This window comes from Adonisia turfae CCMR0081 (assembly GCF_011009555.1).
Taxonomy (GTDB): Bacteria; Cyanobacteriota; Cyanobacteriia; order Phormidesmidales; family Phormidesmidaceae; genus Leptothoe; species Leptothoe turfae.
In genome coordinates, this window is sequence record NZ_QXHD01000004.1 from 1,649,939 (window position 1) to 1,731,458 (window position 81,520).

General features: G+C 47.9%; 59 protein-coding genes. 33 read left to right on the top strand and 26 right to left on the bottom strand.

From position 1 onward, the window contains the following. Positions 1–97: 97 nt before the first annotated feature. Complete coding sequence (locus DXZ20_RS38485) at positions 98–1,609, top strand: radical SAM/SPASM domain-containing protein (RefSeq protein WP_163698242.1); 1,512 nt, start codon at positions 98–100, stop codon at positions 1,607–1,609. 128 nt (positions 1,610–1,737) lie between these two features. On the opposite strand, the gene DXZ20_RS11305 is transcribed toward DXZ20_RS38485, so the two are convergent. Next, on the bottom strand, positions 1,738–2,538 hold the full coding sequence (locus DXZ20_RS11305; RefSeq protein ID WP_163698244.1) for a M15 family metallopeptidase: 801 nt from the start codon (positions 2,536–2,538) through the stop codon (positions 1,738–1,740). 359 nt (positions 2,539–2,897) lie between these two features. On the opposite strand from DXZ20_RS11305, the gene gcvH reads away from it, so the two are divergent. From gcvH to DXZ20_RS11345, 8 genes are all read left to right on the top strand, one after another. Next, the gene (gcvH, locus tag DXZ20_RS11310) at positions 2,898–3,290 is read left to right on the top strand and encodes a glycine cleavage system protein GcvH (protein ID WP_006515337.1); all 393 of its coding nucleotides are present in this window, start codon (positions 2,898–2,900) and stop codon (positions 3,288–3,290) included. A gap of 195 nt (positions 3,291–3,485) precedes the next feature. Continuing rightward, positions 3,486–6,398: an aminomethyl-transferring glycine dehydrogenase gene (gcvP, locus tag DXZ20_RS11315; RefSeq protein ID WP_163698247.1), complete on the top strand. Its 2,913-nt coding sequence runs from the start codon at positions 3,486–3,488 to the stop codon at positions 6,396–6,398. Between the two features lie 303 nt (positions 6,399–6,701). Next, positions 6,702–7,025, top strand: coding sequence for a nucleotidyltransferase domain-containing protein (locus DXZ20_RS11320; RefSeq protein ID WP_163698249.1), 324 nt, complete (start codon positions 6,702–6,704; stop codon positions 7,023–7,025). Beyond that, a complete protein-coding gene (locus DXZ20_RS11325; RefSeq protein WP_163698251.1) occupies positions 7,022–7,399 on the top strand; it encodes a HEPN domain-containing protein in 378 nt (125 codons plus the stop codon). The genes DXZ20_RS11320 and DXZ20_RS11325 overlap by 4 nt, the downstream gene beginning before the upstream one ends. A gap of 103 nt (positions 7,400–7,502) precedes the next feature. Further along, positions 7,503–10,364 (top strand): GUN4 domain-containing protein, encoded by a 2,862-nt coding sequence (locus DXZ20_RS11330; RefSeq protein ID WP_163698252.1) that lies wholly within the window; start codon positions 7,503–7,505, stop codon positions 10,362–10,364. A 349-nt stretch (positions 10,365–10,713) separates the two neighbouring features. Continuing rightward, complete coding sequence (locus DXZ20_RS11335) at positions 10,714–11,016, top strand: nucleotidyltransferase family protein (protein WP_163698255.1); 303 nt, start codon at positions 10,714–10,716, stop codon at positions 11,014–11,016. Next, positions 11,006–11,356, top strand: coding sequence for a HepT-like ribonuclease domain-containing protein (locus DXZ20_RS11340; protein ID WP_163698257.1), 351 nt, complete (start codon positions 11,006–11,008; stop codon positions 11,354–11,356). Before DXZ20_RS11335 ends, DXZ20_RS11340 begins: the two co-directional genes overlap by 11 nt. A 297-nt stretch (positions 11,357–11,653) precedes the next feature. Beyond that, positions 11,654–15,478 carry a two-partner secretion domain-containing protein gene (locus DXZ20_RS11345; RefSeq protein WP_163698259.1) on the top strand — a complete coding sequence of 1,275 codons (3,825 nt, stop codon included), beginning with the start codon at positions 11,654–11,656 and terminating at the stop codon, positions 15,476–15,478. 29 nt (positions 15,479–15,507) lie between these two features. On the opposite strand, the gene DXZ20_RS11350 is transcribed toward DXZ20_RS11345, so the two are convergent. Further along, positions 15,508–16,212 (bottom strand): hypothetical protein, encoded by a 705-nt coding sequence (locus DXZ20_RS11350; RefSeq protein ID WP_163698261.1) that lies wholly within the window; start codon positions 16,210–16,212, stop codon positions 15,508–15,510. 494 nt (positions 16,213–16,706) lie between these two features. On the opposite strand from DXZ20_RS11350, the gene DXZ20_RS11355 reads away from it, so the two are divergent. The 3 genes from DXZ20_RS11355 (at position 16,707) to DXZ20_RS11365 (ending at position 21,201) form a co-directional block, all read left to right on the top strand. Beyond that, the gene (locus DXZ20_RS11355; protein ID WP_163698263.1) at positions 16,707–16,931 is read left to right on the top strand and encodes a hypothetical protein; all 225 of its coding nucleotides are present in this window, start codon (positions 16,707–16,709) and stop codon (positions 16,929–16,931) included. A gap of 137 nt (positions 16,932–17,068) precedes the next feature. Continuing rightward, a complete protein-coding gene (locus tag DXZ20_RS11360; protein ID WP_163698265.1) occupies positions 17,069–18,484 on the top strand; it encodes a hypothetical protein in 1,416 nt (471 codons plus the stop codon). 335 nt (positions 18,485–18,819) lie between these two features. Next, positions 18,820–21,201, top strand: coding sequence for an alpha/beta hydrolase family protein (locus DXZ20_RS11365; protein WP_250565723.1), 2,382 nt, complete (start codon positions 18,820–18,822; stop codon positions 21,199–21,201). Positions 21,202–21,404: 203 nt separating this feature from the next. Here the strand turns inward: DXZ20_RS11365 and DXZ20_RS11370 are convergent, their stop codons facing one another. Further along, on the bottom strand, positions 21,405–21,902 hold the full coding sequence (locus DXZ20_RS11370; protein ID WP_163698269.1) for a hypothetical protein: 498 nt from the start codon (positions 21,900–21,902) through the stop codon (positions 21,405–21,407). 142 nt (positions 21,903–22,044) lie between these two features. Then, a complete protein-coding gene (gene groL / locus DXZ20_RS11375) occupies positions 22,045–23,724 on the bottom strand; it encodes a chaperonin GroEL (protein ID WP_163667556.1) in 1,680 nt (559 codons plus the stop codon). A gap of 894 nt (positions 23,725–24,618) precedes the next feature. Here groL and DXZ20_RS11380 point away from each other — a divergent pair. Beyond that, the gene (locus DXZ20_RS11380) at positions 24,619–24,933 is read left to right on the top strand and encodes a Mo-dependent nitrogenase C-terminal domain-containing protein (RefSeq protein ID WP_163667560.1); all 315 of its coding nucleotides are present in this window, start codon (positions 24,619–24,621) and stop codon (positions 24,931–24,933) included. Between the two features lie 73 nt (positions 24,934–25,006). Here DXZ20_RS11380 and DXZ20_RS11385 read toward each other — a convergent pair whose 3' ends face one another. Continuing rightward, positions 25,007–25,894, bottom strand: a complete 888-nt coding sequence (locus tag DXZ20_RS11385; protein ID WP_163667564.1) for an ATP adenylyltransferase family protein — start codon at positions 25,892–25,894, stop codon at positions 25,007–25,009. A gap of 172 nt (positions 25,895–26,066) precedes the next feature. Here DXZ20_RS11385 and DXZ20_RS11390 point away from each other — a divergent pair, with 172 nt between their 5' ends. Next, positions 26,067–26,912 (top strand): CPBP family intramembrane glutamic endopeptidase, encoded by an 846-nt coding sequence (locus DXZ20_RS11390; RefSeq protein ID WP_163667567.1) that lies wholly within the window; start codon positions 26,067–26,069, stop codon positions 26,910–26,912. Between the two features lie 40 nt (positions 26,913–26,952). Here the strand turns inward: DXZ20_RS11390 and DXZ20_RS11395 are convergent, their stop codons facing one another. Continuing rightward, on the bottom strand, positions 26,953–28,224 hold the full coding sequence (locus tag DXZ20_RS11395; protein ID WP_163698270.1) for a GTPase family protein: 1,272 nt from the start codon (positions 28,222–28,224) through the stop codon (positions 26,953–26,955). Positions 28,225–28,442: 218 nt separating this feature from the next. On the opposite strand from DXZ20_RS11395, the gene psb34 reads away from it, so the two are divergent. The 4 genes from psb34 to DXZ20_RS11415 all read left to right on the top strand — a co-directional run bounded on the left by psb34 (position 28,443) and on the right by DXZ20_RS11415 (position 35,408). Beyond that, positions 28,443–28,613, top strand: coding sequence for a photosystem II assembly protein Psb34 (psb34, locus tag DXZ20_RS11400; RefSeq protein WP_163667573.1), 171 nt, complete (start codon positions 28,443–28,445; stop codon positions 28,611–28,613). Between the two features lie 232 nt (positions 28,614–28,845). Further along, positions 28,846–30,942 (top strand): hypothetical protein, encoded by a 2,097-nt coding sequence (locus DXZ20_RS11405; RefSeq protein ID WP_163698273.1) that lies wholly within the window; start codon positions 28,846–28,848, stop codon positions 30,940–30,942. 141 nt (positions 30,943–31,083) lie between these two features. Beyond that, entirely contained in the window at positions 31,084–32,598 is a 1,515-nt protein-coding gene (locus tag DXZ20_RS11410) for a hydroxysqualene dehydroxylase (RefSeq protein WP_163667580.1), read from the top strand. Between the two features lie 839 nt (positions 32,599–33,437). Further along, entirely contained in the window at positions 33,438–35,408 is a 1,971-nt protein-coding gene (locus DXZ20_RS11415) for a sugar phosphorylase (protein WP_163698275.1), read from the top strand. Between the two features lie 53 nt (positions 35,409–35,461). Here the strand turns inward: DXZ20_RS11415 and DXZ20_RS11420 are convergent, their stop codons facing one another. After that, the gene (locus tag DXZ20_RS11420) at positions 35,462–35,884 is read right to left on the bottom strand and encodes a hypothetical protein (protein WP_163667586.1); all 423 of its coding nucleotides are present in this window, start codon (positions 35,882–35,884) and stop codon (positions 35,462–35,464) included. Positions 35,885–36,708: 824 nt separating this feature from the next. Between DXZ20_RS11420 and DXZ20_RS11425 the strand changes: the two genes are divergently transcribed. Beyond that, the gene (locus DXZ20_RS11425; RefSeq protein ID WP_163698277.1) at positions 36,709–38,961 is read left to right on the top strand and encodes an MASE1 domain-containing protein; all 2,253 of its coding nucleotides are present in this window, start codon (positions 36,709–36,711) and stop codon (positions 38,959–38,961) included. A gap of 461 nt (positions 38,962–39,422) precedes the next feature. On the opposite strand, the gene DXZ20_RS11430 is transcribed toward DXZ20_RS11425, so the two are convergent. Further along, the gene (locus DXZ20_RS11430; protein WP_006515208.1) at positions 39,423–40,352 is read right to left on the bottom strand and encodes an isoaspartyl peptidase/L-asparaginase family protein; all 930 of its coding nucleotides are present in this window, start codon (positions 40,350–40,352) and stop codon (positions 39,423–39,425) included. Between the two features lie 137 nt (positions 40,353–40,489). On the opposite strand from DXZ20_RS11430, the gene DXZ20_RS11435 reads away from it, so the two are divergent. Continuing rightward, on the top strand, positions 40,490–40,786 hold the full coding sequence (locus tag DXZ20_RS11435; RefSeq protein WP_163667592.1) for a helix-turn-helix domain-containing protein: 297 nt from the start codon (positions 40,490–40,492) through the stop codon (positions 40,784–40,786). A gap of 600 nt (positions 40,787–41,386) precedes the next feature. Next, positions 41,387–42,520 carry an ATP-grasp domain-containing protein gene (locus tag DXZ20_RS11440; RefSeq protein ID WP_163698279.1) on the top strand — a complete coding sequence of 378 codons (1,134 nt, stop codon included), beginning with the start codon at positions 41,387–41,389 and terminating at the stop codon, positions 42,518–42,520. A 132-nt stretch (positions 42,521–42,652) separates the two neighbouring features. Here DXZ20_RS11440 and DXZ20_RS11445 read toward each other — a convergent pair whose 3' ends face one another. The 4 genes from DXZ20_RS11445 to DXZ20_RS11460 form a co-directional block, all read right to left on the bottom strand. Next, positions 42,653–43,291: a TVP38/TMEM64 family protein gene (locus tag DXZ20_RS11445; protein WP_163667598.1), complete on the bottom strand. Its 639-nt coding sequence runs from the start codon at positions 43,289–43,291 to the stop codon at positions 42,653–42,655. 15 nt (positions 43,292–43,306) lie between these two features. Beyond that, a complete protein-coding gene (locus tag DXZ20_RS11450) occupies positions 43,307–43,906 on the bottom strand; it encodes a Crp/Fnr family transcriptional regulator (protein WP_163667601.1) in 600 nt (199 codons plus the stop codon). A gap of 202 nt (positions 43,907–44,108) precedes the next feature. Then, positions 44,109–47,069: a HEAT repeat domain-containing protein gene (locus DXZ20_RS11455; protein ID WP_163698281.1), complete on the bottom strand. Its 2,961-nt coding sequence runs from the start codon at positions 47,067–47,069 to the stop codon at positions 44,109–44,111. A gap of 147 nt (positions 47,070–47,216) precedes the next feature. Continuing rightward, on the bottom strand, positions 47,217–48,437 hold the full coding sequence (locus DXZ20_RS11460; RefSeq protein WP_163667607.1) for a caspase family protein: 1,221 nt from the start codon (positions 48,435–48,437) through the stop codon (positions 47,217–47,219). Between the two features lie 312 nt (positions 48,438–48,749). On the opposite strand from DXZ20_RS11460, the gene ilvN reads away from it, so the two are divergent. Beyond that, positions 48,750–49,280 carry an acetolactate synthase small subunit gene (ilvN, locus tag DXZ20_RS11465; protein ID WP_163671756.1) on the top strand — a complete coding sequence of 177 codons (531 nt, stop codon included), beginning with the start codon at positions 48,750–48,752 and terminating at the stop codon, positions 49,278–49,280. A 55-nt stretch (positions 49,281–49,335) separates the two neighbouring features. Here the strand turns inward: ilvN and DXZ20_RS11470 are convergent, their stop codons facing one another. Then, a complete protein-coding gene (locus DXZ20_RS11470) occupies positions 49,336–50,541 on the bottom strand; it encodes a lipid-A-disaccharide synthase-related protein (protein WP_163698284.1) in 1,206 nt (401 codons plus the stop codon). Positions 50,542–50,663: 122 nt separating this feature from the next. On the opposite strand from DXZ20_RS11470, the gene DXZ20_RS11475 reads away from it, so the two are divergent. The 5 genes from DXZ20_RS11475 (at position 50,664) to DXZ20_RS11495 (ending at position 56,678) form a co-directional block, all read left to right on the top strand. Next, positions 50,664–50,873 carry a hypothetical protein gene (locus DXZ20_RS11475; protein WP_163667612.1) on the top strand — a complete coding sequence of 70 codons (210 nt, stop codon included), beginning with the start codon at positions 50,664–50,666 and terminating at the stop codon, positions 50,871–50,873. A 404-nt stretch (positions 50,874–51,277) separates the two neighbouring features. Then, entirely contained in the window at positions 51,278–52,372 is a 1,095-nt protein-coding gene (locus tag DXZ20_RS11480; RefSeq protein ID WP_163667615.1) for an amino acid ABC transporter substrate-binding protein, read from the top strand. 361 nt (positions 52,373–52,733) lie between these two features. Next, positions 52,734–54,182, top strand: a complete 1,449-nt coding sequence (locus tag DXZ20_RS11485; protein ID WP_163667618.1) for an amino acid ABC transporter permease — start codon at positions 52,734–52,736, stop codon at positions 54,180–54,182. A gap of 5 nt (positions 54,183–54,187) precedes the next feature. Next, positions 54,188–55,783: an amino acid ABC transporter permease gene (locus DXZ20_RS11490; protein WP_250565077.1), complete on the top strand. Its 1,596-nt coding sequence runs from the start codon at positions 54,188–54,190 to the stop codon at positions 55,781–55,783. Between the two features lie 106 nt (positions 55,784–55,889). Beyond that, entirely contained in the window at positions 55,890–56,678 is a 789-nt protein-coding gene (locus DXZ20_RS11495) for an amino acid ABC transporter ATP-binding protein (protein ID WP_431732030.1), read from the top strand. 44 nt (positions 56,679–56,722) lie between these two features. Here DXZ20_RS11495 and DXZ20_RS11500 read toward each other — a convergent pair whose 3' ends face one another. The 6 genes from DXZ20_RS11500 to DXZ20_RS11525 form a co-directional block, all read right to left on the bottom strand. Beyond that, complete coding sequence (locus tag DXZ20_RS11500) at positions 56,723–58,444, bottom strand: oxygen-binding di-iron domain-containing protein (protein ID WP_163698286.1); 1,722 nt, start codon at positions 58,442–58,444, stop codon at positions 56,723–56,725. A gap of 107 nt (positions 58,445–58,551) precedes the next feature. Then, entirely contained in the window at positions 58,552–60,288 is a 1,737-nt protein-coding gene (locus tag DXZ20_RS11505) for a diflavin flavoprotein (protein WP_163698288.1), read from the bottom strand. A gap of 375 nt (positions 60,289–60,663) precedes the next feature. Further along, positions 60,664–62,895: a molybdopterin oxidoreductase family protein gene (locus DXZ20_RS11510; RefSeq protein ID WP_163667625.1), complete on the bottom strand. Its 2,232-nt coding sequence runs from the start codon at positions 62,893–62,895 to the stop codon at positions 60,664–60,666. Between the two features lie 201 nt (positions 62,896–63,096). Further along, complete coding sequence (locus DXZ20_RS11515) at positions 63,097–64,659, bottom strand: MFS transporter (protein ID WP_163667628.1); 1,563 nt, start codon at positions 64,657–64,659, stop codon at positions 63,097–63,099. Positions 64,660–65,312: 653 nt separating this feature from the next. Continuing rightward, complete coding sequence (locus tag DXZ20_RS11520) at positions 65,313–65,489, bottom strand: hypothetical protein (RefSeq protein WP_250565078.1); 177 nt, start codon at positions 65,487–65,489, stop codon at positions 65,313–65,315. 478 nt (positions 65,490–65,967) lie between these two features. Beyond that, the gene (locus DXZ20_RS11525; RefSeq protein WP_163698290.1) at positions 65,968–67,833 is read right to left on the bottom strand and encodes a ferredoxin--nitrite reductase; all 1,866 of its coding nucleotides are present in this window, start codon (positions 67,831–67,833) and stop codon (positions 65,968–65,970) included. Positions 67,834–68,408: 575 nt separating this feature from the next. Between DXZ20_RS11525 and DXZ20_RS11530 the strand changes: the two genes are divergently transcribed. The 3 genes from DXZ20_RS11530 to DXZ20_RS11540 all read left to right on the top strand — a co-directional run bounded on the left by DXZ20_RS11530 (position 68,409) and on the right by DXZ20_RS11540 (position 72,140). Then, positions 68,409–69,683 carry a HEAT repeat domain-containing protein gene (locus tag DXZ20_RS11530; protein ID WP_163698292.1) on the top strand — a complete coding sequence of 425 codons (1,275 nt, stop codon included), beginning with the start codon at positions 68,409–68,411 and terminating at the stop codon, positions 69,681–69,683. Positions 69,684–70,068: 385 nt separating this feature from the next. After that, complete coding sequence (locus DXZ20_RS11535) at positions 70,069–70,995, top strand: LysR family transcriptional regulator (protein ID WP_163698294.1); 927 nt, start codon at positions 70,069–70,071, stop codon at positions 70,993–70,995. A gap of 71 nt (positions 70,996–71,066) precedes the next feature. Further along, positions 71,067–72,140, top strand: a complete 1,074-nt coding sequence (locus DXZ20_RS11540; protein ID WP_163698296.1) for an anthranilate phosphoribosyltransferase family protein — start codon at positions 71,067–71,069, stop codon at positions 72,138–72,140. Between the two features lie 33 nt (positions 72,141–72,173). Here the strand turns inward: DXZ20_RS11540 and DXZ20_RS11545 are convergent, their stop codons facing one another. The 4 genes from DXZ20_RS11545 to DXZ20_RS11560 all read right to left on the bottom strand — a co-directional run bounded on the left by DXZ20_RS11545 (position 72,174) and on the right by DXZ20_RS11560 (position 76,323). After that, positions 72,174–72,917, bottom strand: coding sequence for a glycoside hydrolase family 24 protein (locus DXZ20_RS11545; RefSeq protein ID WP_163667644.1), 744 nt, complete (start codon positions 72,915–72,917; stop codon positions 72,174–72,176). 467 nt (positions 72,918–73,384) lie between these two features. Beyond that, on the bottom strand, positions 73,385–73,921 hold the full coding sequence (locus DXZ20_RS11550; protein ID WP_163667647.1) for a hypothetical protein: 537 nt from the start codon (positions 73,919–73,921) through the stop codon (positions 73,385–73,387). Positions 73,922–74,266: 345 nt separating this feature from the next. After that, positions 74,267–75,250, bottom strand: coding sequence for a CAF17-like 4Fe-4S cluster assembly/insertion protein YgfZ (gene ygfZ, locus DXZ20_RS11555; RefSeq protein WP_163698298.1), 984 nt, complete (start codon positions 75,248–75,250; stop codon positions 74,267–74,269). An 86-nt stretch (positions 75,251–75,336) separates the two neighbouring features. Then, a complete protein-coding gene (locus tag DXZ20_RS11560; protein WP_163667653.1) occupies positions 75,337–76,323 on the bottom strand; it encodes an ABC transporter ATP-binding protein in 987 nt (328 codons plus the stop codon). A gap of 163 nt (positions 76,324–76,486) precedes the next feature. Here DXZ20_RS11560 and DXZ20_RS11565 point away from each other — a divergent pair, with 163 nt between their 5' ends. Next, positions 76,487–76,648, top strand: coding sequence for a hypothetical protein (locus tag DXZ20_RS11565; protein WP_163667656.1), 162 nt, complete (start codon positions 76,487–76,489; stop codon positions 76,646–76,648). A 31-nt stretch (positions 76,649–76,679) separates the two neighbouring features. Here the strand turns inward: DXZ20_RS11565 and DXZ20_RS11570 are convergent, their stop codons facing one another. Further along, on the bottom strand, positions 76,680–77,633 hold the full coding sequence (locus DXZ20_RS11570; RefSeq protein WP_163698301.1) for a sulfotransferase family protein: 954 nt from the start codon (positions 77,631–77,633) through the stop codon (positions 76,680–76,682). 229 nt (positions 77,634–77,862) lie between these two features. Further along, positions 77,863–79,302: a YcjF family protein gene (locus tag DXZ20_RS11575; protein WP_163698304.1), complete on the bottom strand. Its 1,440-nt coding sequence runs from the start codon at positions 79,300–79,302 to the stop codon at positions 77,863–77,865. 170 nt (positions 79,303–79,472) lie between these two features. On the opposite strand from DXZ20_RS11575, the gene DXZ20_RS11580 reads away from it, so the two are divergent. After that, on the top strand, positions 79,473–79,985 hold the full coding sequence (locus tag DXZ20_RS11580) for a DUF937 domain-containing protein (RefSeq protein WP_163667664.1): 513 nt from the start codon (positions 79,473–79,475) through the stop codon (positions 79,983–79,985). Positions 79,986–80,168: 183 nt separating this feature from the next. Beyond that, a complete protein-coding gene (locus DXZ20_RS11585) occupies positions 80,169–80,621 on the top strand; it encodes a phosphate-starvation-inducible PsiE family protein (protein ID WP_163667667.1) in 453 nt (150 codons plus the stop codon). 34 nt (positions 80,622–80,655) lie between these two features. Here the strand turns inward: DXZ20_RS11585 and DXZ20_RS11590 are convergent. Continuing rightward, a partial coding sequence (locus DXZ20_RS11590) for an iron-containing alcohol dehydrogenase (protein WP_163703470.1) occupies positions 80,656–81,520 on the bottom strand: 865 nt, incomplete at its 5' end.

An 81,520-nucleotide genomic window follows, 5' to 3' on the forward strand; every position in this document is an offset into this window, starting at 1 on the left:
GTGACCCTCAAGTGGCAGTCTGGAAATCACTCTAAGAAAGAAGGGAAAGAGTCTTCCCAGGCTGAATCTGATATCAATAACAATTGAGGCGATCGCCGTGTCTGGCTTACATAAATCAGAAGATTTAGGCAATCAAACATTGCAGCCGTCTTCTAGTGCTTTGCAAACCCCACAGTTGCTGACTAGCAAATCGGCTGACAATGTGGTCAATAGTGGTGAAACAGACTGCGACTGTGCTTGTCCTAACGCGCCTTTTACCATTACCACAACAAACCTATTAGACACTACATTCTCTACCTGGCCAGAAACCTATACGGTGTCTCTACGCCAGGGGTATCAACTGGCGTTTAGTCCCTTTGCTCCTGCTGGTCCCAGTGTGTTGAATCCAGCCGCATGGCAGCGATACCAAACCTTTCACCAACAGGCCCAGCCATTAAAAGAGACAATCGATCATGAACTGGTACAACAAAATTTATTGATTCCCACCGGGCATCAGCCTCAGATTCAACCCACTGCCCCCGATCAGCTGACGGCCTGGTTACATGTTACTAATGCCTGTAATTTGGATTGTCCCTATTGCTATGTGCGTAAATCGTCTGCCCATATGAGCTTAGAAACGGGCTTAGAAACTGTAGACAATCTTTTTACCGCTGCTTGTCGTCAGGGATTTTCTCGAATTAAGCTGAAATACGCTGGAGGAGAAGCCACACTTCACTTTTCCCTGGTTCAAACACTACATGAACGGGCCATGGCATTAGCCCAAAAAACGGGATTGGAGTTAAGAGAAGTGGTACTCAGCAACGGAGTTACCCTGACTTCTACCATGTTGAACTGGTTTGAATCGACGCAAGTACGTTTAATGGTCTCCTTAGATGGTTTGGGTGCCGTCCACGATCGGCAACGTCCACGCAAAGGAGGAGGGGCGAGCTTTGAACAGGTAATGCACACGTTAGAAAATTTAGTGCAGCCGCGTCAAATTGATCTACACCTGAGTGTCACAGTTACGGGGGCCAGTGCGCCCTATCTAGCGGATTTAGTACAGTGGATACTTGACCACAACTGGCCCTTTAGTCTGAACTTTTATCGCCAAACTCCGTTGAGTGCTGATCGTCAAGACTTTGAACTAGAACAGCAGACTATTATTGAGGGCATGCAAGCTGCCTATCGTGTAATTGAGCAGACCATTGACCAGGCAACGGTGCAGAATTTACCGTCGCGCCCCCTGGTCAATGGCCTATTGGATAAGGTGCAATCCCAGGCCCATACCCACACCTGTGGTGTGGGGCAAACCTACGCGGTGGTCACTCACACTGGGCAAGTGGCCCAATGTCAAATGCACCTGGATCAGCCGATTAGCGATCATCTCGATGCTCATCAGCTTTTGCCTACATTGGCCCATGGTCCGATTCAAAACCTATCGGTACAGGAAAAGCCAGAGTGCCAGACCTGTACCTATCGCTACCGCTGTACGGGGGGTTGCCCGGTGGAAACCTTTCGCGTTACTGGCCGTTGGGATGTAAAAAGTCCTAACTGTACTATTTACCAAACCCTTTATCCAGAACTGTTACGATTGGAAGGATTACGTTTACTTAAATGCCACGGTTATTAAATTGGGTATTGCCGACATTCTTGGACGTAGTTTATAGCGATTTTCAATCGTATTGAATACATCCTTTTCCCCACAATTCGCGCTTCACCACTCACTGTCATAACCAGAATTCTTAGCGTTGACACGCACTAATCCTGATAAAACATTTCTAAACTCTCTTGATTGCCCACATATCGCCAGTGCCAGGGCTCATAGGCAACATTTTGATTGTTGTCTTTAGTAAACGACATTTCAAAGCCGTAGTAGGCTGCATTCTCTTTTAGCCAGCGAAAGGCTGGAGTCTCTTCAAAAGAGACGTTGAGTTCAGTGGCAGGTTGTGAGAGGTCAACAAAATCAACTGCGTAGCCTGTGTGATGTTCGCTATATCCAGGAGGGGCGCTGACCTCTGCACGGGTTTGAGTCGTTTGGCCCCGTTCTGCCTTCAGGTCAAAAAACAAGTATTGCTGATCTTCTAAGGAACGAAACCCAGAGATAACACCCAAACGTACACCCACCGCTTTAGCATCGGTGATCATTGTTTCCACCTTTTGAGCGGCTTCAGGTTTGAGCCGCACCATGGCATTAGTCGACAATGGGGTCAGACTAGTGGCATCGGCAATATCGTAAGGACGATGGCCCAAAAGACTATTGGGGCTACCCGGTTCATTGCTGTCTGGAGTGGCTGCTGGTGTGTTGGCAGTGACATCCGGGGTCTCTGCAGCAACGGCAGAGCTGGTTGTGGTAGCGGGCGGTGCTTCAATGTCAGGTGCATCTGTCAGTGATGTACTGGGCCTTAGCCACCAGAACCCGGCACTGCCCAACCCTAAGACTGCCATCGTCAGGAAAATCCACGGTGTGATGTTTGCAGGAGAATTAGCTAACGCTGGCTCAGCGCTTGCCATCAAGGTTTCACGCCTAGCTTCAGGGATATCGTCAGTAAAATTTGCCATGGATTTGCCAGGGTCTGTGAATGGGTCACTCATACGTTCTGCGGCTAGTGTATGGCATCAATGTTTTTTTGAGGCAAGTTAACAAAAAAAATCCTATAAAAACCAAGAAAAAGTCTAAAACCTCTATCAATTGGGCCAACTTCCGTGGCAAACTTTCATCAACGAATGCTATCCATCAGGGAGCAACATGCTTAAGGCCTGTGATCACAGGCATTGGGCGTCTCATTGTGGGCGTTGCTGATCCTAAGTATGGCTCCATCTGTAAAGTCTTGGCTAATTGCCCGTCTTGCAGATTGATTCATCCTCTGAATCAGCAGCGGCTTATTGTTCACAAGTTATGGACTTGTTGAGGAACCCCCATGGCCTTTGAATATCCTGACAATTTGCAATATACCGATACTCATGAGTATCTAAAGATTGACGGTGACATCGTTACCATTGGCATCACAGAATTTGCCATTGACCAGTTGGGTGATGTTGTGTTTCTGGAACTGCCTGATTTGGGTGATAACGTAGAAGTTGGTGAGAAGTTTGGCACGATTGAGTCTGTCAAAGCGGTAGAAGATCTAAAGTCTCCTGTGAATGGTGAGGTTCTTGAGCGCAATGATCAGCTGCTAGATGCCCCGGAGCAAATTGGTGATGACCCCTATGGTGATGGCTGGCTGATTCGGGTCAAAGCTGATGATTTGGATGATATTGATGACGATACGATGACGGCTGAGGAATATACCGAACAGGTCGAGGGTCTGTAGGGGGACATTCAACGCCCTTACAGAGGTGCCATATTTGAAAAGCAGGCTTTGAATTGCAGGTGAAATCCCCAATGAAATAGGTAAGAATAAGTACTTGTAGCCATCAGCTTATGTCTGATGGTTTTTGCTTGTTGGTTCAGCTGGTGTTCAGCTTGCTGGTGTCAGTCCATAAAACTGCTTTATCTGGAGCTATTGATGTCCTACGAACAGTCTGAGTCGATGTCTGCAACCATTTCAAATACCTGGGCTAATGAGTTAGCTGTACCCAATGATTTTCCTCAACGGCACATCGGTCTGACTAAGACAGACATCGCTCAGATGCTATCGGTGCTGGGGTATGACAGTCTAGAAGCACTGATTGATACAGCGGTGCCTGGTGAGATTCGATTAGCCAGTGCCTTGTCTGTGGGAGAGGGGATGAGTGAGCATGGGGCGTTACAGAGTATTCGTGCGATCGCAACCCAAAATCAGGTCCTTACCAGTTACATTGGCCTCGGTTACTACAACTGCATCACCCCGCCCGTCATCCAGCGCAATATTTTAGAAAACCCCGGCTGGTACACCCAGTACACCCCTTACCAGCCCGAGATTTCCCAGGGTCGTTTAGAAGCGCTACTGAACTACCAGACCATGGTCAGCGACTTGACGGGGCTGGAAATTGCCAACTCATCGCTGCTGGACGAAGGCACGGCTGCTGCTGAAGCCATGGCCCTGAGTCTAGGCGTGTGCAAAAACAAAGCCGCCAAGGCCGCCAAGACATTCTGGGTATCAGCCAGCTGTCATCCCCAAACGATTGAAGTGATTCAAACCCGTGCGCTGCCCTTGGGAATTAACGTGGTGGTCAGCGAGGCTCCCGATTTTAGTCAACCTTTGTTTGGTCTGCTGTTGCAGTATCCCGCCAGTACTGGGGCGATCACCGACTATACCGATGTGATTGCCACTGCCCACGAAGCGGGGGCGCTGGTGACCGTTGCCGCCGATCTACTGAGCCTGACTCTGCTAAAGGCTCCGGGCGAGATGGGGGCAGATATTGCTGTGGGCAATACCCAGCGCTTGGGTGTGCCATTGGGCTATGGCGGTCCCCATGCTGCCTACTTTGCCACTAAGACGGCCTATGCCCGTAAGCTGCCCGGTCGTCTGGTGGGTGTTTCCAAAGACAGTAAGGGCAGACCGGCTCTGCGCTTAACCTTGCAGACGCGTGAGCAGCACATTCGTCGGGACTCGGCGACCAGCAATATTTGTACGGCCCAGGTGCTGCTGGCGGTCATGGCCAGCATGTATGCGGTGTACCACGGTCCAGTTGGACTCAAGGCCATTGCCACCCGAGTACATCGGTTGACGGTGGTTCTGGCGGCAGGGCTGAGTAAGCTAGGGTTTGAGCTGCCGCAAGCGCCATTCTTTGACACGTTGGCGGTGGATGCGGGTGAGCAGGCTGGGGAGATTTGCGATCGCGCCCTCACCCAAGGTATTAATCTCCGCCGCATTGATGCCACCACCATTGGTATTTCCCTGGATGAAACCACCACCCCTGAGGCTGTTATCCATCTCCTTAAGGTATTTGCAGGCCAGCTGCCGATGCCAGCCATAGAACTGCTTAAGTCTGAGCCCACTATCCCCACAGAGCTGGCCCGTACCAGTGACTATTTAACCCATCCAGTATTCAACAGCTACCACTCAGAAACCGAGATGCTGCGCTATATGTACGCGCTGCAAATGAAGGATCTGTCCCTGGCCTCGGCCATGATCCCCCTGGGGTCCTGCACCATGAAGCTGAATGCCACCGCTGAAATGATGCCGGTCACCTGGCCTGAATTTGGTCAGATTCATCCCTTTGCGCCTTTGGAGCAGACCCAAGGCTATCAGGTTTTGTTTGGGCAACTAGAAACCTGGCTGGCTGAGATTACTGGCTTTGCTGGCATTTCTCTACAGCCCAATGCCGGGTCCCAGGGGGAGTACGCTGGTCTGTTGGTAATTCGTCAATATCACCAGTCACGAGGTGACGAGCACCGTAATATCTGTTTAATTCCTCAATCTGCCCACGGTACAAACCCAGCGAGTGCTGTCATGGCCGGTATGAAAGTTGTCAGCGTTAAGTGCGATGACGACGGCAACATTGATGTGGCGGATCTGACTGCCAAGGCTGAGAAGCATAGCGATAAGCTAGCGGCTTTGATGATTACCTATCCGTCCACCCACGGTGTATTTGAAGCCACTATCCGCACTGTGTGCGACCTCATTCATCAGCATGGTGGTCAGGTATATATGGATGGGGCCAACATGAACGCTCAGGTGGGCCTGTGTAGCCCGGGGGACATTGGTGCCGATGTGTGTCACCTGAATCTGCACAAAACATTCTGTATTCCCCACGGCGGTGGCGGCCCGGGTATTGGCCCCATTGGTGTACAAAAGCACCTGGTGCCCTTCTTGCCTGGCCATAGTCTGACGCCCGCCCTGGGCACTGAGCAGTCCGTCGGTGCGGTTGCAGCTGCCCCCTGGGGAAGCGCTAGCATTCTGCCCATTTCCTGGATGTACATTCAGATGATGGGGACTGCTGGTCTGCTCCATGCCACTGAAACAGCGATTCTCAGCGCCAATTACATTGCCAAGCGTTTGGCAAGTCACTACGACATTCTTTATAAGGGCAATGCTGGTTTGGTTGCCCATGAGTGCATATTGGATCTGCGTGGCTTTAAGAAGTCGGCCAATGTGAATGTGGATGATATTGCCAAGCGCATGATTGACTATGGTTTCCATCCGCCCACGATGTCCTGGCCGGTGGCAGGCACCATTATGGTGGAGCCGACTGAAAGTGAGTCTTTGGCAGAGCTGGATCGCTTCTGCGAAGCAATGATTGCCATCCGTGATGAGATTAGCCAAATTGAGGCGGGTGAACTGCCCCAGGATAATAATCCGTTGGTGAATGCGCCCCATACGACGGTGGATCTGACGGCTGATTGGGATCGACCCTACAGTCGTGAGCAGGCGGTACATCCCACACAGTGGACCAAGAACCGTAAGTTCTGGCCGACGGTGAATCGGATCGATCAGGCCTATGGCGATCGCAACTTAGTCTGCTCCTGCCTACCCATGGAGGCCTACGAAGCGTAGTTATTGATTGCCAATGTTTGGCTAGTTATCACGTTTATACAGTGCATAAAATATTGTCTAGCAATCTCTTTTTTGTTGGCTCGGTGCATTTAGTTTGCGATCGCTAACAGCTTTCGTCTGTAGCTATGTGCAACTCAAGCTGCCATACTACTGAATCATCTACAACCAGCAGACGCTGCCCTTTTAGAACAACTGCGGAACTAGCTGTCTACAATGAATCTAGAGAATGGATCTAGGCGGTCAGTGCGGCATTTTGCTCCCTTAAGAGTTGCTAAAATTAGTCTTTGTAGGACAAATGCTGCAATGAAACATCCTGATCTAGCGTTAATTTTAGAAAAAGTGAAGCAGTTTCTTAGCAACCTGTATCAGGAACGGCTGCAAAGTATTATCTTGTATGGCTCCCAAGCTCGGGAGGATAGTCGTTCAGATTCTGATATAGATCTTTTGGTAGTTCTGAACGAGCAAGTCAATCCTTATCAGGAAATTGATAGAACAAGCCAGTTTATTGCACACCTGTGTCTTGAATTTGATGTGGTGATCTCACGGCATTTTATTTCTGTAGAGAAGTTTCATACAGAGAATAATCCTTTTCTCTCTAATATTAAAAAAGAAGGTATGACTGTATGACAGCTAACCTGAATGCATTTATCGATAAGGCAAAAGAAAGTTTAGTAGCTTCTAAACTCTTGGCTGATAACGGCCTTTATGACTTTGCTGGTTCAAGGGCGTATTACACCATGTTTTACATTGCCGAGGCGTTCCTGTGGAAGAAGGGACTATCCTTTTCTAGTCATTCTGCTGTTATTTCAGCGTTTGGTAGAGAGATTGCTAAGCCAGGTTTGGTTCCCGTTGAGTTGCATCGTTATTTGATCGATGCTCAAGATAAGAGAACACAAGGTGATTACAACATTGATGATACTAATCTGAGTTTGGATGAGGTACAGATCCTGATTCAGCAGAGTGAGCGGTTTATTGCATTGGCAGAGCGGAATTTACTGTGATTATTTTGATCAGTATTGAGTTGGAGTTTTCGGTGGCTGAGCTTTATCGCGGTACTGATGCTACATGAGTAGAATAGGGACGTGAGTTCCTCAGTTGCATCCTATGTCTTCGCCTGGAAATCAGCCCGATAATAAGTCTCTGGAAGAAAAACTTGCTGATGCTTTGACCAAGTTTTTGGTGCTTGGCGGTGGCGGTTATGGCCTATACAACCTTTATCTAGAGGACATTCCAAAGGCGGCTATCTCATTTGGGATTTCTCTGACGACCAGTTTGGTTACCAGCTTTGGGCAGCCGATTATCGACAAGTGGAAATCTGGATTGAAGTCTTCTGGTGAAAAAACAGCAGATGCATTGAATGAGGAATTCGACAAAGCGACGTCAAGGGTACTGAATCGTGGCTTTGATAAGCAGTATTTGGAGGCGTTGAAGGTTCAGTGCGATCGCATTGAACTAGAAGGTTTTCAAAACTTACAGCCTCTAGCGTTGGATAAGGTTTATGTGCCGCTGCAGATTCAAACCCGTGACCAGCTGAATCTATCAGGCCAGAAAACAATTTGGGATTTTTTGCCCAAACGTTATCAAACACCGAGCCAGTCACCCCATCGACGTATCGCAATTTTGGCAGCTCCGGGCTATGGCAAAACGACACTGATGCGCCATTTGACCCGTACCTATGCCATTGACCCACCGGACGATACTCCGCAGTTTATTCCAGTACTGCTGCGCTTGCGAGAAATTTATGGACTATTACGGTGGATAGATGAGGACGAACAAAGGACTTGCTCCTTGAGTGAGCTGATTGTGGAGCATATTCCAAAACAGCGAGGCTGTAAGAACCTGAAGCCTTCAAAACATTGGTTTGATCAGGTTCTTAAAGAGGGCAAATGCGTGGTGCTGTTTGATGGGTTAGATGAGGTACCCAAAGCTCAGCGGCAGGCTGTGCGTCGTTGGGTGGATACTCAGATGCAGGATTATGGCAATGTGCAGTTTATTTTGACATCGCGGCCCCATGGCTTTGACCTGCGGCCTGATGAGCCTAGTCATCCGATTGAAGTTGATACTCGGCTAGAAGTGCTGAAGTTTAATAATCCTCAAAAGGAAACCTTTATCAATAACTGGTATCGGGCGTTGTATGAGCGGGAGTGGAGCAGTAATCAGCAGGAACGAGGAGAGCAGCTAGATTCTGAACAGGTTAGTGCTCACATTGAGGATGAGGTGAAAAAAAGTGCGGCTGATTTAAGAAAGCAGTTGTTTGCAGATATCCAACTAACGGCCATTGCCAGTAATCCGTTGTTGCTGACGTTGATTGCGAACACTCATCGGGCGGATACGTTTTTGCCTAAGCGACGGGTGGAGCTATATGAGCGCATTTGTAATTTATTTCTGGGAACTCGTCCCTATGCGAAAGGGACCAAGCTGAGTCTGACGGCGACAGAGAATAAGGCGTTGTTGCAGTTATTAGCTTGGGAGATGGTGCAGAGAGAGACTACGCAGTTTACGCTAGTGGAAGCGACACCTTGGATCGCAGAGAAGCTTGCTCGATGTACCAAAGGGCAATCGTTTGGGTCTAAACAGTTTTGGGAAGAGATACGTGATATTTCGGGACTTTTAGTAGAAAAAGAAACGGAATTATATGAGTTTAGTCACCAAACGTTTCAGGAATATTTAGCAGCCTGTCATGTTAAGGAATTAGGTGAAGCAGGAGAAAAGATTCTGTTTGAGAATTTAGTCAATGACCACTGGCAAGAGATAATCTGTTTTTATGCATCCCAGAAAGATGTGACTCAAATAGTTCACACTCTATTGCAACTATATTCAAAAACATCTGAACTTTACTTATTAGAATTAGCTAAACGCTGTTCTAATCAAGGACGAGAGATTTCTACAAATACACGAAAAGAATTAGATGCAGTCTTGCTGGATAAAGCTGAATTCGCTTCAGTCAGTTCTTATGCAGGGCTAAAATTAATACTAGATGGTAGTAGTCAACAAGCGTATTCCTTGGGAGGAGGTGTCGACTTATGCCAGTTTTCTCGAGAGTTTACAGAGATAGTTCTGAAGAAGAATTTTAATGAACTCATTCCAATTGATAATGATACTGTTATTCGGGATTCTTCTATTTCAGGAAGAGAATATTGGCTATTCTTACAGGATGTAGCTAATAATCACTTTAATGCTCCAGTCAATCCTGGGAAATGGTTGCAGTCAGAGCTTAATGACCAACAATCTCATTTATCGCTTACTTGGGATGAAGCTAACTGGTTTTGTGCTTGGTTAAGTACACAAACTGGGCTCGCACCAGACAATGCTGTCTATGATTATCGCTTACCGACAGAGGTAGAATGGAGGCAAATCCTGAAAAAATATCGCTTAGCTCCACATGGTAAAGGGCAGCAGCTGATTCCCACTACTGAAGCGATTCTATTAAATGGAGATCTTCAAGCTTTTACCCAGTCAACTAAGACTGCTGGTGATCTTCTTTATGTTGTTCGTGAGCGGATTCATATGCGTTATGCAAATCTTATTAACTATCTAGTTAATAACCGTTGGGAAGAGGCAGATAAAGAAACTGAGAAGGTCATGCTAGAGATTGTAGGTTGGCAAGAATCTGACTGGTTAGAATCTGACTGGTTAGATGTAGAAAATATTAGAAACTTTTCTTGCAAAGACCTACAGCTAATTGACCAACTATGGCTGAAATTTAGTGGAGGGCGCTTTGGTTTCAGCATACAAAAAGAGATTTATTTAGATGCTGGTGGCGTCGCTGATTTTCAGCATTATGAAATAGCAGCAATAGGATTTGGAGTAGCTGTTGGATGGAGAGAAAATGGTGTTTGGACATATAATTTAAGACTGGATGGTTCTGGTCCAAAAGGGCACTTACCATTTTGCGAATGGAATGGTCTGTTCCGAGCATCTCGTAAGACAGCCATATTTTCTCGTGCTCATATTTGTGGACTTTAGCAACTATCAAAAAATAATTATGCCAATATCTCAAAATCGGATAATTCATTATGGGATTGAAAATATAAAGCAGTTGCCAATATAAAATGTGGGCCATGTTGGGGCATGAATCGCGATATGTAAAACTATAAAATGCTTGATATTGTTGGGTTTCGATAAGCTCAACTCAACCTACGATTGTGCGATCGTGTTGTTTAAATGTACTTAATTGATAGGTCTCAACTTTGTCATAGAAATTTTTCTCAGGGTTTGTTTCCCTTTGGGGCTTACCCTTTAGCTGTGAGATCGCACTCTCTCGTCTATGGCTTACGATGCTTTGCTACGATGAATGCATACTTGCCAACTAATTATGAAGTCGGTTCCTATTCGAGACGAAATTCTAGCTCAGCTTAAAGCCCAGCAACCTGTTCTACAGGAGCTAGGTGTTTCCTCGTTGCAGCTCTTTGGCTCAGTTGCCAGAAATCAGGCCACTGCCGATAGCGACATTGATTGTTTAGTAGAGTTTTCCCGTCCTATCGGGCTATTTGGTCTGAGTAAAATTAGGTTATTTCTTCAAGATCTGCTTCAGTATCCTGTAGATATTGGCACTGAAGATGCATTGAAAGAACACTTAAGACAGCCTGTTTTAGAGGATAAAATTCGTGTCTTCTAGGACTTGGAAATTACGTGTCCGAGATATTTTAATCGCTATTGAAAGCATTAGACAGCGAACGTCAGGGCTGACCTATGAAGCATTTTCTAAAAATGAAACCCTGGTTGATTCAATATTGTACAAATACGTTGTTATTGGAGAAGCTGCTAGGCAAATTCCAGAGGAAATTCAAGACCGTGCACCAGATGTACCCTGGCGTTTAATGAACGATATTCGGAATGTGATTGCCCATGAGTATTTCCAGGTTCGTTTGGATATCGTATGGCAAGGTATTCATGAGGAGCTTCCTCTATTGGTAGAACCGTTGCAGCGTCTACTAGAAAGTGAAGCAGAAGATTAGATATAGCGAAGAATAATTTTTCTTTCTATGTAGCCAATGCGTAGGTTGGGTTGAATATATGAAACCCAACAAATCCAACCGTCGTGTATTTCCCGATCCGCTTTATGGTTCGTATTGTGGGATTTTGGCAATGTTGGGTTAATCAGGTTGTTGTGTGCAGGCGAGAGATTTTAGTGGTGTGGAATCCAACCTACAGGTTTGATGTCTATGAGTCGACAAATTCTTGTAAATTCTACATGTAATAACGTTTGCTTTCAGTAGAATAAGTGCATAAAATCCCTTAGATGAACGTGCGCTATGTCTTTACCTGGAAATCAGCCGCCTAAGAGGTCTTTCAAAGAAAAGCTTATTGCTGTTGCGCCTAAGGCTAGGGAAATACCACAGTTAGTCATTTGCAGTACGCTTGCCAGTTTGTTGTTAACCAGTGCTGGTGTGGTTATGTCAGCGATGGCTGCCAAGGCTCAGATTGTGCCCGATGCCACTCTAGGTAATGAAGGTTCCACAGTAATATCGGGGGCAATAATTCAGGATGATATAGCTGATTTGATAGATGGAGGAGCCAAACGAGATAGTAATCTCTTCCATAGCTTTTCAGAATTTAACGTGAATGCCGGGCAACGGGTCTATTTCGCGAATCCTGATGATGTAGAGTCCATTCTCAGTCGAGTAACCGGGAATGACGGGTCAGATATTTTTGGCACCCTGGGGGTGGATGGACCAGCGGATTTGTTTTTTGTAAACCCTAACGGCATTATCTTTGGCGAGCAGGCGGTGCTGGATGTGGAAGGGTCATTTTATGTGACCACGGAGGAGGCAATTTCGTTAGGTAATGGCGTGTACAGTGCTACTGCACCGGATACAAGTCAATTGTTGACGGTGTCTCCAAGTGTATTGGTTGGTCAGTACTTAACGAGAAATTCTGGAGATATTACAAGCCGAGGGCAGCTAGCAGCTCAAGAGAATCTTGCTATGGTAGCTAATACTCTGGATTTACAAGGACAGATGGCAGCTGGAGATGACCTGACCCTGCTGGCAGAAAACGTCAAGATTCGAGATACGGCAACGGACCCTTTTGTCGGCTTTGCTGGTGATGAACTTCGAGTACAGGGCCGTGAGCAGGTGGACATTTTAGCTTTGAGCCATAGGGATAGCGGGCTATATTCCTATGGCAACATGGTGTTACAGTCAGCAAATCCGGTGGGTGGCGATGCCCACTACTGGAGTGGTGGTGATTTTCGAGTAGAGGCCCTAGATGGTGCGCTAGGCAGTTTAGAGAGCCCAGTGGATCCGATTATTCGCACCCTGGGAGATGTAGAAATTGATGGATATAGGGGAAGTTCGCTGCACATCTTAGCAGGCGGATCAGTGAAGATCGGCACTGCAATCATCACAGAGCCAGATGCTGGTGCCCTAGGAGTAGATTTTTTGCGGGAAACCATTACCCTATTAGACGACACAGTGGTACAGGTGGATGGTGGTGCACAGCCAACATTAGATATTCGTGCTGGGGTCAAACCTGAAGCGCTTGGAGAACCACCCCTTAGTCTGTTAACAGGCTTTGATAACAACACATTTGACCTATTGCCAGTTCCTATATCTGAGACCAATATTCCATCTGGTGCAAATATTGAAATTGGTGATGTTGCACTTTGGGCCGCTAATGGGTTGGTGTTGTTAACGAATCATTACCAGCCCAATGAAACTCTAACAGGCAATATTTTGATCACAGGCGACGGACTCTTTGATCTCGGAATTTTTGCAGACAGAATTAGGGGGGCGCTAAATAGTCAGGTGGAAAATGCATATTTTGACTCCCGTAACAATGTGACAGTGACTAACGCCTTGATTGCGACGTCCGGTATTGGGGATGTTGGGGATATTGTGATTAACGCTGAGGGTCTGGTGCGGTTTGAGGGCGCGGTCGTAGCTACTAATCTGTCTAATGAACAAGGGCAGGGCGGTGATATTCGAATCAGGGCAGAGTCAGTGGAGGTGCTCGATGGCACGGATGTAAGCGCATCAATATCTGGACCTGGAAATGTAGGCGGTGTGATGATTACGGCTCAAGATCGTGTCGTCTTTAATGATAGCAATATCTCTAGCAGGTCTGTTTCTGCTGGAACTGGTGATAGCGGTAATATCGTGCTCAAGGCGAGGACAGTGGAGGTGCTCAACGACACACGCCTAAGAACTTCCACTTTTAGGGCTGGGAATGCAGGCGATGTGGTGATTATGGCTCAAGATCGTGTTGTCTTCAATGATAGCAATATCTCTAGCAGGTCTTTCTCTACAACGAATGGAGATGGTGGCGCTATCGAGATTACGGCAAGAAGCTTAGACGTACTCAATGGGTCAAGACTAGAGACCGATGCTAACGGCAGTGGAAATGCAGGCAGTATTGTTATTGATGTTCGTGATGGGGTGCGGTTTGAGGATAGTAGTGGCAGTAGTCGGGTATTTGGCAGTTCTCAAGGGCGTGGCGGCAATATCACAATCACGGCTAGAACACTAGAGATACTTAATAGGGCATTTCTAACAGCATCAACATCCGGTACTCAGGATGCAGGTAATATCGTGATTACGACTGAAACGCTGGATGTACTTAATGCTGGCCTAACAACAGCGACGTCTGGGGCGGGAGATGCTGGCGATATCGTAATTATGGCTCAAGATGGTGTTGTCTTGAATGACAGCGAAGCCTCCAGTCGTGTTCAAAGGGATGGCGATGGGAATGGTGGCGATATCGTGATTACGGCTGGAGCGCTGGACGTAATCAATGGAGCAAGATTAGATGCTGATACCGAGGATGCAGGGGATGCAGGGGACATTATGATTAATGTTCGTGGTCGCGTTCGGTTTGAAGGCACCAGTGCTGATGGTGTGTTTGGTAGTGGGGCTACTAGTGGCGTACTCAATCCTTTTACGGACGGTAATGGTGGCGATATCGTGATTACGACTGGGACGCTGGAAGTGCTCAATGGTGCCTCTCTAGCGACAGGCACGTTTGGACTTGGGAATGCAGGCAAGGTAGTAATTACGACACGCGATCGCATTCTCATACAAGGTAATGCAGGCATTAATACTAGAAGTGATAAGCTTTCCTCTACTGGTGAAGGAAATGATATTCGTATTGTTGCTCCTTTATTAATTTTGAAGGAAGCTGCACTGTTGGCTGATACTAACAATTCCCAACCGGGAGGAGATATTATTCTTACCCTGGGGCGTCTGGAGATACTCGACGGCGGTCAGATAATTTCGAGTAGCCAAGGTAGTGGAGTGGCTGGCAATCTTCGCATTGACGCCACTCAAGGGGTGCTTGTGGCAGGTAGAAATCCCAACTTTAGCAATCTAGTGGCTGCTGATCCTGAGCTTGCTGAAGTGTTAAGTGCCCAAAGTATACTTTCTGTACGCTCTACCGCTAACGGTACCGCAGGCAACATCATCATCGGTACAGCGGGTACTACACCAGAAATTTTTCTCAACGATAGTGGTCAAATCATCGCTGAATCCGCTAGCACCGATGGCGGCAACATTTTCATAACTCTCAATGATTTGTTGCTTCTCCGCAACCAAGGTCTTATCTCCACCACAGCAGGTACCGCCCAAGCCTCTGGTAACGGCGGCAACATTACCATCAACAGCCCCTTTATTGTTGCCATCCCCAACGAAAATAGCGATATCGCCGCTGACGCATTTGAAGGCACTGGCGGCAATGTTAACATTACTGCCCGAGGTGTTTTTGGTATTCAACCCCGACCCCAACGTACCCCCCTCAGCGATATCACTGCCAGTTCCGAGCTAGGCATCAACGGTACCGTCAACCTCGCCACCCTCAACACCGATACCCTTGAAAACAGCCTAACTGAACTCGACGATACCCTTATCGACCCAACAACAATCACGGCCAGTAGCTGCATCGCTGCCGGTGCTACCGACGACCAAAGCTCATTAATTATCACTGGTCGCGATAACTTACCTGCCGGTCCAGATGACGTGAGTCTGACAAACTATTCCACCGAGACAGTACAATTAGTCACATCCACACCATCGATATCATTGCAAGAGCCTAATGCTCTATATCAGCTGACAGATGGCCGATTAGTCTTAGGTCGTCAGTGCTAAATTAACCCACCCTAACATCTACGATTTGTTCAAGTATGAACCACGCAGCTAAAAAGACCAACTAGACTACCATTTTTAGTCAGTGCCAGCACTAACCTAGGAAACACAGAGCCCACCATAGACTCATCATCATCGTCACCTCTTTCGTCCACACTCACAAACACAGGAGCCTGTAACTCTGGTGTTTCATTAAACCATTTCGCTAGAGCTTGCCAAGCTTTGACATAACGTTCTTCACTTTGCCTGTACACTTTATCCCCATCATCTTCGCCATAGTCCAGGTCTGCATTGTCTTCTACCCGACTGACGATTCCGTCTAATGGCTCAACCGTGATTCTGGCAGTATAGTGAATGGTGCCACCAAAGGCTGAACGTATTAAGTCTTCTGTAATCTCTTCTGGAATACTAGAGCCACTATTCGCAACAATATAGAATGGTGAGAAGTCATGATCGCCTTCATCTGCCATCTTGATATATATGCCATCCATAATGTCAGCGGTTTCCTGGGATAGGCGCTGACATAGGTCAAACTCGGTCGGATGGTGGTTGTGTTCTACAACATCTCCATCTCGACAAATGATCCCACAAGAATAAACAACCGCTCTTTTTGAGATGATATTCCAGTCCCACTCATCTTCTGGAACAGAATCAGCTAACTCACTGATATCCATGATTTCCATGCAGTCCATCATGGGTTCAAGGCGGGTTTGATCGATTTGACAATTTTGGATCACACTAAATACCTCTTGGAATTCTTAGATGACAATCATTGATAAACAACGGCTTTGTTTAGAACGTCTAATGAACAGAGCTTAGATAGGTATATTGAGACTGCTAGGTAAATTTCTATGACAAATGTTATCCACTGACATGACTAATCTCCATGGTGGAGTTGAAATGGCTATGCAGACCTTACTAATCAATGGTTTTAGCCTCATGAGTCCATCAATTAAAATCAGACAGTCTAACCTAGACTAATTCTACATTATCTCCATTTTTCGGGATGCATCCACATTTTCCCATGGCAATGCTTGGTTGGGTTGAATCTATGGAACCCAATAAAACCAACCGTTGTGTATTTCCCAACCTAATCCAACAACCATCAACCCAACAATGGGTTTCCAAAATCAGAAAAAATTAAAATACCAGCTTTTCCTCCTTGGAAATTACTGCTACAGGCATGTATCCATATTTAAATACAAGCCTCAAGCAACCCAAGGCAATCACCATGGCACCTGAACCCTCCATTCCTGGCAGTCAGTCTTACAATGTTCAGTCTGTTTCGACTAGAACCATAGAAGAAAAAGGCAGTCCCTATGAGATGCCGAAGATTCCCTCATCAGGTTTCACCTGGGATACCCATAACCACCATGAGATGATGAAAAAGCAAGAGACAATGAAAAAAGAAGACCTAGTCCCCGATTGGGTTTGGGAGTACGGCATTATGGGATAAAGGCTAACCTTCAATTGTTGCTTTCCCACAATATGACTAGCACGGGTATCAATAACGTCTGGGCTCGTAAGCTGCTGTATGGGATATGTTTTATCTTTAAAACATGATCCAAATATAATGTTGGCCCATACAGCCTTATGTTCAATCTGCCGAGCCAACTCAATCGAGTCAGCGGTCTTGTCGTTCTTCAGGTCTGTTGTCTTGGTTTGTGTCCCTCACTTTCCGCCAAGGCAGACGCCATAGCGGTTGAGGACTTAACCCGCAATGGCACCCAGCCCATTACCCAACTGCCGGTGGCAACAGCAATCGCCCGAGAAACCTATGTTGAAGAGCAGCGATCGCACATCCAACCCCACAACTACAGTCTGGTCCTCTATCCCTTTACCGAAGAGCACCAGACCCACTGGCAAAACCTCCTCTGGTCTACGGGCATTTTAGAACCACGGGCTGCATACATTGATGAGGCTATTGCATACCTGATGGGGCAAGCCAACGCATTTCAGCTATCGGCCAATCAACGCCAAACCATAGAAATGGCGTTTCAAATCGGTACCCAGCTGTATTTAAGCGCTCCAAATGCCCATCCTAAAATTCGGCAGGCCATGGCGGATGCCGTTGACCAGGTGCACAATACCAAATGGTCAGCCATGGCCTTATCTGCCCTGGCTCAAGGTGAAACGACGCCTCAACAGCGATATGTCCTCAGCGATCGCATCCGCCAACGCTTCCCCAACTGGCACCAAGACCTATACCTCAGGACTACTCTGCATGATGTGGCTGCCATCGATCACCCGATTGCCATGCCGCCCCTGGATGAGCTATTAGATTGGACCATTGCTCCTGAACAGTTGCATCTCTACGTGCTCTGCTCTTCTGACCGAGGCCAGCTGTGCCAGGCCGTACTCAAAGATCGCCAGGGCAAATTTGTACGCGAAGCAGACGGACAGCTATGGTCTGTGCCGTTGGGGTTGCGATCGCTCCACACCGGTCTCTCCTGGAACTTCACCCGAGGCGAAACACCTCAAGGAGTTTATCGCATCAAAGGCACCATTCCCCAGCCCGATACCGACTACTTTCGACCCTACGGTCAATTTGCCCTGGTGCAGCTGTTTGTGCCCCACGAGCCCGGTGTACAAGCCTTTTTACCATCCCAAACTAAGGCAGGCCAGGCATCCTGGAGCGGTGGACTGGCTGCCTACCAGGTGTTGCTGCCCCCAACCTGGCGTAATTATTTACCCATTCAGCAAACCTACTGGGCCGGCAAAGCAGGACGTAACTATTTCCGCATCCACGGTACCGGTGAAGATCCAGGCTTTTTTGCCAATAGCCGTCAGTACCCTGCCAGCGCAGGCTGGAATCCTACCATTGGTTGTCTGTCTGCCATTGAAATCTACGATCATCAGGGGCGGCTACAACGGGCTGATATGCCCAAAATTTTGGCCGCCTTGACGGATATTGATGGCGAGGATTTCGCTGGATATCTTGTCGTTGTGAACATTCCAGAAGCTGACAGACTAAATGTGGAGGAATTCCTTTTGGGGCAGCAGGATTAACTATCTAGAACCTAATACCTTTGTTAACCAGTCCTTTATTTTTCTACTGCCTCCTTATTTTTTGTTGCCGAGGGTGAATATCAGGAATTGCTCCTGGTATGTAATGCTGCCCCAGGGCAACCACAAGGAATTGATTCTGTTCTGCCTTGTCGTTTCAGGGCAACCACAAGGGATTGCCCCTACTTCCCATTCCCTTTAACTCCCGTATGTTGAGTTTTTTAGATTTCATGACAGCACAACACAAGGCTGCGGGAAGCATCTAGACTCTAGGTTCTAGCCCAAAATACGCTATGTTTCGACACTTGTTCCCGCTTGTTGTTATTCCTTTAATTGCTATGCCTGTCTCAGCCCAGACCGATCAGCCCATGTCCACCTGGCAAAATCCACCTGAACCGATTACGTCGATGTTGGATGTGGCCCCGCTACCGGCAGTGTCGATTTCACGAGATAACCAGTGGCTGGTAGAACTAGAACGACGGGCGCTGCTGCCAATTTCAGAATTATCAGAACCCTGGCTTGCGATCGCAGGTACAAAAATCAACCCTAACACCTGGGGACCTGCCCAAGAAGGTTCCTATAAAGGACTGACGGTTCGTCGTCTAGGGACCTTAGAGAGTACTCCCATCCACTTACCACCGGATGCACGGATCCGCAACCTGCGCTGGTCCTACGATAATCGCTATTTGGCATTTACGCTGACCCAGGCTGATGGCATTGAGCTATGGGTCTTAGATGTGGCGGAAGCTAAGGCAAGACCCCTGAGCGGTCCGCTTCTCAATGGTGTGTATAACAGCCCTTGTCGTTGGCTGCCGGGGGATGAGGGGCTGATTTGTAAAGTGCGACCCCAGGGGCTAGGTGTCCCCCCCACTGAGCCTAAGGTGCCTGTTGGACCTGTGATTGAAAGCAGCCAGGGACGGGTGGCCGCGACTCGCACCTATACTAATTTGTTGCAGAGCCCCCACGATGAAGCTTTGCTTGAATATTATTTCTCCTCTCAGATCGCCCACATTAGCCTGGATGGAGAGATTACCCTGCTGGATGATCCCAGCCTGCTCCGCAATGTAACGGTTTCTCCCGATGGTCAGTGGCTGTTACGGTCCACCGTGCATCGTCCCTTTTCCTATCAGGTTCCCCTATCTCGTTTTCCGGTGCGTTACGAGGTGCTTAACCGCCAGGGGGAGGTGGTACATGAGTTAGCGGATTTACCCCTGGCCGACGATATTCCCATTGCCTTTGACTCAGTGCGGCAGGGTAAACGGGGCATCGGCTGGCGGACCGATCAGCCTGCCACCCTATTCTGGACAGAGGCCCTAGACGGTGGTGATGCCAGCAATGAGGCGGAGCATCGGGATGGGCTGTATACTCTGGCTGCACCTTTTGACGGGGAGCCAACAGAACTATGGCGTTCCACCCTGCGATTTCGTGGGGTTACCTGGAGCACAGAAGATTTTGCTGTTGTGACAGAAGCCTGGTACGACAGCCGTCAATTAAAAGCCTGGTCCATTAATCTTGGGCAAACTGCCTCGGAGCCAGTCTTGCTAGATGAAAGAGACTTTCAGAATGCCTATGCCAATCCAGGTAGTCCAGTTCTGATGCCAGGGCCCTATGGCCGTTCAGTGCTGATGCTCAGTGAGGATGGCAAGAGTATGTACCTTAACGGCGGTGGTGCTTCACCCGATGGAGTGTTTCCCTTTTTAGATCGTCTGGATCTGACTAGCTTAGAAACAGAGCGTCTTTGGCAGGCTGAAGGAGACGTCTTTAGTCGGATAACGCGTTTGCTAGATGCTAATGCTGAAAATATTATTGTTCGAAGAGAATCTCAGACTAGCCCAGGCAACTATCATCAGCTGATGCTGTCCAGTGGAGAAGAGAAGCCTCTAACGGAATTTGTTGATCCCCTGGCTTGGTATGCTGATGTACAAAAAGAAATTGTGCGCTATCCCCGTGCGGATGGAGTCACGCTGACAGCCACTCTATACCTGCCACCGGGCTATAATCCAGCGACCGATGGCCCTTTACCTACGGTGCTTTGGGTTTATCCGCGAGAGTTTAAAGATCGTGCAGTTGCTAGCCAGAATACTCGCTCAGAGTATACGTTCACTCGTCCAGGACGAGATTCGGTTTTGTTTTTGTTAACGCAGGGTTATGCTGTCCTCAACGGACCAACCATGCCGATTGTGGGTGAAGGGGATAAGCAACCGAATGATACCTACATTGAGCAGCTGGTATCGAGTGCTGAGGCCGCAGTTAACTTGCTGGTAGAACGAGGTGTTAGCGATGGTCAGCGCTTAGCCATCGGCGGCCACTCCTATGGTGCATTTACCGCCGCTAATTTGCTCGCCCATAGCGATCTCTTTCAGGCAGGCATTGCTCGCAGTGGGGCCTATAACCGGACGCTCACACCCTTTGGTTTCCAAGGAGAACAGCGTAATTTCTGGGAAACACCTGAGACGTACCTAACCATGTCTCCGTTTATTGCCGCTGAAAAAATTAATGAGCCACTGTTGTTGATCCACGGTGCTGAGGATAACAACCCAGGTACCTATCCGATTCAGTCTGAGCGTCTCTACGAGGCGATGAAAGGCCTCGGTGGTACGGTGCGCTATGTGTCATTACCGGCAGAGGGCCATGTATATCGCTCGCGCGAAGCCGTTGGCCACGTGTTGTGGGAAATGGTGTCTTGGTTAGATGACCATGTAAAAGGTGGTGAACCCTAACCCCCTTGTTGGTCACCTGACATCTCCAATATATGGAAACACCGTAGGGGTAATGCCTCGTGCTTACCCCGCGATATTGCTCGCTATTTGCCAGAATTTTGTACCACCCGAAAGAAATATGTTGTCCGTAGGAATTGGGGCAACCACAAGGGATTGCCCCTGCGGGGTATCTAATTTTTTATTGGTATACCGAGGGCAAAACCTTAATCCAACAATGACCCAACCAATAATTTTTGCAGCATCCAAACCAGGCTTACGGCCAGAGATGCGCTCCAGATAGTTGCGGCTAGCGTCAGCTTGCCATTCAGCACACAGAGACTACCGCTAATTAGAAGAGCGATCGCAACGCCACCCGATACCCGCACCAAAATCTGCACAGCTTCCGTTAGTTTGCGCAGACGAGTGGCCACATCATCGGTGGATACAGGCGAAATTGCTGATTCTAGTAGCGTTTGAAAGCTGTCGTATTGCTTGGAATCAATGTGGTAGTAAGTACCCAGGTCAGTATCCCGGAGCGCTGGGTTGGAACGGAGGCCGAACTGTTTGGCGGTTGCGATCGCAGCCCGCACCTGACGCTTGCTCGCCACCCCATTAAACGTATCAAACAGCGACTCGCGATACACACCTGCCCTTGCCATCTCTAAAATCCGCTGGCTGAGTTCCACCTCATGGAGCTTGGCTGGGTCAGACACTTGAGTCACTGGCTTTTTCCAATCGCTAAGTAAATATGTACTATTTAGAATATAGCCGATTAATATCCCTGCGCCAATCAATCATAAAAAACGTAGGGGCGTTCCATGGAACGCCCCTACAAAATATGGCCTTAAAAAGACAGGATGGATGTTACATCATGCCGGGCATGCCCATGCCGCCCATGCCGCCCATGCCACCCATGCCGCCCATGCCGCCCATGCCGCCCATGTCACCACCAGGTGCAGCAGCTTCAGGTTCAGGCTTCTCAACCACAAGTGCTTCGGTCGTTAAGACCATGCCAGCGATAGACGCAGCATCCTGCAACGCAGAACGTACAACCTTAGCGGGATCAACAATACCGCTAGCCATCAGGTCTTCGTAGGCACCGGTTAGGGCGTTGTAACCTTCATTAAAAGGAAGTGAACGTGCCTTCTCGACAACTACGCTACCTTCATCACCAGCATTGTCAGCAATCTGACGCAGAGGAGCTTCTACAGCCCGCATAACGATGTCGACACCAGTCTGCTCTTCAGGGCTGAGGCTAGCTTTAAGGTCGTCAAGCTTTTGCGCCAGGTGCAATAGCGTAATACCACCACCAGGAACGATACCCTCGTCCACAGCTGCTTTAGTTGCGCTTAGGGCATCTTCAATGCGTAGCTTGCGGTCTTTCAGTTCAGTTTCAGTGGCAGCACCAACCTTGATTACGGCCACACCACCCGCTAGCTTAGCCAAACGCTCAGATAGCTTTTCCTTGTCATAATCAGAGTCAGTTTCGTTCAACTCTCTACGAATCTGACCGATGCGCTCGTCGATATCTGCCTTATTGCCACTCTCAGACACAATAGTAGTGGTGTCCTTGGTAATGGTGATCTTATCGGCAGTACCTAGCATTTCGACCGTCGCCATTTCCAGGCTGAGACCAATGTCTTCAGAAATGACCTGACCACCTGTCAGTACAGCAATATCCTGCAGCATAGCCTTACGGCGATCGCCAAAACCAGGAGCCTTAACCGCAGCGACATTCAAGACGCCACGAGCCTTGTTGACAACCAATGTTGCCAGCGCTTCGCCGTCTACATCTTCAGCAACGATGACGAGGGGCTTGCCAGCACGGGCGATGTTTTCTAGGACGCCTACCAGGTCCTGCATAGAACTGATCTTCTTATCGGTGATCAGCACCAGTGCACCTTCAAGATCAGCGATCATTCGCTCTTGATCGGTGACGAAGTAAGGGGAAATATAACCCCGGTCAATCTGCATCCCTTCAACCACATCGAGTTCGGTATTGAGGGACTTAGATTCTTCAACGGTAATCACACCGTCCTTAGTAACTTTATTCATAGCCTCGGCAATCATGCTGCCAATGGCTTCATCACTACCAGCGGATACCGTAGCTACCTGGGCGATCTCCTTACCTTCTACAGGCTTAGCGACCGCTGCAATCTCATCAACCAATTTGGCAACGGCTTTTTCAATACCGCGACGTAGGCTCACGGGGTTCGCACCAGCCGCTACGTTCTTGAGGCCTTCACGGATAATTGCCTGAGCCAACACAGTGGCTGTGGTGGTACCGTCACCAGCTAAGTCCTTAGTTTTAGAAGCTACTTCTTGGATTAACCGTGCCCCGGTGTTTTCATAGGGATCAGACAGCTCAATTTCCTTAGCAATGGTGATGCCGTCATTGACAATCTGAGGTGCGCCGAATTTCTTTTCAAGAACAACGTTACGACCCTTAGGACCAAGGGTAATTTTGACCGCATCGGCCAGGGCGTTAACGCCTTGTTCTAAAGCCTGGCGGGACTTTTCATCAAATACTACCAGTTTCGCCATAGTCAGCTCGTTTAGCTCTGCAATGAAAGACCTTAGCACTCTCTGAGTCAGAGTGCTAACTAAGCGTATATCACGACATGGTGTTGCTTAATTCGCGATAACCGATCCTTAGAACCGCCCCATGCTTGGTCTGCCTGCGCAGTATCCATCAGATGCCGCAATTCAGATGCCGCAATTCAGATGCTCCCTGTAGCTGTGCAGTGTGGCCATACCTGGCGTATCAACTTTTGTTGAGTTTATTCAATTCTCTAGAAGATGGTCAGCGTAGAGTATCAGGTTTGACAAATTTCTTGCCCAATGTATTAAGTGCTTTACCCAACGGTAATCTGATGGGAACTTCCTAATGCCGCTGAATACTGACTAATATATTTACCGAGAGAGGTAATTATTGTTACGTCAATCTCGTAGGTAATAACTTTGGGAATCTGGGCAAGATGACTTTAGTGTTATTCCGTTCCCTAGTTTTCTACCAACGGCCTTGACTAAATTTGCAAAGTTTTTCTGAGGGGCTACGAGTATCCGGAAAGGTAAAGGTCAGATGCGTATCTTGCATCAGATTCTAGAAAATGTCTCGTTCGTAACACACAAATTGGGATCCATCTTCTAGCATTTATTTTGGGCTGAAATCCAGTTCAAATTACATTGTTTTTATAGTTTCCGTTCTTTATTAGACCTTTAGAAAACTTTCGTCAGGGTTATTATTCGCTTTACCTAGGCACAACGTTAATTGCTTACCTTAGAGGGAATTAACACACAACTCCTCAAGTCCTTATAACTCCATTGTCTGAACAGTTAGCGTTTCTAATAACTAAACTCCTTATAAATCTTCTATCTAAACAGTCAGCGCTTCTAACAATCTGTTCTCCTGAAAAATTAAGTCTTTCTTTCTAACTCATGTCTTCTGCCACTGCATTTCTGAAGAACCACGTTCTCCATGGCATCAAGTTCCAGTTCAAGCCGCTGCAGCCTCTTCGATTCTGGATCGATTCTTTAAATGTTAAAGACCCTGAGCAAGCACGTTGGATTGCTCGCGTCGTTCCTGCTCAATGTCCATTTGAACGTGATATTGTCCTGTTTGGCCGCACAATCGCTCACATCCCTCCGATGTGTAAGCTTAACCCTTTATATGACGAGGTAGTGGGTTTACGCTTCCGGGCCCTATGTTTCTTGGCCGATGAATGCGGCGAAGATATTTCCGCTCTAATTTAGATGTGGGTTGTATCCACTCGTGTAGGGACATTCCCATTATGGTAGGGACGTTCCATGGAGCGTCCCTACATAGTTAAATTGCCTTGCCGACTTCCTTTAATAAGGTCATCGGTCCGATTTCTTTAAGTTTGTCCATTTGCTCTTGGTTTTTGACCAATAACGAACCGGCAAAACCGAGGGAGTTGACCGAGATGCCCAGATAGTCATCCTGACGTCGTGGCACGGCCATTAACCAGTTGCGTGTGCCCAGTAGGTTATAGGCATCTCGCTGGGACCCTTGCCATTGTCCGGTGGGATCATCTAGTGCCAGGCTATGTAATAGTCGTCGATAATGCTGAAGCCATTGCTGCGGTCCGTCATCAGGACTGAGTTGAACGATGCGGTGGGCATAGGGCAGCTGAGGCGACTGACCGATGCCATCAATAAAATTGGTGACGCGGATGGCTGCTTCAATGGGCAAATCCATGGACTGTTGGGGGATAAGCTGAAGGTGTTTATGGGGTTGACTGGCTCCAGCAGCGGATCCACCATTGTAGAAAAATAAGCCAGCGACTTCTTCTATACAGCGGCAAAGGGCTTCAAAATCAGCCAGGTTAAGCCAGTCGAGCTGAGACTCAAAGCTACGGGTGACGATCAGAAAATGATGGTCAACGACATTAAACTTGTTTAGCAGACAGACATGGGTGTCGGAGATGTCTGTGACATAAAGGTTGGGGTCGTAGGGTAAAAACGGATTGGTCTTTTTCTTGGCCTGAACCTTACGGGCCTGAGCTTTGCGGTTTAGGTTGGTTAAAATTCTTATAATAAACTCCACACACCCATCGGTAACAAGTTCATACTCGGTGTCGATGGGTTTTAGGGCTTCAGTAGTTAAGCCATGCTCGGTTTGGGCTTGGAGTTTGGACCATAGGGTATGGGACTGCCAGGGTTTGCGAGGGTGTGAGTCTGTGCGATCGCACATATATCTATCCTGATAAACCGCTACTGCTATGCAGTTTTAACATAGCTCTGGTACAAATATGTTGTTACATCCCGACGCGTCATATCGTTTCTGATGCACGGCATAGATCCGTAATGCCCGAGTGGGTCATCTGTTTTGAAATTAAATGCACTCTAATTATTAAGGTGTTCGCATGGGTAGGAACCCCTTCGAAGTACTCAAATTCCGTACCCATGTGTTAGTTGCTTTTATTGTGAGCAACCTGCTGGTAGAAATTATCTATGGCATCCTTGATTATCAACGGCTGCTGCCCTGGCCCCTAAATGACAAACTGTGGATACCTGTCCAGTTCATAATTATTTTTGGATTGGTGTGTGTCGTTCTTATCACCACCGGGCAGCGAGCTGGTTTGCAGCTAACTCGTTTATTTGGGCCGCCGCCGCGTTTCCCGTGGGCCTATGGCATATTGTTAATTTCCAGTATGCTGATTTTCTCTTTCAGTAGCTTTTTATTGCTGTTTTACCCCGTCTCACTATTTGCTCCTGGGTTTGTGGAAGAACGACTGACGGAACAGCTGCTAAATGTTGAAACAGTGGCTCCTGGTCTATATCGCTACTTGATGCTGTTTGTTGTTCTGGTTTTTGCCCCCATCGCTGAAGAATTTGTATTTCGGGGTGTGTTATTACAACGCTGGGCTGTGCGATGGAATTTGCCTGTGGGGATTATCATGTCATCTTTACTGTTTGGCATGTTACACATCAACAACCCCTTGGGGCTCACCATGTTTGGTGTGATTATGGCGCTGTTGTATATTCGCACCCGCAGTTTGTGGGTGCCGATTATTGCCCATGCGCTCAACAATGTTGTCTCGGTTGCACCGGAATTGCTATCACCTGGTCCCCAAACATTTGATATTGGTGATTTTCAGCAGACTTGGTGGGTGGGCCTTATCGGCCTGTGTTTGGCTGCGCCTACGTTATGGCACTTCATTTCTAATAGTTGGCCCCATAAAAATACGCAACCACCCTATTTTGGATAATAAACGAATCCGTTGTTTAGGAGCGTTCCATGCAACGCCCCTACATGGGGTTTTTACGAAATCTCTCCTTTGCCGATTTAAAGGCATCTTTCATGGCGGCTTGAATGCGTTCAGGGTCAGGCTTTTTCCCACCCATCAGATCGCCAAAGTAGATGCATGCACCTTCACCCAACGCCCAGGTATAAGCTGCTGCCCATGAAGCCGCAACAACGCTGCCGAAACCGGGGATCAATTTAATCAATTCTCGCCCGATGGCTTGGGCCAAGAAACCTCCAGCGATGGTACTAGCAACACCGCCTGCTTGGGAAAAGCTGAGGCGTTGACCATAAAGTTGCCCCAGGGCAACAATCATGGAAACTTGCAGCGCCGTAATCGCTGGCATCGTGGCGAAGGGTAGCGGCACCGCAGCTAATGTGGCCGCAATCACGGAAAAAGCTGAAATGTAACGTCGAGCCACATCTCGATAGATCGCCCCTAGTTGGGTGGTGGCGTCATCAGCCTGATCTAGCAGTTGATGGATAGCATTGGACTCTGCTTCGGGCAGCTGGTCAGATAGGACAGTGAGTAGCGCATCCAGCCCATAAAAAACAGGAGTGTAGCCGTCTTCTTCAAGGGTGAAGTCAACCATAATGGCACTGTCAAAGAGACCGTCAAAACTGCGTTTGAGTTCACCAAAGGCCCGTTGAATTGATGTTTGTGTAGGTGGGTAGGGCGAATGCTCAGCCCCGGTAGGATAAAGCTCGTGCAGACAGGTGACAACTAAAACCACTGGAATTGTTGGATGCTGGGCTCTAACACCACGCAAAATCTGGTGCAGACTCTCCACTGCAAAGTCATTGACCTTAACTGTCACCAGCAATATCCTCGCCCCGCGCGCCTGCTGAGCAAGGTCATTTTGGAGTTCTTGTAGGATGCTGTCTACATCGCGGTCCACATCTCCTAGCCCAACCGTATCTGTAAATAACAGCAGTGGCAGATCTGCTGATGGATAAGCGTAACGCTGGGTGTGTTGGGTATGGGGCCGAAATCCCTGGCCAATAATATCTGCGGAGACTCCGGTTAACCCACGCACGATTGAACTTTTGCCCGATTGGGGTTTGCCGATCAGCCAAGCTTCAGTGGTAGGTAGTTCCGCCCTGATTTTTTCCAGGATATTGGCAACTTGGTCATCATCGACTGCGAACCATTTCAGCACTCGTTGGGTGACCTGATCTAGAGATATACCGGACTTGATTGCATGCCAAGTCGTTAGCCAGCGCTGCGTTTGTGATGACGGGATTTTGGGCTGGGGATTTTGGGCGGATGCTGCCATCGCATCTCCTCATGGAGCCTTCAATAGTATTGTATCGATCAGTTCAACGCTCTCTAGGAGGGAACCTCACCCCGATTAGGTGCTGATTTCACTACTCGATATGAAAGTGCCTGCGGAAGCAATTATTGCGATTTATTGTGTAATGTGTCGGATTTGATAAATAACTACACTAACTTTTGCTAAGCTAACAGGTGATGGTGCCGTAAGAGTTTATACCTATGCCATACACCACTGAAGAAGGTGGACGCCTTAACAATTTTGCTTCTGAGCCCAAGATGTATGAGGCTCAGCCTCCGACAGCCAGTGAAAAGCGTAACTACGTTATTTTGGGTCTTGCTGGTGCTGCCCTGGTGGTTGGCTTGATTGCTTTGACAACCGTAATTTCCTAAGACAGCTTTGAATTTTTGACTGGCTTGCCTGAGTAGCGGCTAACTGCTTATTACCTTTAGAAAAGGCTCGCATTATTCGAGCCTTTTCTATTATTGAGACGCTCTAAGGATGGGGACAACTGCCCAAAGGCCTAAAATTTAAGAACTGCTATTCTTTGCTGTATAAGGGTTTTATTACTCACAACTAATCACTCACAACTAATCACGAATATTAGAGCTACTATCAGATGTCATGGTCCAGGATGACGAGGCGGCTATGGTATCGATGTGGATTACGGGGCCTACGCGCAGTGGTAAAACCCAGCATTTGATTAATTGGCTATTGCAGCAGACGGCTACGGCTGAACGTCCTTGGTTAGTGTTTGCTGCCAACGGTGATAACCGCATGGCTTTAGCTCAGCGGCTGGCATCTGCTGTGCAAGATCAGGTACCTTACACCACAACTACGCCCGCTGGTTTTATTCAGAATGAAGTCATTCTTTTCTGGCCTTTGCTAGTAGAGTCTCTGGTTCTTAAAGCTCAGTTTCCCCTCAAGCTGCGTCCTGAAAATGAACAGCTGTTGGCGTTGCAGCTATGGGAGCCACTTTTGGCAGAAGAGTTGCAAGTGGAAGGCTGGCCAGAATCCCAAACGGTGCGACGGGCTCTAGATTTATTGCAGTTGGCAGCTTCGGCAGGTATTCCAACTGAAGAAATTACCCTGCGACTGCAACAGGGAATGATGCCGAACCTGGTACCAGCCAATACCTGGGAAGCGATTGGGGCTGCGCTGTTGCAGTGGCGCATTTGGTGTTTGGAACGAGGGTTGCTTACCTATGGACTGATGACGGAGCTTTATTGGCGATACTTGTTGCCTTTATCTCAGTATCAGTCGCAGCTGCTAGAGAGATTTGCTGGGACAGCTGCCGATGATGTCGATGAGTATAGTGCGATCGCAATTCCCCTCTTCCAAATCTTCAAAACTGCCGGTCGCTCCCAGGCATTTACCTATAACCCCAGCGGTCAAGTGCGGTTAGGCGTAGGGGCTGACCCTGCGGCCACTCTAACATTGGCAACAGACTGTGAGCAGATACAGCTGCCCCACCCCGATACTGATAGCCTCGGCTACACCATGGCCGATGATGTGGTGCAGTGGGTGCAAGACCCGTTGGCCATCCCCGAATTGCCCGAGCAGGTGCAATTAATCACAGCCACCACCCGAGGCAAAATGCTGCGGCAGACTGCGGATCTTATTGCCGATGCCATTCACCGTGAAGTCGTGACGCCAGCAGAAATTGCGGTGATTGGCCCTGGTTTAGACGCCATTGCTCGCTACAGTCTAATCGAGATTTTGAGTGATCGAGGCATTGTTGTTGCCTCCCTTAAAGATCAGCGACCTTTAATTAGTTCTCCATTTGTGCGGGCTTTGCTTGCCTTACTATCTCTGGTTTATCCAGGGTTAGGACGACTGGTTAATCGTGATGCCGTGGCTGAAATGCTAGTGGTGCTCAGCCAAACCCCAGAAACTGAGGCCAGTTTGCCCTGGTTCGACCTGACCCGCATTGATCCAGTGCGGTCGGAGTTAATTGCCGACCATTGTTTTGTCCCCGATATTGAGCATCCTCGCCTGCTGCCGGTGGAGAATTTTCCCCGGTGGGATCGTCTGGGCCACCAGGCTACAGAGTCCTATAATCGTATTTTGGACTGGCTCAGCGAACAAAAGAAACAACAGCAGCAGCGGTATCCCACCAGTCCAGTAATCATGCTGGACCGGGCAGTGCAAGACTTTTTATGGCGTGGTAACTATCTACCCATCGATCAGCTTTCAGCTCTGCGAGAACTGATGGAAACGGCTCAATACTTTTGGGATGTGGAGCAGCGCTTGGCTCTCTATGGCGGCATGCCAGGAGACGATTCTCTCAGTGATGTGGGGCGTTTTATCCGTTTACTGCAGCGAGGCACAGTATCAGCCAATCCCTATCCGGCCAGATCGTTAGATGGAGAGCGGCAAGGGGTAACGTTGGCCACTGTATTTCAGTATCGAGCCCAGCGACTTACCCACCGTTGGCAGTTTTGGCTAGATGCCGGTTCTCCCCGCTGGCTGACGGGTCGTGATGAACTGTTTGGGGCTGAGATTTTCTTAAGCAGTTGGCCAGAACGACCAGTCACAGCTGCGGATACAGAGACCATGCACGAGGCCAGGTTAGAGAGAATTTTGAGAGATTTATTAGGACGAACAACAGAAAGACTTTATTTGTGCCACAGTGAACTAGCCCTCAATGGGCAGGAACAGATGGGGCCACTTCTCAGTCTAGTCAGCGCTGGCAATCCCATGGAAATGGATAATACCTAACTTCTGGAAAGGATTGATCAAGCTATTAGCTAATACCCCTGGTGATGTCTGATGAATCCCTTTACTAGGGATGAGCATCGCGACAGGCTGCACCGGATGAGCTTCTGGTCTACAGTACAAAGGTAGGCGAGTAAGCAATTTATGAATTCAGCCGAGAAAAAAGTAATCGTTGTTGGTGCTGGCTGGGCTGGCCTTGGAGCTACCTATCATCTAGCCAAGCAAGGCTATGACGTTACGCTACTTGAGGCTGGCCCCCAGCCCGGTGGCCTAGTTGCTGGTTGGAAAACGCCGGGGGGACGTTCTGTAGAAGCCGGTATTCACGGTTTCTGGTATCCCTACAACAATATTTTTGGTTTGGTGGATGAACTGGGTATTCAACCGTTTACCCCCTATACCCGCTCGTCTCAATATTCCCCAGCGGGTCTAGAGGTGGAGTCGCCCCTATTCCAGGCAATGCCTTATTTGCCCAGCCCCATGGGCACCTTTGTCCATACCAAATTTAAGCGGCTACCCCTGGCAGATCGGCTGTCGGCACTGCCGTTGCTATACGCAGTGGTGGATTTTGATAACTCTGACGATGCCTGGAAACGTTACGACGGCATGACCGCTAGAGAGCTATTTAAGCAGTATGGTGTTTCAGAACGTCTATATAAAGAATCCTTTGAACCCATGTTGCTGGTGGGGCTGTTTGCCCCGGGTGAGCAATGTTCGGCAGCGGCGGCATTGGGCATGCTCTACTACTTTATTTTGGCCCACCAGCCTGACTTTGATGTGCGCTGGTGTCGAGGCACCGTAGGCGAGATGATCTTTCGTCCCTGGGTAGAACGGATTGAGTCTTTAGGTGGCAAAGTATTGGCCAATAAGCGAGTTAGTGATGTGCAGGTAAAGGATAACCGCGTGACAGGTGTAGTCTGCACAGGTATGGATGGGGATGAGACCTTTGATGCAGATGCCGTAATTTTCTCAGTCGGCATTACTGGAATGAAAAAGATTGTTGCGGCCAGTGACGCTCTACGCAATCGATCTGAATTTAGGGATTTGCAAAACCTCGGTGGTGTGGATGTGTTGGCGACACGACTGTGGTTTGATCGCAAAATTGACGTACCATTGCCATCCAATGCCTGCTTTGGTTTTCATCAGGCCACAGGATGGACCTTCTTTGACTTAAATGCTCTCCATGATGAGTATAAGGATGAACCCGGTAGTGTGATTGAGGTGGACTACTACCATGCAAATCAGTTGTTGCCTTTAAGTGACGAACAGGTGGTTAGCCTGACGAAAAAAGACTTGGCAGGCTGTATTCCAGAGTTTGCTGATGCCCAGGTTGTCGACCAAGCCGTTGTGAGAATCTCCCAGGGTGTTAGCCACTTTGCACCGGGAAGCTATCGCTATCTGCTGCCGGGAACAACCAGCTTTAGCAATGTGTTTATGAGTGGTGATTGGATTGTGACGCGCCACGGCTCCTGGTCCCAGGAAAAGGCCTATGTTACTGGCTTAGAAGCAGCGAATCAGGTAATTAGCATGCTGGGCACCGGAACAGCGGCAGAAATTACCCCCATTGTGCCCGATGAACCCCACATTCAGGCAGCACGGGCGATTAATAAGACGGTGCGACAAATGGTGAATCAAGTAGTGCCACAGTGGTGGTCTTATTAGTTGCCGAGTTGCATGTTGTTTTTATGCATATGCCTAACGGTGTCTAACTTTCATTGGCAATCATATGGATGCGTTCATTGACCTGGCTCACAAAGAACCCGGTGGGGCCTACTCATTTTATTGCCTAACCGGAGGCCATCAGCAATGCCCTAGGCCGTTCAAAATTTGAATGCCGTAGCCTTTTCAGAACTTTATATGATCTTTACGAGGGTGTCCCTGGGAGAAGCTAACCGCTGGCGTATGGGTAGCTAAGGTTTTGGAGAAATAATTATGAACACCCTTATGCTGCTTGCGACAATTGAAATTTGCAACTTTATGGGTTGTAGCTGGTTGGAGAGTGCGATCGCATTCGTTCAGGAGTGGGTATCTAAAATCACAGTCTAGATACTTACGTCTTATTGAAGCTATTTCAGCAGCCGTTGGTCAGGTGATTACCTGCACCAATATTTAGTCTCATATTCTAGAAAGTACAAGCGTTTCCTTCTCAGGTGCTCCATTTCTTCCCAGGAAGTGGAGCACCTGTTGTTATTACCAGATTTGCTGCCACACTCCTTGATAGCCCATATCCCCTTCTCAAAGAATATGCAGAGTTTATACCTCTGTAATGCCCATACATGGCCTAGGAGATTTTAAGCATTTCCACAAAAAGGTAGCATAGACCTGTCTCCTGGGCTCAATTTTGTAAGGTGTAGTTTGATACAAAATTTCAATTTTTATCAAGAATCCAGCGCTAATTTTTGGGAATGCTTGCCATTGTTGGTAAGAGTTCGATACACCTGAAAATGAGCCTATTGATAACTGGAGAATCTGGGCTAGTCGTCCTCTAAGGTCTGTATTTTATGTCAAGCTCTGATTTTCTCAAGAGAAAAGCCTATAGTGCTGCCCCAGACTATACATCCCCACTGTTACAGATTTCTTCAGAGCAACGACAGCGATTATTAGGACGACTGACCTTTCTCTATGGTGAAACAGATGCTACTCGAGCTCTCCCTGAGCTAGAGCGACTGATCAAGGTGCACGATGCCCACAAAACACCTGGGAAGAAGACAGAGAATGGTCACTTTAATCCTGTCGATAGATTTACACAACAAGATATTGCCCTGATTACCTATGGCGATATTTTGATCAGTGAATCAGTCTCTCCCCTGGTCACACTAGCTGACTTTTTAGAATGCACGCCTGGTCTGCGCGGGGTATTCAATACTGTGCATATTTTGCCATTCTTTCCCTACAGCTCTGACCGTGGCTTTTCTATTACTAATTTTAGAGAGGTAGACCCAAACCTTGGCTCCTGGAAGGATATCGAGTCCCTAGGAGAACGTTATCGGTTGATGTTTGATGGTGTTTTTAACCATGCATCTTCTCAAAGTAAAGCTTTTCAGGAAATGCTGAATGGCAATCCGGATTATCATAACTTTGCCACCGCTTACCGTTCACCCGATGAGCTGACACCTGAACAGCGAGAGATGATTGTGCGACCGCGCACATCGGATATTTTGACCCAATATCAGTCCATTGAGGGTCCCATCTGGGTCTGGACAACCTTTTCACCAGATCAAATTGATCTGAACTTTACGAATCCCAAAGTGCTGCTGGAGGTAATTGATACATTACTGCTCTATGTTCGGCGGGGGGCCGATATTATCCGTTTGGATGCAGTGACCTATTTATGGGAAGAACCGGGAACGCCCTGCGCTAACCTGGCCCAAACCCATGAGGTGATTCGGTTATTTAGGGATGTCTTGGACATTGCAGCACCACAAGTTGCCTTAACGACTGAAACTAACATTCCCCATGAGGAGAATATTACCTATTTCGGTAACGGGTATGATGAAGCCCAGATGGTGTATAACTTCGCTTTGCCACCGCTGGTGTTATACACCTTTTACCGAGAAGACGCAACAGAATTATCCAAATGGGTACAGACTCTAGAGTATCCGTCGGATGCGATGACATTTTTTAATATTCTTGATACCCATGATGGGATTGGTTTATTGGGTGTCAAAAATATTTTGTCAGAGCAACAGATTAGCTTTATCATTCGATGTGCCAGAGAACACGGGGCCTTAATTTCCTATCGAACGGCTGAAGGAGGTGTGGAAGAACCCTATGAGATTAATTCCACCTGGTTTAGCGCCTTGAATTTGGATAGTGAATATGAGGATCTAGAGCTACAAATTAAACGTATGGTCGCGTCTCGCAGTATTGCATTAGTCCTTAGAGGCATTCCAGGAATTTACTTGCATGGTCTCGTTGGTACCCGTAACAATATTGAGACGGTCCTAAAAACAAAAGTGAAACGCGATATTAATCGTGCCGTAATTCACTACGCAGACCTGAAGCAAGAACTGAAAAACCTTGACTCTAGACCTGCTCAGATGATCACACAACTCAGTCGACTATTGGATGTGCGGGTCAGCAATAAGGCTTTTCATCCCAATGGTGACCAAAAAATAATTCAAGTAGATCCGGCGGTTTTTGCGTTGCTACGGATTTCGCCTGACTGTGAGCAACATATTTTAACGCTAACTAATGTGACATCTCAGCGCTGTCAGATTACGATTCCACTGGAGCGATTAGGGGTGGCTGGCGTCTATACCCAGTCATCAGACCAGTCATCAGAAAGGTTAGACACGTCTCATAATGGATCTAACAAACCTTTCTGTGCAATTCCTCAGGATAATTACTGGTATGACCTGATGGGGCGTCGCGGTTGGCGAATTGTTGATGATACCCTCAGTGTTACCTTGGCTGCCTATGATGTAGCCTGGCTAATTCCACTGATTGAGCTAGAGCAAATGATCGAGTGATAGGGAATGCTGTCTGCTGACTCAGCGTGGGACAGCATTCGTCACGTATGGGTTTAACCAGCTAACGGTAGTAATCTATCGTCATACTGTTTGGTAGGTGACGGTGGAGTAGAGGGAGAGTTGTCCGGAAAAATGCCATAAAACTTAGCAACAGCTTTTTTGACAGTTAGTGAAAGCAGGCTGCCGTTGTTGAGTTCATCAAAAGAACAAGAGCCTTCAGAGGGAAAGATGATTGGACTAGGAGAAACTCCCCATTCATCATGGGACCAGCACTGTAGGTAATAAAGTGCGCCCTCATAGGAAAAAGGGGTGTATTGAAAGCGAATATGTGCTAATAACGGGCGTTGTTGACGATGCCTAAGTAGAACGCAACCCTGCGCAGCCAATGCTTTTTGAATAAATTCAGGAACGCTTTGCCAAGAAATTGGACCAGGCTGATTGGAGCATCCAGTTGCCTTACTGTCAACTTTCTTCATAGTGGCCTCACTCAATACTCGATATACATAGCATAAAGGATGACCTTGAGGATGTTATGGGGATCAGCTACGTATAAGTCCAACGATAACTTTGATAACTGGGCCATTTTGTCTGATATCAATGCTATCTGGCTCTCTAAAAGATTTTAACAAATATTTTAGATTTCAGTCTAAATTGTTAATCAAAGTCTCCTTGTAGTTCTTAAGTGGAGGTGGTGCAGTAGTATGGGGGACAGTAAGGGGGTCTAACCCATTGTGTTGTAATGTTTTAATGATGCGCCTGAGGCCTTTGTATTTGTTGTTATTTAGACCTCTCAGGGATTGCTGATGCTTCTACATGTTTCTGCATGTATTGTATCTAACAAAACTCTTTTCGATTAAGTTTGTCTCTCTTTTGCAAGTTTGCCTGGTGATCTAAAGGTGGTTTTCGTCCTGATGTCACAGACTACTAGTTGTCAGGTGCAGATAGAATTGTGGCAAATGCCGCTTTCTTGTAGCCTTAACTGTCACCTCTGGGTCAAGGAATGAATTTGTTGGGATAAATGCGATTGCTGATTTAGGGGATGAACCGGTCTAAAGTCATTGCTACTTAACGGTGTCTCATAACTAAAGTCATCCCGAGGATCAGCAATGCTAGGTAAATAGTACCTTTGCTACCCATTAATTGCCTCTTCACTGCCCCGGCATCTAAATAGCTACTATTAGCCAACACATGTATTAATGTTGGGTACCCTGACCTTACCCACCTGCATTTTTTTCAACGGGGACCACTGGAACCATTGGTTTGTCCCAGTGTAGCGTGAAATTATGACATCTACTGAGCAATGGCAAATGAGCATCAATGGCACACCAGTTATTGGGTGCGTATCGGCTGTCTGGCCGTCTGTTTCTTTCTCGCCGCCCAGCTATCCACCAACGCGCTGAATATAGAAGCGACGGCTTCGCCCCTGTGGCCACCGGCTGGCATTGCCCTAGCTGCTCTGTTAATAAATGGCCAAAGCCTCTGGGTTGGCGTTGCCTTGGGTGCATTTTGGGCCTCGCTCGCTGATCAAGCACCCTGGATCATGTCTCTGATACTCTGCTTTGGCAGTGCTCTGCAGGCGGTGGTGGGTAGTTATTGCTTACGCCGTCGATGGGAGAAAAGTTTGCAGCTATACGACTGGCAGCTGGATGATCTACTAACCTTTATCGGCTTTGGGGTATTGCTCACCCCTATTATTAATGCGGTATATAGCACTATTGTGGGCTATGGGTTTGGCGCAGTAACAGGGCAAGAGCTGGTCCAAAATGCTATCGTCATCTGGCTCGGAGATGGCATGGGTATTTTGGTGCTGACACCACTATTGTTAGCGATCGCAGCGGGTCGGCAACGGCAGATGACCCTCCGCATTGGCTCCCGGTGGGAGTTAGGTCTTTGTTTAGGATTGCTGGTGGCCGTCAGTGCCATGGTGTTTGGGGCACATACGGATAGTGCGATCGCAAAATACCCCTTAGAATACCTCCCCTTCCCCTTTGTCGTTTGGTCTGCCCTGCGATTGGGGTTGCGCGGAACTACCCTGGCAAGCTTCCTGGTGTCAGTCATTGCCGTGACAGGGGCCGTGCACCGGGGTGGGCCGTTTATTACGAAAGCGGACGGCAACCTAGAGGAAGCAATATTGCTACTCCAGACCTATGCGGCTGTGATTACCTTGACGGCGTTGGTTTTGTCGGTGGTTGTGACAGAACGTCAGCAAAGTCGAGCAAAGTTAGCCCGGAGTGAAGCAAGCTTGGCTAACGCCCAGCGCATTGCTCAGCTAGGTAACTGGGATTGGAGCATCAGTCTGAATGAAAAAGCGCTTGATAAAACTGTCAATGCTGTGGTGACAAAAACGGAAGACAATACACTGTCGCCTCACAATAATTCTCTCATTTGGTCCAATGAGCTATATAACCTTTTGGGCTACCCTATTGGTTCGGTCCCACCCAGTCAATCGTTATTTCTAGAACGGGTACACCCAGAGGACCAGCGGCGGGTGGGGTTAGCTTGGAATGTAGCACGAACCCATCAAAAACCCTACCGTTTAGACTATCGGCTGATTTTACCCGATGGTACAGAGCGTACGGTGAATGAGCATGTTCACATCGAAACCGATCGGATTACGGGGACAGTACAGGACATTACTGAGCGTAAGCGGGCAGAGGCCGCACTACGAGAAACAGAGACGGTGCGGGCTACTATGTATCGCTATTTGAGTCAGGATCTGGCTGAACAACTACTAGATAACAATAACACCACCTTAGGCGGTGCGCGCCAGTTTGTATCGATTTTATTTGCTGATATTCGCAGCTATACTGCACTGACTGAGCGGCTTGCCCCTGAAGAGATTGTTGTTCTCCTTAATCGTTACTTTGAGACCATGGTGGATGTGATCTTTGCCCACCGAGGTACCCTAGACAAATTTATTGGTGATGCCATTATGGCGGTATTTGGCTCACCACTTCCCCAAGAAGATCATGCCCAGCGGGCAGTTGCCACCGCCTTAGGTATGCAACAACAACTGACGGTTTTTAATCAACAACAACAGCTACAGGGCTTGCCTACTTTGCAAATTGGCATTGGCATTAATTCCGATGATGTCATTACGGGCAATATCGGTTCCAGTAAACGTATGGAGTTTACTGCCATCGGTGATGGTGTGAATCTCACCTCTCGCATTGAGAGTGCTACCAAGTTTTATGGTTGCCCCATTATCATTAGCGAAAATACCTATGAGCTATGCAAGAAGACAGTCTGGGTGAGAAAGTTGGATTATGTGTGCGTACGGGGTAAACGGCAGCCGGTGCACTTGTATGAAGTGTTGGGATTGCGGTCACAACCCCTAAACTCTACTCAACAAGAACACATTGCTCTCTACGAAGAAGGCCGAATGCTTTACGAGCAGCGTGAGTTTGATCTTGCCATTGAAACCTTTATGACGTTGCTCCGTAAAACACCTGAGGATCAAGCAACACGGATTTATTTAGAACGTTGTCAGCAGCTTCAGAAACATCCGCCTAAAAAGAGTTGGAATGGTTCCTGGCAATTACAGGAGAAATAAATACGACTAAAGATATGCAAGGCCTTCATCAGAGTCGTCCTTGTGAATAGACATTCGCTATAATTAATGCTGATGCAGAGGTTAGGTGGTGATGTTTCCCCTATGGATTTTTTTAGCGATCCTAACAGCGTTAGGCTTCGTCATGTTCGTGAGCATTCGTTTATCTAATGAATCCCTGGCTCACGAGGGGCTATGCCCTGTGTGCGGTGGTGCAGGCGGGCCCTGTGAACATTGTAATGGCTATGGAATTATTGTCGATGCGACTAAAGCCCATTCGCTTCCACCTCAGGTGAGTGATAGTTCTCAAAAAACACAGAAGAGCTTGAGATAATCCAACAGAAATGAGTACTTTTGGAGGCTTGTCTCCGATATTCAGCTTTATTTTTATCGCTAAAGAACAATTTTGATTGATATTCAGTGATTTTAGTCACACTATTTAACCCTATGGATGGCCAATGGATTTAAGCCAACTTACATAGGGCTTCGCCGCCATGCTCAATCCAACCGTAAATCATGCCAGATGTTGAATGGCCTACTGCACAGTTGCCTGCTTGATCGATCACGATGACCCCCCCTAAACCCTGGACTTTTTTCACTAAGTAATCAATGCCAGCAGTGGCTGCAGCTTGGGCATCCAACTTTTGGAAGTAAACAAAATCCGCAATCATTTTGCACAGTACCGTTCGTTGGAACTGTTCTCCATAGCCGGTGGCGGAAACAGCACAGGTGTCATTATCAGCAAAGACACCAGCACCAACGATAGGGCTGTCCCCCACACGCCCCCAGCGTTTGTTCACAATCCCTCCCGTAGACGTAGCGGCGGCTAGATTCCCGGCACTATCTCTGGCAACGGCCCCAACGGTGCCAAGTTTTTGGCTAGGTGTGGCGGCTTCATGGTCTAGCATCATGCCCCCTACCTTTTGAGCCTCACGCCATTGACGAACGCGAGTCTCAATCACGAAATAATCATTGGCCATGCGGGGTAAACCGCAAAATTTAGCAAACTCACGGGCCCCTTTCCCAATGAGCATAACGTGCTCACTTTTCTCTAACACCTGGCGCGCTAGGGCAGTTGGATTTTTGATTGAGGTGATGCCTGCAACAGCTCCTGCCTGGAAGGTTTTGCCATCCATAATGGCAGCGTCCATTTCTACTTCACCATATTCATTTAAAACAGAACCACGACCTGCATTATAGAGTGGATCATCTTCTAACTGAGCAGCGCAGTGTTCAACTGCATCTAGTGCACTGCCACCCGCTGTTAGAATACTGCGCCCACTTTCTAAAATGCTGCGAATACTTTCCATAAACTCTGTTTCATTTCCCTCACGCTTTATTTGTTCTAAAGCTCCTGCACCACCATGGATAATGAGAGAGAATTGATCTGGCATAGCTTAATAAAATTTCAAATAACTGGAACCCACTGTTATCTCACGCACTCAGTTATTAGCGCATTAGACTCGGTTACTTTGGCTACAGAAGTATCGCATAATGTAGTGGCTGAAGTCAGCATATCTAATTGCTAATCATGAATTTGCTCCAAGACTTGAGAGTGAGTGGGTTACCCGTATTAGAGCAATCCACATTAGATTTGGAAATAGCAGAGCTGGAGAGCTTGCGCATCAGGACAGAGTTAATGCTGGCGCTGCGGCTATATATTCAGGAACGACATTGGACATTGGATGAGGCGGCCCAAGCTTTTCGGCAGTCTTCTCCTCGTATGCAAAATCTGATCAATGGCGAAATTAGCCGGTTTTCAGTGGAAGATTTGATTCAGCTTCTAACTAAAGCTGGTTTGACCGTGCAGATGTCAGTTCAAACTTGATTGCTCCAACATAAGCAGCAATTAGGTCGTTTAACTGCTGCTACAGTCAGCAGTAGTTAGATCAAGCCCCATTGTTTTTTATTCTCTCCTGGCTTCTTAATGCCGGGAGAATGTTTTTTATATTTTTAAATCTTACTAAAGAGTTAAGTTTGATTTTGATCTTGGAAATCATTTGTTCGAAGAATATATAACAATTTTCTAAACAAAACAGAGTATTGATTTACAGGTTTTCTGTTCTCATGTCATGAAAACAAGATATTTTAAGGGCAAAAAAATCTGTTTTTTAGAGTGGGAGAAAAGAGCTTTGATTGGCTGATGATCGTGTCTTAATTGAGGTTTTTGCTGGATACGTTGAGTCTGAGAAGCTGGTAGGAGTGCCTGTGTGCAGTCGAGGCTTGTGCTCTAGAGATATTGATATCTCAAATTATTTAATATTTTACTATTGCATTAGTGATGCAGGATACTTCATGCTGATCCGTGGTTGGAGGTCGTGTTCTGAATCGATTTGTCTCTCAGACACTGGAAACATAGAGCAAGCGGGCAATCTTCGCAGTCTTACGTTAGTTATTTAAGTTCACTATCGCTCTGAGAATTTTAACAATGAAGATCTTTAACCATGACATCATGATGAGTACCCTGGACGTCAATCGGGGGGTTCATCTTTTTTCAGGAAGAGCTTTGGGCTTAAGCTCTCCAGGGGATAAAGTCCAGTTACATCCAGATTTGATGGCTGATTGGCCAATGTTGAGAGAGCACTATGCGCGCATTGGGTTAGAGCATAGTCACGATATTATTTGGGATGTTGCTTTTGAAGAGCTGGCTCAACAGTCTCCTGATGAAATCTCGGTCTATTTCTTTGGCCATGCGTTTGAATATGATTCCTCTGATCATAATCAGGGTTGTGCCAGGATCCTAAGGCAGTTAGATGGCGACTGGTACAAAGTTGTTGAATACATGAATTCTAAGAATAACTTTGTCGCATTGGCTCATCAACTCGGTGTTCCTGTTCCCCAGACTGAGTGTTTTGAAAGTCGTACGCAATTAGGAAATCTTGAAGCTTTTTCCTATCCTTGCTATGTAAAGCGAGCTGTCTCAGATCATGGTGTTGGTATTTTTCGATGTGAGAATTCTGCGGATCTGTTAGATGCTGTAGAACAGTTTCCGAAAGACAAGCCTTTTCAAGTCCAGGTGGAGATCCAGGCCTCTGCTTTTCTCAATCTGCAATATCGGGTGACATCGGAGGGATTAACGCGTGCTCTGGTGTCTGAGCAAATCTTAGACGGTTGTGTGCATGGCGGTAATCGTTATCCAACATTGCATCAGCCATGGCATATTACAGATCCCATGGCTCAATGGATGTTTGAACAGGGGATGAGGGGGACCTTTGGGTTTGATGTGGCGGTTGCGGATTTTCCAACAGGGCCACTATATTTAGCGATTGAATGCAACCCTCGATATAACGGTTCCTCGTATCCCACTGAGATTGCCGCTCGGTTGAATGTACCAAGTTGGTGTAGTGAAACCTTGCATACTGACTGTCGACAACTGGCGGACTTGAGTTTAGATGGCCTAGAATTTGACCCAATCACTAAAACAGGTGTTGTGTTAGTTAATTGGGGGACTATTCAGGCGGGTAAGGTGACTGTATTATTGGCAGGCTCCCCTGTACAACAGATGGAGTTAAGTCAACAAATACGGCATCAGTGGAGTCGTCAGCCAGTTGCTGTTAGCTAAAGAGTAAAAAACGATAATGCAACATTCATGGGTGCTAGACTCCCTAACGTTGGAGCAGTGAATGTTGCATTATTCTTCCATAGGACTGATTATTATGCGATTCAGTCTTTGGCTATGGTTGGGGCACAAGCATTAGCTTATGGGCTGCTTGCGCTGTAGGAAGCCGGTTAAAAGTGCTAAGGCAAAGGCTCCTAAAACTGCAAAAACTAACAGTAATCTTCCTTGCTCTAACACGCCTGCCCCAAGTGCGACGATGGGAGGGTTCGAGATGGCAATGCTCAGGATAAGGGCTGGAATAAATCGTAACCAGGGTGCTTTTGTGAGGCCAACACTATAGGCAACAAAGTCAAAAAAACCTGTCATTAGAAAGGCTGTCATTAAGAAGAAGTTGCGTTCTAGGTGCCTTTGACTGAGGTTATCAACGCGGCTGATGAATCTTTCGCCTATCAGGCGTTGCACAAAGCTACGACCAAATTGCTTTGATAAAAAGAAACTCAAGCTGCAAGAGCAGAGATCGGCCAGACAGATCACCAAAAGACCCTGGGAAAAACCTAGTAGGCCCCCGGCCAATACAGAGTAAGCGGTGCCTGGCAAAGCGGGAATAACAACACTGGTAAACCTGAGGAAAAATAGGGCTAATGGTGCCCAAACGCCAAAGGTTTCAACGTTGTCTCGTAGCTGACTAACGCCATAGCGTTGAATGATCCAAATAACTGCGATGGTTGCGATCGCAATTACCACCAGTTTTAGCCACTTTTTTGTCTTATTCATGGTTTAGCGGGGTGACTAATAGGGCCATGGGTTTTCATAGCGAGTGGTTGTTGGCGTCTGACGCACTTTTCTCTGCCGAGTTTTGGCAGGGCTCTGGGACTTGCTATTGCCGTTGCTAGCATTAGGCCTGGGGACTTCTTGCAGCGCATCCTGAAGGATGGGTGAGATTTTTGTGGGTTGACTGGCTTGTTTTTGATTACGCTCCTTATTAATCTCGCGAATGCGCCGCGACAGGAGCTTAATAATGTTGACAGCGATGCCGGGGGTTTCGTCGATGGCTTCGTATAGCTGCTGCTGAGTCAGAACCAGACAATCGCAGGCATTAATGGTGGTCACTGAGGCGGAGCGTGGTTCAGCATCAAACAGGGACATTTCACCAAAACACGTCCCCTTATCTAAGGTGGTTAGGTTTTGCGATCGCAAATGTACCCGTACTTGTCCTGAGACCACGATATAAAGAGAACGGCCCTCTTCACCTTCCTTAAAAATTCTATGATTTGCAGGAAAAGACAGCTCATCCATGATGGATGCTAATCGCACTAGAAAGTCGTCCCGCAGTTCTTTAAAGATGGGGACACCCCGCACGAATAGTAAACGATCAACGCTGGTGAGCATGGTGAACTTGGTTTAGATATGCTATTTGGTCAAAACCACACAGTGAGCACAGTTGAGCGGTGGATGGCCGCTCAGTTATGGCAGTGTAACCCTCGGAGGCAGTCGATGCAATACAGGGTAGTACATTGACCACATACATTATCCAAACCTACATCTGCTTAACCCTGAACATACCCAAATCCCACCGCCTCAAACTGTGTATTTATTGAGTGGCCACATGCTTTTCCAGCATTTTCTGGACTTGGTCAGCCACCAGCGGATCAGAGTCTTTTTCCATTAACTGCAGCAACCTGGGAAGGCTGCTGGGTGAAGCCATGTCTAAATAGCTTAAAGCGGCCTCTCGCACAAAGCTGACCGGGTGGCGGAGCGATGCCATCACATGGTCACCGCTTAGGGGCCAGCGCTCGGTGCGGGCTACATGAAAGCAGCAGGCTAAGGCCCAATCCGATAGAAAATGCCTTAGTTCCATGAGTTGGCGTAGACGTTCCTGGGGTTCCAGGGGCTGGTACGTGACCAGTGGATGGAGGGCGGCTAGCGTCGTTTCATTATTAGAATTAGATCGGTCAAATAAGGTGAGAATGGCGCGCTTTGCAGGAATGTTCAACGTATTGTCTAAAATCTCCAGACCTCTGGCTCGACTGGCGGCTGAGCCATCCAGGTTGAGCTCTGCTGCTTGAATCACTGAAGATGGGTAAAGAAACCGCAGCAGTAACAATATGCGTTGCATGGCATCCGCCTTCATATCCTGCAAAGCCCGTCGCAGCCATTCGCAGGTTTCTCCAGATGCCTTTTCTTCGGAACAGTCCTCCAAACAACTGTAGAGCTGACCAATAAACTGTAGCTCTTGATCTAACAAGGTTTCTACCCCTGGACGACCGAGCTGGTCAAGGGCACTATCAATATCCGTAGACCGGCGTAAGCCCTGCTCATCCAGGAGCTTTAACAAAATGCGTAAAATCCAGCGACGGGGGCCTCCCCATGCCGTCATCAAATTAGATGACAATAGGTTGAGGGCCTGTAGGGTGCCGATGCGGCCAATGACATTCCAAGCCTGGTGGCGTAAGGTTTCACTCTTATAGGGATCGTTGGCCAGCTTGACTAGCATCGGGAGGGCGTCATTGCCCAGTTCGCTCAGGGCTTTCATCGCCGCTTCGCGGGTGGATTTATAACTGAGGGCCTTTAGCAGTGAGGGATAGTGTTCTTCTAGCCGTGTGGCTGAGATCGCTTCCAACATTGACCGTCGTACCCGCAGTGAATCATCCTGCAACAAATTGGGCACATGGAGCCGCAGTCCTTGCATGTACTCGGCTTCCCCTAAGGCGCGACAGCCCATCACCCGCTCCAGTTCCTCCTGGTGGGTGAGCATCTGCTGCAACAGGTATGTGGCCCGCGCCCGCTCTGCTGGGTTTCCATGTCTGAGCATCATGGAAGCAGCCGTGCCGCGTACAGCTGGATCAATGCTAGGTTTCAGATAGGGCTTGAGCTGATTCACATCGCCATCTTGCTGGGTCAGCCAGACATAGCGGAGGGCTAAGGCCAAAATGGATGGCTCTTGGGACGGGTAAATGAGAGCGTCGACATAGCCCGTAAATGTGGGATCTGGATAGACCAGCATGGTCTCCAAACTCTGCTGTTGCAGATTGGGGGAAAGCTCACTGAGCATGGGAGCCAACACTTCGCTGATGCTGCGAGGCTCAATCTGAGTGAGCAGCTCAATTAGGGAGCGCTTATCGGCTTCGGGGCCAGGTTTGTCTAAGGCTTCGATAATCGCCTGTTTTAATACCCGTAAACTGGCGTCGGAAAAGCTTAAAAGACCGCGTTCAGCTGTGAGTACAAGAAGATTGAGATATTGCGATCGCAACAAAAAAATGCTGCCTAACCACAGTAATGATAGACCGAGGGTGATGAACAAAAAGATGCTGCTCCCCTGCATCCAGCTAATGTGATTTGCTAGAGCCATCACCAGTAAAATCCCGATGCCCACTATACCAATGGCGATGGATTCTGCTACACCGACCAATGATTGGATCTTGGCCCGTGGCTGAGCGGGAACCGGTTGAAACAGGACTGGGCGGCTGCTAGCCACAATGGTGTAGCGTAGCCATTCATCAATAAACTTCAGCAATATCAGGCCGATAAACAGTCCGGTTGCGCCACCCACCGCCGGTAGACTTACCACTAAGCACAGACAGCTGAAGATAGCCATTAAGGCTGGCAATAAACCTGCTGTCATAAACAATCCCAACCGTTCAATTAAACGACTGGAGGTAAATAGCTGGGTAAGCAATTCCATGAGGCCCAATACCCCGGTGAAAATACCCAGGAATTTGGCCATGGCATCAATGCTGAATTCTTGGGCTTCTAACTGTAGAAAATACTGATATTCCACCAAATACAGAAGCATTTGGGCGATCACAAAAAAGCTCAGTAAAAGCAGCACATAGCGGCGAATGAGCTTACGCAACCGTCTGGCTGAAAAATTGGCATTGGACAGTTCCACTGTCCGGCGTTTGGAGTCTGGGAAGGCATGTTCATAGGTTTTGCTGATGTAGAACAGCACGCCTGTTGCCACCAGCATGATGCCAAGTACCAGATAGACAACATTGTTGACATCTAAAACCGTCAGGAGGGCAAACAGGGTAAACCCGCTGAGGATGTCGGCCACCAAATTGCCACTGCTGATCAGGGGGAAGGTGCGTTTAATCTCGCGGATATTAAACAGCTGATTGGCTAATACGGATAAATTCAGCTCGTTCAGGTTAGTGATGGCCTCCATCCACAGACGCAGTGCAAAAATGGTGGGGGCGGCCCAAACCTCAACGCCTAACCCAATGCGAAATAGGCCAATGGGTAAGGTCATCAATAGGGCAATCAACACAATCACCTGGCGCAGGGGTAGCAGACGCTGTAGCCAAGAATAGACGCTGCCTAAACTTACTCCTACCAATGCCGTAAACAAATAGATCAGCGGTAGTGTTTTGGCTCCATACTTGTCTAGAAATAACGCTGCCGAACTGACCTCCAGCCACATAATCCCCATGGACATGAAGGTATAGAAGGTAAACAGCAGCAGGGTGCGATGGCCTTCTTCAGGACGCAGGTTCAGTGCCGTAAAAATTTTCTGGAGCCACTGGGGCTGGGAATATGAGAAATCTGACTGCATGGTCAAACAGGACGGCTAAACAGAGCCGATGGTGATCATGCCAAAGACGCTACCGGATCATCTGGCAATCATCAATAGCAAATTGACGTGATCGATTGAACTATATTGCCCATACAGTCCAAATGAGGGGAATCTTTAAATGTCGATCTAGCTGTTGTAATAGTCCTGACCGTTACGACCATTGGGGACATGGGCAGGCAGTTTTGGCTGTTGATCATCAATGGGGGTTAACCAGCGGGGCAAGGTTTGCAGGTGCCCTGCAGAGCCTGGGTGGGTCATGGCCTGGGCTTCAATGGCGCACACATCTTCGTAACTCAGAGCAAGCTCACTCTGAAGATGCTGTAGCCACTTTTTTAGCGGTTTGCCCAAGGGGTTTTCCAGTTCTAAAGCGGCTAGCATGGCCTGTCGATAGCGATCGCAACTGTCCTTATGGTGGGCGTAGGGAGCCATCACATTGGCTTCAATTTCTTGGCTCTGGTAAACGCTAATGCCCAGCTGATGGCGTAGAAATTCTAAAATGTTGCGGCTGGCGGGTGGAATATGGCCCTGATGGCGGTGGGCATATTCCTCAAGGCTACTGCGATATTCCCGTTCAGGAGAATAGGGAGGAACGGCTAGCAGTGGGGTGTCGGCTGTTTCGTTGTGGGTGTAGAGAGCAATGGGAAAGATGTCCGTATGGCTCTCACTGAGTGCCCGCGCCAGGTAAGTTTGTAAGTCATCGATGGAGATACCCCCATCGGCATCCGTATCGGCTAATCCTGTGGTAATCCCCTCAATCAAATAGTGAGTGTAGAGAGATAGACCTAAATCGACGGTGGGCCAAGGGTTTGCGGAGCTAGCTAAGGCTGTGAGCAGGGCACAGTTGCAGTCTGCCAAATGGGGCATTGGTAAGTGACCGTTGGGAGACATTCCCCCTTGTAGCATAGTTGGATTATCAATGTTGCTTTGGGGTAAAGAACTCCAAAGACAATCTAGTATCATGACTCGATTAAGCCCCTCCTGTAGTGACGGTAGGGCCTGGCGAATATAGTCACTGGAGATGGCTGTGGTAGCAACGGCATGGGGGTCAGTGTCGCTGGCGGGCAGATAAATAGCCCCCGTGCGGGGATCAAGCACACCATAGCCAGTGTAGTAAATCAGACAGAGATCATCGTGACGGCAGCGATAGGTCATCAGCGCAATGGCATGGCGCATCTGTCGCAGATTGGGGTTGATTAGGGTGATGATCTGATCATCCCGCAGCCCCTCTAAATCAACTAATAGCGCTTTCCTGAGGGCAGTGACGTTTGCGATCGCAGGAGACTCTTCCATAGTGTCTATAGCCAATTCATCCGTGCTTACCGCGATCAGCAATATGTGTTTGCCCATATCTCCCAATCTCCCTAAAGGGTTGAATAAACAGCGTTTTAGGTCTGTTAGTAATGCTGTTATTTGAAATATTTCTGAAATGTTTCTGTTTAATTGCCTGTTTTGCCCGTATGTATAAAAATTTTCGAGGGACATTCTCACTTTCCGGGATGCTTCACCTTAAGAAACCTAGTTTCTTAAATTGGTTTCTTGAAGTTGATGTGTTCGAAGGTAGGGTTCTGGAATAAAATAATGGGCCACCCCCATTGCTGGGGGCTACCCCATGATTGGGGCTACCCCATGATTGGATCCATCTCCATCACTGTTCCTCCCATGAAACACACCCTTTCTGTTTTGGTCGAAGATGAAGCAGGCGTTCTGACTCGCATTGCTGGATTGTTTGCCCGCCGTGGTTTCAACATCGAGAGTCTGGCTGTCGGACCGGCTGAACAGGCAGGTATCTCTCGCATCACCATGGTGGTGCCAGGAGATGACGGTGTCATTGAGCAATTGACCAAGCAGCTCTACAAGCTCATCAATGTGCTCAAGGTGAACGACATTACTGAGAAGCCCTGTGTTGAGCGCGAGCTGATGTTGCTAAAGGTCAATGCAACTAGCAGCACGCGGGCTGAGATTATCAATTTTGCCCAAATTTTCCGGGCTCGTGTGGTGGACGTTTCAGACGAGTCGCTGACCATTGAAGTGGTTGGCGATCCAGGCAAAATGGTGGCTATTGTTCAGGTATTAGATCGCTTTGGTGTGCGTGAGATTGCCCGCACTGGCAAAATTGCCCTCACCCGTGAGTCTGGAGTCAACACGGAATACCTGAAAGCCAAAGCACCCATGAGTGCAGTCATCGGTTAGATGGTGCAAACCGTAGGGGCGCATACGCCTATAACCTGCGCCCTTGCCCCTTGATTTAGGCAGCCAATAGCAGTTTTTTGAGCAAAATTTCAGCAATACGCTTGCCCGCTCCGGGAGGACCCATGCGGTGCAAGCCATTTTTATAAATGATAGCCTGGCGTTCTGGGTCATTTAAGATGGCGGTGAGCATTTGGTTGATCTGGCTTGGGTGCTCCACCAGGGTGACCGATGGGCCAAGGTGGCGAGCCTGGGCTTGGGCAAAACTTAGGGTGAATTGAGGGCCATTGCCCGGCAGGGTGAGTACGGGTTTACCTAAGCCAACAAACTGTTCGGTGGCCGTACCGGCGGTTGCGATCGCAACGTTAGCCTGATAGGCATAATCCACAAATAACCCCTGATCAAGCTGTAGCCTATGCTGACCTCGTTGATGGTCCTGTCCTGTAAACTGCCAACCATAATGAGTGAGCGTTTCCGTCAGCATTTCCATATCTAAGCTGGGCGCAGCGGCGGTCAAAAAAGTGGTTGGCTCATGTCTATGGCGAGTCAGGTCATCCACACCCTGGAGTAACCGCTGCCAATTTTCATAGGCTTCAGGTACACGGGAACCCGGCAATAACAAAACAGTGAGACCTTGTTGGTGGGCCTGTTGACTGGTAGGAATGGCAAACCCATCCATCATCGGGTTGCCTGCATCATAGGCTTCTACGGCCCAGCGATGTAATCGTTGAGTGGTAATACCATCGCGGGGGAATACACAGGCACTACGTTTCATTAGCCAGCGCTCCCAAGGCATGTAAACGCAGGTCCGTTGAAAGTCCAGGACGTCAAGCAACGTTGATTTTACTAGGCATGTGCCCTGCTCGTCCCGCACGTGGTATTCAGACTTGGCAGTGCCAACGAACCCATATGAATGGCGGCTGAGCCAGCCAAATAGTAGCGGCACGATATCCCCTACCGCCAGCACCACATCATCTGGATTCAGCCACTTTCCCATAGCCCGTAGCTGCGCAATCGTCAGCTGAAGCAACCCCCCCTGCAAATCCCGAGCCAGCTGCTGACTGTCCATATATATAAAGCCACCGGAGGGCATTTTCTTCGTGGGGCCAATAATTTCAATGCCTAATTTCTGATATTGCCGACCCTCACCCACAATGGGTAAGGCTGCCATCTTTAGATGAGGGGCTAACCCTTGCAGAGCCTGCAAAATTCTGATGGCGATCAGATCTTCCCCGTGCCCATTACTGATACAAAGTAGCCTCATGACAGCGACCAACCCTGAGTTAAGTCGGCTTGTCTGTGAGAAAACTTGTCAAAATTAAACATCAACCCTGGCATGTAATAGTGATAATGGAAACGAGAATGTTAAAACAATATTAAAATTGCATGTCTCCTTTTCTGCTTCGTCAACTTTGGTCTGTGATTGATGCCGCCCACAGCAACTATATTCTCAGCCTAGACGATCAGGGGCTGACCAACTGGGTGATAGAGCAGCTATGTCATCAGTCTCCTCTAGATACAGTTGAATTGAGCCAGGTCAACCACTACATTCGCTCTAAGCTTCCCCTAATTCGAGATATTGCTCAGAATGAATAAACTTTCAATCATTTTTGTTTGGTAGGAATTAGAGATTCTCATAGTAATAGACTTCATTTCCTAGTATTATTTCTATCGTTTCGATAGGTAACCTAAATAACACTGGTTAAGTAAGTCTTAAGTTTTACTCGATTTCAAAAATAGTGATCTGCAATACAAAGTGCTGCTATCTCTTTGAAATCAATCCTTATTGCCCTCATATTCTTGCCATAACTGCCGCGTATTATACGTATTAATTCCTGGTAGGCGATAACATAACGTCTTAGAATGCATAAAAATCCAGCCTAGATACATTACATAAGTCGTGGATCGTGGTTCTGAAAACTGCATTGGTTCTCGATTTACAGGCTGTGTTTTTCCACTAAGCTGACTTGATTTATTCCAATGGAGTGTGTGAGGTAACTATGGCAAAAAGGGGTTCTTCATTAGCAGCATTACTTGCTGTTGCCCTACCGCTAGCTGCATGCGGTGGTGCTCAAGATGCTGTTGATACAGCTACTGATGCGGCTGGTGATGCTGTCGATACGGTTTCGAGTGCCGTTAGCGGTGGTAGCCGCCTAGAAACTGTTCTTAGTCGCGGCACCCTAAACTGCGGTGTTGATGGTGGTATTCCTGGATTCAGCTTTGTTGACGAGAGCGGTACTTACTCCGGTTTGGATGTGGATGTCTGTAAGGCTGTTGCAGCTGCCTTGTTTGATGATCCTGAAGCCATTGAGTATCGCCGTCTAGATTCCACCGAGCGCTTTGAGGCCCTTAAGGGGGGTGAGGTGGACATGCTCTCCCGTAACACCACCTGGACCATCAGTCGCGACACATCTGTAGGTATGGAGTTTGCTCCTACTACATTCTTTGATGGTCAGGGCATGCTGGTACGTGCTGATAGTGGTGTTGAAACCCTTGAAGACATGGAAGGCCTATCCATTTGTGTTGAAACCGGTACCACTACTGAGCTCAACCTGACTGACCAGTTCCGCCAGCGTGGTGTTAGCTTTGAGCCCGTTGTCTTCCAAGATGCTGATGCTGGCTATGCTGCCTACGATGAAGGTCGTTGCGAAGGCTTTACCTCTGATAAGTCTCAGCTAATCGCTCGTCGCAGTACCCTCAGCGAGCCCGATGCTCATGTTCTGTTAGATGTCACCATGTCTAAGGAGCCTTTGGGACCGGTAACCATTAACAACGACTCTGCTTGGTTTGATACTGTCAAGTGGGTTACTTACGGTTTGATTCAGGCTGAAGAGTTTGGTCTAACCTCTGAGAATATTGAAGAAGCCGTTAACAGCGAAGATCCCAACATTCTACGTTTCGTAGGTGCTGAAGGTACTTTGGGTGATGATATGGGTCTGCCCAATGACTTTATGCTACGCGCTATTAAGCACGTTGGTAACTATGGCGAAATCTTTGAGCGCAACTTGGGTAAGGAATCCCAGTTTGAACTTGATCGTGGTCAGAATGCGCTTTGGACCGATGGTGGTTTGATGTATGCACCTCCCTTCCGCTAAATAACTGAAACTATCTAATGGTGTTTTTTAACAACCAGCATTGGATAGTTTTTAGGGGCCTATTAGGCCCCTATTTTTTTATTTCAAATGATGAAGTTAGTTGCACGGTAGCCCATCGTACTGCGGCACCTAAGGAATTACATTACGTTTACTAACAGTTTTTGTGGCCTGGGCAAAAAAGCTAGAATCTCCTATCGTCACCCCCCTATGATGATTGAACTTAGGTGTTGATGATAAGAGCTTTGTTCGTATATACATATGTCTTTCCCAGAGCACAGCTGAGAATCAGAGCACATTTGAGAATTTAATGTGCGATGTGGTTTAAATTTGCTTTTGCTAAGCCTTTAGTTGTTCCTATGTTATGACCAGTCGAAGTAACAGTCCAATTTCTGGTATCCAATCTCTATTCCGTGATGAACGCTTTTGGAAGATTGCGTTCCAAGCGCTGATTGTGTTGTTTGTGGTGAATTTGCTCTGGCATTTCTCAGCCACGCTCAATGACAACATGCTGGGTCGAGGTATTCAATTTGGCTTTGGTTTTCTCAAGAATTCAGCCGGATTTGGGATTGGTGAAAGCCTTTTGGACTATAAGGCGCAGGATACCTACACTAAGGTTATCCAGGTGGGTATCATCAATTCTCTGCGAGTGATGATTGTCGGTGTGATTCTGGCAACTACGGTTGGGATCACCGCTGGAGTAGCCAGTTTCTCTGATAATTGGCTACTTTACAAAATTAGTCGAGCCTATGTAGGACTGGTGCGTAATGTACCGCTCTTGCTCCAGTTGTTTTTCTGGTATTTGGCGGTTTTCTTTAGTTTTCCTGCACCGAGGAGCCCGTTTATTTTTCCCAATGCCAATGCTAGCTGGCTGGTACTGAGCAAAAAAGGAATATATTTGCCGGGGCCATCGTTTACACCAGCAACGTGGACTAGTTTGATTTTGTTGGCTGTGTCCTTGCTTTTGATTGGCGTGTTGATGCGCTCGATTGGGGTCATTCGTGCTGGCCGCTATCAGGGCGGCATAGGACCGTTACTCAACTATGGCTTTAGCATTCTTTTGATCCCTATTTTGGTATTGGCTGAGTTCTTTCTGCTGTTCAACTGGAATGCGGGTAAGGGGGTTTATTTTAAAGGTGCATTACCCGCGCTATTCTCTAGCTCTCAAGGCCTATGGGTGATTGTGCTGCTAGTGATGATTGTGCCTTTGGTATTGCTGAACCGCTGGCGGACACAGCTGATTGTAGAGCAGGGACAGTCGGGTAAACCACAGCTGATTGCGATCGCAGGTCTACTGCTCCTCGGCGTCCTCATTATTCTCTTTGCCCTCGGCTGGGAAGCACCCGTTGCTGGTGTCAGAGATGACGGTACATTTAGCGGCGGTGTTACTGGCGGTCTGAGGCTGTCGTTAGAATATTCCGCCATTGTGACGGGGTTAACCTTTTACACCGGAGCCTTTATTGCTGAGATTGTTCGGGCCGGAATTCAATCGGTTTCTCAAGGCCAGTGGGAAGCCGCCCGTTCTCTAGGGCTGTCATCAGGTTTAGCCATGCGTATGGTGGTGTTTCCCCAGGCATTACGGGTGATTATTCCCCCACTCAACAGTGAATTTGCCAACCTGGCTAAGAACTCCAGTTTGGCCTTGGCCATTGGTTATCCCGACCTATATTCCGTGGCCAACACCACCTTTAACCAAACGGGGCGACCGGTCGAAGTCTTTTTACTGATGATGGCCACTTATCTCATCATCAACCTTTTGATTTCAGTAAATATGAATCAACTCAACAGTGCTGTGCAATTTAAGGAGCGGTAGAGGCGATGACAACAACGTCACCTGATTCACCTTTGGTAGTTGACGCTAGCCCGCCGCCCATTGCCCAAGCAGGTCCGGTAGCCTGGCTGCGTAAGCATTTGTTCAACACCTGGTACAACGCGTTGCTAACAGTCGTGTTGGTCGGCATCATGCTGGCAGCACTATGGGGCATGCTCAACTGGGCGATTCGACTGGCTGAGTGGGCCGTAATCCCCAACAACCTGGCCTTATTTATGTCAGGGTTATACCCATCGGAGATCCGTTCACGTATTTGGGTCATCCTTGCTGTCAATGTTGCCATGGGCGGTTTTACCTGGGGACTGCTAGCGCGTAACCAAAGCAAGCTCTTGGGTCGCAGCGGGCTGATCACCGTCGCTATTCTTTGCGCTGGCCTGATTATTTTGCCACTGACTCGGCCATCGGCCCTGACATTGATTGGTATGGTGGTGCTCACCCTGGCCTGTGCCTGGGGGGCTAAAACTATTGGCCAACGGAAGCTGACCCTCAGTCAGTTTTTGTCGGCGGGTTGGTTTTTTGCTTACTCTATTTCGCTGCTGATTCTAGCAGGGGGAGATATTCGCAACAGCCTGATCTTTTTGGTACTCACCGTTGGCGCGAGTATTTGGCTAGCCTCAATGGCACTTAAACTGTTAGCCAATTCTTCAATTATTGATGCCGTTAGCCTTAACCCGATTGGCATTTGGCTGATGCGCATTGTCTGGTTTGCGGGCAGTGTAGCACTGTTCTGGCCAGTGTATGGGTTCTTAAATGTGCCGCTACCCCTAAAGCTGCTTACATTGGTTACCTATATTTCCTTTGTGTCGCTGCTGGTGCCAATTTTGGCTGAGCGTAAAACCCTGACTACATTTGTCATTGCTGTCGTTGCCTTTGGCTTAGGCTGCTTTGCCATCAGTTCTATATTTGATCTTGCTGGCGGCTTTTTTGGGCTAAAGCCTATTGGCACTAACAATTGGGGTGGTTTAACCCTGACGCTGTTTCTTGCCATTACTGGTATTGCCCTATGTTTTCCCATTGGTGTGTTAATGGCCCTGGGTCGGCGCAGCAGTCTACCCATCATCAAGGGATTATCCGTTGCCTACATTGAGCTGATTCGTGGTGTACCTCTGATTTCCATACTGTTTATGGGGCAGGTAATGATTCCGCTGTTTTTACCTGAGGGTGTGCGACCAGACAACATTGTGCGGGCCATTGTGGGTTTGACCCTGTTTAGTTCAGCCTATCTGGCAGAGAATGTGAGGGCCGGTTTGCAGGCTATTCCCCGAGGTCAATTTGAAGCTGCAGCCTCGTTAGGACTGAATAGCCCCTTAACATTGGCCTTGATTGTCCTACCTCAGGCTTTAAAGACCGCAATTCCTGCGATTGTGGGCCAGTTTATCAGCCTTTTCCAGGACACCACACTGCTGGGCATTGTAGGTCTGGTGGAACTATTGGGTATCAGTAACAGTATTTTGGCTAACCCCAAGTATTTGGGAGATTACTCCGAAGTGTATCTGTTTATTGCCGTGCTCTATTGGTTCTTTTGCTATGCCATGTCCTTGGGCAGTCGACGAATTGAGCAGGCCTTAAACACTGAACGTTAAGTACTAATCGATTCGATGTTAAATCCCGTGTCGTCCACCACAGCGCCACGGGTAGTAAATGCCAAAATAGTCCTGGGGTTTTTCCCCACCATGAGGAACCATAACGATGACCCAAGCGGATATGTCCATGACCAATCATGCCAATGGCAATTCTGTCGGTGCTGAGGCAGTGATCGTTGCTAGCGATGTAGAGAAGTGGTACGACAACGGCTTTAATGTGCTCAAGGGCGTCAGCCTTGATGTATATAAGGGGGAAGTGGTGGTCGTGATGGGGCCATCGGGTTCCGGTAAGTCCACCTTTATTCGTACGTTTAATGCTCTAGAGCCTTACCAAAAGGGCAGCATTGTTATTGATGGCATTGAGATTTCCCACGACTTGAAGAACATTGAGGAGATTCGTCGGGAAGTGGGCATGGTGTTTCAGCAGTTTAATCTGTTTCCCCACCTGACGGTTCTGCAAAATGTCACCCTGGCTCCGATTTGGGTGCGTAAGCAGAAGAAACGGGAAGCAGAAGAAATTGCCATGCAGCTGTTAGAGCGTGTAGGCATTTTAGAGCAGGCTAATAAGTTTCCAGGGCAGTTGTCCGGTGGTCAGCAGCAGCGGGTGGCCATTGCCCGTTCCCTCGCCATGCAACCCAAGATTATGCTGTTTGACGAGCCCACCTCTGCCCTCGACCCTGAAATGGTACGAGAAGTACTCGATGTTATGCGTGGTCTAGCAGACACAGGGATGACCATGGTCTGTGTTACCCATGAAGTTGGTTTCGCCCGTGAAGTGGCTGACCGAGTTGTTCTCATGGATGCTGGTGTGCTCGTGGAAGAGAACACGCCGGATGAGTTCTTTAATAACCCTAAAGAAGAGCGCTCCCAGAAGTTCTTGTCTCAAATTCTTTAGGAATACGATCCTGTAGGGACAGCTCTTGTGGGTGCCCTAATGCCTTACAGTTGATGGATGGCAGTCAGTCCCCCTTTATCTAATACCTGACCATTGTTGATATGAGCGTATACCAATAGATGACTGCCAATGGTTTGTTGACTGATGATGGTACCCTCTAAATAGGCTAGAGCATCAGTAAATATCGGTTTTCCCCCTTGTAAGATTTCGGTGTTCAGCTGATCTACGGGAATCTGACAGGATTTTTGATAGGAAAAATGGCGGCGGATACTACGTCCTTCTTTGAGGATGTTGAGAACAAATGAGTCCTGGGTTTGTAGACTTGAAATCGCATCATCCCCCATAGGTAAAGCCATCATAATCCCCGGCGGTGCGAAACTGGCTTGGGAAATCCTGGCGGTGAGAATCGCCCGATGGTGACTGTGGTGTTCAAAGGTAACTACGCATAGAGAGCCGATGATGCGCCCCAGGGCCTGAGCGGTACGGCTAGTCTGAATGTCGACCATCGTCTGACGCGGTACCTGCTGACGGGAACGCTTACGCAACTGCTGAGCAAATGCGGTGGCAGCAGTTTGACATATCTTGAGGGTAGTCGAATCGGGGCTAAACTGCACGCGAATTGGCTCAAAGCCAAACCGATAACCTGCATCCCGCAACTTTTGTTGTAATAAGTCAATCGCTTCGCCACTCCATCCATAGGAGCCAAATACTCCCGTCAACTTTGTTTTAGGTATATTTGCCAGGATTGTACCCAAGGCAGTTTGAATTTGTACTGGGGCATGGCCACCCAATGTGGGCGACCCAATAATAAACCCATCACAGTCGGCAACAACTTTAGTGAGAGTCTCAGTGGGAGTATACTCACAATTAATAGCTTCCACCGCCACACCATTGTCTGTGAGACCTTGGGCAATGGCATGGGCGATGGTGGACGTACTACCATAGGCCGAGGCGTAGAGTACGGCAACCCGCAGTGTCCGTTGGGTTTGTTCCTGGCACCACTGTCGATAGTCCTGACGAAATCGACTCAGGCTGTGGCGTACTAAGGGACCATGGCCTGGCGCAAGAATCTTGAAAGAAAAGGCATCAAACTGATCTAGGGCGACTTCTACCTGTTTGGCCTGGGGGGCCTGGAGACAATCAAAATAGTAACGGCGGTCATCATTGAGTTCACGCCAGTGGCTATCCCAAATATTGTTGCCGCAAAAGTGGCTGCCAAATAGCTTATCGCTATATAAAATCTCACTGGTTGGATCGTAGGTGCAAAGTCCATCGGGCCAGCGTGGGGTTGGCACACTAATAAAGCTGAGGCGATGTCCCTGACCCAAGTCTAGCGTATCTCCTGTACGGACAGGGACCACCGACCAAACTAGACCTGATTTTTTTAGGGTACTGAAGGCAGGGTGAGAACACACCAGTGTTGCCTGGGGTGCTATCTGCTGTAGGCCCCTGAGGGTAACAATCCGATTAGAATTTACGTGGCTGGTGATGATGTAGTCAATGTTATGGGGGTTAATCTGTTGTTGTAGCGTAGCTAAATAGGTAGCTGTAAAAGACTCACCTGGCGGGTCGATAAGGGCGATTTTCTCGCTTTTGATTAAGTAGGAATTAGCGGTGGTGCCCCGCCGCCGTCCATATTCAATTTCAAATTTGAGGCGATCCCAGGTGCGAGATCGTAATACTTGGGATTGTGTACCAATGTCTGCCACCTGCACATCCCGAGGACGGCTGCCGGTTGACGAAATTGTTGGTGTTGTATAAGTCATCGTATATGTTCTCTTGGTGATAGGTTAGAGCAAAAACTTCTGTGAGTACAAAATGAAGTGTCATGCATGGCAATGACACCCAAAAAGTTTGTTATTAGTCACCATTTTTAGTAATGACTACCGGCTTTGCGATGATGGACAGCGGTGATACCGTCAGGGTGAGCCACCCGTCCACGATCGGCAGCGCAATACATTATCCAATGATCTCCTGCATCGGTACGGCTGATGACCCGACACTCCAAATATGCCAGTGCTTCAGCTAAAATCGGGGAACCGTTCTCCGCATCGTAGGTGGCAATGCCAATAAACCGATCGGCGCCGGGGGGAAAGCGCTTGAGGAAATGCTTCATCAACCGCTGGTAGTTGCCCTCTTCCAACACATTTAGAACAAAATAATCCTCTCCATGCAGCAGAGATTCAATAGCACGTTCCTTGGCAACGGCCACCGCCAGCCCCAAAGGCTCAACGGTAGCCTGCATGACCCAGGAGGCCAACATGGCACTGGTGACATCTCCTTTACGGGCAGTGACTATATAAAGACCACTACTCAACCGCCCTAGAGCCTGGTCTAAGCTAGAGTCTGAGGCTTCTCTGCGATGCTGCCGATGGTTTTGACTCACCCACTGCCCCAGATCAGTGCCTGCTTCCTGACAGTGTTGCTTAGTGGCATCAGATGGGGTCGCCTTGATCAAGATTGGTGGAAATGCTTCTATTAGTCCCAGTTCTATAAACCGATTACGCAGTGGATAAATCGGTTCGTCGTGACCGCCACCCGTTTCAAATAAGCCAATGGCCTGTTTAGGATGGGCCACCGCCAAAATTGTACTGAGTGCAGCAGAGACGTGACTATTATTGGTTGCTTGAGGTGGCATCCCTACCACCAGGGCGGTGGCAGTGGTGGCAATTTCTCTCACATCGTGGAGATCGGTTTCGTTTAAGTCCACTAGCTCAACATCGGTGCCGGTTTTGTGAATACCCTGAGCAATTGCACGGGCGATATGATCACTATGGCCATACTCATCGGTGTAAATCAGCGCTACGTAGGGAGTCGCCTTAGATTGGGCTTCGCTCCAGGTGCGATAGTATTCGAGCCATTGCTGCTGGTGATGTTGCAGTAGGGGACCATGTCCGGTGGCCACTAGGGTCACCGTCAACTTATTCATCCGCTTTAGGGCTCCCAATACGGACCTGGCATTAGGCCCCATCAAACAGTCGTAATAATACTGAAAGTCTTGCTCTAGCAGCTCTGGTATCTCGTCGTAGAGAGCGTCATCGCAGTAGTGCATGCCAAACACATCACAGGTATAGAGCACCTGAGTCCCACTGTCGTAGGTGAAGATTGTGTCGGGCCAGTGAAGATTAGGAGCCGAAACAAACTCCAGACAGTGTCCCTGCCCCAAATTTAGCTGGCTGCCACTTTTAACCAATTGAAAAGCAAATGGACGATGCAGCTGATGTTGTAAAAACTGAATGGCTACCTTCGAGCCTACTATTGTCAACTGGGGCACAATCTCCAACAAACGGCCAATTAAGCCACTGTGGTCTGGTTCAGTGTGATTGACGACAAGATAATCAATTGTTGTTGGATCCACCAGACCTTCGAGAGTCTCAAAATATAACGCTTCAAATTTTTGGTGAGATGTGTCAACTAACGCAGTTTGATCACCACGGATGAGAAAAGAATTATAGGTAGTTCCATTTTTTAACTCGAATTCGATATCGAAACGGTCTCGATCCCAGTCAAGGCAACGAATTGCTGTAGAACCCAAGGCAATTTCAGCAGTTTGGATTGTCAGTCTATTTGGTGAAGCCGTTGTTATTGACGGAGCAGCAAGAGTAACCATAGGGTGAAAATCCTGACTGAAAATTTGATGGACTTGTCCCTATGGTGGCGACAGAATCAGGATCTGTAAAATGTTAATTCTCTAATTGTCTTATAAGCTTAGCTAATGATTTTTTAGTTATTTAATCTGCTTTGCTAATGCATAGGTATTGATCAATTTTAAAAAGCTTTGACAGCTCTGATGGCTTAGGCGCTTGCGCTTAAATAACCACCCCATTACCCCATTACTCATGCACCCATCTACAGCCCCAACCTGGGTCTTTATTGTTGTGCAGTCCCCTTACCCTTAGTGCGGTGAACCGTGTCGAGATATGGTCAATCAAGCGTTTGCCTAGATGCCTTTTAAATTCTCCCGAGGATTAGCCATGCTCGAACTTTAAACTTTCACAGGTTCCATTGCTATTTTCTGGGCCGCTTCGAACCGAGACTTAACAGTGGCCTCATCGGAAATCTGAGGTGCCGGAACTGGAATCACCTGCACAGCACAAGCCTTAAGCTCAGGTTCCAGGGAGATTGGACAAACCTCCGGGTGAGTCAAGGCATTAACTTCCATGTTGTCACCCCAGAGAAACCCCCAATGCATGGGCATAAAGATGGTGCCACGGGTAATGTTTTGCGTGACCAGAACTTTTAGCTGGGCAAAGCTGCGTTGCGATCGCACCTCCACCCAATCCCCAGACTGCACCTCCAGCAACTGTGCATCCCGAGGATTCACCTCCAGCAGCGGCTCCGGATAACGCTTTGTAATCCGCTCAATCCGTCCCGTCCGACTTTGAGTATGCCAATGCCCATACAGTCGACCCGTTGTCAGCACAAAGGGATAATCCTCATTAGGGGGCTCAGCTAGCCCTTTAATATGGAAGGCACAGAACTTAGCCTTCTGATTAGGCGTGGCAAATCGATAGTTCGTGTATAGTCGCTTGTCATGTTTGCCATAGGCGATCTCATCACTCTCCCCTGCCGGGCAAGGCCACTGAATGGGTCCCTTCGCCAGTCGCCCATGGCTGAGGCCTGTAGAATCGCATAGGCGATTGGCTGTCAGCGTCACAAACTCGTCATATACCTCAGCTGATGTGCGCTGAGCAAACGGTTTTTCAAAGCCCAATCGACGACCCACTTCAGCAAAAATCTCCCAGTCAGCCTTAGCCTCGCCAACAGGATTACGGAAGGCAGGGCAGTAAGTGACCACTCGCTCAGAATTAGTCATGGCACCGGCTTTCTCACCCCATTGGGTAGCGGGTAGAACTACGTGGGCAAAGGCAGCAGTTTCGGTTGGGTAATAAGCGTCCTGGCAAATGGTGAAAGGAGAATTTCTGAGGGCAGCCTGGGTGCGCTTAATATCTGGCATACTGACGGCGGGATTGGTAGCAGCTACCCAAAAGACGCCTAGATCCCCTCGTTCCAGGGCCAGCATCATATCCCAAGCCGCCAGCCCCGGTACCGGAGAAATACTGCCCCCAGGCACCTGCCATACCTTTTCTACTGTTTGGCGATGCTCTGGGTTTTTTACCAGGCGATAACCGGGCAAAATGTGGGCTAATCCACCCGCTTCTCGACCCCCCATGGCATTGGGCTGCCCTGTGAGAGAAAAAGGACCCGCTCCAGGCTTGCCAATATTACCTGTCATCAGATGCAGGTTGATGATGGTGCGACACTTAGCAGTTCCCTCTGTGGACTGGTTCACCCCCATAGACCATAGGGATAGCACTCGCTGAGATTTGCCCCACCAGGCAGCTACTTTGGTAAGTTCACTCAGGGTGATGCCGCAAATCTCAGTCACTCGTTCGGGGGGATAGCTTTTCACCACCTGGGCATAGTCACTAAAGCCATCAGTACAGGAGTCAATAAAGCTGGGATCGATCCAGCTATGTCTCAAGAGTAGGTGGGCGATGCCGTTGAGCAATGCAATATCGGTTCCCGGCTTAATGGCCAAATGTAAATCCGCTGCCTTTGCAGTATCGGTGCGGCGCGGGTCCACCACAATCATCTTTACCTTGCGGTTTTTCTTGTGGTATTTCTTCAACCGATTAAACACAATTGGATGACAATCGGCTGTATTGGTCCCAATTAAAAAGGCACAGTCAGTTTGTTCTAAATCGTCGTAACAACAAGGGGGACCATCTGACCCAAAGCTTTGGATATAGCCCGCTACCGCTGACGACATACATAGGCGAGAGTTGGCATCAAAGTTGTTAGTACCTAAACAACCTTTCAATAACTTTTGTGCGGTGTAATAATCTTCTGTTTGAAACTGGCCAGATCCATACATGGCAATGGCTTCTGGACCTCGTTCATTCAAGGTTTTACGAATCTCATAGGTGATGCGATTGAGGGCATCTTCCCAAGAGACACGCTGTAGTGGCTGGTCGAGAGACTCTCTCATCATTGGGTGAAGCAATCGCCCCCGATCAAGGGAATCGCCGATGGTGCCCCCCTTGATGCATACCTGACCTTTGCTTGATGGGTGGTTGCGATCGCCCCGCGCTTGCCAAACCGGATTACCCTGTTCATCGCGATTTACAGCTCGCCCCGGTTGCGCAGGAGGTAATACCTCAAGGCCACAGCCTACACCACAGTATGGGCACAGTGTTTTTGCTCCATCAGCCATAGATCGCATCCTCCATCCACAAGAAATCTGTCTTATGTTAATTCGAAAATTAAATCTTTTTTAGACAGAAAAGGGGAGCGCAAACCGGCCCCCCAATCTGTTGAGTTGACATTGCTATCATCACTGGTTGCTATAACACTTGGGATAATGACAACCAGTATCGACGCTGTTTTGCTCGCTTAAGCGAACGTTGTTGTGGCGTTAGCCAACGTAGGAACCATCAGCAGGTACAGATATATTAGATATGTCTTCACCTTCGTGGGCCTCTGCAAAGGAACCTTTGGGCTCTTCGAGGATGAAGAAGCATAGGAAGGCAACAATAATTGCTGCAACACCTAGGGTCTGGAAGAAGATGATGTTACCGATATCTCCCTCAGGTACCAAGCTGTAAAGAGTCAGGTAAGCAACCGCACCAACGTTACCGTAAGCACCAACGTTACCAGCAATCTGACCAGTTACACGGCGCTTTACAAGGGGCACGATGGCAAATGTGGAGCCTTCACCAGCTTGTACAAAGAAGGAGCAAGCCATGGTTAAGATAACGGCGAGACCAACCATAAAGGTACCGCCGCCGCCGAGAGCATCACGAATACTAGGGATGCTGCTCATGACAAGGTAACCAATGCCCATAAAGAGGGTTAGAACCCCCATAGTTGTTTTACGGCTACCGAGTCTGTCGGAAATCAAACCACCGCTAGGACGAGCAAACAGATTCATGAACGCGTAGCTTGCGGCCAACATACCAGCCAGGGCTTTGCTCAAACCAAAGGTGCCTTCGAAGAAAGCGGGCAGCATGGATACTACAGCCAGCTCAGAACCGAAATTCACAATGTAAGTTAGCTCAAGAATGGCAACCTGCTTAAACTTATAGCGATCTTCAGCAGGGTAGCGCTTAGCACCAGACAATAAGTCTTTATTGACTGTCCAGCAGTTGTAAGCCTGGAAGAGATACAGGGCGATTAGGGCTGCGATCGCAAGACCAAATGTACCTTCGTTGAGGAAACCAACTTTCTTAAGACGCCAAGCCAGAACAACCAGAATGCCAGTTAGAGGTAGATTCATAAGCATCAGACCCCAGAAGTCTCTTACCGTAGTGACTTCCATACCGCGAGTGCTGGGGGGACGCTGGTAAACCTTACCAGGGGGCGTATCTTCCACGCTGAAGTAGTATAAGCATCCATAAAGGGCTGCAATGATGCCAGTGGCAGCAATCACAATGCGCCAGTTGAGTAATGGACCACTGTCAGGGACTTGGAAAGCACCAGGAATGAAGTTGAGAGCAGTTGCCAGACCGACAAGAGTAAATGCAGAGAATGCAGAACCAAAGTTACCCCAGCCACCATAAATACCTTCAGCCAGACCAATCTCCTTGGGGGGGAACCACTCTGCGGTCATGCGAATACCGATGACAAAACCAGCACCCACAATACCCATGAGCAGACGGCCAATCACCAACTGGTTAAAGCTTTGGGCAGAGGCGAAAATAATACAGGGAATCGCTGCATAGATGAGCAACAGCGAATAGGTCAAACGAGGACCATATTTATCCAACAACATGCCGATGATGACACGAGCTGGAACTGTAAGAGCCACATTGCAAATAGCAATGGTACGAATTTGACCTACCTCCAGACCAAAATCCGCCTTAATTGCTGTCGCCAAAGGTGCCAGGTTAAACCAAACAACAAACGACAGGAAAAAGGCAAACCAGGTCATGTGGAGGATTTTGTAGCGTCCCCTAAAGGACCACATCTCTCCTAGCATCAGTTCTATTCTCCTGGACAGACAAACATTTCACTTTCCTTCTGAAATTCACTCATTAGTAGATTTCAGACTGCTGCTTTTTTAGAACAAAATCGCTAATGCTATGGATCCTGAAAGGACAACAGACAACGCGACGCAACAGATTTAATGGTGGATAGCCCTGAATCTCTCTAATCAACTCACTCTAAAAAACAAAAATCATTGACAAAAACTTGATGAAATCTGTCGATTTAAGATTAGTTGAACAGATAAAGTCTAAAGCCAAATCACCATAGCGTTACATTATCGGTGAGCAACAAGTAAAAATGTGCCTTTCGCTACCATTAACGCCAAGTAATTCTTTTTTTGCATGTGATTGTTTGTTTTTTGCATAAAGCCGCCCAAGATGCTGAAGTGAAAGCAGTTTGGCCACACTATTGGATCACTCTTCTGCGGATGTCGTGGCCAGTAGCTACAAGATTCCTGGCGCTCGTTTCATAGCTTAAATGCAAGACTTTAGATAGTGACTGATATTAGAAGTTTTTTCAGCTAAAAAGCCTAACATTCCGCTCAGAGAATGTCAGGCTTTCAAGAGATTTTATCGAAAAACCAACTGTCTATGTTGCTCGCTAGCTTGTCTAGCTCTTGCTAGCTTGTCTAGCTAATCATGCAAACTACTTGCCAAGTTCAGACCACAATGTAGCCTGGTGAGGCGTAACGTTAGTCACATCTGCGGTTGTAGCTGGCTGAGCTAAGTAAACACGAACAGCGGTGTAACCAACCACAAACATGGAAAACGCTGCTAGAGCCGCCGCCAAAGTTCGATCTAGGCTGGAAACTTGAGTAGACATGGCACGAGTCTGGGAGTCCATATAACTAACCCTGAACTATAATGTCAGCTCAAGCATCCCATAATTATTCTGTAGCAAACAATACTGTTTACGAAATTTAGTCTTGAAACGAGTAGCTGACTGTTTCAGAAGCAGTGAATGGCTGTATAAATTGCTCGGTTAATGACATGGGTAATCCAGTCTGGTGCGAAATAATACCGTGGGCTACTCCAGCAGTAAGACCCAGGAAAGCAGGAAATATCAATGACTTTAGATTATTCATTAGTTAGAAAGCGTTTCTAATGACGCCAATAATGCCCATGGTTTATACGCCAGTTCTGTAACATTTTTAACGGCGTTAACAAACTGATTTTTATTTTGCATATATCAAATGCATTATTTGCATTTTACAGGTGTTTTACTGTCGTTTTTCCTAATAAAAACCCCCTTGATAGTTGATGCTGTCAAGGGAGTTTGCAATTGTCAAAATGATGCTTTCTTAAGCGTCAATCACTACCCGACCTTCCGCATGCGCGATACAGGTCAAAACTGCACCTTTCTCTCCAGCTTCAAGAGCCGCTGGATCGCCTTCATAACGAATCTTGCCCTCTATCAGAGGTAGCTTGCATGTGCCACAAGAACCAGACTGACAACTGCTTTCAACGTCTATCCCTGCTGCTTCAGCAATTGCCAAAATGGGTTGACCATCATCACAGTTAATCTCTTTGTCAGACTGAGAGAAAACAACAACGGCAGGTTTCTTCGTTTTAACAGGAGTAGCTGTTTCTGTTTCTTCAACAGGCTCGTCAATCACTACACCCGGTTTGAGGGTTGCTCCAAAGTTTTCAGTCAGCAGCTTGCGCACTACGCCGGGGAGTTCATCGCAAGGTACCTTTTGCATGACCCGCTCGCCCAGATGAGCGTCTTTGCCTACGGTGCCGCCCATATAGATGTCTACTGCAGGCACCATTTTGCCATTTTTGCGGGCTTTGGTGCCCATCATGCCAATTTGTGCCACCTGAGGCTGACCACAGGAGTTGGGGCAACCGGTCCAATGTATACGCACAGGCTCAGAAATATCTAACTCTGAGTCGAGACGTCGCGCGAGGGCCAAGGATTGCATCTTGGTTTCCACAAGGGCAAAGTTACAAAATTGGGCCCCTGTACAAGACACCAAAGAGCGCACTAAAGAAGATGGCTGAATGGGGAACGTCTGAACAATAGGTTCTGCTAAAAAGACGGCTAACCGATTATCTGGAACGTTAGCAATAATGACATTCTGTTCAACGGTTAGCCGCAGATCGCCACTGCCATAAACTTCAGCTACACGAGCTAAGTCCAGCATCTGTTCTGCCCGTAGACGACCTACGGGAATATGTAAGCCAATATAGTTAAGACCTTCCTGTTTTTGTTGAAAGACACCGACGTGATCTCGCTTATCAGCATCTAAGGCATCTTCAGGTGCGGCTGTGGCTAGGGGCTTGCCAACGCTTTTTTCCACTTCAGTGCGGAACTTGTCCATCCCCCATTCATCAATCAACCACATTAAACGGGTTTTTTGACGATTACCCCGAGAACCATTATCGCGATAAACCGTTAAGATGGCTCGACACAGTTCAACAACATCTTCTTTGTCTGCTGGAACCCATACATCTAGAGGGATGGCTGCCGCACATCGAGTGGATGAGAAGAAGCCGCCGACTAATACATTAAAGCCAAGATTGCCATCTTTGTAAGCGGGGACAAAGGCAATGTCATTAATCTCGGCATGCACCGAGTTGTCGGTACTTCCTTCGAGGGCAATGTTGAATTTTCTCGGCAAATTTGTGAAGTCATAATTACCTTGACCACTGTTGGTAATCATGTCTTGCACGGCTTGAACCAATTCTCGGGTATCGATTAATTCATTGGCATCAATGCCAGCAACAGGGGAGCCTGTAATGTTGCGGACATTGTCCATCCCCGATTGCATCGAAGTGAGACCAACGGCATGCATTTTGGAGAAAATATCAGGAATATCTTCTAAGTGAACGCCGCGTAGCTGCAAATTTTGCCGGGTTGTAATGTCAGCACTGCCATCGTCACCATATCGCTGAACAATTTCAGCTAGAACACGCATCTGTTGGGCCGAAATTAATCCGTGGGGCATGCGCAACCGCAGCATAAACTTACCAGGAGTAACGGGGCGGAAGAAAATGCCTAACCACTTGAGACGCTGGGTTAAGTCAGTCTCATCAACAGCTTCCCAACCCATTTCGGCAAACTTTTGTAGTTCGTCCTTAACTGCCAAGCCATCCTTTTCGGCTTTGTATTTTTCAAACTTATTGAGTTTTACCTTTTTCTCAGTAGTGGATGCGGTGACCACAGCAGCACTCCCAACATAATTAACAGAAAACACCTGAGCCCATCGGCCATAGGTGCAACCTTAGGCAGTTCATCGGTCTAGCCGAAGCAAAAAAAACGGGAGCAAAACACCAAGATTCCTAAGAATCTATGGCCCTGCCCCGCTAGACACACTTATAAGGAACCGCTTCAGGAGTTCATTTAGCTCGCTTGCTATCGAGTTAAATAAAGAATATTGAGAAAAACCTTATTTTTTTGTATAGAAAACTACCATTCCCAATACACTCTTGCATGAATTGCATTGGAGTGATGCGTTATTTGGTGTTTTGATCTCTGTTTCTTACAGGTTTCAGTTGGTTTAATTGAGCGTTCTGGGTTTGTCTTGATAGTAGTCAGTGTCTAGCTTCTAAAGTAGGTGTGGCCATCTGTAAATGCCTACAATTAATTATTGGGACTTTAATGAGATCCCATCTTAAGCAGTGATACGTTGGCAAAATAATGCATATGTTGCATTTGAAAAATCGATATATGCATGGGTAAATGTGCTACCAGCTCCTTTTCGCGGAATAATGAACGAGATGTCTGTGGAGTTCATGTATGCCACCATCGAAGGGTCTTAGCGGCGTGGAACCCTCAGAGTTGGAAAGTCGAGTAAGTCACTGGCAGTACTTTAAATCGGGTGATTTTAAGCAAAAGTGGAACAGTGCCAAGCTGATTGTGAGAGAAGGGGATAGTGCGATCGCACCCCTCCTAGAGTTACTGAATGATCCTGCCGTTGATGCTGAAACCCACTGGTTTACCATTCGTGCCTTGGGGCATTTCCCTGGACCTGAGGTGATCGCCGCCATTGCCGAGCAGATTGATAATACGACTTACTATGTAAATCGTACGGCAGAGCAAGTGACAGAGCTCAGTGCTTTCGCCATTGAGACGTTGGCGGCCATGGGGCCTGTTACCATTACTGTTCTGAGTCAGCTATTGCAAAACCCCAGGCGACGTTTGCTAGCAGCAAAAGCCCTTAACCAGGTACGATCTAGCGGTGTTATTCCCGCTATGGTCAGTGTTGCCGGGGATGAAAATGCAACTGTCCGCTACTATGCCATCGATGCGTTAGGCAGTTTCCATAGCAGTGTTGTTACGCCTGTTTTATTGACTGCTCTGGGCGATCCAGCTACAGCGGTGCGTAAAGCAGCCGTGATGGCGTTGGGGCGTCGTCACGATTTGCAAGCACATCACCAGATCAGTCAAATGCTTCAACCGTTGCTATGGGATATTGATGTCAGTGTTTGTTGCCAGACAGCCCTTGCCCTGGGTCGTTTAGGTGATGAAGATAGTCTTGATGCGCTCCAACGGATACTATTGTCAATCCACACGCCAATAGCTCTACGCATCGATACAGTGAGAGCATTGGAGTGGTATTGCGATCATGTTGCCGCTGTCACCGAACAAAGTACACAGCGAGCTTTTGCCATCTTGACCCATGCGTTCAAAGCGTTTGCAACTACAGAGACTGACGATAGCGAGTTGTTTACTGCTCAAGAAAAAACGCAGGTATTAGTAGCTATTGTTCGTGTGCTTGGGGACATGCGCCAGGTAGCCCTGTCTGAACAAGCCACCCACAGTTTGATTGAACAGTTACAAAACAAACCATCGGAGGCTGTCGTGCAGGCAGTGATTATGGCATTAGCTAGTTTGGGACTCCCCCAGGCATTTGATGCACTACTACCATTACTGAAGCATACGGCGGATGCTATCCCAATTCACACCATTGCTGCCTTAAAACGTTTGGAGCCTGACCATAGTTTGGAACGAGTTTCAAACTACCTTGAAGATAGCCCTGAACACCAGGCAGATGTTCTGAAGCTTTGGTAATTTACCCGATTAAGGCCTAGTCAGGAGTAAGGTCAACCTATAAGCTTAAGAAAATATTAAAATAAAGATAAAAATCTGATCTCCTGTTTCTCAATCCTTATTTTCAGAACCATATTTCTTTTGATAAACACTGACGGCATTATTTCAGTGCTTGTTTGACTGCTATTTTCAAAAAATGGCAGCAACCGACCTACCCTAAGGGGGTTGTGAGGATTGCTACTGGTTGGAATGTATAGTGCAGTTTTAAAAATCTTTAGCAATATTTGCTTAGTTGGTCCGCCACCGGTAGCCAGACGCACTAAATATAATGTTAAGGCTGCCTAGAGTGGAGATGAACGGCTTCGCCATTTTTGGTGATTTTTAAGCCCCTAATCCTTGTAAGTCCATGCGCATAGAGCAGCTACAAGCATTTTTAGCCATTGCCGAGACCGGCAGTTTTCAGTCAGCAGCCCGTAAATGTGGCATTACCCAGTCCACCGTTAGCCGACAAATTCGTGGCTTAGAAGATGACTTGGGTATGCCCTTGTTTCATCGTACGGCCCAAGCCAAGCTCACCATTGGTGGAGAACGGCTTTTGCCCAGGGCCCGCCGGATTTGTCAGGAGTGGAAGCAGGCCACGAGTGAAATTGCAGATTTGCTGGAAGGTCGCCAACCAGAACTCTGTGTTGCGGGGATTCAGTCGGTGTGTTCTCACTTTTTGCCGCCAATTATCACTCAGTTTTGTCAGCGCTATCCTAAGGTGCAGTTGCGGGTAACGGCCCTCGGTAGCGATCGATCTCTCAAGGTTTTGCGAGATGGCCTGGTGGATATCGCCATCGTTATGCACAATCCCATGCTGACTAATTCCCAAGAGATATCGGTCACTCCTCTATATGAGGATCGGGTGGAAGTGTTGATGGCGGCTGATCATCCTTTGGCAACCTATAGCCCGGCTCCTTGGTCTGAAATTGCCCGTTACCCCCATGTGGTCTTTAAAGATGGCTATGGCATGCAGCGATTGGTTCAATCTCAGGTGCCTGAAACTGAGTTAAAAATGGCCCTCGAACTTAATACCCTCGATGCATTTCGAGGTGTTGTTCGCCAAGGTAAAATGATTGCCCTATTGCCTCAGTCGGCCCTGGCTGAAAGTCGTCGAGATCCTGGTTTAGCTGTTCGCAGCACAGCTGCACCTGTTCTGACTCGTCAAGTGGTCATGGTGACTACCCAAGATCGTCTGCGGTTACCGCCCGTACGACAGTTCTGCGATATGGTTCAGCGTTTAGCAGATGAAAGCTTTAGTCAGCTCAGTGAATTACCTAGCCTAGTAGCCTAAAGTTAATTGGCCTATCTAGGTCATTTTGATGGGTATACCCCCAATCTCTAACGTCCACCCCCAGTCTCATTATGAGCAACACCTTTCGAGATCTTTTAAAGAAGATCGGTAGTGGCACCCATACCTCAAAGCACTTAAGTCGAGAAGAATCTGCCCTTGCTACTCGGATGATGCTTGAGCAAACGGCAACCCCTGCTCAGATTGGTGCTTTTATGATTGCGCAGAGGATTAAGCGACCCACCATTCCAGAACTTGCTGGCATGCTAGATTGCTACGATCAAATGGGGGGAAAATTAACAGCACCGCTGACCGACTATCGGACGATGGTGTTAAACAATCCCTACGATGGTCGTGCTCGTAATGCTCCGGTGACACCTGTTACTGCATTAATTTTGGCTGCTGCAGGGGTGCCGGTGATTTTACATGGTGGCGAGCGGATGCCCACCAAAATGGGATTACCCCTGGTTGATATTTGGCATGATTTAGGTTTGACTTGGCGACCATTAACGCTTGACCAAACCCAAAAAGTGTTTGAGCTTACCCATGTGGGCTTTGTCTACATGCCTCAACACTTTCTTGCAGCCCATGGGTTAGTTCCATATCGAGAGCAAATTGGCAAACGACCCACACTGGCTACCGTAGAGTTAATGTGGTCCCCCTGCGATGGTAAACATCATGTTGTCAGTAGTTTTGTACATCCGCCTACAGAAACCCGTACTCAGGAAACCTATCAGCTGCGCCATACCGAAGAATTTACAACGGTTAAAGGGTTAGAAGGCAGTTGTGATTTAGCCCGCAGTCGGACAGCAATTATTGGCATGGGAAGTCTGAAAGATGGAGAACCTGTATTTGAACGTCTGTTGCTCCATCCAAGAGACTATGGGTTTGAAGGTGCTGATCCGAGTTTAGATGAGAATTTTAATCGTTATCTAGAACAGGCAATTTATGGGGAGCCGACGGAGTTAACCCGTTCAGTGATTTGGAATGGGGGGTTTTATCTATGGCGCGCAGAGGTGGCAGCAACTCTCACAGATGGTTTACAACAGGCGCAGCAGTTGCTGGAGTCTGGTCAGGTACAGGCTAAACGCCAACAGATTAGAGATGAGATCGCAACCGTACTGAATCCTCAACTCTCTGCTGTTTAATCAATGATTTCCATCACCGCTGCCGATCAGCCGCTAGGGGACTGAGAGTTCTTCTTCTAGCATCTCGCCATAGATGCGAGGCAGATGGCCGGACATAGAATTGGTTTCGATGCCATAACCTAGACTGGTCCAGGTGCCTGATAGCAGTTCTAATACCTGATTGATTTCCCCAGCCTGTAATTGCTGACTAATATCCGTTCCCCAAGCATCTGGATCAGCCAGCCAGCGATAGACAACAACATCCTGTGATTCAGGCGAAAAATCATAGACTTGCCAAAATTCAAACCAGTCCGGCGGAGAAGGATGGTACTGCTCGGCTTTGGCTTGCCAGGTTGTTGTCAAAAACTGATATCGCCCCGCAGCGGTTGTGCAGTCACCCAGATTTGGACCGGTTTCGATCGGTACACAGGTATCAGGATGGTGACTCAATTGATCAATGGTCTTGCCACCATACAGCAGGCGATATGGCTTATCCATATTAGATTCGCTGGCTGAGATGGTCCGCATTAGGGCACGTATATATGGATCACCCCCCACCATGGCCAAAGGCAATGGGGATTCTACCCAATTAGCTGAGCCTAGGCCTAATAACCTAGATGGATCAAACCATGCTTTTGGTAAACGGTAGGGCCAATTCATTTTTGGGGATGCCCAGTGGAAAAGCACCCCAATAACCCCTAAAAACATCAAAATTGTGATGAGCAGAGGACCATAATCTGCCTTTTGCTGTGGGGCAGATTCTTCATCAAGAGAATTAATAGGAGGGCGGGAAGACAAGTTTCAGGATCCTAGACAGGTGAATTGATGGTCAATGAGTGATGCAAGACCCACGATCACGAAATACACGATGAGGGTGTCTAATTTCCGTGCTTTTGATATTAACCCTGGAGTTGAAACGAAAAATCTTTGGAATCCTGATAAAGGCTCTAGATTATATCGCAATAGAATCGTGGCTATATTGCTATACATATGGCTTGGCGCAGCCTCTCCTTCAGAGATATGCAGCCTCTCCTTCGGAGATGAGATATGCATTCAGCAGTGTGCTATAAGTTTCGTGAGCATCTAGTATATCGAACTATTGAATTATCGCCACGGTAACGTGACCTGTCTGTGCCAATATTCCCATGGGATTGTCCATCAACAACCATCAGCATTAAAGGGAGCTGCCTATTGGCAGCTCCCTTTATAGAGAGTTCAGCATATATATATGAAAGCAACACCGAGCAAATTTAGCCCATTTAGGGTTAAGCGACTGCTCGTTCCCGAGGTTGCTGACTTGCTGTGACAGATGCTACTTTCTCAACAGCCGGTTCATACTTGGTGTACCAAGCTTCGCTACCAGGTGTAGGCATCAATTGTAGTTGAGTTAACGCCTTATCAATCTGACGAAAATAATACTCTTGTTCTATGGAGATAGAACGGGGATGACGTTCAGACTTATGATCTGTTGTGGCATGAGACAGAGAGAGTAACCAGCCGTGAATCCTACGAATACTTGTTTTGGCGTCAGCAATGCCATTAACAAATGGTGTAAATGTGGGGGCATTGTAAGCGTCGTCGTCGGTTAACCATGCAGCCGTTTCGAGGCTTGGTAGATTCAGCAGCAGCTGATGCAGAGCTCTGAGCTCGGCTAAATAATTGTTCCAGGTAATGACCTCCTGGGAGGACTGACGCTGAGAGTACTCTAAATCGTACACGTAAGATTTGACTGACGCTAACGCATCACTAACAGCGTAGCGAACTGCTCGATCAAGCGGTAATCTCCAAGGGGATGTTGCCATGACTAAAACCTCTAAATAGTATTGTTATTTGCCACATTGATATGAAACTGACTAGCCCTACCCTGGGGTAGGGCTAGTCTTAGGAATAAAGTTTTTTTCAAACCTGATACGTTGGCCTATTCCTGTAGACAGCGAGTGTTCTTCAGAACTAAACTGCCATGAATCTCTTAACGCACTTTCAGAGTACCCATGTCAGAGTTAGTCTTTCCACTCGGAAACGATTTTTAAATTTTAAAAAATCTACAGCGAAAAAGCCACGCTTCTCCTATTGTAGCTACTAGTTGTTCTGTTTTAAAAAAGAAATTCCTGAGAAAATATTAAAAAATAACATTGCTATCCGTTGAGCTAGGGAGCAGTAATGGGAGACTGACTGGCATCCAAATAGCCACGGGATAAAAATGGCAGATCTATTGCCTCAGCTGTAGTGTCTTCTACCTCTAAAGTTAGCCCCGCGCCTCCGGCTTTAGTACGCAGGTACCCTAATCCCCAAACACCAGTATCGTCAGCTACCACACTAGTGATTTTGCCCATGGGAGCACCTTCCAGGCTGAGGGCGGCATCAGCAGGTACTAGTTTGTCCAGCTTAAAGCCCCAAAGTTGTTTCTTCACGCCCTGATAGGTGTTGAGTCGAGCAATGGTTTCCTGGCCGATATAACAGCCTTTTTCAAAGGAAACTGTATGCCAGAGTCCAGCTTCCAGGGGGTTATCTTTATCGGTTAATTCTTTCCCAGGCATAGGGCGACCTTGACGAATCCGTAGTACTTCCCATTCCTGGGCGGATAGGCAAGATATCTTTTGCTCAATTAGCCAGTTTTGTAACGCAGGACCGTGCTCTTTAGCACCGATTAAGGTATAGCCAGGTATTCCCAAACCGGTTTCTCTGACAACTTGAATTTCAACGTTGCCAGCAGGCCAATTGGCCAGGATATGGCTGTAAGGGGCAGTATCGGGTTGAGGTAACTCAAGTTTGGTTAAAAGCTGGTCAGTTTCTGGGCCTAGGATGGTAATGGCAAAGGTTACTTCGGTTTGATTGCTGAGATTAACTTTGTCGGCAAAAAAGATATAGCGGTCCATCCAGGCGATCAGTTCGTCTGCCATGCCAGGAGATACCATCAGCAGAACACTACTGTTATCTACATAGGCGCTGACTAGATCCAGGGTGCGTGCTGTGGATGTAACCAGTACTGTTTCACAGCCCTGGCCGGGTGCTAATTGTTCAAAAGCATTCGTCGTTTGGTTATGGAGAAAGCGGAGTCGATCATCTCCAGTGATCTGAATCCGCCCCCAATCTGAGCGATCAATAAATGCAGTAGTAGAGACTTCGACCATGACAAATGCTGAGACACTACGTGGTGAAGTTTATACTTTAGAGCTATTTGGGGGTGATTGTGTCCCCTTGATCGGGAAATTAGTGTTTAGGTTTTGCTGGGTGCTGTCCCTTGCTGGTTGATTTGCTGAATAAAAAACGCCTCTAGGGAAAGCCGACTGAGGTCTAGAGTAATTAGACGGCCATTCATCAAGGTGACGCTGGCCATAAAGTCGTTGGGATTCCCTTGGAGATAACCTTGCCAGTAGCCGCCTTCGAAGGTGAGATTTTGCAGCCATTTTTCTAGAACATCCAGACTGCCCCCCTGGCCTTTTACAAAATAGGCATCGGGAGCCCCGAGTAGCTCATGGAGACTGCCCTGGCAGATCAGTTCACCTTCGTTAAGGATAGCGATGCGATCGCAAATGACTTCCACATCGGCCAAAATATGACTATTAAAAAAGATCGTCTTACCCTGGTCTTTCAGCGACAGAATGACTTCCCTTACCAGGTAGCGACCCGTAGGGTCCAGTCCCGACATGGGCTCATCTAAGAAAATGATATCTGGATCATTAATTAGGGCTTGGGCCAGGCCGATGCGCTGCAGCATCCCCTTGGAATACTGGCGCAGCTGTTTTTTAATGGCCGCCTGTCGTGATAAACCTACCCGATCCAAAAGTTCAGGAATTCGCTCTTTATATATAGAGGCTGGAATATTAAACAAACCAGCAGAGTAGGTGAGAAATTCCCAGCCAGTTAGATAGTCATAAAAGTAAGGATTTTCTGGCAAGTAGCCGATTTGCTGCTTAACAGTTGGGTCGCCAGCAGGCTGATTAAGCAGCTGAGCACTGCCTGAAGAGGGACGGATAATACCTAAAAGCAGTTTGAGGAGTGTGGTTTTGCCAGCACCGTTTGGGCCTAATAATCCAAACGTTTCTCCTTGATATATCTCCAAGGAACAATGCTGTAGTGAGGTTATCTTTTGATTTAGCCAAAAACCCGTGCGATAGGTCTTACTCAGATCCTGAGTTTTAACGATAACCGGACGATGCACAATGGCAGACGGGTTAGCACCAGTGGGAAAAACGGTGTCCATTAACTCACAAAATACGACCCTTAACGGGGCGCTGCACACATTAGGTATGGTCTAGTCGGTATAGTTGAGAAGGGGGTAGATTCTCAATAACCTAGATTAGGTTATCAGAGCGTTTAAATAGCCCTGTCATACTATGCCAAAACGTTAGACTACCTCTTTTAATATGGATCGTTCAAAAATTGTTGCGATTATTACGGGTGCAATTTCATTAGTATTAGCCATTGCCTATTTATTACTGGTGCAGATGCTGGATTTTCGTGGCGAAATGGTGCCAGCACCGATGGGTAGTTTGGTGCTGGGTTGGGGGAATTTCTTGGTCAGTTAAAAGAAATTCTGTATTTTTCAAGTCCTTTTCCTTAGCTGGCATCCTTCAGCCAGGCCGACAAATCCCGTTGCAAAAGATCCTGGAGTTTTAGAATATCTTCGCGATAGTACTGCTGTAGGAGGAGCATGTCTTCCTCTGTGAACTTTGCTTTGTCCTTGTCTTGGGAATTTATGGAAATCAGCTTTTCACGCAGCTGATGTCTCAGATCTGTGGGAACGAGCTGCATGATGCCAGTGGCAACCGTGCGGATGGGGTTTTGGGTTTTGAGTAGGCGATTGAGTGCTTGGTTCTTGGGAACTTTGGCTGTTTGGGCCTTTTTAGCGGTATTTGCCACAAAATCAGCGTTTACGCCAATGGATTGATAGATGCCCTGCATAAAGGTTTGAGAGTTTTTGCGCAGGTCGTCATAGAGGAAGACATCTATGCGGTTGCGATCGCACACATCAAAAAAGTGCTTTAGGGATTCGTAATATTTTCCCTTTAGCAACACATAGGACGTGTCGCCACGGCTGCGGACTTGTTCCGCCAGAGGCGTCTGTTTGCCGATGGCGTCGCGCCTGTTCATTAAATAGTCAGAACAGGCCCGTTCTACGGGATTACGTAGTATGGCAATCAGTCTGGCTTTGGGTAAACGCTGTTGAATCAGCTCAGCCGAGGTTTGGTAGTTGAGCATGTAGTTGGGAGACACCTCTCCCAGGGCCAGATGCTCATCGGTTGCCCCATCAAATAGTTGGGTATATAGGTCCCAACTAACAAGTCCATTTTTTTTACGGCGTTTCATCTCAGCTGATGCATTGTCCCAGTCCTTGTTAAAGAAGTCTGTTTCTTTAACCGGGCTCATGTACACCTGGGGATGCTGCTTTAGATAGTTATATATAGATGTCGTCCCTGCTTTTTGCACACCAATAATCAGAAACGTTGGTGTGCGCTTGGCGACAGCTGACTTGAGAATACTGGGGACAGGCTGCGCGTTGTTAGCGGTCATTGTTAATCAGGGCTGAGTAGATTGGGGCTAGGACAATTTAAATATCTATTGTCGTTATCTCTAGGGTGTAGAGATGTATCTAATGGGCTTAAGGAGTATTAATCTGACGATGCCATCAGATTAATCGCTGTATCACCATTCTATGGACAAGTTTTCCTTATAGATAGTCATTTTTGGTAACTTCATCTCTGTTACATAAACCTGATCCGTAGTGGCCTCAGCAGTGGGTTCAGCTACGAACAGAGGCGATGGCTTGCTGAATAAATTGTTGAACGATTTGGTCGCGACGGTTGAGCTGGTACTGCTTTTCCAAAACAGCTTGCATACCGCCATCACCCCAATCCTGTTGGTTTTCAAAATAGTCCACAAAACTTTTGCCCGCGATGCGGGTTAAATAGGCGGCGCTCACACCCTGTAAAAGTTTTCCAGCGACGGCTGTGGCCAGATTTGCCTGGAGTCCAACGGTTAATAGTTTGAGTGCTCCTTTAACCAGGCCCAAGCTGCCCATGGTTTTGGCTAACGAGATCGCTAGGGTGCGGGCATCTTCGATGCTGACGGAGATGCCATAGACCTGACCCAATTCCACCACCATTTGGGTATTCACGGCGGCGGTGGCGAGCATATCCACGACGGGTAGCGGTGTGGCGGCTAATACCCCTGCCCCAATCCACTGGTAGCGGTCAATAATGGCCTCAGCCTTTTGCTGACGTTGTTGGGTTAGCAGCTGTCGTGCTTCTATGCTCAGCCGCTGGGACTGTAGCAAAATGTTGTTGGCAATCAGGTCGCGACCTTCGGCCCGAAGAATGGCAATGATGCGGTCGATGAGGGGCTGAATGTAGGGGGTGGGTTCGTCTTTGGGATGGGCTGCGATCTCAACCACATCCTCACCCTCCATCTGCTGTCCGATCCGCTGCCGCAGTCGACTGACCAATAGCGCCACCTCATCATCGGTGTAATGATCAATCTTGTTCAGCACTAGCAAGGTGCGCTTACCCACTGCTAGCAACTGCATCAAAATCTCATACTGCGCCCGATGCAAATCATTGTCGACTACATACAGCAATAAGTCAGCCTGGGTTGCGAGTTCTCGGGTGTTTTGATCTGCCGCACCAACATCGAGTAAACCGGGACTATCACTGAGGATAATTTCCCCATCAATGGCCGGAATAGCTATCCGGTAATCTTGCTGTTGAGTCGTTGTCCCTTTAGTGACCGCTGTTTCTCCAGCCATTTCTCCCATTAGGGCATTGGCCAGAGATGTCTTACCTGCTGAGCCGCTGCCCACAATTACTAAATGCAGCCGCTGTTGTTCAAAGGCATGGGTTACGGTTTTCGCCCGTTGAACTAACGCTTGCCGTGCAACTTCATCTTGGATGTGGCTAAGCTGTTGATCCAGACTTTGCAGTTGGGCGACGGCAGCTTCGCTGGTGGTTTTGGGCAATGGTGGCGGCTGGGCACGATGACGCGGACGCAAAAACAGCCAGCCATAATAAGCAACTACTCCCAACGCGGCTAGCATAAGCACCACGATCAAACTAGTGATTGCCTGAGCCAACCATGGATGTAAGTTAGACAGGCCAGCATAGAGAGTCCCCAAGGTGCTGATCAGCCATAACAGCAAACCGAGAAAAATCAAAACTGCAATAGCGATGATTAGAGGTCGCCGCATAGATGGTGCTCGCTGTCGTTAGGTGACATCGCTGATTGAATATTAGACATATAGCCTAAATTCATAAAATGAAATTGCCAATTTTTTACCTGAGTTAGTGTAGCGTCCTACTATACACAAGGCGGATGAGTGTCGCCAATTGTTGCTAACCAAGGACATCTTTAATCCCCATGGGAATATTTGATCAAGTAATGGGAGCCATTCAGGACCCCAATCGTGAAGCTAGCATCGGTCAGCTTGGCCAAATTGTATCGATGGCGCAGCAGGTTGCTCAGTCAAACAACGCTAACCCTTCAGCAACTCAGCAAGCTGCCTCTGTGGTGGGTGGCTTTGTTCAATCGGCACTGAGGGAAAAACAACAAGCCCAGGGTATGGACGCTGTTCTTGACTTAGTCAAACAGGGTACGACAGATGGTGCTGGTGTACTCCCTCAACTATTTAGCCCTGCACAGCAAAGTGCGGTGGCAGCAGCCGTAGCTGAAAAAACGGGCCTTGATGCCAATCAGGTGCAGGCTATGCTGCCCATGGTGATTCCCATTGTGATGAAGTTTCTTAATCAGGGAGCTGCTAAGTCTGGGACTCAAGCCCAAGGCAATCCACTGGTCACTGCTTTCCTCGATGGTGATGGCGATGGCGATGTGGATATGGGTGATATTTTGAAAATGGCTGGTCGGTTTATGTAAATAGGCCTACTACGGGTAGTAAGCAATGGGCAATGGGGGGATCTTAACCGCTTATCAGCACCCTAATAATTTGACGCCTCAAAGCCCACTCCCTATTCATTACTCCCTACTCCCTATTCCCCGCTCCCCACCATCTGCCTTGTATAGTGCTCCTAGAGGGGATCCGTTTTCTGGAGCATCTGTATGGGCAGTAAGAAAAATGGCAAGCGATGGAGTTGGTTAAGTGCTGAAAGCTTTCTCCACGGTATTGATGGCATAGAAACTATTGTTTCGAAGCTGTTATCCATTGCCATGCTGGTGGTGATCTTTGTGATCATGGTCGATCTGGTTCGGTTTTTAGCGGTGGCATTATTAGAGCCTAGCCCTTCAGGCTTTTTTAAAAACACCCTCAGTGAAATTTTTGGCCTATTTCTGAGCGTCCTAATTGCTCTAGAAATTTTGGAAAATATCACCGCCTATCTAAAGAAGCATGTGGTGCAGGTAGAGCTGGTGATCGTTACCTCACTGACAGCGGTGGCGCGTAAAATTATTATCTTGGATCTAGAAAAGGTAACCGGTATTAGCCTTATTGGTTTGGCAGTTGCGATTCTCGCCCTGTCAATTAGTTATTGGATTGTGAGGAATATCCATAGCTAAATTTTTAGGGAGTGGCATTGAGTTGCCCCATGATTTAAATACGAGAGAGTACAAGAGTGCTAATCTCGTTTTGAGTTAGTTGAATAGGGTTATTGCGATTACGAGTTTTAGCGATTACTCGTTTTAAATCTGACACTTCGACGCCATACTCACCTAACTTAGGTATCTCAAGTTTCTCGGTCCAATTCCACAAAGTCTGACACAGTGACTCTCCATATTTAACGGGCTCCTTCCCTGGCTCGCCATCTAAGAAAGCTCCCAGCTTAGCCATCTTGTCTACTGCTGGATTCTTGGGGTCTCGCTCTAAAAGCGCTTGCCAATTTGTCTGGTTGGCAGTGGCTAGGAGAGTGCCACAGACAACACCATGGGGTATGGGAAAAAATCCACCCAATGGTGAGGCTAATCCATGGACAATGCCCAGCCCCGCATTGGCTAGGCAAATGCCTGAGAGCATTGAACCGTAGGCCATGGCCTCACGCACGGTTAAATCGGCAGCACCGTCACCGCAGGCTGCCAATAGATTTGGGCCAATGGCGGTTAAACCACTCCAAGCCAAGGCATCTGTCATGGGGCTGGCGGTAGGGGACAGATAGGGTTCGAGGAGTTGAGTAAATGCATCTAAACCGCAGGCAGCCGTAATATGGGGTGGACAGGTAATTAACAGCTCGCTATCGACAATTACACCGTCAGGAATCAGATTTTCATGGCGGATAGATTTTTTAAAACCCTGGGGACCCACTTTGCTAATGACGGCGTTTTTGGTCATTTCGCTGCCCGTGCCAGAGGTGGTGGGCAGCGCTAGATAAGGGATTTTCTCTCCACTGTGGGCAATACCTTTACCCACGCCTTCCAGGTGATCCATGATGGAATTGCCATGGGGCAGCATGGCCGAAATTGCC

What these genes read in the sequence shown, in the direction of transcription:
- DXZ20_RS11305 (WP_163698244.1), bottom strand. Translation starts at nt 2,538, where the DNA reads ATGGCAAATTTTACTGACGATATCCCTGAAGCTAGGCGTGAAACCTTG.
- gcvH (WP_006515337.1), top strand. Translation starts at nt 2,898, where the DNA reads ATGGCCTTTGAATATCCTGACAATTTGCAATATACCGATACTCATGAG.
- gcvP (WP_163698247.1), top strand. Translation starts at nt 3,486, where the DNA reads ATGTCCTACGAACAGTCTGAGTCGATGTCTGCAACCATTTCAAATACC.
- DXZ20_RS11320 (WP_163698249.1), top strand. Translation starts at nt 6,702, where the DNA reads ATGAAACATCCTGATCTAGCGTTAATTTTAGAAAAAGTGAAGCAGTTT.
- DXZ20_RS11325 (WP_163698251.1), top strand. Translation starts at nt 7,022, where the DNA reads ATGACAGCTAACCTGAATGCATTTATCGATAAGGCAAAAGAAAGTTTA.
- DXZ20_RS11330 (WP_163698252.1), top strand. Translation starts at nt 7,503, where the DNA reads ATGTCTTCGCCTGGAAATCAGCCCGATAATAAGTCTCTGGAAGAAAAA.
- DXZ20_RS11335 (WP_163698255.1), top strand. Translation starts at nt 10,714, where the DNA reads ATGAAGTCGGTTCCTATTCGAGACGAAATTCTAGCTCAGCTTAAAGCC.
- DXZ20_RS11345 (WP_163698259.1), top strand. Translation starts at nt 11,654, where the DNA reads ATGTCTTTACCTGGAAATCAGCCGCCTAAGAGGTCTTTCAAAGAAAAG.
- DXZ20_RS11355 (WP_163698263.1), top strand. Translation starts at nt 16,707, where the DNA reads ATGGCACCTGAACCCTCCATTCCTGGCAGTCAGTCTTACAATGTTCAG.
- DXZ20_RS11360 (WP_163698265.1), top strand. Translation starts at nt 17,069, where the DNA reads ATGTTCAATCTGCCGAGCCAACTCAATCGAGTCAGCGGTCTTGTCGTT.
- DXZ20_RS11365 (WP_250565723.1), top strand. Translation starts at nt 18,820, where the DNA reads ATGCCTGTCTCAGCCCAGACCGATCAGCCCATGTCCACCTGGCAAAAT.
- groL (WP_163667556.1), bottom strand. Translation starts at nt 23,724, where the DNA reads ATGGCGAAACTGGTAGTATTTGATGAAAAGTCCCGCCAGGCTTTAGAA.
- DXZ20_RS11380 (WP_163667560.1), top strand. Translation starts at nt 24,619, where the DNA reads ATGTCTTCTGCCACTGCATTTCTGAAGAACCACGTTCTCCATGGCATC.
- DXZ20_RS11385 (WP_163667564.1), bottom strand. Translation starts at nt 25,894, where the DNA reads ATGTGCGATCGCACAGACTCACACCCTCGCAAACCCTGGCAGTCCCAT.
- DXZ20_RS11390 (WP_163667567.1), top strand. Translation starts at nt 26,067, where the DNA reads ATGGGTAGGAACCCCTTCGAAGTACTCAAATTCCGTACCCATGTGTTA.
- DXZ20_RS11395 (WP_163698270.1), bottom strand. Translation starts at nt 28,224, where the DNA reads ATGGCAGCATCCGCCCAAAATCCCCAGCCCAAAATCCCGTCATCACAA.
- psb34 (WP_163667573.1), top strand. Translation starts at nt 28,443, where the DNA reads ATGCCATACACCACTGAAGAAGGTGGACGCCTTAACAATTTTGCTTCT.
- DXZ20_RS11405 (WP_163698273.1), top strand. Translation starts at nt 28,846, where the DNA reads ATGGTCCAGGATGACGAGGCGGCTATGGTATCGATGTGGATTACGGGG.
- DXZ20_RS11410 (WP_163667580.1), top strand. Translation starts at nt 31,084, where the DNA reads ATGAATTCAGCCGAGAAAAAAGTAATCGTTGTTGGTGCTGGCTGGGCT.
- DXZ20_RS11415 (WP_163698275.1), top strand. Translation starts at nt 33,438, where the DNA reads ATGTCAAGCTCTGATTTTCTCAAGAGAAAAGCCTATAGTGCTGCCCCA.
- DXZ20_RS11420 (WP_163667586.1), bottom strand. Translation starts at nt 35,884, where the DNA reads ATGAAGAAAGTTGACAGTAAGGCAACTGGATGCTCCAATCAGCCTGGT.
- DXZ20_RS11425 (WP_163698277.1), top strand. Translation starts at nt 36,709, where the DNA reads ATGGCAAATGAGCATCAATGGCACACCAGTTATTGGGTGCGTATCGGC.
- DXZ20_RS11430 (WP_006515208.1), bottom strand. Translation starts at nt 40,352, where the DNA reads ATGCCAGATCAATTCTCTCTCATTATCCATGGTGGTGCAGGAGCTTTA.
- DXZ20_RS11435 (WP_163667592.1), top strand. Translation starts at nt 40,490, where the DNA reads ATGAATTTGCTCCAAGACTTGAGAGTGAGTGGGTTACCCGTATTAGAG.
- DXZ20_RS11440 (WP_163698279.1), top strand. Translation starts at nt 41,387, where the DNA reads ATGAAGATCTTTAACCATGACATCATGATGAGTACCCTGGACGTCAAT.
- DXZ20_RS11445 (WP_163667598.1), bottom strand. Translation starts at nt 43,291, where the DNA reads ATGAATAAGACAAAAAAGTGGCTAAAACTGGTGGTAATTGCGATCGCA.
- DXZ20_RS11450 (WP_163667601.1), bottom strand. Translation starts at nt 43,906, where the DNA reads ATGCTCACCAGCGTTGATCGTTTACTATTCGTGCGGGGTGTCCCCATC.
- DXZ20_RS11455 (WP_163698281.1), bottom strand. Translation starts at nt 47,069, where the DNA reads ATGCAGTCAGATTTCTCATATTCCCAGCCCCAGTGGCTCCAGAAAATT.
- DXZ20_RS11460 (WP_163667607.1), bottom strand. Translation starts at nt 48,437, where the DNA reads ATGGGCAAACACATATTGCTGATCGCGGTAAGCACGGATGAATTGGCT.
- ilvN (WP_163671756.1), top strand. Translation starts at nt 48,750, where the DNA reads ATGAAACACACCCTTTCTGTTTTGGTCGAAGATGAAGCAGGCGTTCTG.
- DXZ20_RS11470 (WP_163698284.1), bottom strand. Translation starts at nt 50,541, where the DNA reads ATGAGGCTACTTTGTATCAGTAATGGGCACGGGGAAGATCTGATCGCC.
- DXZ20_RS11475 (WP_163667612.1), top strand. Translation starts at nt 50,664, where the DNA reads ATGTCTCCTTTTCTGCTTCGTCAACTTTGGTCTGTGATTGATGCCGCC.
- DXZ20_RS11480 (WP_163667615.1), top strand. Translation starts at nt 51,278, where the DNA reads ATGGCAAAAAGGGGTTCTTCATTAGCAGCATTACTTGCTGTTGCCCTA.
- DXZ20_RS11485 (WP_163667618.1), top strand. Translation starts at nt 52,734, where the DNA reads ATGACCAGTCGAAGTAACAGTCCAATTTCTGGTATCCAATCTCTATTC.
- DXZ20_RS11490 (WP_250565077.1), top strand. Translation starts at nt 54,188, where the DNA reads ATGACAACAACGTCACCTGATTCACCTTTGGTAGTTGACGCTAGCCCG.
- DXZ20_RS11495 (WP_431732030.1), top strand. Translation starts at nt 55,890, where the DNA reads ATGACCCAAGCGGATATGTCCATGACCAATCATGCCAATGGCAATTCT.
- DXZ20_RS11500 (WP_163698286.1), bottom strand. Translation starts at nt 58,444, where the DNA reads ATGACTTATACAACACCAACAATTTCGTCAACCGGCAGCCGTCCTCGG.
- DXZ20_RS11505 (WP_163698288.1), bottom strand. Translation starts at nt 60,288, where the DNA reads ATGGTTACTCTTGCTGCTCCGTCAATAACAACGGCTTCACCAAATAGA.
- DXZ20_RS11510 (WP_163667625.1), bottom strand. Translation starts at nt 62,895, where the DNA reads ATGGCTGATGGAGCAAAAACACTGTGCCCATACTGTGGTGTAGGCTGT.
- DXZ20_RS11515 (WP_163667628.1), bottom strand. Translation starts at nt 64,659, where the DNA reads ATGCTAGGAGAGATGTGGTCCTTTAGGGGACGCTACAAAATCCTCCAC.
- DXZ20_RS11520 (WP_250565078.1), bottom strand. Translation starts at nt 65,489, where the DNA reads ATGTCTACTCAAGTTTCCAGCCTAGATCGAACTTTGGCGGCGGCTCTA.
- DXZ20_RS11530 (WP_163698292.1), top strand. Translation starts at nt 68,409, where the DNA reads ATGCCACCATCGAAGGGTCTTAGCGGCGTGGAACCCTCAGAGTTGGAA.
- DXZ20_RS11535 (WP_163698294.1), top strand. Translation starts at nt 70,069, where the DNA reads ATGCGCATAGAGCAGCTACAAGCATTTTTAGCCATTGCCGAGACCGGC.
- DXZ20_RS11540 (WP_163698296.1), top strand. Translation starts at nt 71,067, where the DNA reads ATGAGCAACACCTTTCGAGATCTTTTAAAGAAGATCGGTAGTGGCACC.
- DXZ20_RS11550 (WP_163667647.1), bottom strand. Translation starts at nt 73,921, where the DNA reads ATGGCAACATCCCCTTGGAGATTACCGCTTGATCGAGCAGTTCGCTAC.
- ygfZ (WP_163698298.1), bottom strand. Translation starts at nt 75,250, where the DNA reads ATGGTCGAAGTCTCTACTACTGCATTTATTGATCGCTCAGATTGGGGG.
- DXZ20_RS11560 (WP_163667653.1), bottom strand. Translation starts at nt 76,323, where the DNA reads ATGGACACCGTTTTTCCCACTGGTGCTAACCCGTCTGCCATTGTGCAT.
- DXZ20_RS11565 (WP_163667656.1), top strand. Translation starts at nt 76,487, where the DNA reads ATGGATCGTTCAAAAATTGTTGCGATTATTACGGGTGCAATTTCATTA.
- DXZ20_RS11570 (WP_163698301.1), bottom strand. Translation starts at nt 77,633, where the DNA reads ATGACCGCTAACAACGCGCAGCCTGTCCCCAGTATTCTCAAGTCAGCT.
- DXZ20_RS11575 (WP_163698304.1), bottom strand. Translation starts at nt 79,302, where the DNA reads ATGCGGCGACCTCTAATCATCGCTATTGCAGTTTTGATTTTTCTCGGT.
- DXZ20_RS11580 (WP_163667664.1), top strand. Translation starts at nt 79,473, where the DNA reads ATGGGAATATTTGATCAAGTAATGGGAGCCATTCAGGACCCCAATCGT.
- DXZ20_RS11585 (WP_163667667.1), top strand. Translation starts at nt 80,169, where the DNA reads ATGGGCAGTAAGAAAAATGGCAAGCGATGGAGTTGGTTAAGTGCTGAA.